Here is a 112,473-nt window from a genome sequence, read left to right as displayed (position 1 = left end):
GGGCACTGCCTGCAGCGCGTCCACCGCCGCCTCGGCGTGGTCGACGCTCTGCAGCCCGTGGGACCAGTCCACCGTGGTGGTCACGCCCGCCTCGAGCGACTCCCACGCCGACGTCACGTTGCCGGCGTAGATGTCCTCGGGCCGGAAGATCTTGCCGTGCTCGAGGTAGTACCAGACGAAGTACTGGGTCAGGGTCCAGTCGGCGCCGTACGCGCGCATCGCGGTCTGCCACATGTGCCGGTGGGTGTCGATCATGCCCGGCATCACGATGCCCCCGCGGGCGTCGATCTCCTGCGTGCCCTCCGGGACATCCAGCGATCGGCCGACGGCGGCGATCCGGTCGTCGACGACCAGGACGTCCGCGTCGGTCAGCACGGTGTGGTTGTCGTCCATGGTCAGGACGGTGCCGCCTCGCAGAACCACCGGCCGGCCGGTGGCCGGCACCTCGGCATCGGACATGGTCTCCTCCAGGCTGTCAGGCTCGGACATGCGTCCGTATGCCGGTCATGATCGCGATACGGCAACTATCGAATCGCCGTCCGAGCGTGTCAATACCCCGTCACGACCAGTACTCCGAAGCCTCCACTCGGTGCCGATCTAGCGCTTGACAGCCGGAGTGGGGCGATCGGAGACTGATTCGGCGGACGATTGTCCGTTTTTGCGCCGACGATGGGAGAAGCCCTCCGTGCCTGCAACGCCCGCTCCGAACGGCTCGGCCGGCGACGCTGGTCGCGGCCCGCTCTCCGGGCTGCTGGTCGCGGACTTCTCCCGGATCCTGGCCGGCCCGTACGCGACCATGCTGCTCGCCGATCTCGGCGCCGAGGTGGTCAAGGTCGAGGCGCCCGGCGGCGACGACACCCGGTCCTGGCAGCCGCCGGTGCGGGACGGGATCTCGACCTACTACCTCGCGGTCAACCGCAACAAGCGGTCGATCGCGCTCGACCTCAAGGACCCGGACGACCTGGCCGCGGCGCAGGAGCTGGCCCGGCGCGCCGACATCGTGGTGGAGAACTTCAAACCCGGCGGCCTGGCCCGGTTCGGGCTGGACTACGAGTCGGTCGCGGCGGCGAATCCACGGTTGATCTACGCGTCGATCAGTGGGTTCGGCAGCGGACCGAAGGGCGCGGCGCTGCCGGGGTACGACCTGATCGTCCAGGCCATCTCCGGGCTGATGAGCCTGACCGGCGACCCGGACGGCGAACCGTTCCGGGCCGGGATCTCGGTCTTCGATGTGATGGCCGGGATGCACGCGACGATCGGCGTCCTGTCCGCGCTGAACGCCCGGCACGAGACCGGCCGGGGTCAGCACGTCGAGGTCAATCTGATGTCGTCGGCGCTCTCGGGCCTGGTCAACCAGTCGAGCGCGTACGTCGCGGGCGGGGTCGTCCCGATGCGGATGGGCAACAGCCATCCGAGCCTGTTCCCGTACGAGCCGTTGCCGTGCTCCGACGGCGAGCTGATCATCACCGCCGGGAACAACGGCCAGTTCCGCAAGCTGGTCGAGGTTCTCGGCGTTCCAGAGCTCGCCGACGATCCGCGCTTCGACCGCAACGAACAGCGAACGGCCAACCGGGACGAACTGCGCCCGCTCCTGGTCGAGCGGCTGCAGACCCGGACCAAGCTGGAGTGGTTCCGCGACATCATCGACGCCGGGGTTCCGTGTGGGCCGATCAACACAGTCGACGGAGGGGTGGCGTTCGCCGAGGACATCGGCCTGGATCCGGTGGTGACGGTCGGGTCCGGCGCGAGCGCGGTGCCGTCGGTGCGCAACCCGATCACCTTCTCCGAGACGGCTCCGGAGTACCGGCTGCCGCCGCCCTCCCTCGACGAACACGGCGCCGAACTCCGCAAGTGGCTTGCGGCACCACCCGAGAATCCCATTGGGGACGAGGAGCGTTCGGCATGACGGATGACGGGCTGTCCTTCCCGACCTCGCTGGGGACCTCGACGGCGGACGAGATCCGGCTGCTCGGGCAGGACCTGACCGCCGACCTGATGGGCAAGGTCGGTTTCGGTGAGCTGGCCTTCTGGCTGGTCGCGCTCCGCCGCCCGACCCCGTCGGAGACGCGGGTCTTCGAGGCCGTACTCGTTGCCCTGGCCGACCACGGCTTCACTCCGACAGCGATCGCCGCCCGACTGACCTATCTGTCCGCGCCCGACTCGCTTCAGGGTGCACTCGCAGCTGGTCTGCTCGGCGGCGGTTCCCGGTTCCTCGGCGTCACTGAGGACTCCGGAATGTTCCTGCACGAGGCACTGCAGCGACTGGACGGTCAGTTGCCGCAAGACGATGCCGGCTGGGACGAGCTCGCGCTGACGGTGGTCAAGGAGACCCGGGAGGCCAAGAAGTTCATCCCCGGCTTGGGTCACCCGGTGCACAAGGTGCAGGATCCGCGGACGCCGGTGCTGATCGGGATCGCCGAGGAGGAAGGCCTGCACGGACCACACCTCCGGTTGTTCGAGGCGATCGGGCGAGTGCACGAGCAGGTCCTCGGGCGCCGGTTGCCGCTCAACGGCGCCGGTGTCTGTGGTGCCGCCCTCGCCGATCTCGGGCTACCCGTCGAGCTGCTGCGCGGTTTCGCCTTGCTGGCCAGGGCTGCCGGCCTGCTCGGCCAGCTCGCCGAGGAGCGCCGCCGCCCGATCGGCATGGACGCCTACCTGACCGTGGACCGCAACGCCGTGTACGTCGACCCCGATGAAGACCCGACAGCCTGACTCATCCGGACGCAGAGGAGCACCACATGGCCACCGTCGTCGCGGTCATCGCCTCGACGCACCACCCGTTCTACTACCGCGCGAGCACCGCCACCGGCGCCGACCGCCCGCCCTTCGCCGACGAGTGGGTCGCCAAGATCGAGGCGTTCCGCGAGACGCTGACCAAGGCGCGTCCCGACATCCTGGTGATGGTGGGCAGCGACCACTTCCACCAGCTGTGGCTGGACAACATGCCGCAGTTCCTGGTCGGCAAGGCGCCGTTCTTCGACGCGAACTGGCACAACGAGGAGCGCGAGTTCGGCCTGCCGCGGATGACGCTGCCGGGGGAGGAGAAGCTGGCCGCGCACATCCTGCGCCACGGCCTGGACGCCGACTTCGACCTTGCCTTCAGCAACGAACTGCGGATCGACCACAGCATCACCTGCCCGATCATCACCCTGCGCCCGGAGGCGGACCTGCCGATCGTGCCGATCTACACGAACATCTTCGCGCCACCGTTGCCGCGGCCGAAGCGGTTCGTCGAGCTCGGCCGGACGATCCGGAAGCTGGTCGAGTCGTGGCCGGAGGACAAGCGGGTGGCGATCATCGGTACCGGTCACCTGTCGCTCGAGCTGGGCGGTCCCCGGCAGTTCGGCGAGCACGGTCCCGATCCGGAGTTCGACCGCAAGGCCGTCGAGTGGATCGCCAGTGGCGACGTCGAGGGCTGCCTGGCCGAGGTGACCCTGGACAGCCTGCACCAGCCGGGCAACGCGACCCACGGGTTCATGGACTTCATGCTGATGATGGGTGTGGCCGGCGACGGCGCGAAGGCGGACCACGTCGACTCGCTCGACCTCTTCCACACGATGGAGGCCTACTTCACCTGGTACCCGAACGGAGTACCGGCATGAGCAAGTACCTGCTGGACAAGTTCCTCTACACCGTCGACCGCGACCCCGACCTGGTCGAGCGGTACCGCGCGGACGCCCCGGGCACCGTCACCTGGTGGGAGGAGGAGTTCGCCAACAAGCTCCTCAACTGCACCACCGCCGAGAAGTCGACCTGGCTCGCCTTCACCGATGAGGAGCGCCGGGCGTTGCGCGACCACGACCACGTGGCGCTCTTCCAACTCGGCGCCCATCCGTTCCTCACCCTCACGCTGTTCATCGCGATGTTCGAGCGAGACCACGGCCCGCTGGAGTACCAGAAGGCCTACGGCAAGGCCATGGAGCACCTACGGCTGCCGTACCCCGACATCGCCACCTGAGAGGAGACCCCGTGCGAGCCGCCGTCCTTGGCATCCATGGCGAACCGCCGTCACACGCCGAACATCCGGACCCTGTCCCCACCGAGGGGCAGAGCATCGTCCGGGTCACCGCCGCGCCCGTCGTACCGCTGGACCTGCTTTGCGCCTCCGGTACGTCGTACTTCGGTGCGCCGCCGGTGCCGTACGTGCCAGGGGTGCAGGGAGTCGGCGTGGTGGAGCACTCCGCCGTCCTGGATCCCGGGACCCGGGTGTTCTTCGCGACGTCGGCCGGGATGGCCGCAGGCGACGGAAGTTTCGCCGAGCGGTGCGCGGTCCCTGACGCCGACCTGATCCCGCTGGACACGGCGGTCGAGGACACCGTGGTCGCCGCCATCGGGCTGTCGGGGGTCGCCGCCTGGATGACGCTGACCTGGCGAGCCCAACTCCAACCGGGCGAACGAGTTCTGGTGCTCGGTGGCGGAGGAGCGGTCGGTCAGGCAACGATCGGTGCGGCCCGAGTTCTCGAGGCCGGCCAGATCACCGCCGTGTGCCGGTCCGAGGACGCGCGGCTGCGCGCACTCGCGGCGGGAGCGCACGAAGTGGTTGCCATGACCCCCGACGTGGATGAGCTCGCGGCCCTCCTCGCCGACGCGACCGGTGGTGCCGTCGATGTCGTGATCGACCCGGTCTTCGGCGTGGCAGCCACCGCGGCCGCACGGATCCTGGCGAGCGGAGGGCGCCTGGTGAACCTCGGCGGCGCCTCCGGTGACGAGGCAACCTTCTCCTCTTCGGTTCTGCGTAGTCGCTCAGCGAGCATCCTCGGCTACACAAACAACTCCCTGACGCCCGACCAACGCCGGGACGCCCTGACCGCAGTACTGCGGCACGCGGCCGACGGCCACATCGCGGTAGCGCACGAGACCGTGGCGCTCCCTGATGTCGCAGCAGCGTGGCAACGCCAGGCGACCGGCCAGACCTCCGGCCGCCTCGTCCTCACCATCTAGGCCCCGCAGCGCCGTAGAGTCGCTTCCGAGCCTCATCGACACTCGGGAGCAGGGAATGACCGTAGTCATCATCGTGATCGTGGCGATCGTCGTGATTCTGGCCATCGCGTTGATGGTCTCGTACAACCGCTTCGTCAAGCAGCGGAACCTGATCCAGGAGTCGTGGCGGCAGATCGACGTCGAGCTGCACCGGCGCTACGACCTGATCCCGAACCTGGTCGAGACCGTCCGGGCTTTCGCGGCGCACGAGCGGCACGTGTTCGAGGAGGTCGCCCGGCTGCGCACCCAGGCGGTGAACGTGCAGGGCGCCTCGCCGGAGCAGCGCGCGGCCGCCGAGGGTGAGCTGTCCGGCGCGCTGCGGCAGATGATGATCTCGGTCGAGGCGTACCCGCAGATCCAGTCGAACCAGAACTTCCTGAACCTGCAGCGCGAGCTGACCGACACCGAGGACCGGATCGCCGCCGGCCGCCGCTTCTACAACGCGAACGTGGGCGACTACAACACCCGGATCGAGGCGTTCCCGTCGAACCTGATCGCCGGCAGCTTCAAGTTCGAGAAGGCCGGCTACTTCGAGGTGAAGGACGAGGCCGTGCGGTCCGTCCCGCAGGTCTCCTTCGGCACGATCGGCTCGGTGCCGGGCGAGCAGACGCCGCCGCAGATGCAGCCGGGCGCGCAGTCCTCGGGTCAGATCCAGCCGCAGCTGCCGGGCAACGACCAGGGTGGCTACCAGCAGCAGGCGGGCGGTTACCCGCAGGGTCAGCAGCTCCCGCCGTCAGGCCAGTCCCCGTACCAGGGACAGCCACCGGTGGGCGGCCCCCCTGCGGGAGCCCCTGGACCGCAAGACGGACAGCCGCCCTTCACCGGTGGCCAGTAAAGGGAGGGTGAATCCTGGGCCACTGAGCTCCCCCCGGCCAGTGCCCCCACGGCCGGAGCTCAGCAACCAGGTCCCAAATTCAGGCCCGGGTGCGACGATGGTCATTCGTCACTCCCGGGCCTGCCCTCCCCCCGGTACCGTGGTCCACCTTGCCGGGCCTAGATACATCCGGCGTACATCGCGACATACATCGCGCTGCCTGAACCTTCCCGGCAGACCCAGCGGGATGCCACCATGGGGCGGGTCGATAGTTGAGAGGGCAGCAATGTGAACAGTCTGAGGTACGAGATTCTCGGACCTCTGCGCCTCGCTCACGTCCACGGACAGCCGTTGCGGGCGAGCAAGCCGCGCCAACTGCTCGCCACGCTGCTGCTGCACCCGAACCGGTTCGTCTCCACCGAACTGATCGCCGACGCCCTCTGGGAGGGCACTCCGCCGCGCTCGGCGACGGCGAACATCCGCACCTACGTCCGGGCCCTGCGCGGTGTCCTGCAGGAGGCCGGACTGCCCGCGCCGATCGACACCTCCGCGGCCGGATACAGCATCGAGGTCGGCGTCGACGAGCTCGACTCGAGCATGTTCGAGGCCCTGATCGCCGAGGGCGGCCACCTGCGCGACGCCGGTGACAAGCGCCAGGCGATGCTGGTGCTGTCCAAGGCGTACGGCCTGTGGCGCGGCCACCCGCTGGACGACCTCACGATCCCCTCGGCCTGGGAAGGCACGATCGCGCGGCTCGACGCGCAGTACCGCGGGCTGGTCGACACCCTGCTGGACCTCCGCCTGGAGCATGGCGACGCCAGCGGCGCCGCAGTACTGCTGAGCGGCCGCCTCACCGAGGACCCGTACGACGAGCAGCTGTGGCGGCGGCTCGTCGACGCCCTGCTGGCAGCGGGCCGAACCGGCGAGGCGCGAGCGGCGTACGCCAAGGCTGTTCAGACGCTCGCGGACGAGCTGGACGTCAAGCCCGGCGAGGAACTGCAGGCCGCCGGCGGCCGCGCCGAGAACGGCCGCTCCGCCAACTGGCCCGACCCCGGCATCCCCGCCGCCGCCCGTACGCCGGAACGCGAGGCGCCGGCGGAACCCACCGGCCCGATGGCAGCGCCGGTGCTCACCGAGCCGCAGCGGCCGCCGAGCCAGCTGCCGTTGGACCTCGCCGACTTCAGCGGACGGCGGCACAACCTCGAGCAGTTGCGGGATCTCGTCTGCGGGCGTGACCCGGTCCGTCCTCCGATCGCCGTCATCTCGGGAGCGCCGGGGACCGGCAAGACCTCGCTGGCGGTCCGGCTCGGCCACCTGGTCCGGGAGTACTTCCCCGACGGCCAGATCTACCTCGACATGCGAGGCGCCACCGAGCCCAGGGATCCGGGCGGCGCGCTGACCGACCTGCTGCTCAGCCTGAACGTGCCCGACTTCGCGATCCCGGCGGATCCGGACCGGCGCTCGGCCGCACTCCGCTCCGATCTGGCCAGCCGCCGCGTCCTGATCGTCCTGGACGACGTCGCCGCGGCCAGCCAGGTGGCACCGCTGATGCCCGGAACCGGAGCCTCGGCGGTCGTCATCACCAGTCGCAACCGGTTGATGGATCTGGCCGGGGCCGACAGCATGCCGCTCGACACCTTCGACGACGCTGAGGCGGCCGAGTTGCTGCGCCGCGTCGCGGGCAGCGGTCGCGTCGACGGCGCCTCGTCCGCCGCGGCCGAGATCCTCTCGGCCTGCGGGAACCTGCCGCTCGCGATCAGGATCGTCGCCAGCCGGCTGGCCCAACGACCGGACCTGAGCGCGGCCGAGCTGGCCCGCCGCCTGCGCGACGAGACGCACCGGCTGGACGAGCTGAGCATCGGCGAGCTCGCGGTCCGGACCAGCGCCGACCTCAGCTACGGCTCCCTGAGCGCCGAGGAAGCCCAGCTCTACCGTTTGATCGGCCACTTCGCCGTCGGCGAGTTCTCCGCGAGGGTGCTGGAGACGGTCGCGTCACCGGCCACGGTACGCCGCAGCCTGGATCGCCTGATCGAGGTCAACCTCGTGCAGATCAGCTCGGTGGACGCCTCCGGCAAGGCCCGGTACCGGGTGCACGACCTGCTCCGGCTGCACGCGATCGGCGCGGGTGACGAGGAGCAGAAGGCGCAGGCCGTCAAGGACCTGCGGACCGTGCTCGACTCGCTGCTGCACAAGATCCGCCGGGCCGGCGCGGCGCTGCCGTTCGTCTACTTCGGCGTGCTCGAGCACTCCGGTCCGCTGGACCTCCCGGATCCGGCGCCGTTCACCGACACCGACGCGATCGCCTGGTTCGACAGCGAGCGGAGCACCTTCGTGCCCGCGATCCGGGCGGCCGCACAGAACGGCCTGCACGAGTACGCCTGGCGCATCGCCGCCGCCTGGGGCCCGTACCTGGACATGCGCGCGTACTTCGACGACTGGAACGAGTCGCACCAGCCGGGCCTGGTCAGCGCGATCGCCTGCGGGGACCGGCACGGCGAGGCGATCATGCACCGCAACCTCGGCCAGCTCGCGCTCTACCAGGACGACTGGGAGCCCGCCTGGCAGCACCTGTCCGCCGCGGCCGAGATCTTCGCCGAGGTCGGGGACCGCTTCGGCACCGGTATCACCGCCATCGGGCTTGGCACCTGGCTGCGCGAACGGGATCGCCCGGACGAGGCGCTCCCGCAGTACGAGCTGGCGGTCGACGCGTTCGTCGAGGTGGGCGACAAGAACGGCGAGGCGGTGGCCCGGAGTGCGAATGCCTCGATCTGGCTGCGGCGCAACGACACCGTGACGGCCGGGCGCTTCCTGGCTGAGGCGTTCCTGCTCGGCGTCCGCCTCGGCGACCCGCACCGGCAGGCAAAGATACGCCGCCGGATCGCCGCGCTGCGGGTGCAGCAGGGCCGTCATGACCAGGCCGTTCGTCAGTTGCGCGCCGCGCTGGCGATCTTCAAGGGGATCGGCGACGACCACTGCGGCGCCTACACCCGCTCCGAGCTGGGCCACGCGCTGATCCCGCTCGGCGAGGAAGCCGCCGCGCGCCGGATGCTGATGGACGCGATGGAGGTCGGCCACCGGCTCGGCGACCGCAGCGTCGAGGGCCAGGCCGCCCACCATCTCGGTCAGCTGTACGCCTCCACCGGGAACGTCGAGTTCGCCCGCCGCTATCTCAACCGCGCGGCCCGCGTCTGGCAGTTGGCCGGCAACGACGCGAAGACCGCCGAGGCGCGCGCCGAACTGGCCGCTCTGAGCACCGACCGCGCGGTCGGCTGACGCCGCAATCCCTGCTGTCACAGGGTTTCCGCGACTGCGGGTGAAATTCTGTGGCGCACAGTAGCGGATGTTCGGAATGTACGGCGGCTGTATGCGGCCGGGTGAGTATTTCCTATGCCACGGCAGGGGCCGGAGGATGGGGGAAGTGCGGCCATGGGGGAGATCGTTGTGGAACGCCGGTCGGTGGAGCGGGTCTCGAACCCGCGAGACGCCGAAGCCGCGCTGACCTGGGAACTGGAGCGGGTCGGCTCGACGGCGTGGCAGGACTGGACGCTGAAGTTCCAGCGGATGGCGTTCGGCTATGCCCACGACAGCGGCTGGCACGACTCGGCCGACGCGTTGAAGTGGCTCGACCATCACGCCCTGCTGCACGAGGGGGCGGTGCCACGGGGGGCTTTGGTCTGGTACCAGGCGGCGGCGGACCGGATCCGGGTGGCGTGTTCGCTCGGGTCCGGTCAGGTGATCGGCCCGCTGCCCACCGGTGAGGTGGGCGTAGTCCTGCTGACCAACCTCAGCACCGACTTCGTCTGGTCAGACCCGCACTTCCCCTTCGCCGACTGAGGAAGCGTTGCGCTCGCGGCGCCGGGCCAGCACGTACTCGACGATCATCGGGATGACCGAGATCAGCACGAGCAGGATCAGCGCAGACTCGAGGTGCTCGTGGATGAACTTCACCCGGCCGAGCGCGTGGCCGAGCAGGGTGACGCCGGTGCCCCACAGGACCGCGCCGACGCCGGTCCACAGGAAGAACTTCTTCGGGTCCATCCGGCCGGCGCCCGCGGTGACGGTGATGAAGGTCCGCACGATCGGCACGAACCGGGCCAGCACCAGCGCCCGCGGCCCGTACTTCACGAAGAACGCGTTGGTCTGCTCGATGTACTTCGGCTTGAGGAACTTCGCGTCCGGATTCCTGAACAACGTGGTCCCCAGCGCCCGGCCGATGTAGTAGCCGGAGACGTTGCCGGCGAAGGCCGCGACGGTCAGCACCACGCAGGCCGCCCAGAGCGGAACGCCGATCGTGCCGAGCGCGATGAAGAGGCCGACCGCGAACAGCAGCGAGTCACCGGGCAGGATCGGGAACAGCAGCCCGCACTCGATGAAGACGACCGCGGCGGTACCCCACAGGGCCCAGTCTCCCAGCCAGTTCAGCAGGAATTCCGGGTCCATCCAGTTCGGCATCAGCATCGCGATAAGAGGAAGCACGCGCACAGGGTAGCGTCCCGACCTGTGGAGGAAGCGAATCGTGACAAGCCCGCGGACCTGATCGGCGCCGACCTGGTCGGCCCGGCGGAGGTCGGTGTCGGCCCCTGGCAGGGCCCGCTGCCGGACGATCCACGCCTGGATCCGGACCTGCTCGCGACCGGCGACCGCCGCAACGTGGTGGACCAGTACCGGTACTGGCGCCTCGACGCGATCGTCGCGGACCTGGATTCGCGGCGGCACCCGTTCCACGTCGCGATCGAGAACTGGAAGCACGACCTGAACATCGGCTCGGTGGTCCGGACGGCAAACGCGTTCCTCGCTCAGGAGGTGCACATCGTCGGCAACCGGAAGTGGAACCGCCGCGGCGCGATGGTGACGGACCGCTACCAGCACGTCCGGCACCACCCGCGCCTGGAGGACCTCGCGACGTACGCCGCCGAGAACGGTCTTCCGGTGATCGGCATCGACAACCTGCCCGGCGCGGTTCCCCTCGAGACGTACGACCTACCCGAGCAGTGCGTGCTGCTATTCGGCCAGGAAGGCCCGGGTCTCACCGACGAGGCGCACGCGATCTGCACCGACGTGCTGTCGATCGCCCAGTTCGGCTCCACCCGCTCCATCAACGCGAGCGCCGCGGCCGCCATCGCCATGCACGCCTGGATCCGCCACCACACCTTCGGCCAAAAGCCCTGAATCGGGCCGTGTTGCTCCGCAAGGTCTGCCAACCGCTCCTCGCGGCACCGCCCGCGAGCTGATCAGGAAATCGCCGCTGTCCGAGGTGGAGTCCAGGACCCACCTCGGACCGCGTTGCGTCATGAACCAGCGCGGACTCCGAGGATCGACTCGAACGCGTCGGTCAGGGCTCCGGTCGGATCCTCGGCGAGCGACGCCGCGCGGTACGCGACGTGCCCGTCAGGCCGTACTACGAGGCAGCCGGTGTCGGTGATCTCGCGGAGCCGGGCCCAGTCGCCGTACAGGTCTTCCAGTTCGCGGCCCGGGCCGACGACGTACGACTCGACGTCGACGCCGGTGTGCTCGGTGATGGCAGCGGCGGCCTTCACCCAGGCGTCGCCGCCGATGCCGGTGAGCAGGGTGAACCGGCCCTTGCCGACGACATCCAGCGTGCTGACCGTCTCGGTGCCCCGGGTGAGCCAGCAGTGCGGGATCCGCGCCCCGGGCCACGTGGTCGGGTGGTAGTAGAGCTCGGGATCCCTGTCGTAGGCGGGCTCCGGTGTCCCGTCGGGCACGACGGCCGCCGACCGGTAGCGGTGGCCGAGCTCGACCCCGTGCGCGTTGAACTCGTAGTCCTTGAGCTCGATCGCCTTGCGCAGCTCCTCGCGTTGCGCCGCGCCCTCGGGGGTGTCGTCCTTGCGCGAGTCGATGGTGCGTCCGGCCGGCGCGTCCGGCGTCATCCCGAGCGCGTGGAAGATCTGCCCGAACTGGGTGCGGCTCTTGTTCGCGCGCTCCACGATCTGCTGGGCGATCGGGGTCCGCTCCTCGTCGTAGGTGTCGAGCAGCTTCGGCGACGCCTGGCCGCGCAGTACCAGCGCCAGCTTCCAGGCGAGGTTGTACGCGTCCTGGATCGAGGTGTTCGAGCCGAGGCCGTTGCTCGGCGGGTGCCGGTGGATCGCGTCGCCCATGCAGAACACCCGGCCGACGGACGCCTTCTCGGCGTACATGTGGTTGACGCTCCAGACCGAGGTGCCCTTGAGCTTGACGTCGATGGTGTCGTCGCCGACCAGGTTGTGCACGATCTCGGTCGCCATCGCCTCGTCGACCACCGGCGCGGGCTGGTTGATGTCGTAGCCCCAGACGATCAGCCACTCGTTCCACGGCCGGACCATCCGGACCAGGCCGGCGCCGATGCCGCCGATCTGCGCGCCCGGCTGGAGCACCCAGTACAGGACGCTCGGCCGGTGCGCGACGTACTTGGACAGGTCGGCCTCGAAGACGATGTTCATCGAGCCCTCGATGTCCATCGAGCCGGCCATCGGCAGCCCGATGTCCTGCGCCACCTTGCTGCGGCCGCCGTCCGCTCCGATCAGGTACTTCGCCCGGATCTGGTAGATCTCGCCGGACAGCCGGTCCCGGACCGTCGCGGTCACCCCGTCCTCGTCCTGCTCGAGCGACACGTACTCCGTGTCGAAGCGCAGCCGCGCGCCCCGGCTGGCCGCGGTACTGACGAGGATCGGTTCGAAGAGGGTCTGCGGCAGGTCGCAGGGGAGGGTCGGGCTGGCCTCGGTGTAGTCGGCCAGGCGCTGCGGATGCGTTCCCCAGGTGCGGATCCGGCCGATCTCCTCGCCGGCCAGGCTGGTGCAGAAGGCGGTCTGGCCCATCAGCCCGTGCGAGGTGCCCTTGTCGATGATCTGGTCCTCGATGCCCATGTCCCGCATCAGTTCGATCGTCCGCTGGTTGGTGATGTGGGCGCGCGGGGTGTTCGCGGTCCAGCCGTAGCGGGTCAGTACGACGTTGTCGATGCCGTAGCTGGACAGGAACAGCGAGGCGGCTCCACCGGCCGGGCCGGTGCCGACGATCAGCACATCCGTGGTCATCATAGATTTTTCGTCTCCTCGGTGGTGGCGAGCACCAAGTCGTACTGGACGGTGGAGTAGGGCTGGTCGAGCTCGCGGCCGTCGGGTGCGGTGCCGGCCGGGTGCTCGATGAAGTCGGCGATCAGCGAGTCCTTCACGCCGAACACGGCGTCGTCCTGCAGATGTTCGTCACCGGCCGCGAAGACGTGGGTGATCAGCCGGGAGAAGCCGGGCGCGGTCACCATGAAGTGGATGTGGGCCGGGCGCATCGGGCCACGGCCGCCGGCCCGCAGGAGTTCGCCGACCGGGCCGTCGTCCGGGATCGGATAGGCCACCGGGCGCACGGCCCAGAACGAGTAGTTGCCCTCGGCATCAGTTGTCAGGTGGCCGCGGTTCTGCGGGCCGTCGAGGTCCTTCTGGACGTCGTAGAAGCCGTCCTCGTCGGCCTGCCAGGTCTCCACCAGTGCGCCGGGGATCGGGTTGCCCTGCAGATCCAGGACGCGCCCTGTCACCAGACAGGGCTGTCCCGGCGCGCTGTTGGACAGGTCCTCCCCGAGCTTGATCTCCGGCGAACCCTCGACGAAGAACGGCCCGAACACCGTCGACGCGGTGGCTCCAGCCGGTTTCCTGTTGCCCAGTCCGACCGTCAGCATGGACAGGCCGAGGACGTCGGAGAGCAGCACGAACTCCTGCCGGGTGCCGGTGGACTTGTGCCCGGTCCGGGTCAGGAAGTCGATCCCGGTGAACCACTCCTGTTCGGTCAGGTCGACCTCGCGGGCGAACGCGTGCAGATGTCGCACCAGCGCGCTCAGCACCGTCTTGGTCCGCGCGTCCGGACTGCCGTCGAAACTGGCCACCACCGCGTCGGTCAGTTCGTCGCCTTCAAGATCCATCCTGTCGCTCCTCATGCCTCGATCACCATCGCCAGTCCCTGGCCGACCCCGATGCAAAGGGTCGCCAGGCCGTAGCCGCCGCCGCGCCGGTGCAGTTCGTGCGCGAGCGTGGTCAGAATCCGTGTGCCGGAGCTGCCCAGCGGATGGCCGAGCGCGATCGCCCCGCCGTTCACGTTCACCTTGGCGCGATCCAGCTCGGGCCATTCCCCCAAGCAGGCAAGGCTTTGCGCCGCGTACGCCTCGTTGAGCTCGACCAGCGCCAGGTCGTCCCAGCCGATCCCCGCCTTGGCCAATGCCTTGCGGGATGCCTCGACCGGACCGATCCCGAAGTACTGCGGGTCGACGCCGTGCACCGCCCGGCTGACGATCCGCGCCAGCGGCGTGATGCCGAGCCGCTGCGCCGTGTCCTCATCAGCCATCAGTACTGCGGACGCGCCGTCGTTGAGGGTCGAGGAGTTGCCCGCGGTGACCGTGCCCTGGTCCCGGAAGGCGGGCCTGAGTCCGGCCATCACCTCGAGCGTGCCGCCGTCGCGGATGGACTCGTCCCGGCTGAGCGGCTGCGGCGCGTTCCGTCCTCGCGGCAGGATCGGGGCCAGGTGTTCCCACGGCACCACCTCGGCGTCGAACCTGCCGGCTGCCCAGGCCTTGCCTGCCTTCTCGTGGCTCTCCAGCGCGAAGAGGTCCTGCGCTTCGCGGTCCACGTGGTAGCGGTCGGCCAGTTGCTCGGTGGCTTCGCCGAGCGAGACCGTCCACTCCTTCGGCATCCGGGGGTTGACCAGGCGCCAGCCGAGCGAGGTGGACTCGGCCGTCACATTGCCGTGCGGGAAGGCCTTGTCGGGCTTCGGGAGCACCCAGGGCGCGCGGCTCATCGACTCGACGCCGCCTGCCACCAGCAGGGACGCGTCACCTGTCTCGATCGCGCGAGCCGCCTGGATCGCGGCTTCGAGGCCTGACCCGCAGAGGCGGTTGACCGTAGTACCGGGGACGCTGGTCGGGTAGCCGGCCAGCAGGGCGGCCATCCGGGCGACATCGCGGTTCTCTTCGCCGGCGCCGTTCGCGTTGCCGAGGAAGACGTCCTCGATCAGCGCGGGGTCGAGGTCGGGGTGCCGGACCAGCAGTTCGCGGAGGGTGACGGCAGCGAGGTCGTCGGGCCGGCCGCCGGACAACGCCCCACCCAGCTTGCCGACCGGCGTCCGGACAGCATCCAGCAGGTAGGCAGATCTCATCGGGTTGCTCCTTCGGGTCGCTTCGGCGTGGGACGCTCGCCGGCCCAGGCGCGAAGCAGGATCTCGGTCACGATGTCCTCGTCCAGCGGTACCGGATTGGCTGGGGCTTTCGCGGCGAACTTCCTGGCCGCTTCGCGGGCTTGCTCTTCGGTGAGCCCGAGTTCCCGCAAGCTCGTCGGCACCCCGGCCTCGGCGAACAGATCGAACAGCCCACTGGCCAGGTCGTCCGTCTCCAGAGCTGCCTCGAGCCTCGCCTTCGCCCGAGGCACGGCGCTGGCATTGAGCTTGGTGACTTGTGGGAGTACTGCGGCATGGGTCTCCGCGTGCGGCAGGTTGTAGGCACCACCGAGCAGGTGGCACAGCTTGTGGTGCAGGCCGGTTCCCGCAGTGGCCAATGCCGAGCCTGCCAGTGATGCGCCGTAGAGAAGGTTGCTCCTGGCCTCCAGATCGCTGCGCTCGGCAAGAACACTCAGCAGTCCTTCGCGAAGGGCGCGGACACCTTCGACCGCGGTGACCTCGGTGATCGGGTCGGCCTTGGGAGTCCAAGTCGCCTCGACGCAGTGGGCCATGGCATTCGCGACGCTCGCTGCGGTGACCTCGAGGGGGAGTCCGCGGCTGAGCAGCGGGTCGTAGACCACCGTCTTCGGGAGCACGATCAGATCGGTACCGGTGGTCTTCTGGCCCTCGGCTGACTCACCCCAGACGGGAGTCATCTCCGAGCCGGCGTAGGTGGTGGGCACGGCGATGATCGGCAGGCCGGAGGTGAGGGCGATGGCCTTGGCCAGCCCGATCGCCGAGCCGCCACCGATCGCGACCAGGCCGGTGGCGCCGACCTCGATCGCCTTTGCCCGCGCCTGGTCGGCCCGTTCCTTCGGCACGTGCTGATGAACCTCGTCGATGCGTCCGGCGAACCTGTCGCCGAGCCCGACCTCGAGCAGATCGGCCGCGTCGCGGACGGATTTGGTTGCTATCAGCAACACCTTGCCGATGCCCAGCTGGTCCGCCTCGTCGGGCACCTGGTCGAGCGTGCCGGGGCCGAGCACCACCCGGCCGGGCAGTGCGGTGTGGATGAAGGCCTCAGGCATCGACGGCCTCCCGGTTCCTGAGCTTCTGCAGCGCCGTCAGCTCCTCGGCGCTCGGCGGCGGCACGTCTTCGATGTCGTCGGCAACCTTGAGCGGCCAGCCGGTCGCCTTGACCGCCTGCTCGACGGTGACGCCCGGGTGCAGGCGGGTCAGGGTCAGCTCATTGGTCTCGGGATCCGGTTCGAGCACGCCGTGGTCGGTGATCACCAGCGTCGGGCCGGCGCCCTGAGCCATCCGCTCCCGGCCTGTCGGCCCATAGCCGACGGAGGAGACGAAGTCGACGCGCTCGACGAACGTGCGTGGTGACTGCTTGACGATCACGATCACCCGGCCCGCGGCCGCGGCGATCTCAGGTGCTCCGCCCGCGCCGGGCAGCCGGACCTTCGGGTTGTCGTGGTCGCCGATCACGGTGGTGTTGATGTTCCCGTAGCGGTCGATCTGCGCGGCGCCGAGGAACCCGACGTCGATCCGGCCGGCGCCGACCCAGAAGTTGAACATCTCCGGCACGGACACCACAGCGGTCGCCGTCGCGGCGAGATCGTCGTCGCCGATCGACAGCGGGAGCTTCTGCGGCCGTGCGTCGATGGCGCCCGACTCGTACACGAGCCGGCAGCCGGGCGCATGGGTCCGTCGCGCGAGGTTCGCGGCGAGGTTGGGCGGGCCGACACCGACCAGGCAGACGTCGCCGTCGTGGAGTTCGCGCGCCGCTGCCACGTTCATCATGTCCGCGCTGGTCCAATCAGACATTGGCGTTCTCCTTGAGGTTGTTCTCGGCGGCCCAGGCGAGGAACGCTTCGCGGTCTCGGGAGATGGCGTCCCACTGCTGGTAGAAGTCGTTGTCTCGAACGGAGTAGCCGGCCGCATACGACGGCCACGCCCCGTTCGGTACCACGCTCACCGCGGCCAGCACCCAGTTCGGCAGGATCACCGCGCCGGTGTGCTCGGGGAACTCGTCGACCACCTCCTCGACGGTCACGATCGCGAGCTTCGCTGCAAGCACGGCCTCCCGCTGCACCCCGGTGATTCCCCAGAGCATCACGTTGCCGTCGCGGTCCGCGAGTTGCGCGTGGATGATCGTCACGTCAGGGTTCACGGCCTTCACCGCCGCCAGTTCCTCGCCGGTGAACGGGCAGGTAACCCGGCTGATGATGTCCCGCTGCTCCTCCAGGTCCGTGCCGCGGTAGCCCCGCAGTACCGCGAAGGGCAGGCGGGCGGCCCCGGCCGAGTAGGCGTTCGCGAGCCCGGCGTGGCTGTGTTCGTGGACGGTGAGCTGGTGCGGCCAGTGGTTCTCCACGGCGTCGCGGAGGCGGTGGAGCGACCCGACGCCCGGGTTCCCGCCGTACGAGAAGACGAGTTCGTCGGCGCAGCCCAGGCCGATCAACTGGTCGTAGACGAGGTCCGGCGTCATCCGGACGAGGGTCAGGTGGCGGCGGCCCTGCCGGGCGATCTCGTGGGCCGCGGCGAACGGGATCAGGTGGGTGAAGCCCTCGAGCGCCACCGTGTCCCCGTCGTGCACGTGCGCGGCGATCGCGTCGGCCAGGGGAACTGGACTTGTCATCGGCTCTCCGCTAGGATTTCGCTCAGCGAAAGATTCTTCTTTCAACGAAAAGGCTAACCGATGCCCGGTGACACGTCTACAGGGACGTTCCTACAAGGACTGGAGCGCGGGCTCGCGGTGATCCGGGCGTTCTCCGCGGACACACCGTCGCTGACGCTGAGCGAGGTGGCCCGCGACGTCGGGATCACCCCGGCGACCGCGCGGCGGATCCTGCTCACGCTCGAGCAACTCGGGTATGTGCGCAGCGACGGGCGCCGGTTCTCCCTGACACCCCGGGTGCTCGCGCTCGGCTGGGCCTACCTGTCGTCCCTGGACCTGGGGGACATCGCCGGGCAGTTCATGGAGGAGTTGAGCGCGAAGACCCGCGAGTCGTGCTCGATCGCGACGCTGGACCTGCCGGACATCGTGTACGTCGCGCGTGTGCCGACCAGCCGGATCATGACCGTTGCCCTGGGCGTCGGAGCCCGGCTCCCGGCGTACGTGACGTCGATGGGGCGAGTGCTGCTGGCCGGACTACCTGAGGACGAATTGTCGGCGTACCTCTCGTCGTTCGAGGCGGAGGCTCTGACGCAGTACACGGTGACTTCGGTGGACGACCTGCGGGATGTGATCGCCAAGGCCGATGCCGACGGATATGCCCTGGTGGACCAGGAGTTGGAGTTGGGGTTGCGCTCGATCGCAGTACCGATCACGGACTCGCGCGGCCGGGCAGTCGCCGCCCTGAACGTTTCTGCGCACGCATCCCGTTCCACCCCGGAATCGTTGCGCGAAGACGTGCTGGAGCCGCTGCGCGAGTGCGCCGACCAGATCGGTACCGCGCTCCGCCGACGCGGACGGATCTGAGGCCAACGGTTGCCCTGGGAAACGTTTGAATCATCAAGTGAGACGGTCAGTTCCGTTTATACGGCCGGATAATGAGGTAAGGCCTAGGAAGTGAGGGCTCGCGACCGGCGGGTCCCGCGGGAAAGAGGACCCCATGCCCGGGACCTGGTGGGCCGCCGTGATCGTGCTCCTCGCGGTGGTGGCGATCATCGTCACCGTCGTGGTCCGGCGCGGTCTGCGCGACGCGAGCACAACCTTCGACACGATCGTCTGGGACGTCCAGGACCCCCGCACGTCCCGCCCGGTCGCGGGATCAGGTCGAAGGTCAGGCGCAGGATCAAGCGCCAGGACAGGCGCGGGATCAGGCGAGCGGTTCGGTGCGGAGCTGCGACCTGCTGTCGGTCTGGCCTATCCGGCGCCGGCCGACTTCGACGCGGCCGATCTGACCACGGCCGACCTGATCTGGCTGTGCGATCTGCTCACCGCCCATCCTGAACTGGCGGCGGTCGCAGCCGCGGTCCACAACGGGCGGATCGATGTGGTGGCCGACGACGGGCCGGACGCCGTGCGGAACTGGAGCACTGCCCTTGCCCCGATCTGCTCCGTCGTGGCGCTGCACAAGCCCGCGCCGCACACCGGCGATGCAGAGGTTCTGAAAGCGGGACGCTGCACCGTGCACCTCCGGCAGCACGAGTTGACCGATCAGGATCAGAGCACCTTCCTGCTGCAGACCCTCACCGACCAGCGCCTCCGCCGCCGCCCCGACTACCACCGCCGCGGCACCGCCACCTCCTGACCCCAAATCGCCGCCCTCCCGCACCCCCGAGCGCCAAACCTTCCTGCTCCGCCGTCTACCCGCCGCCGCGGCACACCAGATCCTGACCCCAAAGCCCCACCCGCCCGCACCCCCGAGCGCCAAACCTTCCTGCTCCGCCGTCTACCCGCCGCCGCGGCACGCCCGGTCCTGACCCAAAGCCCCACCACTCAAGTACTGCGAGCGGTGGGGCTTCTGGTTGTTGGGTTTGTGCTGCGAGGGCTGGTGCTTCCGGCTGTGAGTGGGCGAGGTCAGTCGGTTTGGGTGACCTTGCAGAGGCCGCGAGGGGCGTCGGGGTCGAGGCCGAGCTTGCGGGCGAGGGCTTCGATCGCGCGCTGGGCCGGAATGATCAGCGCCAGCGGGGCCAGAGTTTCGGGCAGGTCCGGACCGGCCAGGTTCACGTCGCAGCGGGAGGCGAAGGTCGCGTCGCCGCCGATGCCGAGGATCTTGCTGCCCTTCTCCCGGACGATCGAGGCCAGCTCCGTCATCCCCGGCAGCGCGGGACCATCCCCGGCCGCCACCAGGATGGTGACCAGGTCCGCGTCGACCACTGCGATCGGCCCATGCTTCAGGTCGGCGTACGAGAGTCCGCGGACCGGCTGCAGGCAGGTCTCCTCCAGCTTGAGGGCGACCTCGAGCGTCGTACCGAAGGTGAGGCCGCGGCCGCTGGACAGTACGTCGTGCGCGCCGGCCAGCAGGTCCGCCGCGGCGTCGACCGAGCCCTCGAGCATCTGGGCGGCCGCCTCGGGGACCCGGGCGATGTCGGCGTCGAGGGTGCCCGGCTTCTGCGCGAGCGCGTCGACCGCGACGGTGATCGCGGCGAGCTGTGTCGTGTAGGTCTTGGTCGCCGGGACGGCCAGTTCCTTGCCGGCCTGGGTGATCAGGGCGACGTCGGCGGTCGAGGCGAGCGGGCTGTTGCCGTCGTTGGTGATGCCGACGACCGCGGCGCCGTTGCGCTTGGCCCACTCGGCGGTGTCGACGATCTCCTGAGTCGCGCCGGACTGGCTGACGGCGACCACCAGTGAGTTGGACAAGTCCAGGTTCGCGCCGTACAGGGTGGCCACCGAGGGCGCGGCGAGCGAGGCCTGGCGGCCGGCGTGGATCTCGGTCAGGTACCGCCCGTAGACGCCGGCGTTGTCGGACGACCCCCGGGCCACGAAGATCACGTGCCGGCGGCCCGCCGCCAGCCGGGTGATCTCGTGCCGCAGCGGCAGCACGTGCTCGAAGGTCGCGGCCAGCGCTGCGGGCTGCTCGGCGATCTCGCGTGCCATCTGGGTGGCGGGGGCGGGGACGGGTGTAGACACCACGACGATCACTGGTCCTATCTGGTCTTAACAGGTATGCTGCGCACGATAGCAGTGAGCGGAGCGCTGGGGCACCCCCCGATGCTCCGCCCAGGTCAGGAGGACCGAGTTTCGATGGTTGCGACGAAGCGGGCCCAGGTCCGGTCGGTGCTGGAACGGCTGATCGACGTCGAGCTGCACCCGGGTGACCCGATCCCGTCCGAACGTGCCCTGGTGGACAAGCTCAACGTGTCCCGGGTGACCGTCCGGCAGGCGATCAGCGACCTGGTCGAGTCCGGCGCGCTGGAACGCGTGCATGGCAAGGGGACCTTCGTGACCGGTCCCCAGGTCGACTCCCAGCTGCACCTCACCTCCTTCTCCCGCGAGATGCGGGCCCGCGGTCTCGAGCCGGGCACCGTGGTGCTCTCGGCGACCGAGATCGAGGCGTCCGACGAGACCGCCAAGGGTCTGCGGGTCGCGAAGGGCACCAAGGTGATCCGGGTCGAGCGGCTGCGCACCGCCGACGCCTCCCCGATGGCCTACGAGGTCGGCTACTACCCGTCCGCGCTCTTCCCCGGCCTGCTCGGCCGCGAGCTCGGCACCCTGTACGACGTCTTCGCGAGCGAGTACGACGTCGTCGTCACCTCCGGCGAGCAGACCGTCCGGGCGGACAACGCCGACGGTCACGTCGCCCGGGTGCTCGGCGTGGCCCGGCGGGCACCCCTGCTGGTCCTCGAGCGCACCACCTTCGCCGGCCGCAAGGTCGTCGAGCTGTCCTGGTCGGCGTACCGGGCCGACCGGTACCGGTTGCACATGGCCCTGACACCCCGGGGGCCGCGATCAGGTTCGGCTTGAAGCAGCCGACCCGACTCAGCCGCCTGAACCCGGCCGCCCAGCAGGCGCCGGAGCCAGGTGGCACGAAATAAACTGGACCGGTCCTGTTCATCAACTGGTCTGTTCAGCTGCCGTTCGCTCCCCGGCCACCTGGCCGGCCCGGCAGCAGGGCCGCCGCGTACGACGAAGTACGTGACGGTGATACTGGAGCTCAACCCACATGAACTTTGCTGTGAGGAGTACCGCGAGACATGCCTATTGCCACCCCTGAGGTCTACGCCGAGATGCTGGACAAGGCGAAGCAGAACCAGTTCGCCTACCCGGCCATCAATGTCAGCTCCTCGCAGACGCTGATCGCCGCGCTGCGCGGCTTCGCCGAGGCCGGCTCGGACGGCATCGTCCAGGTCTCCACCGGCGGCGCGGAGTACCTGTCCGGCTCGACCGTGAAGGACATGGTCACCGGATCGGTCGCGCTGGCGGCGTACGCGCACGAGGTCGCGAAGAACTACAACGTGAACATCGCGCTGCACACCGACCACTGCCCGAAGGACAAGCTGGACGGGTTCGTCCGGCCGCTGCTGGAGATCTCCGCGGAGCGCGTCGCGCGCGGCGAGAACCCCCTGTTCCAGTCGCACATGTGGGACGGTTCCGCGGTGCCGCTGGAGGAGAACCTCGAGATCGCCAAGGACCTGCTCGCCAAGGCCGCGGCCGCCAGGATCGTGCTGGAGATCGAGGTGGGCGTCGTCGGCGGTGAGGAGGACGGCGTCGCGAACGAGATCAACGACAAGCTGTACACCACCGTCGAGGACGGCCTGGCCACGGTCGAGGCACTCGGCACCGGCGAGCAGGGCCACTACCTGACCGCGCTCACCTTCGGCAACGTGCACGGCGTCTACAAGCCCGGCTCGGTCAAGCTGCGCCCGGAGATCCTGAAGGAGATCCAGGACCAGGTCGGCGCCAAGGTCGGCAAGGAGCGCCCGTTCGACCTGGTCTTCCACGGCGGCTCCGGCTCGACGCTCGAGGAGATCCGCGCCGCGGTCGACTACGGCGTGGTCAAGATGAACATCGACACCGACACCCAGTACGCGTTCACCCGCCCGGCCGCCGGTCACATGTTCAGCAACTACGACGGCGTCCTCAAGGTCGACGGCGATGTCGGCAACAAGAAGGCCTACGACCCGCGCGCCTGGGGCAAGGCCGCCGAGCAAGGCATGGCCAAGCGCGTAGTCGAGGCCTGCGAGCACCTCCGCTCCCAGGGCACCTCCCTCCTCGCCTGACCCACCACACCCCCGAAGAACCCGTCGCACTCCGCGGCGGGTTCTTCTCTTTCCACGGCTGTGAGGTTCCAAAGGTCTGAAGTCAGCTGGTCCGAGCGGTGCGGAAGGAGCGGCGGTAGGTGTCGGGTGGGACTCCTGCGATGCGTTTGAACTGGCGGCGCAGCGTGGTGGCGGTGCCCATGCCAGTGGCGACGGCGACCGCCTCGACGCTCTCGTCGGTGGCCTCCAGCAGTTCCTGGGCACGGCGGACGCGCTGGGTGAGGAGCCACCGGAGCGGGGTCTGCCCGGTCACGGCGTGGAACTGCCGTCCGAGATTCCGAGGGCTCGTGTTCGCCCGCCGCGCCAGGTCTGTCACCGTCAACGGCTGATCCAACCGTTCCTGCGCCCAAGCGAGCAGGCCGGCCAGCATATGGTCGCCCGACACCTGCATCGGCGTCGCCACGAACTGCGCTTGACCGCCCGGCCGATGCGGCGGCATCACGAGGCGACGGGCGACCGTGTTGGCGATGCCCGCGCCGTGGTCGAGATGGATCAGGTGGATGCACAGATCGACGGCGGCGGCCTTCCCGGCAGCGGTGAGCACGCTGCCGTTGTCGGTGTACAGCACGTCCGGATCGACCACAGCCTGCGGATGACGGGCACTCAGCTCCGCCGTATGAGCCCAGTGAGTGGTGGCTCGCCGACCGTCCAGCAGCCCTGCAGCACCGAGCGCGAACGCCCCGGTGCAGAGCGAGGCAACCCGCGCCCCCGCCTCGTGGGCAGCACGAACGGCGTCGACCAGTTCCGGTGGCGGCGGCTCGTCGATGTCCGCACAGGCCGGCACGATCACGGTGTCGGCGCTGATCAAGCGCTCCAGCCCATGGTCGGGCTCGACCATGAACGGCCCGATCCGCACCGGTCCTGGCCCGCAGAGCAGTACGTCGTACCAGCCGTCTGTGGCTTCCTGCGGGGGCGTTCGGAAGATCTCGTAGGCCACTGCCAGCTCGAAGTGCAGCAGCTGACCGGCAGTCGCGAGCGCGACGGTATGCATGTCCGAAAGTGTACGCATGATGTCGTTCCGGACTATCACGGTCAGGTCCGCCGGACGGCGAGAGTTGACCCTCCAGAACAACGAGATCAGGGGAGTCATGGGCACAGCGGACGCAGCAGTGGTCGTCTACGGAGCGACCGGGCACACCGGACGTTTCGTCGTCGCGGAACTGCTCGAGCGAGGCTTCACACCGATCCTTTCCGGGCGTGACGCAGCTCAGTTGGAGGTGCTGGCCAAGGAGTGCGGCGAGCTGACGGTGCGGCCGGCCACGGTGGAGGACCCAGCCTCCTTGGATCAGGCCCTCGCTGGTGCGGCGGCCGTCGTCAACTGTGCCGGGCCGTTCGCAGTGACCGCAGGTCCTGTGGTCGAGGCAGCCCTGCGCGCGGGGATCCCGTACGTCGACGTCGCCGCAGAGATCGAGGCGAACGTCGCGATGTTCGCCGACTATGCGGAGCCAGCTCGAAAGGCGGGCATCCCGGTGCTGCCGGCGATGGCCTTCTACGGCGGACTGGGCGACCTCCTGGTGACCGCGACCATGGGGGAGTGGACCACGGCGGACGTGGCGCACGTCGCGTACGGGTTGAGCAGTTGGCATCCCACGCCTGGCACCCGGACGGCGGGTCAGGTGTCCCATCAGCGCCGCGCGGGCCGTCGCGTGCGGTTCAAGGACGGTGCGCTGCAGTACCACGAGGACAAGCCACAAGAGCAGGAATGGGACTTCCCCGAGCCACTGGGTCGGCGAGCGGTGATCGCGGAGTTCACGATGGCCGATGTCGTCACCGTTCCCAGCCACCTGGCCGTGCCCGAAGTCCGCACCTACATGGCCGTCGACGCCGCGAGGGATCTGGCCAGCGAGGACACACCGGCACCTCAGGCCGTCGACGCCCTGGGACGTTCGGACCAGACGTTCGTAGTCGACGTCGTCGTCAGCGCAGGTGGTGTCGAGCGACGGGCCACCGCCCGCGGCCAGGACATCTACGCAGTCACCGCGCCACTGGTGGTGGAGGCGGTCCGCCGAATCCTGGCCGGCCAGACGCGGACAACTGGCGTCGCCTCGGCCGGCGCCATGTTCGACGCACCCGACTTCCTCCGCTCGCTGACTCCGCATCTCTCGATCGACCTTTCAGACTGACCCGCACACGGCAGGCGGCGGGGTTAGGCGGGTGAAGGCTTGGAGGCGTTCGTGGGCAGGCGGGACAAGGGAAAGGACCGCACGCCGGTACGGCGGGTGGCTCGGGTGAACGCAGCACGGACCTGCGAGATCACGGCGGCGGGCTGATCCAGATCCGGCCAGGAGATCCAGCAGTACTCGAGGGGCTCGGGTGCGGCTGGTTCGCCGGGGTCGGGCGCGAAGGCTTGGGCGGCGGCGTATTCCCGCGAGTCGTCGGGGTGCGGGCTCCAGAAGGGGATGCGCGGCTCGAACTCGACCACAGTGCGCTCGTCCGGGAACCAGAGAGACGAGCCCGAGAGGTCGGTGCCGTAGTCATCGGTGGGCTCGGGCATCGGCGGTGGATCAGGCGAAGGGGCCGGGAGATCGGCCTCGTGCAGGACCAACCGAAGCCGGGACTCGGCGACTGAGGCAGAGCCCGTCCGTGCCAGAGAGGCGACCAGTCGAGCCCGCTCGGCGCCTCGCTCGAGCTGGTTCGCCGCACGCTTCAGCGAGGCCGGGGTGGCCAGGCCGGCGTAGATCGCCGCCTCCGCCAGGGCTACCACTGGGGCGAGGGCTGAGGTGGCCGACAGCTCGGCGATGGCGCGAGCGGCCGAGACCAGGCGGAGACCGTTCCAGGTGCGGACGCCCGGACCGACGGGGTCACGGACATGGCGGTGCACTCCGTTGGCGTGTCGGCCGCACCGGCCTGTCCGGGCGGTGACGTGGACGCGGCTCAGGTCGAAGCCCCAGAGCGGCAGCGCGTGGAGTGCGGCGGCCGACTGGTGGCTGGCGATCAGCCCGGATTCGCCGGACCGCAGTACCTGGTAGAGGTGGCGGAGGTGCAGCATCTCGTCGTCGACGAGAGTGAGGGTCTGGTGCGGGGCATAGGTGCCCGGCCGGATCCGGCGCCAGCCGCCGGTGTCCAGCAGGGAGTCGATGTCGGGGTCGGGGTAACCACACGCGCGGGCGTCCGCACGCGTGAACACCCCGCCGCGGATGTGGGTCATCACGCTGAGTTGTGGGTTCACACCCAAGAAGATGCAGCGATCAGACCCTCAACCCGGAGCGGACCTCAAACCTGTGGAAAGAGGGCAAGAAAAAAGCCCGTCATGTCTGTATGACGAGCTCGGCGCGGGTCGGTACCCAGGGTTGCCAGAGGAGGGGCATGTTGGCCTCGGCAGGCGTGCGATTGCCTTTCCGCTCATTGCACGAGGCATGCGCGGCGACCGCGTTGAGCCACTCTGTCCGGCCGCCCCTGGATCTGGGCTGGACGTGGTCCATCGTGTCGGCGTTGTCCAGCCCGCAATAGGCGCAGCGGAACTTGTCCCGCCTCAGCACACCGTGCTTGCTGTACTTCATCCGGCCCGCGGCGTAGCGCCAGTGAGTCACCACGTAGCGGACCAGCCGCAGCACGCGTGGCACCGGAAAAGGGCCGATGGTCCGCTCACCGTGCGCCTCTTCGACCACTGCCACCTCGCGGACCAGCATCCGGATGGCGTGCTGGATCGACACAGTGTGCAGCGGCTCGTATGACGCGTTGAGGACGATCACGCTCATCCGGTGCCTCCTTCCGGCCGTAGCTGGGAACCACGGCGGTCTCGACGCAGGGTCTCAAGCATCCGTGGCCGTCCGGTGAACGGTCAACGGATTTCGCCAGACGGTCACGTACCGGTTCGGCTGCGTGATCGGCGAAGATATGCCTATGGAATTGAACAATCTGCTGTCAGGTCCACCCGAGACACTACTCCCCGTCGATCCCGCGGCCGCGGAACTCGCCGCCGGGGCCTCCGCGGTCGACACAGCGGCCAAGTATCCGACCTCGTCGCTGGCCTGGTCCGAGCTGGCCGAGGCCGCCCTCGCTGACGGCCGCACCATCGAGGCCTACGCCTATGCCCGGACCGGCTACCACCGTGGTCTGGACCTACTCCGCCGCAACGGCTGGAAGGGTCACGGGCCGGTCCCGTGGGAGCACGAGCCGAACCGCGGCTTCCTGCGCTGCCTGGCCGTCCTGGGCAAGGCAGCGGCCATCATCGACGAGAAGGACGAGGCCGAGCGCTGCGCCACCTTCCTGCGCGACTCGTCGCCGACCGCCGCGGATGTCCTCAGCTGAAACGGTTTGGTGAGGGCTGGGCCGACGGGCGATGATCCGTCGGTGACCAGCCCTTACGCGCAGGACGGCTACCGCGTCACCTTCGACTGGAGCCCGATCGGGGCGGCTGAGGTCCGTGGCGATCTGGTCGCCGTGGTGGACGTGCTGTCGTTCACGACGGCGGTCACGGTTGCCGCCGACGTGGGGATCGAGGTGCTGCCCTACCGATGGCGTGACGACTCCGCGAGGGCCTTCGCCGAGCAGCACGAAGCCGCGCTGGCTGTCGGGCGTGGCCAAGCGGGCGACGACGGGATCAGCCTCTCGCCTGTCACGATCAGGCGGGCCGGGGTTCGGCGCTTGGTGCTGCCGTCGCCCAACGGCTCGACGATCTCCCAGCAACTCAGCGACAGCGGATCCACTGTCCTGGCGGTCTCCCTGCGCAATGCGGCGGCGGCCGCGGCACTGGTCGCCACCAAACTGGCAGAGAACCCGTCGCTGACCGTAGTGGCCATCGCTGCAGGGGAGAGGTGGAAGGACGGCTCCCTGCGCCCCGCGGTGGAAGACCTGTGGGGTGCGGGTGCGTTCTTGGCCGCACTGGCCGACAGTGGCGCCGGGCCGCTGTCCCCGGAAGCTCGAGCCGCCGCAGCGGCGTACAGGGATGTCGCGGATGAGTTGCCGACTCTGTTGCACGACTGCGCGGGCGGCCGCGAGTTGACGCAGTACGGATTCCCGGAGGACGTGGCGATCGCCGCGGAGCTGAACAGCAGCCGCCTGGTACCGATTCTGCAGGGCGGCGTGTTCAAGCCGGTAGACTGACTGAGTCACCCGAACTCGAGGTACTGCCCGGTGACATAGCCGGCAGGCGGCGTGCGTCCCCGCTTCCTGCCGCAAATGGACGGTTGTAGGCGGCAAGACGGACCGGCGAAGCAGGGCGCCCGCGGTCAGATCACCGCCCCACCGGGCAGCGGAAGGTATCACCGTGCCGGCTCTCACCGGACGGATTCGCACGCCCAAACCGCAGAGCGGCTACCGCACAGCCCTGCAGACTCCCGGAGCGTGGAAGTTCTATCTGGCCGCTGCGCCCGCTCGCATCGGCATCGCGATGACCGGTCTCGGCATCGTCTGGCTGATCCACGGAGCCACAGGCTCGTACGCCGCTGCCGGCACGGTGACGGGTGGCTTCGCCGTTGCCGAGGCCATCGGTGGTCCCCAGGTCGCCCGGCTGATCGACCGCTTCGGCCAGACCCGCATGCTGCCGCTCACGTTGCTGCTCCACACGGGTGCAGTGGCCCTCCTGATCGGCCTGGCCGTCTCCTCGGCGCCCTTGTGGATGCTGGTTGGGGCTGGAGTGCTTGCAGGTGGTTCGCTGCCGCAGATCGGAGCACAGACCGCAGCTCGTTGGTCGAATGCGCTTCGCCGCAGCCCGGTGCTGTCGTCCGCTTTCGCACTGGAGTCTCTGGGGACAGGACTCGCGTTCCTGGTCGGCCCAGCCCTTATCGGAACCATCAGCGCACTCGTCTCACCAGTAGTCGGTTCCGGGCTCGCAACCACCTTGGTCGTAGCCGGTGGGCTATCCCTCTCGCTACAACGCCGTACTGCGCCTCCGCTCGGCGCACGGGTCTCCCGGAAGCAGCGGGTGCGCCTGATGCGTCCGGGGTTCCTTGCCCTGGTTGGTACGAGCATCGGCATCGGGCTGTTCTTCGGTGCCATGCAGGTGTCGGTGACCGCTTTCGCTGTAGGCCGGGGGACAGGCGAACTGGCCGGGCCTCTCTACAGCGTGACGAGCCTGGTCAGTCTGCTGGTCGGATTCGCCTATGGTGCAAGGCGTTGGCGGCTGCCGGCTCCTACCCAGCTAGTGATTGCTCTGGGCTCGCTGTTCGTACTCTCCCTGCCGCTGTTGACCGTGGACGAACCACTCGCGCTCGGCATCGCCCTTGCGCTACCCGGCGCCGCGCTGGCGCCGTACATGGTGTTGTCGTCTGTGCTGACCGAGTCGCGCGTCGCACCCGCAGTTCTGACGCAGGCCTTCACCTGGCTCAACTCGGGCAGCGCCGCCGGGATCGCCGCGGGTGCGGCGATCACCGGCCGCGTAGTGGATGCCCACAGCCCGCACTGGGGCTTCGGGTTGGCCGTGCTCGCCACACTCGTGGCGACCGCGATGGGTGTCGTCGTCCGGAGCTCAGGACCTGCGCAGCGGCTGCCGCATGAGAACCCAACCGAGCAGGGCGAACAGGGCCATCCACACCGTGATCACCAGGCGGCCGACCACGAACGGGCCGAGGATGCCGGGCGTCAGCGGCACGAATACGTAGATGCCGAGAACTAGCGGCAGATACCGCTGCCAGCCGGACCAGACCTTGGCACGCAGTACGGCGATCCCCGCGATGATGAGGAAGACGCCGATCGCGATCGACGTCACGCCGTACCAGAGGTCGAGGGTGTCGGTGCGAGGGCTCGGGTAGAGCGAGTCCCTGGCGCTGATCGCGGCCAGTTCGACCGCGGCCAGTCCGAGCATCGCGAGCATGCTGCCTCCGACGCCGATCCGGCCGAGCCCCGAACGGCCGGCGGCGCCGGAGGTCAACAACCCCGCCAGCAGGATGGCCAGGCAGATATGTTGGACGAAGAACACCGTCTGGGCGATGGTGAAACCCGTTGCGGTGAAGGGATAGCTGTACCGGCTGTCGTCGACCGCGGCCGGATAGCCGATCAGGAAGAGTCCAGCCGCGGCACCTACCAGCCCGGCCCAGAGTCCGATGCTGCCCAGGCGTCGGGTGGTCACCGATGCTGCCGGGCGAAGTCTTGCTGTGCTGTCAGTACTCACGGTGTGTCCCCCCACATCCGCTGCGAAAAAATACTAAGGTATACCTGATATTCAGGTTTACCTTAAGGAATTCATGACGTCAACGGATCGGCCCCAAGCCGCGAACACGATCGCGATGCTGGGCCAGGCGTACAGCCTGCTCGGCTTCAAGATCGTGGACGGCGTCGTGGGCGCGGGCTACCCGCAGAAGCCGTCGCACTCGGCCGTCTTCGCCCAGATCAAGCGCGAGGGTTCCCGGCTGACGGACCTGGCCAAGGGCGCCAACATGACTCCGCAGTCGATGAGCGAGTTGGTCGCTGAGCTCGTCGAGCTCGGCTATGTCGAACGCAAGCCCGACCCCACCGATGGCCGCGCCAAGCTGATCGTCCTCACCGACCGCGGCAACGCCTGCATCGACGCCGCCCAGACCACCATCCAGAGCCTGGAAGACCAACTAACCGCCATCCTCGGCGACCGCGGCCACCGCCAGCTCCGCACCCTGCTCACCAAGCTCCTCGCCGAGGGGTGAGCTCAGAGAAAGATAGGTGGTGTTGCCCTCAGAACGCGGTGCGGACAATCGTCACATAACGTAGTTTGTCGGTGCCTGGTGCGACACTTCGTCAGGTAGGAAAGACGCGACGAAGTCCACCGGTAGGCTCGCCGATGTGCCGAAGGAGGGGAACAGATGACCGACATCTACGCGACGCCGCTCCTGACCGCACGGGAAGCCGCGCGCTACTTGAAGATGCCCGAGTCGACTCTGGACAGTTGGTTGGCAGATGCCTCCCGTGAGCCACTGGTGCACGCGGTGCATCCGGAGCGACGCGGATGGCCACGAGTTCCCTTCGTCGGAATCATCGAAGCCTACGTACTACGGACTCTCCGCGAGCTCGGCTTCTCGATGCAGGACGTACGACGTGCTGCGGACCTGGCTCGTTCAGAGTTCGATGACCCTTACGCGTTGGCGTCCGAACGGATCGCGACGGATGGGGTCAGCTTGTTCGTTCGGATAGCGGATGAGTCGGTCATCCATGCTCGTGATCGCCAGATCGCCTTCCCTGAGGTCATCTCGGAATACCTGACCTACATCAGCTGGGACGCCTCGGGGAGCCCGGCGCGGCTTCGACTGCCGCAGTATCCGTCGGAGGCCGAGGTCATCATCGACCCACGGTTCGGATGGGGAGCGCCTGTCCTTGCCAAGAGCAAGGTTCCGGTCGAAGCCCTGGTATCGCTCTGGCGAACAGGCGAGCCGATCAGCGCTGTTGCCGAAGAGTACGACCTGCCGGCGGACGTTGTGGAAAATGTCCTCCGTCAGGCAGCCTGAGTACTTCTTCGATCGCAGTCTCGGTAAGGCCTCGGCCACTCGGCTACGTGCGCGAGGTTGGACCATCCATCTCATCGCAGACTTCTACACCAACGATGCCGCAGACATCGCTGATGAGGAGTGGATCGCCGAAGGCTGCTCGCGTGGCTGGCTGCTGCTCACCAAGGACAAGAAGATTCGCTATCGCGCCAAGGAACTCAGCGCACTGGATTGCGGACATCTGTTCTGCTTGGCGGCCGGCAATCTGGGTCTGGACGACATGGCGGAGCGTTTTGTCGTGGCGGAGCAGGCAATGATCAGGGCCAGTCGGAGGTACTCCGTTGGGTTCTGGCACGTCCACGCCGAAGGCCGCATCACCAAAATGTGGCCCTGACCGAGGCAACTGCGTGGAGGGTGGTCAGCGGTAGGTGATTTGGTGTTCGGCCTGGTTTCGGGTGGCGTATTCGGCGGGGGTCAGGCCGATCTGGTCCTTGAACTCGCGGGAGAAGTGGGCCTGGTCGAAGTAGCCGAGGGCGAGGGCCAGGTCGGCCAGTTCGGCGGCTTCGCCGCGGGCGAGGAGGTCGGCGCCGTCGTGCAGGCGGTAGCGGCGCAGTACCCACTTCGGGCCGACGCCGACGTAGCGGCGGAAGAGGCGTTGCAGGGTGCGGACGGGCAGGTCGAACCGCTCGGTGACCTGGTCCACCCGGGTGATCGAACGGTCCTCGGCCATCGCCGTGATGATGACGCGGACCAGGTCGTACTGCGCGTCCGCCGCCACCAGGTGGTCCTTCAGGAACGCCTCGAACACCGCCCGGCGGCGGACGTCGTCCTCCTCGGCGAAGACCAGGTCGGCCAGCCGGTCGGCGTCGTCGAACACGTCGCGCAGCGGCAGCACCTGGTCGCGGAAGGAGCCGACGTCGATGCCGGTCACCGCGCCGAACCCGCCGGCCCAGAACTTCACCCCGAAGGCCCGGCCCCGGCCGGTCAGCTCCCGCTCGAACTTGGCCGTGAAGACGCCGTTCACGAAAGCGCCGCCCGGCTGCTCGAACGTCACGTTCACGCTCGGGTAGGGCAGCACCTCGGCAACGTACGGCTCCTGCAGGTCCCACTCGACGATCCAGTACCACTCCACGAACCGGTCGATCTCGGGTCCTGGGGTCAGCCGGCTCAGCGTGCGGTGCCGGGCCTGCTCGCGCGGGTGCAGGATGCCCCGGTCACTGTCGAACGGCTGGCTGCGCACGATCCAAACCTACGACAGCCCACCGACAGAAGCGGGCCTGTCGCGTTCTTACAAGACCCGGAAGCCGGCTCGGCGAAAACTATCGGTATGACGAACACGGTGAACCCCATCCCGCCCGGCTACCACTCGCTCACGCCGTACCTCGCGGTCTCCGACGGCCCGAAGGCGATCGAGTTCTACCGGCAGGTGTTCGGGGCAGAGGTGATCAGCAGGCAGGACATGCCCGGTGGCCGGCTGGGCCAGGCGGAGCTGAAGGTCGGCGACTCGATGCTGCAGCTCAGCAACGAGATGCCGCAGATCGGGCTGCAGGCGCCGAACGGCGAGTGGGTGCACTCGTCGCTGGTGCACTACGTGCCGGACGTGGACGCGACGTTCGCCCGGGCGATCGAGGCCGGGGCGCGGCAGGTAGAGCCGGTCCAGACGTTCATGACCGGCGACCGGTACGGCACGGTGATCGATCCGTTCGGGCACCGCTGGGCGATCCTGACGAAGGTGGAGGATGTCTCGCCGGAGGAGGCGGACCGCCGGGTGAAGGAATGGCTGGCGTCGAACCCCGAGGGTCTGGACGGGTAGACGCCGCAGGCAACCAGGCAGAGGCGTTGGGTAACCCGGGGGAGGAGGGCAACCGGGGTACTCGGCAACGAGCCGGGCGCGCAGATCATGCGCGCTTGTGAAACGGCGAGAAGCCCTTGCGGGCAAGGACTTCGGGGCGATTGGTCAGCCCGGGGGAACGAGGAAGCGGCCCGCCGGAACCGTCCCCTGCGGCAGTTTCGGCGGGCCGCTGACTAAGAGTGTGTACGCGATCACGGAAAATGGCAACCCGTCGCCGATGATTGCCGCACCAGGTGTCACGTGTTGCGCACGCGGACGGTCTTTGGCGTGGTAATGCGCAGTTCCGCTAGGCTTTGGTCGCAAGAGCCTGGATGCGTGCCGAGGTGAAGTTTCGGTGAACGTGTCCGGGCTTCACCGTTTCCAGCGTCCGGCTGCGCGCAGGCTAGGGAGCCGTCGGAGCCGACGCGTGAAGAGGAGGGCTGAGATGCCCGCAATCGTGCTCGTCGGCGCCCAGTGGGGCGATGAGGGCAAAGGCAAAGCGACCGATCTGCTCGGGAACACCGGGGCCGAGATCGACTACGTGGTGAAGTTCAACGGCGGTAACAACGCCGGCCACACGGTCGTGATCGGCGACGAGAAGTACGCGCTGCACCTGCTGCCGAGCGGAATCCTGACCCCGGGCGTGACCCCGGTGATCGGCAACGGGGTGGTGGTCGACCTCAGCGTGCTGTTCGAGGAACTCGACGCGCTGCAGGCCCGTGGTGTCGACACGTCCCGGCTCGTGGTGAGCGCCAGCGCCCACCTGATCCCGCCGTACAACCGGACTCTGGACAAGGTGGCCGAGCGGTTCCTCGGCAGCCGCAGGATCGGTACCACTGGGCGCGGCATCGGCCCGACGTACGCGGACAAGATGAACCGGATCGGCATCCGGGTCCAGGATCTGTACGACGAGAAGATCCTCGAGCAGAAGGTCACCGGCGCGCTGGAGCAGAAGAACCAGCTGCTGGTGAAGGTCTACAACCGGCGCGCGGTCGAGATCGCCGAGGTGATGGACGAGCTGCTCGGGTACGCCGATCGCCTCAAGCCGATGGTCGCCGACACCCCGCTGCTGCTGGGCCGGGCGCTGGACGCGGGCAAGACCGTGCTGATGGAGGCGGGCCAGGCGACGCTGCTGGACGTCGACCATGGCACCTATCCCTTCGTCACGTCCTCCAACGCGATCTCGGCGGGCGCTTGCACCGGGTCCGGCATCCCGCCGACCCGGATCGATCGGGTGATGGCCGTGATCAAGGCCTACACCACCCGCGTCGGCGAGGGCCCGTTCCCGACCGAACTGCTGGACGCCGACGGTGAGTGGCTGCGGCAGCAGGGCTTCGAGTTCGGTACGACGACCGGCCGCCCACGCCGCTGCGGCTGGTACGACGCGGTGATCGCCCGGTACGCCGCCCGGGTGAACGGTGTCACCGACTTCGTGCTGACCAAGCTGGACACCCTGACCGGGCGCGAGAAGATCCCGGTCTGCGTCGCGTACGAGGTGAACGGGGTGCGGCACGACGAGATGCCGATGACGCAGACCGACTTCCACCACGCGACTCCGGTCTACGAGGAGTACGACGGCTGGGACGAGGACATCACCGGCGCCCGGAGCTTCGAGGACCTGCCGAAGAACGCGCAGACCTACGTGAAGGCGGTCGAGGCGATGAGCGGCGCGCCGATCTCCGCCGTCGGCGTCGGCCCCGAGCGTTCGCAGATCGTCATCCTCGACAACCGCATCTGAGGCCGAGCAGAACCACTCGGGCCACCAAGGCCCGGGTGGTTCTAGCGGCCGAGGAAGGGAAGGTCCCGGATCACCGGGTATTCGCGGATGTCGCCGAAGCCCGGGCGGTTGGGCAGGTCCGGCGCGTGGATCGGAGCACGGGCCCAGTCGGAGCCCCCGCCGGTGGCGGCGCTGGTGAAGGCCGCGGTCGCGGCGGCCACGAGGAGAGCCGCGACGATCAGGCTCAGCCAGGCCGGCCCGATGAGGTTGCGGAGGGTGATCCGCGAGCCGCGGCGGAGCGACGTGCCGCCAGGTCCGACCCAGGCGCAGAGCAGCCCGGCGATGCCTCCCGTCGCGAAGCCCACAGCGGACAACGGCTGCCAGTCCAGCCCGTGCGTGTTCGCCGCGCTGGCCGTGAATATCCCGCCGACCACGAAGCCCACGATGACCGGCAGGATCAGGCAGAACAGCGTGATCAGGGTCGCCGCGATCAAGTGGACCGGGCTCGCGGCAGCGGCCACCAGGCCATCCGACTTGCCGCGTCCGCCACGGACCTGCCGACGCCGCATCAACGCAGTACTGCCGCGGTCGACCGTCCGGGCCAGCACGATCAACAGGGCAGTGACCAGGAACCCGAAGCCTGGGACGAGCGCCATCAGCCCAGCAAGAGCCAGCATCAGCGCGACCAGCAGCACTGAGCGAGCCGCCTGCTGTTCGGGCCGCACGACTCCGTCTGCACCCTGCGGACGCTTCGCCACCGTGCCTTGCTGCGGCGGCTGGTTGTTGTACGGACCTTGAGGCTGCGGCCGGTACTGCGGCTGCGGCTCCGGCCGATAGGGGTGCTGGTAGTTCTGCGGATAAGAAGCCTGGTACGGCGCTACGCCCTGGCCCGGGTAGTTCGTCGGCTGCAGGGGCGGCGCCGCGTACCCGGCGAAGTTGGGCGCCGTACTTGGTCCGGCAACCCCAGGACCAACCGCAGGAGCACCCTGGTAGGGCAGGGGTAGAGCCGCCGGCGCCGCAGCGGTGGGATTCGGGCTGTACGTCGCCGGGTGACTCGGCACGACGGCGCCCTTCGCCTTCTGCTGGGCTGCCACGTCGCGAAGCTTGTCCCGCAGCGGCGTGAACGCAGACAGCGGCGGGATCACCGGCGGCACCAACTGCGCCACCTCCGCCGGGTCGAGCCGGTTCGGCGCGGCTCCGGCCGAGTCTTCCGGCATCACCCGGGTCATCACCGCGGTCGGCGGGTTGATGACCACCGTCTCCGGCGACTTGGCGACCTCCTCGGTCGAGGCGTTCGGGTTCGGGATCAGGGCCTCCCGGCCCTCGGCGTACCGGTTGAGGCCAGCCATGATCTCGACCTGGGTCGGGCGGTCACGCCGATCGGGTGAGAGCGCTGCCGCGAGGAGAGGCTTCAGGCGGGGGTCTAGGCCTTCCAGGTCGGCCTCGCCGCTGCGCACGCGGTGCAGCACGATCTCGAACGGTCCCTTGCCGAAGGGACGCCGTCCGGTGGACGCGTACGCGACAGTGGCTGCCCAGCCCCACCAGTCGGCGGACTCGGACACCATCTCGCCCTCGATGAGCTCCGGCGCGAGGTAGCCCGGTGTACCGACCACCAGGCCGGTCTGGGTCAGCCGGAGGTCGTCGGCGGCCTGGGCGATGCCGAAGTCGATCATCACCGGCTTGCCGTTGAACATCATCACGTTGCCCGGCTTGAGGTCCCGGTGGATCACACCGGCCTGGTGGATCGCCTGCAGCGACTCGGCGAGGCAGCCGGCCAGCGGCAGCCAGCGGTGTGGGGTCAGCGGCCCGCGCTCGTCCACCTGCTCGTCCAGCGGCCGGCCGGGGACGAAGCGCGTCACCAAGTACGGCCGGTCGCCCTCCAGGTCGTGGTCGAGGAGGGCCGCGACCCCGGGGTGGTTCACCTTCTGCAGCGTGGTCGCCTCGCGCTGCAGGCGGGCGCGCGCGGTGGGGTCATGGGCCACGTGCGGCCGCAGTACCTTGAGCGCGACCTCTTTGTGCTCCGGGCTCTCCGCCAGGTAGACGACGCCCATGCCGCCCTGCCCGAGCCGCCTGATCAAGCGGTACGGCCCCACCCGTTCGTCCGCCTCGACTGGCGTCACAGGTTGTCCCCCTGTTGCTGACATGGCATCTACGGTACGTCGGCAGCAGTGCACCGGGCGGTTCGTCACCGAACGCGTCCGCACGACGTCTGAGGTAATCGCCGGGCCGCACGATCACCGGCAGCCTTGTCGCATCGACAGCGACAACGGCATCGACAAGGAGCCACCTCATGACCCACTACGCGATCGCCAATCTCCGCACCGTCCGGGTGGGCGCCGAGATCGTGGAGTACCTGCAGCGGATCGACGCCACCCTGGAGCCGTTCGGCGGGCACTTCATCGTGCACGGCGGCGTCCCGGAGTACGTGGAGGGTGTCTGGGAGGGCTCGCTCATCGTGATCGAGTTCCCGAGCTACGAGCACGCTCGCGGGTGGTACGACTCGCCGGAGTACCGGAAGATCCTGCCGCTGCGCACGGACAACGCCGACGGCGTCACGATGCTGCTGGAGGGTGTGGACCGTTCTCACAAGGCAACCGACGTCCTCACCGAGATCCTGAACTGACACAACTGGGCACGGCCGGTGCCTCGGGGCGGTGGGCGCCGGCCGCGCCCCGGCTCAGGTGACGGGCATGGTGAAGGCCAGCAGCCCGGTGCCGGTGGTGTTGGTGATCCAGGGCCCGGTGCCGTTGTGGCCTTGGTAGGTCAGGCTGGTCGCATCTGTTGCCGGGCCGGAGAGGGTGAGCAGTAGCTTTCCGCCCGCCTGGTAGGTCACCGACGAGACCGTGACGGCCGCATCGTCGACCCGGAAGTCCGCTGCCGCTCCCGCATCGACCGTGAGCGGATCAGCCGAGCGGAGTTGCACGCTGAGCTGCGACCCGCTTGCGGTGACACTGGCCGGGTTCGGCGGAGCCACGCCCGCCGACGGCCCGCCGTACAGGTCTCTGGCCAGTACTGCGAACGTGTGGTCGCCCATGTCGCGATAGCCGCCCAGGTACGCGTAGTGGCAGCCGTCGTGGCCGGACAGGCCGTTGGTGGAGAGCAAGGTGACACCGAGGGAGTCGCCTAGCTGCCGCTGGGCCTCGCGGAGGTTCATGGCCGTCGTGTTGCCGCAGGGGGACGTGCGGACTTGGTAGACGTAGTACCGGCTGCCGCCGGGGACTGCGCTACCGAAGTCGGCTCGCCAGTCCTGCAGGAGCGAGGTGAAGCCGGTGACGTGGACGGAGGCGTTGTCATTGTCCGACTCGCCCTGGTACCAGAGCACGCCGCGGACCTGGCTGATCACCCCAGCGGCCGTCAGCCGTTGCCGGAGCCTGCCGTAGTTGGTGTTGAGGTCGTCCGGGTTCGCGTCGTCGCGCTGGAAGAAGCTGATCGGCTGGCCACCGTGCGCTCCGTTGATGAGCGCAACCGGGACCTTGTAGGTGTCGACGATGCGCCGGCCCATCCGGACCGCCCACTGGCCGATCGAGCCCGACTGGTTGGTGACGTCGCCGGTCGCGTAGTGCCAGACCCGGTCGGCACCGGAGATCGTGCCGTCGGAGGTCGAGGTGCCGTAGCTGCGCAGGTACGGCGACTCCTCGACGTTCGCGGCGCCGTTGTACTTCGCGGCCTCCGCGTTCGACTGGCCCTGAACCACGTAGACATCTCCGGAGACGACACCTTCGCGCCGGGCCACCACCCGGTCGATCCCGGGGCCGGTGGCACGCAGTTCGAAGGTGTACTCCTGCAGGCCGGCCTTGATCCTCGGCGTGAAGCGGAAGGTGCTTGCCGAGGAGGTGAAGGTCTCGGTCCGCCCGTTGCCCGAGACTCGGAGCTGGACCCGCTTGACCTGGGGGTCGGTGATCCGGCCCGCCACCGGCACGGTCGAATCACCCTTCGCGTCCCGCGGGATCAACTGGCGGTCCTGGGGCGACTCCGTCAGCGCGACGAGCGCAGTACGGACGTAGGCGGTGAGTTTGCGTTGTGAGTAGCGGTTCGCGTTGTTGGCGAACGTCCAGTCCGGCTGGCCGCCGGGGTTCGTGCCGATGCCCAGCGACAGCACGCCGGTGTCCGACTCGGTGAACGTGTTGATCGAGAAGACCTGCTTGGCCGCGAGGTTCGACGGCCGGGTCGGGCCGATCTCCGAGACCTGGAACGAGCCGTAGCCCAGCGGCGAGGTCGGGTTGTCGTCGGCGTCGAAGGTGATCGGCGACGCGTTCGCGACCTGGGTGCTGGCGCTCTCCTGGTACTGGTTCGGCCACATCTCCAGGTAGCCGGTCTGGCCCGAGCCGTTCGTCACGCTCGGCACGTTCGACCGCACGTCGAGGTCGCCGACGCGCTGCCGGACCAGTTCACCAGGCCTGGTCGGCAGCCCGATCCGCCGCGCGTCGGTGGAGAACGGCTCCATCGCCGTCCACACCCACTGCGGACCGTCGGGTCCGTCCAGCTCGAGGCAGTAGCCGACCCGGTCGAAGTTCGAGCCGATCTCGGCGGTCCGGTCGAGGCTGTACGGCGGAGTCTTGTTCAGGTAGTTCGCCCGCTCGGGCAGGTCGAGCTGCAGCACCGGGGTGAACCCGGCCGCAGCCGAGTCACACGCGGTCGCAGCTGCACTTCCCGTGTCGGCAGCAGACGCGGTCGCTGCGGTAGCGCCGAGGGCCGCGGTGGTGATCAAGACGACGGTGACGATCGAGGCGGTACTACGCGGCGAGACCCCGGGTGACGAGGGTGCGCGGACGGGCGCGGTTCGAGGCATGGCGGACCTCCGGAGGGCGGGTGTCTCCACCATGGGTAGCGAACCGATCACCCATTGTGCGAGCTTTCTGCGCCCAGCGGTCCGATCCCTGCGCCCAGTGGTTCGCGCCTGCCCGTCAGCGGCGGCGCAGGAGCAGCCCGCGGCTGCCCGGTTTGCGGAGGTAGACACGGCCTCCGACGACCGGCTCGAACCGCGGCAGGACCAGGTCGAGCTCCTCCTCGGCCGACCAGCCCGGCGGCCACGTCCGCTCGGCGAGCTCGGCCGGATCCATCGACACGAACACCCGGTCCGTGGGGAACCGGTCGAGCAGGCCGAGGTCCTGGCCGTAGTACAGCAACTCGATCAGCAGGTACGCCGAACCCGTCAGGCGCCGGGTGGTCGTCAGTTCCTCGAAGCTGTGCGGGTGGACCCGGCTGTCGCCATGTCCTTCGACCGCTTCACGGAGGCGGGAGAGGGAGGTGGGGTTCGGCTCGGTCGCGTCGACGGAGTATCCGTCCTGCAGCAGGCGGCGGGTCAACGCGCCCTCACAAGCGCCGACCTCGATCACCCGGCCCGCCGCTGGATCGAGGTGACTCCGCACCCACGCCGCCGTCGCGTCCAGCCGCTCGTTCTCGTACTGCGAGGTGATGGACTCCCAGGGCTCCTCGGCATCGCTCGCGGTCAGCGCGAACAACCGGGCGCGTTCCTCATGGTCGGAGACGAAGAACCGCTCAACCGAGGGGACCCGCCGGGAGTTGTCGTTCTCGAGCAAGTCCGGACTGCTGGTGTTGACGAAGTCGAGCTTGGCGTCGATCAACGGCTGGTCGAGTCGCTTGTCGACATCGGTGATCCATTCGAACGAGCGGGTGTCGCCCACGGCGTGCTTGACCGGCGCCCGGACCAGCCCGGCCAGGTCGAGTCCCCAGCGGCAGCGGCGTTCCCGCAGATCAGCGGGCGAGTATGTCCAGACGGTCGCCGCGACGTCACCGGTCTCGAACGCGATCGCTTCAGCGGCCGCTTCCGACGACCACGGCTTGTCGCCCGCGCCGGTCGTCGCCAGGAGTTCGGCCAGTGGAGCCAGGCGGCCGGCGAGCGGGACGGCGGCGGGCAGCTTCAGGTAGGCGCCGCGGTCGGCGATGACCAGATGCACCTCACGGCCCTGGCGGGGATCGAGGACTGACAGGAAATCGGTTACGACATCTTCCGGACGGAGCACTGCGACGACATCGATCACCCGCTCAATCTTATGCAAACTCTCTACGAAAAGCTGTCCGACGCGTGTCGGGAACCCGCACGGCAGGGGTCCGGCCGGTGACGCGCTCAGCCTCTCGGGAGGGGTTGCATCCAGGTCTCGCATAGGTTCAAGAGGTGATGAGGCGGGGATGGCTTGGCGTGCTCGCGGTCCTGGCGGCCGCAAGTGGCTGCGGGACCGAGGCGGCGGGCAGCCCTCAACCGCGGCCGACGGTGCCCGGACCCTCGTGGGCCACCCCGATCCCCGTCCGTACTCCGAAGCCGATGCCGACACCGGCGCCGAAGAAGTGCCCGCCGTCGGGCGCGATGATCACCGTCGGCGAGGTCGAGGCCGCGCTCGGTCATCGCGCGGTGGTGCTGAAGCTGACGAACTGCCGGGCCCGCACCCTGACGCTCGACGGTTACCCCGAGGTCGCCGTACTGGATGCCAAGCGCAACAAAATGAAGATCTCCGTCGCGCACGATTCTTCGTATCTGGCAACGGATCCAGGACCCGCCAGGATCCGGCTCGGCAAAGGCGAGTCGGCCCTGGCGGCGGTGTCCTGGAGCAACACCGTGGAGGTGTACGGCGGGGCGGTCGCCGGCACCTACCTGTCCGTTGCCCGAGGCAAGGGAGCTACCCCGGTCGGGCGGCCGGTGGTCACCGACATCGGGACCACCGGCAAGGTCGAACTGACCGCCTGGTTGCTGAAGTTCGCGAACTGAGGCTCAGCGCTTGAGTTGCGGGTAGAAGTTGTTCAGGTCGTCGTGCATGCCGGCCTTGACCTGCCGGGCGGTCTCGTCGGCGAGCACCTCGAACGCGCCGGTCTCGATGCCGTCCAGGGCCGCCTTCGCGATATCGGCGGGGTTCTCCTTCGGCGCGGTGACGGCCGTGGTCATGTCGGTCTCGACGTAGCCCATGTGGAGTCCGGTGACAGTGATACCGCGATCGAGCAGTTCCAGCCGGATCCCGTTGGTCTGGGACCAGAACGCGGCCTTGGTGGCGGAGTACGCGCCGTGGGCGGAGAGCCAGGACAGCGCCGAGTGGGCGTTCAGGATGTGGCCGCCGCCGTTGGCCTCGATCACCGGGACGAAGCGCCGGGTCAGGTTCAGCGGGCCGAAGAAGTTCACCTCGAAGACGGTCCGGATGTCCGCCAGGTCGGCGTCGAGGTAGGTGTCCGGCGAACTGCCGCCGGCGTTGTTGATCAGCACGGTCACGTCGGGCGCCGCGGCGACCAGGGCCTCGATCGAGGCCTCGTCGGTGACCTCCAGGGGAAGGTTCACCACCCGGTCGTCCGTGCTCGGCCGCGGAGCGCGGGCGGTCGCGTAGACCTTCTTCACGCCGCGGGTGAGCAGGTCGTCGACGATCGCCTTGCCGATGCCGCGGTTGCCGCCGGTGACGAGCACGGTCGCGCCTTCGAGTGTGGTCATGAATGAACTCCAGAGTGCTAGGAAGTGCGGAAGGAAACCGATTGGTTTCCAGAGCGTAAACCGATCTGTTTCCTTTCGCAAGGCGAGCCGGTACGCTCGATCTCATGACGACCCAGGCGACACCCCGCGAGCGGCTGCTGGACGCGGCGGGCGAACTCTTCTACCGCGACGGCGTGCACATCGGCGTGGACGCGCTCTGCAAGGCAGCAGGGGTCTCGAAGAAGTCGATGTACCAGCTGTTCCGGTCCAAGGACGAGCTGATCGCGGAAAGCCTGGCCAGCCACGGCCCGTCGTACCAGCAGGTGCTGGAGCCCGGTCCGGAGGACGGGAACACGCCGCGGGAGCGGATCCTGGCCGTCTTCGAGCGGCAGGACGCGGCGCTGACCGACGGCGGCTTCCGCGGCTGCCCGTTCGTGAGCACCGCCGTCGAGCTGAAGAACCCCGAGCACCCGGGCAGCGTGGTCGCCCGGCACTTCAAGCAGCGGCTGACGGACTTCTTCGAGTCCGAACTGGTGGCTGCCGGCGCCGAGGACCCGCAACTGCTGGCCGTACAACTGACGATGGTGTTCGACGGCGCGAGCGCCCGAGCCGTCGTACGGGCCCAGGCGCTCGGGGGCGTCGGTGTCACGCTGGCCGCATCCGTACTGGATGCCGCCGGCATCAAAGCGCCGGAGTTAGCCGGCCAGACCCGCTAGTACGACGCCAAGAAAAACCGGCCTGGCGATCCATCGCCTGGCCTCTGCCGGGTTCCGCGACACCCGCCGGGACCTCGCGGGGACCTCGGACACCCCGCCGGGACCTCGGATACCCGTCGGGACCTCGGACACCCCGCCGGGACCTCGGACATGAAATGGCCTGTCCGCGGTACCGCCAAGCTGTCCTAGGTCTCCACAACCATCCCAACCCTGCCGCAGACCCCGCCGCAGCCGCCGGTGATCGGCAAGCTGTCAGTAGCCGAGCGCGACTGCCAGATACCAACCGCATGGTCCCCGACGGCTCCACGGTCTACAGCGACCACCTCCCTGCCGGAGATGCGACTTTGTGCACCACGTGAGTGTTCTTCCGGCCGGGATCTGCTCAAGTGGTGCACAAGGTGCCGGTTTTGGGGAGTGCCGGTGGGGACCGGTAGGGGGAGTGTCGGCTGGCGGTGGCGGTTACTTTGGGTAATGTCGGGGCGGCCATGACGACGGTTCCCAGGGTCAGGAAGTGGCGTCGCTTCATGGGACAAGACCTCACTTTGTTCCGTTGTGGATGGGACAAATCGGCAATCTGTTCCAGATCGCCCTGGTTCTTTCACAACGTGAATCTTCTGTGGCTTTGGATATTGACGTGTTCACCCTCCGTCGTCAAACTTTCGAAAAGACACTGCGGTAGTGAGGGGATCGCAGTGTCAACCGCCCCCGCGAAACCAAGGAATCCGCCCATGCGAAAGAAGGCACTCTTCCCGGCGCTCGCTGCCGTGTGCGCTGCTCTGGTCGCCGGAACCCTGAGCAGTCCAGCCGTCGCCGCACCGAAGGCCGAGGCCGGCATCGGCGTACAGGCGCCGTCGGCAGTCCAGGCCCCGGCCACGTTCACTCACCCCGGCGTCGGCGTCAGCCGGCCGCAGTTGGACTTCGTCCGCGCCAAGGTGCAGGCCGGCGCGCAGCCCTGGACCAACGCCTTCAACCAGGCCAAGAACAGCACCTATGGTTCACTCAGCCGGACCCCGAAGGCGCGTGCCGTGGTCGAGTGCGGCTCGTACTCCAACCCCGACATCGGCTGCCGCGACGAGCGCGGCGACGCCATCGCGGCGTACACGGACGCACTGATCTGGTACATCACGCGCGACGATCGCTATGCGCAGAAGGCGATCCAGTTGATGGACGCCTGGTCCGCGATGATCCAGGACCACACCAACAGCAACGCGCCGCTGCAGACCGCGTGGTCCGCGTCGTCCTGGCCGAAGGCCGCCGAGATCATCAAGCACGTCTACGGCAACTGGCCGAACCAGGCCCGCTTCGGCACCATGCTGCGCAACGTGTACCTGCCGGAGATCATCAACGGCTCGAACTCCAACGGCAACTGGGAGTTGAGCATGACCGAGGCCATCCAGGGCATCGGCGTGTACCTCGAGGACCGGACGGTCTACGACAAGGCAATCGCGCTGTACCGCGTCCGCGTGCCCGCCTTCGTCTATCTGGAGTCGGACGGCGCGTTGCCGAAGACCAAGCCGAGCCAGAACCTCAACACCCGCGACAAGATCGTCGCGTACTGGCAGGGCCAGGGCACGTTCGTCACCGGGCTGACCCAGGAGACCTGCCGCGACTTCGTGCACACCGGCTACGGGATCTCCGCGATCTCCCACGTGCTGGAGACGTCCCGGATCCAGGGCATCGACCTCTACCCCGAGTTCGGTGAGCGCCTCCGCCAGGCCCTGGGCTTCCAGTCCCGCTGGGAGCGCAACCTGGAGCCCGTCCCGTCCTGGCTCTGCAATGGCGCCGTCAACCGCGGCCTGGGTCCGATCACCGAGGTCGGCTACAACGCCCTCCACACCCGCCTCGGCATCGCCATGTCGAACACCCAGGCCCTGACCGAGTCCCGCCGCCCGGCGGGCACCAACGACCTCTTCGTCGCCTGGGAAACCCTCACGCACGCGGAGAACCCGAGCTGACCCTCGGTCGAGACCTGCGGCCGAAGAGCCGGAATACGGTTGACCCTCGGACGGGTCGTGCGGTTCGGCGAGCCGCGGTCCGCAGTACTAGATCTGGGGTTCGCCGCGTTTCCAGTAGCCCTGGAAGGAGATGGCGGGCTTGGGGAGGCCGACGGTGTTGACCAGGTGGCGTCGGACCTGCTTGATCATGCCGGACTCGCCAGCCACCCAGGCGTAGTCGACGTCGAAGGGCAGGGCCGCTGCTTTGCGGGCCTCTAGCAACGAACCAGGGCCGTCGACGGGACCGCCGGTCTGGGGGATCCAGGTGATGTCCGCGCGGCCGGGCGTCGGCAGCGGGCGGATGTCGGCGATGTCCGGCACCTCGACGAATACCGTCGCCCGTATTGCGGGCGGCAGTTGCTCCAGGATCCCCGCGAGCGCGGGCAACGCGGTCTCGTCGGCGACCAGGACGCGGCTGACACTGGTTGCCGGGGGCACATAGTCCACTCCGGACTGCAGCAGGCCCCTGGTGCTGGTGGTGTCCACCGCGAACGGCAGGATCAGCCCGATCTCGTCACCGGATGCGGCCTCGCTCACCCATGCCGAGGCCGGACCGTTCACCCCGTGCAGGACGAACTCGATGTCTAGTTCGGCCACCTCGGGCCGGAGCGCGCGCACCGTGTACGTCCGCATGATGAAGCGTTCCTCGACCGGCATCGCGCACCACTCGGCGTACCACTCGGGGCCTGACGGCAGCCGCAGTTCGCCGTCGTCGGGCGGGGAGAGCAGGACCTTGATCCGCTGGTCCGGGCCCGCGGTCACCGCCTCCGCGATCCGGGGCGCCACGAAGGTCACCCGGCGCAAGTGCGGGCTGAGGTCGTCGATCGCCGCCACGGTGGCGAGCACCGAGTCGAACGCGATCGGCCGCTCGAGCACTGTCGTCATGCCGTCTCCGTCAGGGGTTTCTGCAAAAGTCGTGACATAGTCGGGGTTCAGGTGCGACCCGGTGAGCGAGCGGGTTATGGTGAAGCACCTAGAGGTTAGCCTTACCTAAGAGGATCCCAAAGTCCAATGCCACCGCTGCCCGCCCAGCGGACCGCCGCCGCGCCGCGACCGGAATCCGCTGTCGCCGATGCACCCCGACGCCGTCCGCGTACCCGTCGCGTGCCCCTGATCCTCGGGTTGCTCGGTTGCGTCGCCCTGTTGCTCCTGGTGTCGCTGCTCAGCATCGCCGTCGGCTCGAAGCAGATCCCGCTGTCGACCGTGATCGATGCCCTCCGCCACTACAACCCGGCGGACACGGACCACGTCATCATCCACTCGCTGCGCATCCCCCGGACGGTGCTCGGCCTGCTCGTCGGCGCCGCCCTCGGCCTGGCCGGCGCGCTGATGCAGGGCGTCACCCGCAACCCGCTGGCCGATCCCGGCATCCTCGGAGTCAACGCCGGCGCCGCGCTCTTCGTCGTCGTGGGCATCTACTGGTTCAGCCTCACCAGCCTGACGTCGTACGTCTGGCTCGCCTTCGCCGGAGCCGCGGCCGCCTCGGTGGTGGTCTACATGCTTGGATCGCTGGGCCGCGAAGGCGCGACACCGGTCAAGCTGGCGCTGGCCGGCGCGGCGTTGACGGCGATGCTCGGCTCCCTCACCACAGCCCTGCTGATCGGCGACGTCAACACGTTCGACCAGTTCCGGTTCTGGGCGGTCGGGTCGCTGGCCGGCCGCGGCTCGGACGTCGTCACCCAGGTGGCGCCGTTCATCCTGATCGGCATCGTTCTCGCGCTGGTCTCGGGGCGGGTGCTGAACGCCATGTCCCTCGGCGACGACGTCGCGCGCTCCCTGGGCCAGCGGGTCGGCCTGGCCCGCCTCTTCACCGCGGTCACCGTCGTACTGCTCTGTGGTGCGGCGACCGCGGCCGCAGGACCGATCGGTTTCGTCGGTCTCACCATTCCGCACGTGGCCCGGCTGATCACCGGCCCCGACTACCGCTGGATCCTGCCGTACTCGATGGTGATGGCACCCATCCTGCTGCTCGGCGCCGACGTGATCGGCCGGGTCGTCGCCCAGCCCGGTGAGCTGCAGGTCGGCATCGTCACCGCCGTGATCGGCGCCCCGTTCTTCATCGCCCTGGTACGCCGACGCAAGCTGGCGGACCTCTGATGGCGACCGCGACGGCGGAGCGCGGCCAGGTCATCGCGCGAGCCCGGGCCGCCCGGCAGGCAAGGTCGCTCGCGGTCATCGCCGTGCTCGCGGTGATCCTGTTCGTTACCTTCTGCGTCTCGCTCTCGCTCGGCGACTTCAAGATCCCCGTGATCGACGTGGTGAAGACCTTGTTCGGCGCGGGCGACAAGGCGACCGAGTTCATCGTCAACCGGCTCCGGCTGCCGCGCGCCCTGACCGGGATCCTGGTCGGTGCCGCGCTCGGCATGTCCGGCGCGATCTTCCAGAGCGTCGCCCGCAACCCGCTGGCGAGCCCGGACATCATCGGCGTCACGTACGGCGCGAGCGCGTTCGCGGTGTTCGCCATCATCACCCTCGGCCTCACCGGTACGGCGGTGTCGGCACTGGCGATCGCCGGGGCGCTGCTGACCGCGTTCATCATGTACCTGCTCGCGTGGCGCCGGGGCGTCTCCAGCTACCGGTTGATCCTGGTCGGCATCGGGATCGGGGCGATCGCCACCAGCCTCACGTCGTACTTGCTGACCAAGGCGCGGGTGGAGGTCGCCCAGCAGGCGCTGATCTGGTTGACCGGCAGCCTGAACGGGCGGGACTGGTCGAACGTGCGCTCCCTGGCGATCACGCTCGTCGTGCTCACCCCGGCGATGATCCTGCTGGTGAACCGGCTGAGGATCCTCCAGCTCGGCGACGAGACGGCGTACGGGCTCGGCCTGAGGGTCGAGTGGGCGCGGCTGGGGCTGATCGTGGTCGCAGTACTGCTGGCGGCCATCGCGACGGCGGCGGCCGGCCCGATCGCGTTCGTCGCGTTCGTCGCGGCGCCGATCGCGCGCCGGCTGACCCGCTCGCCGGGGCCGGCGCTGATCACCTCCGCGCTGATCGGAGCACTCGTGGTCGCGCTGTCGGACCTGATCGCGCAGCACGCGCTGGGCGACACCCAGCTGCCGGTCGGCGTCGTCACCGGGGTTGTCGGCGCGCCGTACCTGATGTTCTTGCTGGCCCGGACGAACCGGGTGGGAAGTGGTGGCTGAATTGGAGACCAAGGTGGACCACAGTCTGTCGGCCGAGAACCTTGCCGTCGGCTACGACCAGCGCGAGATCATCCACGACCTGTCGGTGCAGATCCCGACCGGGAAGATCACCGTCATCGTCGGCGCCAACGCGTGCGGCAAATCCACGCTCCTGAAGACGCTGGCCCGGTTGCTGAAGCCGAGCAAGGGTACGGTGCTGCTGGACGGCAAGAGCATCCAGTCGATCCCGACGCGTGCGGTCGCTCTGAAGCTCGGTCTGTTGCCTCAGTCACCGACTGCCCCGGAGGGGATCACGGTCGCGGACTTGGTCGGGCGCGGCCGGTATCCCCGGCAGGGCTGGATCCGGCAGTGGACCAAGGGCGACGACGAGGCGATCGCCGACGCGATGACGTCCACCGACGTGCTGGAGATCGCGGACCGGCCGATCGACGAACTGTCCGGCGGTCAGCGGCAACGGGTCTGGATCGCGATGGCGCTCGCGCAGGAGACCGACATCCTGCTGCTCGACGAACCGACCACCTTCCTCGATCTGACCCACCAGTTCGAAGTACTCGATCTGCTGGTCGACCTGAACAAGCGCGACGAGCGGACCATCGTGCTCGTCCTGCACGACCTCAACCAGGCCTGCCGCTTCGGCGACCACCTGATCGCGATGAAGGACGGCGCCATCGTCTGCGAGGGCAACCCCAGCGAGGTCGTCACCGAACAGGTCGTCCAGGACGTCTTCGGCCTAGCGGTCAAGGTCATCCCCGACCCCGTCGCCGGCACCCCCATGGTCGTCCCCATCGGCCGCCACACCACCCGCACCGACCAGGTCACCCCCGAGAACCCCGCCCCGGACAACCCAGCCTCGGAGAACCCCGCCGCCAAGGCGCTCGCCGCGAGTGCCGCCGCCAACGGGATCTGCCGCCCCGCCGACCGCTGACGCTCCCGCCGCCGGACCGGGTGAAGCTTCCGTCGAGGTTGGGGTGGACATCCAGGCCATCAATGCCCGGGTCGCCCTGAGGTCGCCACGCTCGGCGTGGGCTCGGTTTCGGGGGATTGATGGCGTGGGCGTCCGCCCCTACCCCAGCCCGGCGGCCGGCGTACCGCTTTGAGGCTTTCACCCCACTCCGAGTGGCCGGACTGGTGAAAGTCTCAACCGCAGGGTTCAACGATACGATTGAGGCTCATGAGCTTGGATCTGAGCGACGACGATCGCCGCCTCCTCGGCCTCTGGGCTGGGAATTGTGCCGAGCGGGTGTTGCCGTTGTTCGAGGCGAGGGCTCCGGGTGACACCCGGCCGCGCGAAGCGATCGAGGTACTGCGGGGCTTCGCGCTCGGGGGGAAGCGGACAGCTCGGCTGCGCACTGTTGCCTGGGCGGCATTCGCAGCCGCACGCGAGGTCGGCGACCCGGTGGCCAACGCTGCCGCACGCGCCGCGGGGTATGCGGCGGGGATCGCCTACATCCACGCCTTGGCGACACCGCACCAGGTGAACCATGTCCTCGGCCCGGCGATCTCTCAGGCGCAGGCCCGCGAACTCGCGGCGGGCGACGACCCTGCCGCCGGTGACGAGGAGATCCGCTGGGCTATCGAGCACGCTTCGCCGGCAGTGCGCGAGATCGTACGACGGCTGCCGGTCGGCAACCACCCTTGTCGTACTAGGCGGAGCGCGCTCCTTCGCCAGCTCGAGGCCGGCCTTCGCGGCTAGTCCGCAGTACGCCTTGCCTGGAAGACGATCAGGCCGGACAGGAGTGCGCCGAGGGTGCCGAGAGTGAGGTCGCCGAGGGTGTCGGTGTAGGCGGTTTGGAGTTCGGCGGAGTGGCGGACGAAGGCGACGTATTCGCCGAGCTCCCAGATCACCGCGGCGGTGGCGCCGAAGCCGAGGGCAACGAAGGCGGTCAGGCCGCGGGACAGGCCGCGCGGTACGAAGGCGAGCAGGACACCGGCGGTGAGCAGGGCCCACAGGATGAAGTGCATCGCGTCGTCCCACCAATCGATCGTGTCGAACAGGTTGAGGCGGTTGCCGAGCAGATCGATCAGCCAAGGCAACGTCATCAGCAGGTCCGCGTGCCACGGGAAGCTCTTGTGCAGCTTGCTCTTGGTGCGGCCGTAGGCGAACCACCAGAGCGGCAGCACCATCGCACCGAGCGGGTAGACGATCAGCCGGGCGGTCGAGGCCTTGCCCTTGACACCGCTGAGGTCGGGCCAGATGAGGGCCGTGAGCAACAACAGGAGGAGCGCGACCTTGGCGGCAACAGCGGCGTACTTCGTCCAGCCGGTCTCGCGAGCCGCCGGGACACTGGTGGCAACCATCGTCGTCATGCCTCCCGAGTCAACCCGCCGGGGCGGCAGCGCGCGTGAGTACAACTACGTGAAATGCCCCCTGATCCGTCAGTGTGACGGATCAGGGGGCCCGTGTCCCGCAAGGAACACCGAGTGGTTGGAGGGTCAGCTGACGCTGATCAGGTCGACCACGAAGATCAGGGTCTCGCCGGGCTTGATCGAGCCGCCCGCGCCACGGTCGCCGTACGCCAGGTGCGGCGGGATGACGAGCCTGCGCCGGCCGCCCACCTTCATGCCCTGGACGCCGGTGTCCCAGCCCTGGATGACCTGACCGACGCCGAGCTGGAAGGCCAGCGGCGCGCCGCGGTTGTAGGAGGCGTCGAACTCCTCGCCGGTGGAGTGGGCCACGCCTACGTAGTGCACGTTCACCCGGGAGCCGGCCTTGGCCTCGGCGCCGTCGCCCTCGGTGATGTCGGTGATCTCCAGATCCGCCGGCGGCGGGCCGTCCGGAGGATCGATCTCAGGCTTCTCAGTCATGCCACCAGCTAAGCAGATGGACCGGTCTGGACCGGCTGCCGGGGCGTCACCGGCCGGCCAGGACCTCGCGCAGCCGGGCGGCGAACTCGGCCGGCTTGCCGGGCTGGCCGTACTCGTCGCCGAGGAACCCGCCGTGGTTGCTCGGGAACATCGCCGGCGTCAGCCCGAGGCGCTCGGCGACCGCCTTCCCGCCGCGGCCGGCGAGTTGGTTGGCGGACTCCTCGCCGAACCCGAGGACGAGCTTGTCGCTCACCTTGGCGAGCGCGTCGAAGTCGGGCTGGTACGACGTACAGCCGCGCAGGTTCTGGCCGATCAGGGCGTCGTTGCGGGACCCGTCGTCCTCGGTCGGCAGCCCGAACATCGCCGGGTCGGGCGCCGGCTGGTCGGTGTAGTCCGCCGGGATCTCGCCCTCGTAGCCGACGATGGCGATGAACTTCGCCATCCCCGCGCCCATCCCGTCGCGCTGGTAGGTCTGGTAGATGTCCTCGCAGGCGGCCAGGGCTGCCTCGTGGTCCGGGATGATTCCGGCCAGCGGCGGTTCGTGCGCCACCAGCGTCTTCACCAAATCGGGACGCTGCGCCATCAGGGCCAGCGCGTTCACGGCACCGCCGCTGCTGGCGAACAACTCGACCGGTCCGGCGTCGAGGGCCTCGATCAGGGCTGCCAGGTCCCCGGCGTGGTCGTTCGGCGACAGCTCACCAGCGCCGTCGGCCCTCGTACTGCGCTCGACGCCGCGCGGGTCGTACGTCACGACCGTACGGTCGGCGAAGTGCGACGCCAGCGTCGGGAAGCCGCTCGCGCCCATCGGCGAACCGATCATCAGCAACACCGGCTGGTCGGCGAGATCACCGCGGACGTCGTAGGTCAGGACGGCCCCAGGGACGTCGAGCGTGTGAGTGACGGGATCGGGCATGGCAGCTCCTCTAGTCGCGCGCGTCACCCGCGAGCCTAGACGCGCAAGGAGTCCACCGACAGCCGAACGACCTGGCCGGTCCGCACCCTCCCGCCGCTAGCATCGGCTGCCGTGCGGAAGAAGTTGACCATCGACCGCCATTAGCTCCGCTCGCCATCACCACCGTCGGTCGGGCGGCCGTCCTCCTTGGCGATTTCTTCGTGTAGGAGCTCGGCAACGTCGACCACGTCGGTCTCGTTCATGGACGGTGTCGCAAGCGGTTCGTGCGCGAGGCCATAGTGGTCACGTAGGAACCGTTCGCGATAGATGTGGTTTGCGTCATGAGTGACGCTGGACAAGAGGTGGGCGTTCATCCCCGCGCCGATCACGGTGCCAAAGACGGGCACCGCCTGGCCGAGCTTCCGCTGGGTGATCCGGTACCCCAGTCTGGTGAAGACCTTCTCGACAACCCTGGTCACGGCGTTCTGGCGGAGCTGATCCCACGTGGCCCGACGTGCGAGTGCTTGCACGAGCTTGTTCAGTTCGATGTACGCAGTTGCCTTGCTGGCCTCGGCCGCGGTACCCACACTGAGCACTCCCAGGGCGAACAGCCTCTCGTCCGGATGGTCCACGTCGTAGCCGTAGTAGGCGGCAATGTGCGCCACGGCGCGGTTAGCGGCGACAAGCACGACCGCTGCGTCAGCCGCCATCACCCCAACGACCGTTCCGATACCAGGCGCACCACCTACACCGGCCCCGAATACTGAACCTCCGGCCGCAACGATCTCGCCCCCCGACACGGCGAACCCTGCCGCGGCACCTTCCACAGTTGCAACAGCGGTGTAGGCAAGTCCAAGGTTGGGTCTGACCTTGTCCATCTCACACAGCTCTAGCTTCCCGATGTCGTCGATGTCCGCGACCTCGTGGCCGCGCTTTCGATATGCCTCGACGATCGCTTCGTGGCCAACGGTGGCCATCGCGGCCCGAGAACCGACGTCGAGGAGTCCACCGAGGGCCTTCACGAAGATGCCCTCGAACTCCATGGCTCCAGGAATCGACTCGAAGCGTGCTCTTGCAGTCTGACCAGCTTCCGACATACGCCGCCGAAGCCCTTCAGGAAGCAGGCGCCTTGCCTGACTCTCTTGCTGACGCCTGCGCCACTTCTCAATCTCAGTCCAAGCGCGGCGGTCATACGGTGTCATTTCTGTTGCCATCGGCTCCCCCTCTACGTCCAAAAGATGTCTGCCCGTATCCGAAGCCAGAGGCTCCCACAACGTCTGAGGAAGTGCGGGGCATCCCCCCTTTGGTGGCCCCGCACTTCTTCGGGCGCTGCGGTTCCTCGGTGTCAGGTGGAGACGCCCGGTGGCTGATCGGTTGTCGTAGGAGGGACCAGTTGCCTTACGAGAGCGAGCAGATGCTGTAGTTCTGAGGCCGTCGGCGCCAGTTCGTAGGCGTGGTGATGACAGGCGCGGCTGAGTGCGTTCCAGGTGTACTCGGCCGTTTCGGCGGCCCCAGTCTGATCGAACAGATGGAGAACCGTGAGACGAGATCGCATCGTCACGGGGTGGTCCAGGCGGGTGATGAGGCGCTCACAATGGCCGGCTACTGCTTCCTCGAGTGCCTGTCTGATCAAGAACGCCGCGATCTGGGTCGGGCGCCGCTGCGGCGTGCTCTTCTTCTCGTCGAGGATCTCCTCGGCACGCTGGAGAAGCAGGTGGGCCCTCATGGTCGCCCGCTCAGCAGATCCTCGACGGTCTGACGAAGGTCGCGCACAGCCCCTGCAGCGTTGAACTGCATGCTGTTGTGTACCGCGGGCCCACACATCTTCATGGTGTTCTGCCGATACTGCTGGCTACGCCAACGACGAAGGTCTGCACGTGCCGCGCCATGCAGCGCAAGGGCGACCCGGTGCGATGTCGGCTTGGTGTCGTGCCACGTCTCCTCGACGACACGGCGCTCGGCCCCCGCAGTCAACTGTTGACGGAAGTACACCTCATGGGCTGCGGCCTCGACGGCAAGGCGGCAAAGCGCCGGGATTGCCCTGTCGAGCACGACGGCCGGGAGTTCGGTGTCAAGCAGCAGGTCGTTCGCGTCCCGTACGTAGCGCCGGGCGGGCGACTGGCACTCGACAGTCTCGACTTTGGAGCCGGTGCCGCGGGTGACCTCGATGATCCGGGCCTCGGCCGCAGTCCGGCGGACAACCTCGGCCAACCGGTCGTCGTGGGTGAACACGACGACCTGCCGGTCCTTCGCCTGCTCGAGGAGCACCTGGGCAAGGCCGTCCACCTTCGCAGGGTCCATCGCCTGGACCGGGTCATCCAGTACGACGAAGCGCAGCGGGCTGGCCGCCATCGTCGCCCGAGGCAGGAACAGAGCCAGGGCCAGCGCATGCAACTCTCCCTGGCTCATGACGGGCAATGCATCCGTCTCCACCCCGTCGACCTCGGCCCTGAGGTTTACCTGGCCGCGGTTTCGCTGTCCCGTCAGCGTGATCGCGCCCAAGTCGACGTTGCTCTCTTCACGAAGCTTCGCCCAGATCTGTCGTGCGCCATCGGCAAGGGGCTCGAGCCGCTGGTTCCGTAGATTCGCGGCATTCGCCTTGAGCCAGGATGCCGCGGCGGTGACATCGGCCAGGTCGTCGGCCACGGCGTCAGCGGCCTGTTGAAGCCCGAGCCAGGCAGCGAGCTGTTGCGCGATCCCGCGCCACTGGTCGTCACGAGCGCTCAGTGCAGCGGCAGCTTCCTCACGCAGCCGCGTTACCGCTGCGACGGTCGGCTGATAACGCGACGAAAGATGCTCGGCCAGTTCGACGTCTGATGCGGGAGCCTCGCGCCACACCTTCAGCGCCGTCTCAGCATCTCCCAGACCCGACAGATCGAGGTCGGCAGTCGGAGTCGAGAGACTCGGTACGGCGAGCAGGCCGAGCGCGGCCCGACGACGATCGTCGAGTTGCTGACGAGCTGCCCGCAGCTTTGCCATCTCGGCGTGCTCGGCGGCCAGTAACGCGGTGGTGCGTTCCCGCCAAGCATTGTCGAGTCTGCCCTCGCTGCACACCGGGCAGCTCAGGTCGCCGTGCTCGGTGTGAAGCGCAAGGGCTTGCTCCAGCAATCTGCTACGAGCCTCTGCCAACGTCGGTGCAGTCACGCCGATCGTCGCGAACTCTTCCACCGCGGCGAGGAGATCGTGCGCCGCGCCATCGACGTCGGTCTGTCCGGCGATGGTGAGCTCGCTGAGCGCCCGCAGTTGACCGGTGAGCTCGTCAGGCGCAGTCGCCCCGGTTGCGATCTTGCCGAGGACCTCGAGACTCGACTTGCGCTTGCGGATCTCGTCGAGCGCTGTCACGGCTCGATGGTCCTGCGTCGACTCCAGTAGTTGCCTGAGTGCCGACTTCCCTGCCTTGGACTCTATCGACGGCGCCCGCAGCCGCTTCACCTCGTGCGAGGTCCTCGTGATGGCATCGCTAATCAGGTCCAGGCCGAGGATGCCTTCCAAGGCCCGGTACAGGTCGGTCTGAGTGCCCTCCAGGCGCTGCCCAAGTTCGTCGTACGAAAGGATCGGCCGGTAGAGCTCGAGGGGCGTGCGCCATCCGAGCGCGTCGACACCGGCCGTACGTCGGGCACCGGCGCGCTGCGTCCAGACTTTGCGGTCGTCGAGGCCAGCATCGGCGAGCCACTCGACTCCGATCTCGGTCCGGCCGCTGCCTTCCTCAGCGAGCTCGATCAGGATGGAGGCGGGGTGACTCTGGTGCAGGTTCCGCCACGAACTCGCCCAGAGCGTGGCCTTCTTGCCGGACCAGCGGTAGCTGTCGCCGGTGAGAGCCAGTTCGAGAGCCTCGGCAAAGCTGGATTTCCCCGAGCCGTTCCGGCCGGCGACAACAGTGAGGCCTGGCCCTGGTTGCAGGTCGAGTCGTGAGGTCTCGCCGATGCCCCGGAAGCCCGACACGCTGATCGACTTCAAGAACGCGCCAACCGGTGGCTCCTCGACGGTGGCGGTGGCAGTGCCGGAGGTCGATCTCGTCGTGGGCGTTCCGCTCAATTCAGCGGCCAGGGCCTCGTCGCCTTCCATTGAGGCGAGGACCAGGAGTGTCTGTCGTTCAGAGAGTTCGGGGTCGTCCGCCGCCAGATTGAAGACGGTTTCGACAACCGAAAGGTCTTGCACAGCTGTCGGCGGGGTCTGGGTATTCGTCGGCTCGGTCTCGTTCATGACTACGGAACCTCCGGGAACCAGGACGTGACGACGTTGACGAGATGGACGAGGTTCTGGGTACGCATGACGGGTGCGGAGGCCTCCGGCTCGAAGTCCGACCGAGTCTCCGACTGCCGCCAGATGCCGGCGTCGGATACCGGCGCGGCCATGTGCGGACTCAAGGTGGCGAAGAAGGCGGTGATGTCGTCGTCGGCGACTTCTTTCGCGCGCAGCGCATGGAAGGTGCCGGCAAGCACGCGGAGCATGCCGACCGAGCCGAGCAGCGAGCGGCTCCGCAAGTCGACCGCACTGAGCCTTCCCTCGGCGACGTCGGCGAGATCCCCGAAAGCCTCGGTGATGCAATCGAGGAAGGCGTGTACACCTTCGACGACAGCCTCGTCGGTGAGCTCGCTCTCGCGGCGAGACGTCATTTTCCCGCCGACCCCGACGGCGACTGCTTTGGTGAGGTCGGCAACGTGCTTGGCGCCGATCAGGTTGATGTTGTTGCGAGTCATCCGGTCCTGTTCCAGGTCGACCCGGCCCTTGAGGAGCGCGTGGTCGAGGACACGGTCGAGGGTGCGATTGGCGATCTTCGAGCCGTCGAAGCGAGCGCGCAGGGCGGTCGAAATTCCCTTCGCGTTGTCTGCGACGTCGACGAACATCTGCCGGGCGAGGACGGAGTCGGGCTCGACGTAGATGTCCAGGCCGATGGCCTCGTGCTCGAGCCGGCTCAGCGCCTCGCGCAGTTCGGCGAGCTTCGCCTCCAGCTTCGTGGCGCGGTCACCAGAGCGAGCCCGGGAGAGATCCCGGTCGCACTTGGTGATCTCTTCGGTGAGTTGACGGAGACGCAGTCTGGTGCCGAGGATCCTGTGCTGCCCATCGATGGTGGTGAGGGCTCCCACCGTCCCCGTGGACCACGGGATGTCCAGGTACCCGACCTTGCCGTCGCTGCTCTCCAGCGGGTGGAAGTTGCAGCCGCCGTTATCCCGCGCTAGCAGGGTGGGCGCGACCCAAGCCGAGTGCGTACTGACGTAGTCGCCGAACGACTTCGCGTGCCGCGGGTCCACCTTCCGGTTGTCCGGATCGGGCTGGCTCGGATCCGGGACCGGCAGGATCTTGTCCAGGTCCAGCAGCGGAACGCGGGTGCTGTAAACGGTGCGCCCGCCCTGAAGGCTGCGCATGGCCAGGTAGGTATCGGTACGGCGGCCCGCCGTGATGCGGCTCGTGTCGACGCTCAGCGTCATCGAGGTCTCTCCAGGAAGTTGGTGCGGCGTGAACGGCATAAGAGAATCATGATCTGTGAACATAGTCAACAAGAATTTATGAAGACCGTGCGTACACGCCCGTGAACTGTGTATGGTTGCGCTGCGGCCGCAGAAGCGCCGTTCCACGGAAGGAGACCCATGGACCAGCCAGGCATGGTCTCGTCGATTGGCATCGCGAAGCTGGCGGGCGTCGGCCGGGCGGCCGTGAGCAATTGGCGTCGGCGGTACGCGGACTTTCCGCAACCGGTCGCCGGTACGGCGACCAGTCCGGCGTTCGAGCTCGCTGCTGTGGAGAGGTGGTTGTCGTCGCAGGGCAAGCTGCCGGCAGCCAGCGCTCCGCAGCGGATCTGGCGGGAGATCGAGGCGGCCTCGGGCGGTCCTGATTTGGCAAGCGCCTTGTGGCTTGCCGGTATGTCGCTCTTCGCGCGCTGGGTGGATGCGGAGGTCGAAGGTAGGGCCGGGTTTCTGTCACCTGACCGGCTGGCGGATGTCGTACGTCGAGTCGACCCGCTGGCCGCTGACTTACTTGCCGAGGGGATGCCTGACGCCTGGTCGCCTCGAGAGCAGGCGGTACTGGCGGCTGTCGAGCGACTCGAGGCCGATGAGGAACCGGCTGCTGTGTTCGAGCAGCTATACCAGCAGTACTTGTCGGCTCGTGGCTCCGCGTCCGACTACATGACGCCGGCCGGAGTGGCGCGGTTGATGCTGCAGCTGGCCGGGCGTGTCAGCAGCGTGATGGATGCTGCGTGTGGCACTGGCTCGCTGGTGGCACAGGCCGTGGTCGCGGGCGGGGGAGCTCCGGTTCAGTGCTTTGCCCAGGATCTCGACGCAACCGCTGCCCGGATCGCCCAGGTTCGGTTGCTGTTCGCGCACCGGCTCGCAGGCGTAGGTGGTCCTCCGTCGATCGTGCGCGTTGGCGACTCGTTGCGGGTTGATGCTTTTCCTGGCCACCTCGTTGATGCGGTGGTGAGTAATCCACCATTCGGCCTGCATGACTGGGGACACGATCAGCTCGCTTATGACCAGCGTTGGGCCTTCGGCGGCCTTCCGCCACGTACCGAACCGGAACTGGCCTGGGTACAGGATGCGCTCGCTCATCTTGAACCAGGCGGCCTGGCAGTGCTACTGATGCCGCCGGCTGCTGCGTCACGGTCGGCGGGGCGTCGGATACGTGGTGAGCTACTGCGCCGCGGCGCGCTGCGGGCGGTGATCGGGTTGCCGCAAGGGTTGCTGCCGGCCACATCCGTCGGGCTGCATCTTTGGATTCTCCGCCGACCGGCTGGTGGTGAGCAGCCGAGTCACATGCTCGTCGTCGACACCGCAAGTGCTGTTGGCGGCCGCAAGCTTGACCTTACAGCCGTCACTGATACGGCGGTTGACGCATGGCGGGCGTTTGACAGGGATCCCGCGGCCTTTGGTGTGCAAGCTGGCGTGTGCCGGGCAGTTCCGGTGATCGAACTACTCGACGAAGACATCGACGTCTCGCCTGCACGTCACCTTCCAGTCGACCTGGGGCCAGAACTCGATGCAGCAGATCTTCTAGCCGCCCGTGGTGATCTAGTTCGTCGGTTGGCTTCGCTCGAGCGCTCGATACCCCAGTTCGTCGATGGAGGTGAGTCGTCGCTGGCATCCGCACGGCGCGCGTCGCTGGAGGAGCTCACACGAAGCGGCAGCCTGGTGATCCACCGTCGGCTGCTGAGGTCTGGTTCAGAGGATGCCGCTGCGAACTCGTCGGCCGTCACCGGCGCCGATGTCGTCCGTGGCGCGCCTCCGACCGGCAGCGCGCCGGCCGATGCTGTCTCCATTGAGGCTGGTGACGTGCTCGTGCCGAGCCTTGGGCGTGCGCTCGTCGCGCGGGTCGCGACTGACGAGCAGGTTGGTGCGCGGCTGGGGAACAACTTGCATGCCATCCGAGCCGACCCGCAGGTTCTGGATCCGTGGTTTCTGGCGGGGGTATTGTCCGCCGGCGAGAACGCGCGCGAGGCTGCGCGTTCGTCGTCGACGCTCCGCGAGATGATGCGAGTGAACGTCAAGCGGCTGCAGGTGCCAGTGCTGCCCCTGGAGGACCAGAAGCGCTACGGTGAGGCGTTTCGTCGCCTCGCCGAGTTCGAAGCCGTGCTGGCATGTGCCTCCGATGAGGGGCGAGAGCTTGCCCGCGGCCTGTCCGATGCGTTGAGCAGCGGCGTTCTTACCCCTGAATCGGGCGAATGACATGACCTTGGTATCGATTCAGCCTCCCTCGGTAACGCCCGGGAGCGTTGGAACGATCCACTACACGTACTGGGGAGAGGAATCCGTTGAGCGAGACGACGCCGAAGAATCTGGCGAGCTTCATCTGGCAGGTAGCTGACCTGCTGCGGGGAGACTACAAGCGAGCCGACTACGGCAAGGTGATCCTGCCATTCACCGTACTGCGCCGGCTGGAGTGCGTGCTGGAGCCGACGCGCGACGCGGTACGGAAGGAGCACGAGAAGTGGGGAGATCGCAACATGGACCCCACCCCGTTCCTGACTCGGCAGTCAGGGCAACGCTTCTACAACATCACGGCGCACACGCTGACTTCCGTGGCGAATGCGCCGGACGAAGCGGCGAAGAACCTGCTCTCGTATGTGCGCGGCTTCTCTCCGAACGCGCAGGAGGCGTTCGAGAAGTTCCGCTTCACCGAGCAGGTGATGAACCTGGCCGAGGCAAAGCTGCTGCACCTGGTTGTGTCTCGGTTCGCCGACTTCGATCTGCATCCCAACCGGGTGTCGAACCACGAGATGGGCTACGTCTTCGAGGAGCTGATCCGGAAGTTCGCGGAAGACTCCAACGAGACGGCCGGTGAGCACTTCACGCCGCGCGAGGTCATCAAGCTGATGGCCGGCTTGCTCATCGCGCCCGACTTGGCCGACATCCAGGTGCCTGGGATGAGCCGAACCGTGTACGACCCGGCCTGCGGGACGGGCGGCATGCTGACCGCGGCCGAGGAGTTCGTCCTGTCTCACAACTCGGCGGGTCAGGTCTATTCGTTCGGCCAGGAGTTGAACCCGGAATCCTGGGCGATCTGCCGCTCGGACCTGATGATCAAGAACCAAGATCCGGACAACATCAAGCTCGGCAACTCGTTCACCAGCGACCAGTTGCTGCACAAGCAGTTCGACTACATGCTATCCAATCCGCCGTTCGGCGTGGAGTGGAAGAAGGCCCAAGCCGAGATCGTCGAGGAGGCGAACGACCTGGGCATGCGCGGGCGCTTCGGCGCCGGCCTACCTCGCATCAACGACGGTTCGCTGCTGTTCCTGCAGCACATGCTCTCGAAGATGCGACCTGTGAGCGAGGGTGGCAGTCGCCTCGCGATCGTCTTCAACGGCTCGCCGCTGTTCACCGGCGCTGCGGAGTCTGGCGAGTCAAAGATCCGTCAGTGGGTCCTGGAGAACGACTGGCTGGAAGCGATCGTCGCTCTACCCGATCAGCTCTTCTACAACACAGGCATCTCCACGTACTTCTGGATCCTTACGAACCGCAAGGCTCCATCACATCAGGGCAAGGTCGTACTCCTCGATGCCCGCGAGTACTGGGCGAAGATGCGCAAGTCCCTCGGCGACAAGCGCAAGCTGATCCCTGACGATAAGATCGAGGAGATCCAGCGCCTGTACGCCGACGCGCTGGCGCTTGCCGACGACGCCGACCACCTGCTGCACGGCAAGGTGAAGGTCTTCCGCAACGAGGACTTCGGGTATCACCGGATCACAGTGGAACGCCCGCTGAAGCTACGGTTTGAGGTCACCGACGAAGCGCTGGTCGAACTGGATGCCACCCTCACCTCCGGCAAGGCCACCTCGAAGTATGACGGGCGCGGCGGCCTCCTCGCTGCCTTGCGCCGACTGGTTGGCCAGGAACCGTCCTTCAAGAAGGCGGACTTCGCGTCAACCTTGCGCGATGTGCTGGCTGGCGTCGGCCAACTACCGCCCGCGGTCGACAAGGCCGTATGGAGTGCGGTCTCCGTGCGCGACCTAGAGGGCGAGGTCCAACTCAAGAAGGGCGCCCCGGAGCCCGACCCAGAACTACGCGACAACGAGAACGTGCCGCTCAACGAGGACATCGACGCCTACGTCGAACGAGAGGTTCTCCCGCACGTCCCCGACGCCTGGGTCGACCACGACAAAACCAAGATCGGCTACGAAATCCCCTTCACCCGCCACTTCTACGTCTACACGCCACCCCGCCCACTCGAGGAGATTAACGCAGAGCTAAGGGAACTGGAATCCGAGATCCAGACGCTTCTGGCCGAGATGACATCTTGAATACAGCTTGGAGCGTACTTGAACCATCGGTCGACCTTCCGCGCGCCTGGGGTGTCGCGCGCATTGGTGACATCGCCGACCTGGTGAACGGGTATCCATTCGCGTCAGAGTCATTCGCACCAGCCGGTGATATCCCCCTGATTAGAATCCGCGACCTCCTGACCGACCAATTTGAGACGTATGTCTCCGGGCGCGTCCCGCCGCATTCCCTCCTGCGCGATGGCGACCTGGTTATCGGGATGGATGGCGATTTCAACCTAGCCCTCTGGAATCGCGGCCCTGCGGCACTCAACCAACGTCTGTGCTTATTGCGCCCGCGCCTGGGTACAGACATCAGATTCGTCGCGTATGCCCTGCCGATGTTGCTCTCGATAGTTAACGATCTAACCTTCTCGACGACAGTAAAGCACCTATCATCCGGGCAAGTGCTAGCAGAACGAATCCCGTGGCCACCGCTGGAGGAGCAGCGGCGCATCGCTGACTTCCTAGACGCCGAGACCGCTCGAATCGATAAGCTGCTGAATCATAGAAGTCGGGTACGAGCACTGCTAGTTTTGAAACGCGGGAGGGTGATTGAAGAGCAGCTCGGACTAAATTCCGTTGACACGAGACTCGTTCCGCTCAAGTACTTGGTTGACGACGTATCCGTTGGCATCGTCATCACACCAGCAGCCTGGTATGTCGACGAGGGCGGGATTCCTGCGTTGCGGGGCATCAATGTTAAACCGGGACGCATTGTCCAAGATGACATCGTCCGCATCAGCGAGGAGGGTCATGCTTTCCATCACAAGTCCCGCCTTCGTGCGGGGGATCTGGTTGTCGTTAGGACCGGGCAAGCAGGCGTCGCCGCGGTGGTCCCGCCGGAGTTCGCCGGCGCCAACTGTATTGATCTTGTGATAGTCAGGCCGGCGGTCGATTTGTTGCCGCGCTACGCCGAATATGTTCTCAACTCGTCTTATGCGCAACGCCGAATTGGCGAGTATTCGGTCGGAACGATTCAATCGCATTTCAATGTGTCCGCAATGAAGCAAATGCCTATTCCCGTGATTTCATATCATGAACAAAAGCGGCGAGTTGATGCTGTGGACTTGCAGGTGGAGTCGATGGATTCGCTATCGGAAAGTTATCTACGCCAGGAACGCCTACTGTCCGAACGTCGTCAAGCGTTGATTACGGCGGCGGTGACTGGGCAGATTGATGTGACGACGGCCAGGGGAGTGGATGTGTCGTGACGAGGGCGCATACGGAGGAGGCGTTCGAGGAGGCGGTGGAGGGGGCGCTGCTTGCGGCTGGTTGGCACCAGGGGAGGGCGGATGCCTTCGATCGCGAACTGGCGCTTGATGCCAGTCAGTTGATGCCGTTTGTGCAGGTGGTCCAGGGGGATGAATGGAACACGATCGTTCAGTACGCGGGCGGCGATCTTGCCCTGGCTGAGCGGGAGTTCTTGCGCTTCCTGGCGAAGGAGATCGATAGTCGTGGCGCACTCGATGTACTGCGCAATGGGGTCAAGGACCGTGGTGTGCGGATCCAGCTGGCTTACTTCCGGCCGGCGCATACCGTGGCCGAGGATGCGTTGGACGAGTATCGGCAGAACCGGCTCTCCGTCACCAGGCAGCTTCGTTACGGCGATACGACCACCAACTCGCTCGACCTGACCCTGTTCGTGAACGGTATCCCTGTTGCCACTGCGGAGTTGAAGAACTCGCTGACTGGGCAGACTGTGGAGGACGCCAAGCGCCAGTACCGTGAAGACCGCGAGCCCAAGGAACTGCTGTTCGCGAAGCGGGCGCTGGTTCACTTCGCCGTTGATCCGGATCTGGTGTTCATCACTACCAAGCTGCGTGGGAAGGACACGGCGTTCCTGCCGTTCAACCAAGGCACCGGCGGCGCGGGCAACAGTGGCGGAGCAGGCAACCCGCCCGTTAGCGCTGGTGGCTCCGGGTATCGCACCGCCTACCTCTGGGAACAGGTCTGGAACCCGGACAACTGGCTCGACCTCATCAAGCGCTTCCTGCACGTCGAGGACCCGAAGATCGCGAAGGGTAAGGGCCGCTCCAATGGCCGCACCAGCGTGCATGACCGTACGCTGATCTTCCCGCGCTACCACCAGTGGGACGCCGTGCGGAAACTCACCGCGCACTCAGCGCGGAACGGCTCGGGCAACAACTACCTCGTCATGCACTCCGCAGGATCGGGCAAGTCGAACACGATCGCTTGGCTGGCCCACCGGCTCTCGACTTTGCACGGCTCGGCCGAACCAGGCGCGCTCGACGAGAACGCTGTACAGCAAGGGCTTATCGCGGCCAACGAGCCGGTATTCCACAAGGTCGTCGTGATCACCGACCGGTCCGTGCTGGACAAGCAGCTCCAGGACACGATCTACCAGTTTGATCACACGCCTGGCGTCGTCGAGCGCATCACCGGGACGGGCGGTTCCAAGTCCGCAGAGGTCACCAAGGCCCTCGCCAACACGGCCACCAAGATCGTCATCGTGACCGTCCAAACATTCCCCTATGTGCTCGAGGGCGTCTCAGCGCTTGCGGACAAGCGGATAGCGATCATCGTGGACGAGGCGCACTCCGGACAGTCCGGTGACTCGGTCACCAAGCTCAAGAAGGTACTGCGTGGGCTCGGCGCGGAGGAGACCGGCGATGACGAGGACCCGCTCACGTCGTCCGCCATGGCTCGCGGACGGCACCCCAACTTGTCTTACTTCGCGTTTACTGCGACGCCCAAGAGCAAGACCCTGCAGCTTTTCGGCGTAGACGACCCGGTGACTGGAGACAAGCGAGCCTTCCACATCTATTCGATGCGCCAGGCAATCGAAGAGGGGTTCATCCTCGACGTGTTGCGCAACTACACGACGTACAAGACGTACTGGCGCGTGGCGAAGGAAGGCGCCGAGGAGATCGAGGTCAACCCTGACAAGGCGGGCGCCGAACTGGCGCGCCTGGTCTACCTCGACCCGGCGACCATGCTCGGGCACGCCGAGGTGATCCTTCGCCACTTTCACGCTCACACACGCAAGCAACTCGGTGGTCGGGCCAAGGCCATGGTGGTCACCCGGTCGCGGGAGAGCGCAGTACGGATGTATCAGGCGCTGCACCAGAAGCTGGACGACCTGAGTATGGCCGACCCGGGCATCTTGGTGGCCTTCTCCGGTGAACTGTCGGTCGACGGGATCAAGTACACGGAGCCCGTCATGAACGACCACATCTCGGAGAGCGAACTGCCGGGCGCGTTCGCGTACACCCGCGCCGACGACCCGAACGCCAAGGCGCGTACTGGTGACAAAGATGGTGCTCCATTTCGCCGCGAGTTCCGCATCCTCGTTGTCGCCGACAAGTATCAGACCGGGTTCGATCAACCGCTCCTCACCACCATGTACGTCGAGAAGCCGCTCTCGGGCGTTGCCGCGGTGCAGACGCTGTCTCGGTTGAACCGCACGCATCCGTTGAAGAATCAGGAAGACCTGTTCGTCCTTGACTTCGCCAACGAGGCGGAGAACATTCAGAACGAGTTCAAGCCTTACTTCGAGGAGGCCGTGACGACGCCGGCCGACCCGAATCTGCTGTACCAGAAGCAGCGCGCTGTGATGGATCACCAGATCCTGGTCGAGTCCGAGATGCAGGAATTCATCGACGGCTACCTCGGCGCCCAGCCGGCAGTGGAGGTAGAGGGCGGCGGTCGGAGCTGGGAGAAGAAGCACGCCGGCCTGTATCGGCACATCGAGCCCGCGGTCCAGCGTTTCGACAGGCTCGCAGCTGAGGATCGGGATGCCGCCGACCTGTTCCGGTCGGACCTCACCGACTTCGTCCGCAAGTACGGTTTCCTTGCCCAGGTCATGCAGTTCACTGATGCCGAACTGGAACGCCTCTACCTCTACGGCAGGCATCTGCTCAACCGGCTGCCCTCTCGGCAGAATCCGGCGATGGACATCGGTGAGATCGACCTCACTCACCTCCGGGTCAGCAAGACCGGTGATCATGACGTCAGTCTCGAGCCCGAAGGCGAGCAGGTGCTGCCCGGGTTCGACGAGGGCGGCGGCGGGATCGTCAAGGACCCTCGGACCGCGCTGCTGGCGGATCTGATCAACGACTTCAATGAGCGCTATGGCCTTGGGCTCAGCGAGGCTGACAAGCTCATGTACGAGGAGCGGGTGGTCGCCGCGGCCGAGGATCCCGATCTCGAGCAGGCGGCTATTGCCAGCCGCAACGAGGGCGACTTCGAGATGCCGTTCAACAAGCGGTTCCCGGACATCATGGTCGAACGTGCCGAGGTCGGGACCAAGTTCACCGAGAAGTTCTTCTCCGACAGCGAGTTCCAGGGCAGACTCACCCGCGAGGCCCGCAAGGCGGCGTACCGGATGATCCGGCGTCGCCACAACCTGCCTGAGACCACGGGGTGAGGCGAGACCGAGGGCTTGATCGCGGAGCGTGACGGGCTGCAAACTGTCCAGACACCTTGGGGAGGAGGGGCGTGGCTGCTTCGTCACAGGTCATCGCCGGACGCTATGAGTTGACCACGCCCATTAGCCGGGGAGGCATGGGCGAGGTTTGGCGTGGGTACGACACGGTGCTCGACCGCGACATCGCAGTGAAGCTGATTCGTCCTGGCATCGTCGACACGGACGAGGATCGCGAGGAGCTGATCGGCCGCTTCAAGCGCGAGGCGAGGGTCACCGCGAAGGTCGAGCATCCTGGCGTGCCGGCGGTCTACGACGCAGCCTTCGACTCCAGTGTCGATCGGCTGTTCATCGTGATGCAGCTCGTTCACGGGGTTTCGCTCGCTGATGTACTCGCCGAACGCGGCGCCCTGCCGACGGCATGGGCTGCCTCCATCGCGGCGCAAATCTGTGCGGTTCTGTCCTACGCGCACGCGGTTCCCATCGTGCATCGCGACCTCAAGCCGGGCAACATCATGATCGCCGAAGGCGGCGGCGTGAAGGTGCTGGACTTTGGCATCGCCGCCGTACTGCGCAGTGGCGTCACCAAGCTGACATCGACTGGGCGGGTCATCGGCACCAAGCCCTATATGTCGCCTGAGCAGATCCAGAATGCGCCGATCAGCCCACAGAGCGACTTGTACGCGCTGGGCTGTCTGCTCCATGAGGTCCTCAGCAGGCAACGGGTGTTCGACGCCGAGGACGAGATCGCGTTGATGTACCAGCATCTGGAGGCTGAGCCGACCCCGTTGCGGCGGATCGTTCCGGAGGTGCCGGCTGAGCTTGAGGGCCTAGTGCTCGAGTTGCTGGCCAAGCGGCCGACCGAGCGGCCTCAGAGTGCCTGGGCTGTGTACGACCGGCTCGTGCCATTCCTGCCTACGGCGGAACCCTCTGCCGACGATCAGGAACTCCCCGCTGGAGCGGTGCCCGATCCGACGAGGCCGTACCGACGTCCCGGCGCGCCGCGGCCGCGTCCTGTCGCTGGTGCGTCGGTTGAGCCGCTGGTTGATCCTGTTGTTGATCAACGGGAGATCGATAGCGCCCTCTCGGAGGTCGAGGAGTTGGTCGACGGCGAGAGGTTCACTCAGGCCACGGACTTGTTGGCCGAGTTGCTTCCGCGCGCCTCGGCGGCCTTCGGTGCCGAAGGTACGTCTGTGCTCGACCTGCGGATCAGCTATGCGGCCGCGCTGCTCCTCGGGGGTGATTACCGCAGAGCGGCGCCGCAGTTCGAAGCGCTCGCGGCTACTTTCGAGCGGATCCAGGGGCCGCTCGATGAGGAGACGCTGGACTACCGGCGGCAGGCGGTCGTCTGCCGGATAGCGCTCGGCGAAACCGACGCAACGATTCCGGAACTCGAGTCGATCATTCGCGCTTACAAGCAGGTGGATGGTGACAGCCACGACGTCCTGGCATTGCGCTTGAGCCTCGCGCGGCTTCGTATCAGCGCTGGTCAGCGGCAGGCGGCCGTAGAAGAGCTGCGGCAGCTGCATGAGGACGCAGTCGGCATCCCTGGATCAGGCGACGAACTGACTGCGGAGATTGACCAGATGCGTCGTCGTCTTGGTGGGTCTGAGGACGGGTGAACATCAACGGTGCCGATCTCCAGCGGGTCACCTCGGCGGTCGCGCCGCAACCGCCAACTGTCGGCAAGTCGTTGGCTGTCACCGGACTCCGCCCTCCCCGGCGTGGTGCGGGGACCGCCGTGAACACCAGCTCGACACCTTGGACAGGGTATTTCCTTTCCAAGGTACCCAGTTGGTGTTCACGGCGCCTGGCTCAGGCAGAACGACGCAGATGAGTGGTCACTCACTCGTGGATCCACGAGTCCAGCAATCGGTTGCCGGCAACCCGAATCCACGACTCGGCGACTTTGTAGGCCCACTTGCGCCTTGAGGTCAGCGGGCGGAAAGTTGCGAGCATTGGTGGCAGCACCCGCCGACCCCGAGCCGCGCGCGCCCGCAAGTCCGTAGCACAAGCACAACGTCCGAAGAAGTGCGGAGGTGTCTCCGCACTTCTTCGGACGTAAGAGCTAGGAAGGAGAAGCCTACTTCTGGACGGTTTTGTTGTACTGGTCGATTTGGGGCTTGATGGAGTCGGCTGCCGCCTTCATGGCTTGGGCGGGGTCGGTGCCTAGGACTGCCTTTTCGAGGCCGTCTTCGGAGGCCTTGCGGGCTTGGGGCATGACGCCGAGGATGCAGCCGGAGGAGGCGTTCGAGGGCTTGGTGTTGTGGAGTTGGGTGATGGCGGTGGTGAACTGCGGGTACTGCGCCACCCAGGCCTTGTCCTCGGGGAGGTCGAGGGCCTTGGAGTTGATCGGGAAGTAGCCGGTGCCGGTGTGCCAGGCGGCCTGCTGGGCGGGCGATGACGCGAACTTCACGAACTCCCAGGAGGCGCGCTTCTCGGCGTCGGAGTGACCCGGGCCGTCGACCCATAGGGAGGCGCCGCCGATGATCGGACCGCCGGTGTCGGAGGCGGTCAGCTTCGGGAACGGCGCGGTGAGCACGGTGAACTTGCCCTTCGCCGCGTCCAGGTAGCCGCGCAGCGAGCCAGTGGACTCCAGGTGCATCGCGGAGGTGCCGGACTTGAACACCGCCTGCGCGTCATCCGTCTTCTTGCCGGTGTTGGGCATGTAGCCGAGCTTGACCATCTGCTGGTACCAGGTGGCCACCTTGACGCCCTGCTCGTCGGCGAAGTTCACCTGGGTGGCGAGGTCCTTGCGGCCGTTGTCGTTGTCGCAGTATGTCGAGCCGGACTGGGCGATCAACTGCTCCATGAACCAGCCGTAGATCGCGGCGTTGAAGCCGTACTGGACCGTCTTGCCACCCTGCTTGACGGTCAGCTTCTTGGCGGCCTCCATGATCTCGTCGAGATTGGTCGGCGGCTTCGCAGGGTCCAGCCCGGCCTTCACGAACGCTTCCTTGTTGATGTACAGCAAGGGCATCGACGTGTTGAACGGCATCGAGTTGAGCTTGCCGTCGATCGAGTAGTAATTCGCGATGTTCGGCTCGATCGAGTCCAGCGTGTAGCCGTCCTTGTCGGCGAAGCTCTGCACCGGCACGGTCTGCTTGGAGTCGATCATGAACCGCGAGCCGATGTCGTAGATCTGCACGACCGAGGGCGTGTTGCCCTGTTGCACGGAGGTCTTGTACTTCGTGATCGTCTCGTCGTAGTCGCCCTGATAGACGGCGGTGACCTCGATCTTGCCGGTGTGCTCGGCGTTGAACGCCTTCACCAGCTTGTCGACGGCCTCGCCGTTCGCGCCTTTCATGCCATGCCAGAAGGTCACCTTTGTGACGCCGGTGGCCTGGTCCAGCGCGTTCGCGCCGGGAGCGTCCTGGCCGCCGCTCGCGGTGTCGCCGCTGGAGTCGCCGCCACCGCAGCCGGCGGCGACCAGCGCCACCACTGCCAGCAGGGCCGCCGCGGTCGCCGTACGCCGTTGTCGGACAGATCGCATCGCTGTGCCTCTTTCGTCGAACTCGATTACCGGATCGCGCCCGCGGTCAGGCCGCGGACGATGAAGCGCTGGCCGAAGATCACGATGGCCAGGGTGGGAAGGATGGAGAGGGTGACGCCGGCCAGGATCAGGCCCGGGTCGGCCGCCTCGACGTCGTTCAGCTGGCTGATGCCGATCTGCAGCGTCCGCCGGTTGGCGTTGTCGCCGATCAGCAGCGGCCAGAAGAACTGGTTCCAGGCGGCCAGGAAGACGTACAGACCGACAGCCATCAGCGCAGGCTTGTTCAGCGGCAGCAGGATCCGCCGGATGAAGCGCCAGTGGCCGCACCCGTCGATCACGGCCGCGTCCCGCAGTTCGGTCGGGAACTGCAGGAACGACTGCCGCAGCAGGAAGACCCCGAACGCGTTCGCCAGGAACGGCAGCACCAGGGCGATCATCGTGCCCGCGTACGACGCGGTCAGCCGCTGGCCGCCGAGCTCCCACCCGGTGATGGTCAGGTAGTTGGGCAGCACGATCGACTCCCACGGCACCATCAACGTGGCCAGGAACAACCCGAACAGGACGGTCCGGCCCCACATCTTCATGAAGACGAACGCGTACGCCGCGAGCACGCTGGTGACCAGCTGGCTGAGGGTGATCACCGAGGTCTGCAGGATCGAGTTCAGGTACTGCCGGCCGATCGCGGTGGTGGAGGTGGCTCCCTCGTAGTTGCCGGTGAACACGCCGTGCGGGAACAGGTCCGGGGGATATGCGGAGATCTGCCCGGGGGACATGATCGAGCCGGCGATCACGTAGTACACCGGGAAGATCACCGCGAGCGCGGCGACCACCAGTACGGCGTACGTGATGAGTCGTCCGGCGGTCAGCTTCCTCACTTGTAGTGCACCCGCCTCTCGAGTACGCCGAACTGGATCGCCGTACAGGCGAGCAGGATGACGAGCAGCACGATCGCCTGCGCCGAGGCGGCGCCGAAGTCGCTGGCGTTGTTGGCGAAGGCGGTGTGGTAGATCGAGTACACGAGCGTCTTGGTGGACTGCTCGGGTCCGCCTTCGGGGGTGAGGATCTTGATCTGGCCGAAGCCCTGCAGCGACTGGATGGTCGAGATCACGATCAGGAAGAACAACTGCGGGCCGAGCATCGGCACGGTGATGAACCGGGCCGCCCGCCAGCCGCCGGCGCCGTCCAGGGTGGCCGCCTCGTTGATCTCGGTCGGGATCGCCCCGATCCCGGCCGACAGCACCAGCACGTTGTAGCCGATGCTCATCCACACGGTGGTGATGGCGACGCTGATCAGCGCCCAGCCGGGATCGGTCAGCCAGCCGATCCGATCCACCCCGAACCGGCCGAGCAGCCCGTTGGCCAGGCCGATCGCCGGGTTGTAGATGGTCGCGAAGATGACCGAGGCGCTGGCCACCGAGAACGCGAACGGCAGCGCGAACGCGGTCCGGAAGATCCGGATCCCCCTGATGTGCTGCTCCAGCAGCAGCACGATCGCCAGCCCGCCGAGCACGCCCGGGATCACGGTCAGCAGTACGAAGGCGAAGGTGACCCAGAGGATGTGCCGGAACTCCGCGCTGCCCAGCATGTCGCGGTAGTGCTGCAGGCCGACGAACGCGTCCGGGCGGCCGAACAGGTCGGAGCCGTGCAGGGACAGCGAGACGGACTTGCCGAGCGGCCAGACGATGAAGAGGGCGAAGATCACCACGCAGGGCAACAGCATCAGCCAGGAAGCCACTGAGCCGGCGGTCGGCCGCCTGCGAGGGCGCACCGGTGCGGGAGTGGCGGTCGGTCGGCTGCCGGGGCGGGCCGGCGCGGTAGTTGTAGTCAATCGAATACCTCCAGTCACGGCGCAGTCTTACACCGTCCGGGGCTCACGCAGCCGCGCAGGTGCGTCCGGTTACTGCTCGCGCGCCTGCGCACCCGCGGACGAGATGCCCTAGGCTCATGCGTCGTGAAGGTTCTAGTCATCGGCTCTGGCGGCCGCGAACATGCACTGGTCTGGGCACTGAGCCAGGACCCTGATGTCGAGCAGGTCGTCGCGGCCCCGGGCAACCCTGGCATCGCGGCGTTGCAACCGGCGTACGACGGGCAAACGGTCGTTTGCCGACCAGTGGACATCTCGGACCAGGACGCGGTGGTGGCCCTGGCGACCGGGCTCGGCTCCGATCTGGTGGTCGTCGGGCCGGAGGCGCCGCTGGTCGCCGGGCTCGCCGATCCGCTCCGCGCGGCCGGGATCGCGGTCTTCGGCCCGTCCGGGGAGGCGGCCCAGATCGAGGGGTCGAAGGCCTTCGCCAAGGACGTGATGGCCGCCGCGAGCGTGCCGACCGGTCGCGCCTACGTCTGTACCACGCCCGAGCAGGCCGCCGAGGCGATCGACGCCTTCGGCCCGCCGTACGTGGTGAAGGACGACGGGCTCGCCGCGGGGAAGGGCGTGGTGGTCACCTCGGATCGCGAGGAGGCGCTCGAGCACGCGGCCGGCTGCGAGCAGGTGCTGATCGAGGAGTTCCTGGACGGCCCGGAGGTGTCGCTGTTCGCGATCACCGACGGCGTCACGGTGCTGCCGATGCAACCCGCGCAGGACTTCAAGCGGCTCGCGGACAACGACGAGGGCCCGAATACCGGCGGGATGGGCGCCTACACACCGTTGCCCTGGGCACCGGATGAGCTGGTCGACGAGATCACCGAGAAGGTGCTCCAGCCGACCGTCGACGAACTGCGCCGGCGCGGTACGCCGTTCAGCGGGCTGCTCTACGCCGGCCTGGCGCTGACGTCGCGCGGCGTCCGGGTGATCGAGTTCAACTGCCGCTTCGGTGACCCCGAGACCCAGGCCCTGCTGCCGCTGCTGAAGACACCGCTCGGCGGACTCCTGTACGCCGCGGCGACGGGCAAGCTGGAGGCCCAGGGACCGCTGGCCTGGCGTACGGGTGCCTCCGTCGCCGTGGTGGTCGCCGCCAAGAGGTACCCGGCCAACCCTCGCAGCGGTGACGTGATCACCGGCATCGAGCAGGCCGAGGCGGGAGGCGTCCGCGTCTTCCATGCAGGTACTGCGATCGAGGGCGGCGAGGTGGTCACCGCCGGCGGCCGGGTCCTCGCGGTCACCGCGACCGGCAAGGACCTGGACGAGGCCCGCCAGCGCGCGTACGCCGGCGTCGGCCAGATCCTCATCAAGGGCTCCCAGCACCGCACCGACATCGCCTTGAAGGCATCCCGCGGCGAGATCGAACTCAACCGGTAAGACCGCTGAGAGCGCCGCGACCCCTGGTCGCGGCGTTCGTCGTTCCGATGCAGCCTTACCGGGGTGGGGTGTACGGAGCGACAGGTAGTGCTGGGGTAGTCGCCGAGGGTTGAGGCGTGCGCCGCGCCAGGCAGTGGTCTGTACGGCGACTACTTCCTGTCCTTCGGTACACCGGCCGGCCGGCGTACCGAGGGTCTACCCGCCGTACCAGGCGAGTCGCAGTACCAGGGACAATGGAGGACGTGTCGACTTCCCGCAAGCCCCGGATCCCGAACGTTCTCGCTGCTCGTTATGCCAGTCCTTCGATGGCTGAGCTGTGGTCGCCGGAGCACAAGATCGTGCTCGAGCGGCAGTTGTGGCTGGCGGTGCTGAGCGCTCAGAAGGACTTCGGGGTCGCCGTGCCGGACGGGGTGATCGAGGACTACAGCCGGGTGGTGGACCAGGTCGATCTGGAGTCGATCGCCGCCCGCGAGCGGGTCACGCGGCACGACGTAAAAGCGCGGATCGAGGAGTTCAACGCGCTCGCCGGGCACGAGCACGTGCACAAGGGCATGACGAGCCGGGACCTGACCGAGAACGTCGAGCAGTTGCAGATCCGCGCGAGCCTGGAGCTCGTCCGCGACCGTGCGGTGGCTACCGCGGTACAGCTGGGCCAGAAGGCGGCGGACCACGCGGCGCTGGTGATGACCGGGCGCTCGCACAACGTGGCCGCGCAGGCGACCACGCTGGGCAAGCGGTTCGCGTCGGCTGCCGACGAGCTGCTGGTGGCGATCGCGCGGCTCGAGGAGCTGATCGACCGGTACCCGCTGCGCGGCATCAAGGGCCCGGTCGGTACTTCGCAGGACATGCTCGACCTGTTCGGCGGGGACGAGAAGCTGCTCGCCGGGCTGGAGTCGGAGGTGGCTCAGCACCTCGGGTTCCGCCGGACGCTCACCAGCGTCGGCCAGGTCTACCCGCGGTCCCTCGACTACGAGGTGGTCACCGCGTTGGTGCAGCTGGCGGCCGGGCCGTCCAGCCTGGCGACGACGATCCGGCTGATGGCCGGGCACGAGCTGGTCACCGAGGGGTTCAAGGAGGGCCAGGTCGGCTCGTCCGCGATGCCGCACAAGATGAACACCCGGTCCTGCGAGCGGGTGAACGGCCTGGCCGTGATCCTGCGCGGGTACGCCTCGATGACCGGCGAGCTGGCCGGCAACCAGTGGAACGAGGGCGACGTCTTCTGTTCCGTCGTACGGCGGGTCGCGCTGCCGGACGCGTTCTTCGCGCTGGACGGGTTGTTCGAGACGTTCCTGACGGTGCTCGACGAGTTCGGGGTCTACCCGGCCGTGGTGGCGCGTGAACTGGAGCGGTACCTGCCGTTCCTGACCACCACCAAGGTCCTGATGGCCGCGGTGAAGAACGGCGTCGGACGGGAGACCGCGCACGAGGTGATCAAGGAGCACGCGGTCAGTACGGCACTGGATCTGCGCAAGGGGCTGCCGGGCAACGACCTGTTCCGCCGGCTCGGCGAGGACGGCCGGCTCGGCCTGACGGAGGAGCAGATCGTCGGGATCGTCGGCGAACCGCTCTCGTTCACCGGCGCGGCGCTCGCCCAGGTGAACAGCGTGGTCGCCTCGATCGACCTGCTCGCGAAGCGCTACCCCGAAGCCGCGACCTACTCGCCGGGTGACATCCTCTAGCTCGTGTTCGATCCGCTCACCTGGGCCCTGGTCGCCCTATCGCTCGCCGCGATGGTCTTCGCTGTGGTGCTGGCTGCCCTCGATCGCCGGATCAACTGGTGGCTGCTCGGCCTGCTCGGCGTCGTCGAGGTGGCGCTGCTGGCCCAGTTGGTGGTCGGGATCGTCCAGCTCGTCGGCACTGACCGGGACGTGTCGGGGCCGTTCTTCGTCGGGTATCTGATCGGCGCGCTGCTCGTCCTGCCCGTCGGTGCCCTCTGGGCTCTCGCGGAGAGCAGTCGCTGGGGAGCGGGCGCGCTGGCGGTCGCCTGTCTGGTGATCCCGGTGCTGGAACTGCGGCTGCACGACATCTGGGTCGCCTGAGATGGCGGACGCGGAGGCGACCAGGCACGGGCCGGGCCGGATCCTGATCGCGGTGTACGGGATCTTCGCGTTGGCGGCGACCTCGCGAGCCGCGGTACAGATCGCGACGCAGTTCTCCGAGGCACCGATCGCGTACGTCCTGTCGGCCGTTGCCGCGGTCATCTACTGCGCGGCCACCTTCGCGTTGGCGAAGGCAACGGACGTCTCCCGCAAGGTCGCCTTCGCCGCGATCTCGGTGGAACTCGTCGGCGTCCTCGCGATCGGCGCCTTCAGCTACCTGGCTCCGGACGACTTCCCGGACCAGACCGTCTGGTCCCACTTCGGCCAGGGCTATCTCTTCATCCCCGTCGTACTTCCGGTCCTCGGCCTGCTCTGGCTCCGGCGCACCCGCCAATGAGACTAGTGAGAAGCGTTGAGCTGTCCCGCCAACCGGTCGTGGCGCTCGGCGCTGGCCGGGTTGAGGCCGATGATCTCGACGGTCTTGCCGTAGCGCCGGTACTTCGTCGTGATGGCGTCGAGGGTGGCGACGGTCGAGGCGTCCCAGATGTGCGAGTCGGTGAGGTCGATCAGTACCGTCGCCGGGTCGTTCAGGTAGTCGAACTGGTAGACCAGATCATTGCTTGAGGCAAAGAAAAGCTCGCCGGTCACCTTGTAGACCTTGGTGTTCTCGTCCGGCCGCGCGGTCTCGGTCACCTGGGTGAAGTGGGCCACCCGGCGGGCGAACAGCACCATCGCGACCAGCACGCCGACGACGACGCCGATGGCGAGGTTGTGGGTCGCGACGACCACGATCACGGTCGCCACCATCACCGTGGTCTCGCTGCGCGGCATCCGGCGCAGGGTCCGCGGGCGGATGCTGTGCCAGTCGAAGGTGCCGACCGAGACCATGACCATCACCGCCACCAAGGCGGCCATCGGGATGTCGCCGACGATGTCGCCGAGGCCGACCACGAGGACGAGCAGGAACGCCCCGGCCAGGAAGGTGGACAGCCGGCTGCGGCCGCCGGACGCCTTCACGTTGATCATCGTCTGGCCGATCATCGCGCAACCACCCATCCCGCCGAACAACCCGGTGATGACGTTGGCGGCGCCCTGTCCCCAGGCCTCCCGGGTCTTCGACGACGGGGTGTCGGTGACGTCGTCGACGAGCTTGGCCGTCATCAGCGACTCCAGCAGGCCGACGAGCGCCATGCCCAGGGCGTACGGGGCGATGATGCGGAGGGTCTCGAGGTTCAGCGGGACGTTCGGCCAGAACAGCGACGGCAGGCTGTCCGGCAGCTTGCCCTCGTCGCTGACGGTCGGAACCCCGACGGACGCGACCGTCACGAGCACCGACAGCACCACGATCGCGACCAGCGGTGCGGGCACCACCTTGGTCAGTGTGGGCAGTCCCACCAGGATGACGATCCCCGCGGCCACCAGCGGATAGACCGCCCACGGTACGTCGATCAGGTGCGGCAGCTGGGCCAGGAAGATCAGGATCGCCAGCGAGTTGACGAAGCCGACCATCACCGAGCGCGGGATGAACCGCATCAGCCTGGCCACCCCGAGCACGCCCAGGACGATCTGGATCACCCCGGCCAGCAGCACCGTGGCGATCAGGTAGTCGAACCCGTGGTCGCGCATCACCGGCGCGATCACCAGCGCCACCGCGCCGGTCGCCGCCGAGATCATCGCCGGCCGGCCGCCGAGGAACGCGATCGACACCGCCATCGTGCAGGAGGCGAACAGGCCGACCCGCGGATCGACGCCCGCGATGATCGAGAAGCTGATCGCCTCGGGGATCAGGGCCAACGCGACCACCAGACCCGCCAGTATCTCGACGCGCAGCCGCCGCGGCGACCGCAGTACGGCGCGCAGCGAGGTGATTTCGGACGCGGGCGTGGCTGACCCGGGCGTCAGCGAGGGCATGGGGTACTCCAGGCAGGTCTGGGCGACGGCCTTCCGGCCGGGCGGTGTACGGCGCCTCGTCGCGCCAAGGGTCGGCGTCTGAGCGGCGCCGGGGCAGAGTGGGTGCCTCCTGGCACGGGTGGGATCGGCTCGAATTCTATCCGAGCGGGCGGTTGCGGCCGCGGGCGGACCGCTGTGGTGGACTCCCAGGGAACTGCCAGCCGGGCACAGGGGCTGCCTAAGGTTCGCCGGACAGCATCGGTGACATGCAGACACCAGGTCACCCTCGGGTCGAGATCGTCGTACCCGTTCTGAATGAGGAGAACGACCTCGGCCCGAACGTCAGGCTGCTCCGGGAATTCCTGGACACCGCGTTTCCGTTCGCGGCCGAGGTCTGCATCGTCGACAGCGGCAGTACCGACGCCACCTGGGAGGTCGGCTCCCAGTTGGCGGCCGAGCTGCCCGGCGTCCGGATCATCCGGCTCGAGCAGCCGGGCCGCGGCCGTGCGCTGAAGCGGGCCTGGTCCGAGAGCACGGCCGACGTGCTCGCCTACATGGACGTTGACTTGTCGACAAATCTGTCCGCACTGCTGCCGCTGGTCGCGCCGTTGCTGGCAGGCCACAGCGACGTTGCCATCGGGACTCGTCTGGCCCCTGGCTCCCGGGTGGTCCGGCGGCCGAAGCGGGAGTTCCTCTCGCGCGGCTACAACCTCCTGCTGCGGGCCACGCTGGGCCAGCGGTTCTCTGACGCGCAGTGCGGGTTCAAGGCCATCCGGGCCGAGGTGGCGGCGGAGTTGTTGCCGCTCGTGCAGGACACCGAGTGGTTCTTCGACACAGAACTACTGGTACTGGCCGAGCGCGCGGGGCTGCGGATCCACGAGGTCCCGGTGGACTGGGTGGACGACCTGGACACCCGGGTCGCGATCGCCAAGACGGTGGTCGAGGACCTGCGCGGAATCGCCAGGCTGAGCAGGGATCTCGGCCGCGGCCGCATCCCGCTCGAGCCGGTACGGCAGGCCTTCGGGCGTCCCGCGATTGCCGATCCGCGGACCGCGTTGGCGGCTCGCGTACTGCGCTTCGCCGGCATCGGTGTGCTGAGCACCGTCGCCTATGCCCTGCTGTACCTCGGGCTGCGCCAGGCGATGCCTTCCCAGCTCGCCAACGTTCTCGCGCTGCTGATCACCGCCGTCGGGAACACCGCGCTGAACCGCCGGATCACCTTCGGCGTCCGCGGCGTGGAGAACCGCGGCCGGCACCAGCTACGTGGGCTGGTCACCTTCGCCATCGGGTGGAGTCTGACCGCCTCGTCGTTGTGGTTGCTGCACACGGCGGTCGCAGTACCGGCTCAGGGCGTCGAGATCGCGGTACTCACGATCGCCAACCTGGCCGCCACGGTGGTCCGGTTCGCCCTCTTCCAGAGCTGGGTCTTCGACGACAAGGCACCCACCCTTCCCACTTTCGAACCCCCGGCGGTTCTCGACACCACCCGGAGCAACTGATGAGCACGATCACCGAACCCCGCAGCGTCCCCCCGGCGTCCCCGCACGCCGACGGCCGGGCGGGACCTCGCGGCTTCGTCACGGCGTACTCGATCAGCCGCGAGAGGCTGCTGTACGGCGGACTGTTGTTGCTGACGGCAATCGCCTATCTGTGGGGATTGTCCAAGAACGGCTACGCCAACGAGTACTACGCGGCCGCCGTGCAGGCTGGTTCCACGAGCTGGAAGGCCTGGTTCTTCGGGGCGTTCGACTCGTCGAGCTTCATCACCGTGGACAAGACACCCGCTTCGCTGTGGGTGATGGGGCTGTCCGGTCGGATCTTCGGGTTCGGCGTCTGGAGCATGCTGATCCCGCAGGCGCTGATGGGAGTCGCGAGTGTCGCCTTCCTGTACGTGTCCGTGCGGCGGTGGTTCTCGGCGAACGCGGCTCTCCTCGCGGGCGCGATCCTGGCGCTGACGCCGGTCGCCGTCCTGATGTTCCGCTTCAACAACCCGGACGCGCTGTTGATCCTGCTCCTGGTGGCGGGTGCTTGGGCTGTCACTCGGGCGATCGACTCGGAACGGCATGCTGCGCGGTGGATGGCGCTGGCCGGGGTGCTGGTTGGCTTCGGGTTCCTGACGAAGATGCTCCAGGCGTTCCTGGTGCTGCCCGCGTTCGGCTTGGCGTATCTGATCGCCGGCAAGCCCGCGCTCGGGAAGCGCCTGCTGCACAGTCTCGGGGCGTTGGCCGCTCTGGTGGTCGGTGCCGGCTGGTGGGTCGCGATCGTGGAGTTGATGCCGGCCTCGGCTCGGCCCTACATCGGCGGATCGACGACGAACAGCATTCTCGAGCTGACCCTTGGCTACAACGGCCTCGGGCGGCTGACGGGCAACGAGGCCGGTTCTGTCGGCGGTGGCGTCGGGAACCCCGGTTGGGGTGGCGCGACCGGTCTGCAGCGGCTGTTCGGCGGGGAGTTCGCCAGCCAGATCGCTTGGCTGCTGCCGGCGGCGTTGCTGGCGACGATCGTGTTGGTGGTGGCTGCTGGGCGTGCCGGGCGTACTGACAAGACTCGGGCGTTCGCGATTCTGTGGGGTGGGTGGCTGGTCGTCACCGGGCTGGTCTTCAGCTACATGCAGGGGATCATCCACAGCTACTACATGATCGCCCTCGCTCCGGCGATCGGCGCGCTCATCGGTGCCGCTGCGATGGTGCTGTGGCGCCGGCGGGCGGAGTGGTTGCCGCGCGCAACTCTTGCCGGCGGCGCGTTATTGACGGCCGGGTGGAGCTTCTCCTTGCTGCAGGCGACACCCACCTGGCTGCCGTGGCTGCGCTGGACGATCCTCATCGCCGGGGTTGCGGCTGCCGGGTTGGTGATGATCCTGCCGGAGCTCGAGCTGCGTCGTACGACGGTACGTCGAGCCGGGTTGTTCGCCGCTACCTTGCTGGCGTTGACGGCGCTCGCGGGACCTGCGGCGTACTCGATCCAGACGATCAGCACGGCCCACGCCGGCGCACTCCCGTCGGCCGGCCCGGCGAGCGCCGCCGGCCGGATGGGCGGCGGAGGCGGCGGCCCGATGGGCGCACCTCCCGGCCAGGGCGGCACCGGTACTACGAACGGCCAGCGTGGAACCGGTACTACGAACGGGCAAGGCGCGCCGGGCACCACGAACGGCCAGGGTGGAACGGCCGGTCAGGGCGGGACCGGTACGACCGGTCGCGGGCAGGGTGGCGTCGGCGGCGGCTTCCTCGGCGGCGGTGGGATCAGCGGGGTGTCTAACGAGCTGGTGACGCTGCTGCAGCAGGGCGCCAAGGGGTACACCTGGGCCGCCGCGGCGGTCACCGCGAACGGAGCGGCGCCGGTGCAGATCGCGGCCGAGGTTCCCGTGATGGCGATCGGCGGTTTCAACGGAACCGACGCGGCGCCGACCCTGGCCCAGTTCCAGGAACTGGTTGCCCAAGGCAAGGTCCACTACTTCATCGGATCCGGTGGTGGCGGCTTCGGTGGCGGCCGCGGCGGCGGCACCTCGAGCGAGATCAGCACCTGGGTGGCCGAGAACTTCCAGGCCCAGACCGTCGGCTCCACCACCATCTACGACCTCACCACCACCAACTGACAACCCGGAGACAGAGATGACACAGAACCCCGCCGGTACCCCGCCCCGCCCGAACGTCCCGCACTGGGTCACCAACCCCCAGGGCCCAACAGGCAACCCGACGCCTGCTGCCGGCGCTGGGCAGCCAGGACACGCGCAGCCGGAACAGCAGTGGCAGGCAGCCCGCCATGGAACCCCAGCACCAGGCAATCCGGGTGTCGGATCCGCGTCGAGCACCCCAGTAACCGGAGTACCGGCCGCGGCGGGCACCCCAGTAACCGGAGTACCCGCCGCGGCGGGTGCCACAGGCACCGGAGTACCGGCTGGTGCGTCGGCCGCAGCGAAGAGTCGGTGGCGGTCTGGGGATGGGAAGCCGACTGGAGTTGTCCTTGCCGGAGCCGGGTCGCTGCTGGCTGTGCTGGCGTTCCTGGGCGGGACTGCGGTCGGGCATGCGTGGGGGAGTTCGGGGACCGGGACTGGGCAGACGCAGTTCAACGGGCCCGGCGGCGGTCGGTTCCGGCAGCTTCCGCAGGGCACCCAGCCTGGCCAGGGCACCCAGCAGGCGCCCGGCACCCAGCAGGGCCAGGGAACGGCCCCGGGCACGCAGGGGCAGGGAACTGTGCCTGGGCAGGGGACAGTTCCCGGCGACGGGACGCAGGGGACCGTGCCTGGGCAGGGGACGGACGGGACGCAGGACTCGGGCACGGTACCTCCGGGACAGCAGGTGCCTGGGCAGGGCACGCAGTCTGACGGTCAGGCCAGGACCACCTGACGAGGTGAAATGGCAGGGACTGCCATCTGGTGCGTAGGACCACTTAGACGCCGCGGGAGCGTGTTGCTCACGGAGGGCGAGAGGAGCGACACGCTTCATGCGTTCGTTTGAGTGAATGGTGGGGTAAGGATCGGGACGTGGAATGGTCGAACGTCACCTGGTTCCTGACCGCGCTCGGCGCGGTCGTCGTGCTGTTGACGCGCGTCCGGCTCGGAGGTGAGAGCGCGAGTGAGACGCGATCGAGCGGCGTGGCGAGTTTTTCGGGTGCCCTGGTGCGGGTGCATACGACGGTCGGTGTGCTCACCCTGCTGGCCTGGATCGCCGCCCTCGTGATCGCTCGCCGCGAGATCGCTCTCGTGGCGCTGGTCGGTTGGTGGCTGCTGGCAATCGTCGGACTGTTGCTGCTGGCCCGTTGGCTCCCGAGCGCGAGCAAACACGCCAAGGACAAGGCGACCGATGCCTGGGGCTCCGGCGCCGGCCTGTCCCTGCTCGGCCACGTCGGCATGGTCGTCGGCGTCGCCTACTTCACCTTCATCACCGTCACGGACCGCCTTTGAGCCAACCGCCCGAAGTAAGACGGCCGTGAGTCAGGAGGTGCGGAACAGGCCCTGCCGTAGCGCGCGGAAGATGGTGCTCGGATGGCTGAGCGAACTGGGATGGGCGAGCCGGGCAGCGTTGACGACTACGCGCACCTGTTTGAAGTACGAGTGCGCGGGCTGGTCGAGGGCTGGCCGGAGCCCAGGTGCTCCGACGGGCAGGAGGCGTGGAGCGTCGCGGGAATCCACCGGATCGCCGCCCGGCCGATGGTCGGCGTACCCGGAGATCAGTACTAGCCAGCGATCGCCCTCGACCAACAGCACGCTACCGATCCGCGCGACCTGGCTGTGGCGAGGCGTTTCGCCCCGCAGGTTAGATCAGTCAGACGACTGGATCCGCGGTGCGGGTCGGTCAGGCGGGCGGATCGGCGGTGCGGGTTGGTCAGGCGGGAAGCTCCGCAATGCCGGCCGTCGGAGCGGGCGCACGGCAGCCTCGCCCGGCGTGGCGTGATCCTCAGCTGCCCTGTCCGGACGAGGTGCGCTGCGTCGTGGGACCTCAGCCCGGTCGCGCGCATGGCGGTCCTGTCCTGGGCTCCGTGGACCGCATGACGGCAGGGCGCCAGTCCCGATCCCGGTCATCAGCGGTGGTGGCCGGTCGCGAGTTGTTGGCGTGGTGCAGGGCCCGGTGACCCGGGGTCGGGTCGTCGGGTGGATGGGTGTGTCTGCCGGTGCCTGGTTCGGGTGGGTCGGGATCCGCACAGGGGTCGAACTGCGCGGCCGGGTTGTCCACGGTGGCAGCGGCGCCATTCACGGTGGTGGTGTGTGCCGGGTGGTTGGCGCGGTTCCGGGCATGGCTGGGTAGTGCTCCGTGGCCGCGGTAGCTGGTGGTGGGTGTGCGGTAGCGGGTTCGGGTGGGGTTGGGGTCGGCCCAGGCAGGTCTGGCGACGGTGACGGTGCCGCCGTGGAGGGTGATGTGCCAGTGGCCGTGGTGGGTGTCGATGTGGTGGCGGCGGCACAGCAGGACCAGGTTGGTCAGGGCGGTGGGGCCGTGGTCGATCCAGGAGATCAGGTGGTGGGCGTCGCAGAAGATCGGCGGGGCCTTGCACACGACGCAGCCTTTGTCGCGGGCGTTGAGGGCGCGGCGCATGGCGCGGTTGACGAAACGCTGCGCCATGGCGACGTCGAGGGGTTCGGAGTTGGCGCCGAGCACGATCGGGATGATCTGCGCCTCGCAGGCCAGCCGCCGGATCGCGCCGGCGGACAGTCCTTCGCCGTGGACCAGGGTGCCGACCGCGTGGGCGCCTGCGTCGGTGAGGTCCTTGAGGTCGATGGTGATCGTGATGTGCGCCTTCGGGCCGTGCCCGGCCACCGCCGCGGCACCGCTCGCGGAAGCACCAGTCCGGGCACCATTGCCCGTGCTGCTTGCACCGTCGTCGTTGCCGGTTGCGGTGAGGGTTGCCTGGTCGGTGTCGGCTGGCGTGCGCGGGCTGGCTGCTGTGATGGCGTTGGAGGCGACGTTGAGGACGTCGGTGAGGGCGTCGGCGCGGCGCTTGTCCGGGCCGCGCGGGTCCAACTCGCCGGTGACGGTCTTGCGGGGCTTGGAACCCTCCAGGATCAGGGCTTGGAACAGTTCGGCGTTGTCGTTGGCCAGGTAACCGCTGAACTTCACCCCCCGCTCGGCCGTCCTCAGCCGCAACTCTTCGCGCGCGTAGGCCTTGTCCTCTTCCGGCGCCGGGCCGTCGGCGTCGAGCAGGTCCCGGACCCGGCGGGCGGCCTTGCGCAGTTCCGAGGGGTTGAAGTGGCGGCCCAGGGCGACGAGTTGTTCCTCGGCGACGGCCAGGTCTTCGACCGCGACGGTCTTGGGGACGTTCTCCAGTTCGGCCACGATCGCCGCGGCCTGCGCCGGTGACAACACCACCCCTGCATCGGCTTCGGACTCCACGCCCGGGTTGCTGTCCGGCTCGTCCGGATTGGCGTCGGTGTCGCTACCGTCGGCGTCCGTACCGTCGGTGTCGTGCACTGGGTCGGGGTTGACCGGTGGGAGGGCGTCGGCCACGGCGGGATACTTCCGGAGCGCCTTGGCCAGGGCCAGGTCACGCTTGATCACACCGGGGTCGAGGCGGTGCCGAAACGCCAGCAGCCGGGCGGTGTCGCCGGCGCCGAGGGTGGCGGCGTGGCCGGTCGCGTCGTAGGCGGCCAGGACCTGCAGGCGGTAGGTCTGCAACCGGGAGATCTCGGCGTGGAGCGCGTCGAGAGTCGCCAGCATCTCGCTGTCACTCATCGACCATGCTGGCCGCTCACCCAAGATCTCCATACCCGAGACCCTAGACACCGCCGCCGACAGTTTCTGGTCCGGAAGGCCCTTATTTGTAAGGGATCCCGAAGATTGACCGAAACTCGACGCAGGCATCGGATCCGGCCAAGTTGTCCACAAGCCGACGGAGCGCCGTACTCGCTAGGAGACGCGACCGAAGGCGAGGAAGTGGAGGCCGGCGGACATCATCAGGGGGTCGGTCTCCAGCAACCGGGCCAGGAGAATGGCAGACGGGAGTAGGCGGGGAACCTCGTCGAGGGTGGCGTTCTCGAGACTCGGTGCTGCCGGGCCTTCGACACCCAGTACTGCGATGTCGGCGAGCCCCGCGCTCTCGAACTCCGAGCGCAGCTCCTCCGCATGGTGAAAGTGCGCGTTCGTGAACCCCTCGGGATCGTCATAGTTCCGACCGGTCGCGAGGGCGTCCGTGAACAGGTGAAGGCTGTCCTCGGCGAGCCGGCCGTTGTTGCCGCACTCGAGCGACCCGGCGTACCGGCTGATGCCTGCGGCAACCACCATCCCACCCGGTCGCGTCACCCGGGCAGCCGCGGCCAGCACCCGCGCGCGATCCGCCGCCTCGACCAAGTGATACAGCGGTCCAAGCAGCAACGTCACGTCGACACTGTCGTCTGCCTAGTCCAACTGCCGCGCATCCCCCACGACAGCCGCGAACCTCCGCAACGGCCGCGTGCTGACCGTTGCGGGATTGACCGTCTGGGTCGGCGAGGTGACCTTGAGGGCACCGTCCAAGTAGAGCTCGACACTGCCCGGCTGCGGCACGATCGCGCCCGCCGCGACGGCGTCGGCGTAGAAGCCGGGGAACCATCGGTCGAGTGTCGCCTGCACGGCCGGCAGCAGGGCATGGACCTGAGAGCCTTGCGGTACTCCGGGTCGCGGCTCGTCCGTCGCCTGGGATTCGTCCCACTCGATCACAATCATCTCTTCGGCGTGATCGCTGAGCATCCGCGCCGCGACCAGCCCGGCCATGCTCGCCCCGAGCACCACGGCTCTGCGCAGGATCATCTTGGTGTCGGCCGGCGGTTCCGCGGTACTGATCCGGGCGGAGCGTTGGGCAGCAGACAGCGGCATGTTCGCACCCCCAGGGCTGAAACCGGCCGCGCTTCGACTGTAAGGAGCCCTCACTTCGCAGAGCCGCGCGTGGCGGCCGTGGTCAGTGCTGGTTGAGGCCGATGAGCAGGGCTTTGAGGCTCCGCCGTACTGCGGCCTCGAAAGCCTCGGGGGATAACGTCGTCCCAGCGCCGGCCACCCGGTCATACATGAGGCCGTCCATCATCGCCGCGGCCGGCCAGGCGGCTGCTTCCGCGTCGGCGATCCCGAGCGCGGCGAGCAGGCCGGCGAGCCCCTCGCGCAATTGCCGCCCGCCTTGGATGATCGCCTCTCGCAATTCCGGCTGACGGCTTGCTTCGAGCGACAACTCGTACCGCGCGACCAGGTCGTCCGGCCGATCCCGCACCAGGTCCACGACCATCCCGACCAACAAATCCACGGGGTCTGCATCGGTCGCTGCTCGGTCCGGGGCCGGGCCGGCTGCGCCAGGAGGGGGCTGGGCGGTCAGGTCTCGGGTCAGCATGCGGTTCACGCAGGCGGTCAGGAGGGCCGAGCGAGTGCGGAGGTAGTACGAGGTCGAGCCCGGCGGGAGGCCGGCTTCCGCGTCGACGGCTCGGTGGGTGAGGCCGCGGAGACCGCGGGTGGCCACGAGGTGGATGGCTGCATCGGCGATGGCTGCCTGGCGGTCCTCGCCGAGCGGCACCTTTTTCGTCACGCGGCACACTCTACCCAACTCGCCTCTACAGATGTAGAGTCAGCGGGCATGAGGACAGCAATCGTGGTGGGAGCGGGGATCGGCGGGGTGACGGCGGCCGTCGCGCTGGAGCAGTGCGGCTGGCAGGTCACGGTGCTGGAGCGGGCGCCGGAGTTGGGCGAGGTCGGCGCGGGCATCTCGGTGTGGCCGTCGGCCGTCGCCGTGCTGGAAGACCTGGGCGTGCAGGGTGTCGAGAAGGCCGCAGCGACCGGTTCGGCGGCCGGGATGCGGCAGCCGAGCGGCCGCTGGCTCGTCGAGGCCGCCGACATCGGGGTGGAGATCCCGGTGATGATCCACCGGGCGCAGTTGCATGACCTGATCACTGCCCGCTTCGGCCCCGGCATCACCGTCCGCACCGGCATCACCGTCACCGGCCTCACCCAGGACGACTCGGTCGTCACGATCACCGGCACTAGTCCTGACGCAGGCGACGAGGAGTTCCCGGCCGACCTGGTGATCGCGGCCGACGGGATCCGCAGCATCACCCGCCGCACGCTCCACCCGTCACACGAAGGACCGCGGTACTCCGGCTACACGGCGTACCGGGGGATCGCAGAGGCGGACATCAGCGACGGCGGCGGGGAGACGTGGGGACGCGGGCAGCGGTTCGGGTTCGCCCGGCTCATCGACGGGCGGATCTACTGGTACGCCACGGCCAACCGCGAAGCCGGCCGACCGGTCGGTCCGGGCGGGATCCACGACGACGTCACCAGGCTCTTCGGCGGCTGGCACGAACCGATCCCCGCCCTGCTAGCCGGGACACCGCCGGAATCCGTTCTGCAGAACGACATCTACGACCTGCCACTGCCGCTGGCCCCGTTCGTCGAGGGCCGCGTGGTCCTGCTCGGCGACGCCGCGCACGCGATGACGCCGAACCTCGGCCGCGGCGCGTGCTCCGCGATCGAGGACGCCGGCGCGCTCGCCCGACACCTCAGCGCGACCGAGGATCTTCCGACAGCACTGAGCCGGTACGACGCCGAGCGGCGTCCCGCGACGGCCAAGCTCGTCAAGCGGTCCAGGAGCATCGGCACGATCGGTCAGCTCGACAACCGGGTGCTCTGCACGCTCCGCGACGGGCTCTTCGGCGTCGGGGGCAAGGTGGCCGGGTTGCTGGCCAGGCGTCGGCGGGTGGAACAATCCCGGGTGTGATCATCCCTCCGCAGGCTGTCGAGATCCCCGGCGCGAAGCACATCCACTCCGGCAAGGTCCGGGATCTGTACGAGCTGGAGTCGGGCGACCTGCTGATGGTCGCGAGCGACCGGATGAGCGCCTTCGACTGGATCCTGGACACGCCGATCCCGGACAAGGGCAAGGTGCTGACCGCGATGAGCCTGTGGTGGTTCGAGCAGCTGGACGTGCCGAACCACATCCTGTCGACCGACGTACCGGCCGAGGTCGCCGGGCGCGCGGTGGTCTGCGAGCGGCTCGACATGTTCCCGGTCGAGTGCGTCGCCCGCGGGTATCTGAGCGGCTCGGGATTGCTGGACTACAACGCGACTGGCGAGGTCTGCGGGATCCCGCTGCGGCCCGGCCTGGTCGAGGGCTCGCGCCTGGACGAGCCGATCTTCACCCCCGCGACGAAGGCCGACATAGGCGAGCATGACGAGAACGTTTCGTACGACGCTGTGGTCGCCACCGTCGGCGTGGAGACGGCCGAGTCGCTGCGGGGGCTCACCCTCGACATCTACCGCGAGGCGCATGCCCGGGCCGAGCAGCGCGGGATCATCCTGGCCGACACGAAGTTCGAGTTCGGCGCTCGCCGCGACGGCACGATCGTGCTCGCGGACGAGGTGCTGACGCCGGACTCCAGCCGCTTCTGGCCGGCCGACCAGTGGCAGCCGGGAAAGCAGCAGCCGTCGTACGACAAGCAGATCGTGCGCGACTGGCTCCAGTTCGACTCCGGCTGGGACCGCAAATCGGGCGAGGCCCCGCCGCCTCTCTCGGACGAGGTCATCGCCCGCACCCGCTCGGCATACATCAACGCCTACGAACAACTGACCGGCCGCACCTTCACACCCTGACCCGACCTGTTGCGTCCGAAGACCTGAGGAGACGCCTCCGCGGTTCTTCGGACGCAAGCCCTCGCAGACGTAAGCCGTCTTCAGAAGAGGCCGACGCCGAGGGCGAGGGTTACGAAGCGGGCCAGGCGGCCGGCCAGGACGGACAGGGTGAAGGTGACGACGCCCATCCGGCTGGCTCCGGCGATGAGGGCTACGCCGTACAGCGGGGGGATGCCGACCGACGAGCTGAGCAGGGTGACGGGGATGCCCCAGCGGCGGTCGCTCAGGGCGTCGAGGAGGCGCTTGCTGAGATCGCGGTTCCACTGCACGAACCGGCCCCACCGGGTTTCCAGGTTGAGCGGCTTGGGTTCCTTCCCCTTCTTCGCCGCGTAGCCCGGGCGGTAGCGCACGGCCAGGAACATCGCGACCTTCCCGATGGTCTGGCCGACCGACACCCCGACCGCGGCGACCACCGGATCGAGCGCGCCGGAGACGCCCACACCGAGGACGTACGCCTCCGCGTTCAACACGGGGATGACGGCAGACCCGATCCCGAAGCCCACCGCCAGCGCGAACTGCCACAACCACATGCCCTGAGGCTATGTGCAGGCCGTTGCCGGCTCAGTGATGCCAGCCCCACTTCAGGAGAAACCCGGGGCCCCTCAACCCCGGGTTCCAGCTCCCTTGACAGCCCTCGGCTCCTCCGACGGCACCACCTCGCCGGCGCGGACCGCGAGGGAGATTCCTCTCAGTGCCACGTCGCGGCGGTAGGCATACTCCACCCGGCGCATCTCGAGGGCGAGGTCGGTCATCGACTGATCTCCTTCTGTTGGGCGATCCGGTCCAGTGCGCTGTCCAGCCAGCGCAGGTCGGCGTCCAGATGCATGGCGATGTAGTCCCGCACCAGCCAGGACGGCGAGTCGTCGTCCGGTGCCACGGCCTTCAGTTCGCGGATCCGGCGAAGGTGGCTCGACCGCTGCCGGGTCAGGAACGTGGTCGCGTCCTCGCCGGTGCGGATCGTCGCGACCACCTTGCGGACCAGTTCGTCGACTCCGCCGAGGGCCGGCTGGATCGGCTCGGCGAGCCAGTTGGCGAGGTGCTCGCGGCCCTTCGCGGTGAGTGCGTAGACGGTCCGCTCGGGACCGCCGTCCGAGCCCCGGTCGACCACCTCGACGAGTTCGTCGCGCTCGAGCCGGGCCAGCGTCGTGTAGACCTGCCCGAACGCGAGCGGCCGGCTGTCGGGGAACCAGGCGTCGTTGCCGCGCTTCACGTCGTACCCGTGAGCCGGCCCGTTGTGGAGCAGTCCCAGAACGAGTTCAGCTGTTGCCATGGAGTGACTATACACGCGGTGTATGTACTCAGTGAATAGTCGAGGATGCGGAATCTTGGCGCTCGATCGGTAGGATTCAGGCGTCATCCCCGGTCCGAACCAGGAGTTGTAGTGGCTCGCGTTGTCGTCGACGTCATGCTCAAGCCCGAGATCCTCGACCCGCAGGGCAAGGCGGTGCACGGCGCGTTCGGCCGGCTCGGCTTCGACGGCGTGGCGGATGTGCGGCAGGGAAAGCGCTTCGAGATCACCCTGGACGGTGAGGCGACCGAGGAACAGGTCGCCGAGATCCGCAAGGCGGCGGACACGCTGCTGGCCAACCCGGTGATCGAGGATTACACCCTGCACGTCGAGGGCGACCAGTGAAGATCGGGGTCGTCACCTTCCCGGGCTCGCTCGACGATGTGGACGCCCGCCGGGCGGCCACGGTCGCGGGAGCCGAGGCGGTCGCGCTGTGGCACGGCGACGCCGACCTGCACGGGGTCGACGCGGTGGTCCTGCCGGGCGGCTTCTCGTACGGCGACTACCTGCGCGCCGGGGCGATCTCCCGGTTCGCGCCGGTGATGGGCACGATCATCGAGAAGGCGGCCCAGGGCCTGCCGGTGCTCGGCATCTGCAACGGCTTCCAGGTGCTCTGCGAGTCGCACCTGCTGCCGGGCGCGCTGATCAAGAACCACCACCGCAAGTTCATCTGCAAGGACCAGCCGCTGCGGATCGAGAACAACCGCACCGCCTGGACCAGCGACTACGACGCGAACCACGAGATCACCATCGTGCTGAAGAACCAGGACGGCTCGTACGTCGCGGACGAGGCGACGCTGGACCGGCTCGAGGGTGAGGGCCTGGTGGTCGCGCGGTACCTGGACCAGAACCCGAACGGCTCCTACCGCGACATCGCGGGGATCAGCAACGAGCGGGGCAACGTGGTCGGCCTGATGCCGCACCCGGAGCACTGCGTCGAGACCCTGACGGGCCCGAGCACGGACGGCCTCGGCTTCTTCACCTCGGTGCTGAAGGCCGTCGTCGCCTCCTGATGAAGTCTCGGCGGGTGCGGCGGGTTCTGCTCCGCACCCTGTTCCTGGTCGCTGCCGTCGTCGTCGGTACCACGAGTGCGGCCTCGGCTGCTCCCGGTACCCAGCCGCAGGGTTCGCAGGACTTGCTGGCCAAGGTGGTGGTGATTGGTGTGCCGGGGTTGCGGTGGAGTGATGTTGAGGCCTCGCCGGAGTTGACGGCGCTGGTGAACCAGTCGAATGTCGGGTCGATCACTGTGAAGACGGCCGGGCCGCATACCTGCCCGATCGACGGCTGGCTGACGATCAACGCAGGCACCCGCGCCTGGGGCAGTGTGCCCGACCAGGGGTGCGGTGAACTCCCCGGTGTCGTCGACGGCAAGATCCAGGGCTGGCAGACGTACGTCGACCGCCAGGCCGAGCACCACACCGGCGCCCCGCTCGGGCGGCTCGCGGAGAGCCGTGACCGGATCTGCGGCTTCGGCCCAGGTGCTGCGGTCGCACTGGCCCGCACGGACGGCACGGTCGCCAACTGGACCGAGTCCCTCGACCCCGCGCTGCTCGCGAGCAACGCCTGCGGTGACGCGATCATCGACGCCGGCCCGATGCCGCTGCGCGAAGGCCGCGAGGAGGCCCGCAAGAAGGTCGCCGACCTGGTCGCGCAAGCCCGCGCGGCCGACGGCTGGGTGCTCCTCGTCGGAGTCGCCGAGGAGACCGCCGTCGCGCACCAGGAACCACTCGTCGCGATGCAGTTGCCGCCGGACAACGGACCGCGCTGGCTGACCAGCGACTCCACCCGTCGGCCCGGCCTCATCCAGCTCACCGATGTGACCGCGACGATCCTGCGCGGCGAGGCGAAGGAGCTCGACCCGGCCGGCTCCGAGCAGCCCGGGCCGCTGGACGGGAACGAGATCCATTCCACCGGCGACGTGCACACCGATGCCGCCGCCGTCATCGAGGACCGCCTCGACACCAACGAACGGTTCGAGCACCCCCGCCCGGTGCTCGGCTGGCTCGCGATCACCTTGCTGGTGGCGCAACTCGCCGCGCTCGGCTGGTTCCTGATCACCCGCAGCCGGCGTGCCCGCAGTACGAGCGTGTTCACGCTGCTGACCCAGGGTGGGTTCTTCATCACGGTGTTCCTGACCACGGTGACCCAGTGGTGGCGCTGGCCGTCGCCCGGCCTTTCCCTGTACTTCGTGGCGCTCGCGATGAGCGCGGCCGTCGCCGGGCTGGCCTGGGCGTTCCTCAAGGAGTACGCGTACCTCGGGATCCTCGGAGCGGCGTACGTGATCCTGCTGGTCGACGGAGTGCTGGGGACGCCCCTGCAGTTCGGCAGCATGTTCACGGACGGGCCGGTGATCGGCGGGCGGTTCTACGGCTTCGGGAACTCCACCTTCGCCGTATTGGCAGTCGCCGCGCTCGTCATGGCCGGGTGGGCCGCGCAGAGGGTGCTGGACCGCAGCAGAGTGCAGGCGGCGCTCGTAGTACTCGCTATCGGCGGCCTGGCGATCATCGTCGACGGCAAGCCCGGTTGGGGGACGGACTTCGGCGGCATCATCGCGCTCACCCCGGCCGTGCTGCTGATGGCCTGGCTGACCTGGCGCGGCGGGATCACCTGGAAGGCGTTGCTGGGTATCGGCGTCGCGGGAGTGCTCGCTGTGTCGGCCGTCGCCTTCCTGGACTACCTGCGCCCGGCGGACCAGCGGAGCCACTTCGGCACCTTCGTGGCCCGGCTTCTCGACGGTGACGTGAACGACGTGCTGATCCGCAAGCTGCAGATGTCCCTCGGCTTCTTCGATTCCGTCGCCGGCTGGGCCATGCTCATCGGGGTACTGCTGGCGATGGCCGCGACCGTCTGGCCGGACAAGGTGCCCTCCGAGGCGTACCGCCGCTTCTACGTGAGCAAGCCGATGGTCCGGCCGACCCTGTTGGCCCTCTCCACCTGCGGCCTGATCGGCATGCTCCTCAACGACGCAGGCGTCGTCCTCCCCGCGATCATGGCCGGCTTCGCCCTTCCTTTGCTTGTAGCGCATCTCCTGTCGGTGAACGCCGACCAGCAGCCCGCTACCGTTTCACCCGAGCCCCACCTAGTACAGGAGTCATAAAGTGTCGACCGACACCGTCAGCAACGCGACCAGCAGCCCGGACGTCGAGCAGCCGTGGGCGGAGCTCGGGCTGAAGCCGGACGAGTACCAGCGGATCCGCGACATCCTGGACCGGCGGCCGACCAGCTGCGAGCTGGCGATGTACTCGGTGATGTGGAGCGAGCACTGCTCGTACAAGTCGTCCAAGGTGCACCTCAAGCGCTTCGGCGAGATCCCGCAGGAGACCCCGGCCGGCAAGATGCTGGCCGGCATCGGCGAGAACGCCGGTGTGATCGACATCGGTGAGGGCTACGCCGTCACCTTCAAGGTCGAGTCGCACAACCACCCGTCGTACGTCGAGCCGTACCAGGGCGCGGCCACCGGGGTCGGCGGCATCGTCCGCGACATCCTGGCGATGGGCGCCCGCCCGGTCGCGGTGATGGACCCGCTGCGGTTCGGCCCGCTGGACGCCCCGGACACCAAGCGTGTGCTGCCGGGGATCGTGTCCGGCGTCGGCGGCTACGGCAACAGCCTGGGCCTGCCGAACATCGGCGGCGAGGTCGTCTTCGACCCGACGTACCTGGGCAACCCGCTGGTGAACGCGCTCTGCGTCGGCGTGATGCGGCACGAGGACCTGCACCTCGCGAACGCCACCGGCATCGGCAACCAGATCATCCTGTACGGCGCGAAGACCGGTGGCGACGGCATCGGCGGCGTCTCGGTGCTCGCCAGCGAGACCTTCGCCGAGGGTGGCCCGACCAAGCGGCCCGCGGTCCAGGTCGGCGACCCGTTCATGGAGAAGCTACTGATCGAGTGCACCCTGGAGCTGTTCGCCGCCCGGATCGTCGAGGGCATCCAGGACCTCGGTGGCGCCGGGCTGTCCTGCGCGACCTCCGAGCTGGCCAGCGCGGGTGACGGCGGCATGTTCGTCTCGCTCGACAAGGTGCCGCTGCGGGACGCCTCGCTCGCTCCGGAAGAGATTCTGATGAGCGAGTCGCAGGAGCGGATGATGGCCGTCGTCACGCCCGACAATGTCGAGCAGTTCCTGAAGATCTGTGAGAAGTGGGACGTCCAGGCCGATGTGATCGGCGAGGTCACCGACACCGGCCGGCTGCAGATCGACTGGCACGGTGAGCGGGTGGTCGACGTACCGCCGCGCACCGTCGCGCACGAGGGCCCGGTCTACGAGCGCCCGTACGCGCGGCCGGACTGGCAGGACGAGCTGCAGGCCGACGGCGCCGAGAAGTTGCCCCGGGCAAACACTCCGGAGCAGCTGCGGGACACCCTGCTGCGGCTGATCGCGTCGCCGAACCTGTGCGACAAGTCCTGGGTGACGGACCAGTACGACCGGTACGTGCTGGGCAACTCGGTGCTCGCGCAGCCCGAGGACAGCGGAATGATCCGGGTCGACGAGACCAGCGGACTCGGCGTAGCGGTCTCCACCGACTGCAACGGCCGCTTCGCGAAGCTCGACCCGTACATCGGCGCCAAGCTCGCGCTGGCCGAGTCCTACCGCAACGTTGCCACCACCGGTGCTCGCCCGGCCGCGGTGACCGACTGCCTGAACTTCGGCTCGCCGGAGGACCCGGGAGTGATGTGGCAGTTCTCCGAGGCCATCCGTGGTCTGGTGGACGGCTGTATCGAGCTGGGGATCCCGGTCACCGGTGGCAACGTGTCGTTCTACAACCAGACCGGCGAGACCCCGATCCTGCCGACGCCCGTGGTCGGCGTACTCGGTGTCATCGACGACGTGACCCGGCGGACCCCGATCGGTTTCACCGCCGAGATGGAGGGTCACCAGCTCTACCTGCTCGGTGAGACCGAGGAGGAGCTGTCCGGCTCGGAGTGGGCGCACGTGATCCACGGCCACCTCGGCGGACGCCCGCCCGCGGTGGATCTGGCGGCCGAGGCGCAGCTCGCGGACATCCTGATCAACGCGTCCCGCGACGGCCTGATCGACGCGGCGCACGACGTCAGCGACGGCGGCGTCGCCCAGGTGCTCGTCGAGTCCGCCCTGCGCGGTGGCACCGGCGCCCGGGTGTGGGCCCCGGACGGTCTCGACCCGTTCCTGTTCCTGTTCGCGGAGTCGGCCGGCCGCGCGGTCGTCGCCGTACCGCGGACCGAGGAGGTCCGGTTCACCGACATGTGCACCGCGCGCCGGTTCCCGCACACCAAGATCGGCGTCGTCACCGGCGAGTCCCTCGACGTCCAGGACCAGTTCGAGATCCCGCTGCCGGAGCTCCGCAGCAACTGGACGGCGACCCTCCCCAACGCCCTCGGCTGACGTGAGCCGCGAGCTGGACTGGGACGGCGCGGTCAACGCGCGGGACCTCGGCGGACTGCCGGCTGGATCGGGAACGATCCAGCCGGGCCGGATCTATCGCTCGGCCCGGCCGGATCTGCTGACCGAAACCGGCTGGCAGCAGTTGGCGGACGCCGGGGTCGGCACGGTCATCGACCTGCGGAACGACGACGAACGGCTCGAGGTGCGGGTGCTCGACGTCGTGCACCACCACCCCGTCGAGGATCAGCAGGACGAAGAGTTCATGGCTGTCTGGGGCGAGCGGCTCGACACCCCCGAGTACTACGGGGAGGCGCTGCGTCGCTGGCCGGGACTGATCACCTCGGTGTTCGCGCGGATCGCGGATGCCCCGGCGGGCGGCGTACTCGTGCATTGCAAGGCCGGCAGGGACCGGACCGGGATGATCATCGCGATGCTGCTCACCCTGGTAGGGACGCCGGTCGCGGGCATCCTGGACGACTACGAGCTCGGCCTGCGCACGATGAACGCGTACTACGAAGTGACTCCTGGGGCGGGCGAGCAACCGCTCAGCCCCGAGGCGCTCGACGAGCACTGTGCGCACGCCTGCCTCGCGATGGTCGCCTTCCTCGGCTCCGTCGACATCGCCGCCTACCTCACGTCGAGCGGGCTGACCTTCGAGCAGCTCGACCGGTTGCGGGACCGTCTCGTCGCACCCTGACTCCTGTACCGGTTGGGTCTTGCCCTTGCGGCTGGCACACTCGGGAAGGACGGAGTGGGGTGTGAGCGATGACCGATCGGTACAAGGGTCGGCCGAGAGCTGATCTGGCGAACCTGGCCGGGATGGCCGCGGCCGCGAGTCAGGAGGCTCGGGTCGTCGCAGCGCGTCGCAGGATGCTGACGGTCCGGCTCACCGACGAGGAACGCCGGATCAGCATCGACGAGCTGTCCGAGCAGTTCGCGATCGGGCGCCTCGACGAGCCTGAGCTGCACCGCCGCGTCGACGTGGTCAACGAGGCCGTCACGCATGCCGACCTCCAGCCCGCGTTCGAAGGTCTCCCGCTGCCGTCGCTCTACACCCCGAAGCCACGTCAGCCCGGCCGCTGGCGCTGGGCCGCCTTCGCCGGGGCCGTCTGGCTGGCCCTCCCGTTCTTCCTGACCGGGCTGGTCTTCCTGGTCTTCGGCCGCGAGATCGCCGCCGCCATCTTCGCCCTGCCGTCCCTCGCCTGGGTCTTCTTCGCCTACCGCTGGGCCTCCCGACCCCGCCGCCAGAACCCCCAGCACCCACCCCGCCGCTGACCCTACCGAACTCCCGCCGACCCGGTGAGCGGGGTCCACTCCGGGTTGCGGTCGGCCGCAGGTCCCCCATCGACTCCGTGTCATAGCCTCCGGGTATGACGGTGTTGCGGTCGATCGCGTTGTTCGGAGTGGCTGCGGTGGCGGAGATCGGTGGGGCGTGGCTGGTGTGGCAGGGGGTGCGCGAGCACCGCGGGGTGTTGTGGATGCTCGGCGGGATCGTTGCTCTCGGCGCCTACGGGTTCGTCGCCACGCTGCAGCCGGACCCGAACTTCGGGCGCATCCTGGCGGCGTACGGCGGGGTCTTCGTGGCGGGTTCACTCGCCTGGGGAGTGGTGGCTGACGGGTTCCGGCCGGACCGTTGGGAGCTCGCCGGGGCGCTGGTCTGTCTCGTCGGCGTGGGCCTGATCATGTACGCGCCCCGCGGCTGAAATAGCCTGGCACCGTGCCGACCCCACTGCACGACCCCGGTCACGGGGATACCTCGCCGTGCCCGTCGACGCGTCGGCGATCGCCGAGCTGATGCGGGCGTCCGTGCTCGACCTCTTCCCGGCGTACTACGACGCGGCGCAGACGGCGAGTGCCTCCGTGCACATCGCGGCGCTCGACCTGGCCCTGATCGAGGACGGCACGTACTACGTGCACGAGGCCGGCGGGGAGCTCGTGGCCTGCGGCGGGTGGAGCCGGCGGAACAAGCTCTTCAACGGCACGGATGCCGGCGCCGACGAGAGGTTGCTCGACCCGGCGACGGAGCCGGCCCGGATCCGCGCGATGTTCGCCCGCGCCGACTGGACCCGGCGTGGGCTCGGCCGGGCGATCCTGACTTCCTGCGTGGACGCCACCCGGGACGAGGGATTCACCCGGCTCGCGCTGATGGCGACACTGCCCGGAGTACCGCTGTACAAGGCGTTCGGCTTCACCGAGGTCGAGCACGCCGAACTGACCCTGCCCGACGGCGTGGTACTCGGCGCCGTCGCGATGGAACGCGACGTCGACACCTTCTGAACTGGAGATACGAATGACCGCAGGCACCACCGTCCCGGCCCCCGACGGCACCGAGGTCGTGCTCGGCGAGATCGGCACCCGGGTACTGCTGGAGAACTCTCGCGTCCGGGTCTGGGAGGTCGCCCTCGAAGGCGGCGAGGCGCAGGGCTGGCACCTGCACCACAACCCGTACGTCGTGCTGTGCCTGGCGACGTCTCCCTGCCACATGGACTGGCTCGACGCAAGCCCCGCCCGTCAGCTGAGCGAGACCATCGGCGGCTCGGTCTACCGCCCGGTCTCCCCGGTCCACATGCTCACCAACGACGGCGACTCGCCGTACCTCAACCGCTTGATCGAGCTCCTCGACCTCGGCGAAGAAGCCTCGGGCGAACCCTATGAAGTTGCCGAAGGCATCGAACAGGACGGCGCCTTCGAAGGCGTCGGCGAGGTCCCCACGAAGGTCGTCGTCGACGACCCGGACGTCCGCGTCCAGCACGTCACCCCCGACGCCGGCGAGTCCTACACCTGGCGCACCGGCGCCTACCCAGCCTTGGTCGTAGACCTCGACCGCGCCACTCCCACGGTCACCTACCTCCAGCCAGGCGAGACCCACACGCTGCCCGCGAAGCCTGAACGCACCAACGGCTTCAACCTCGTAGAACTCCGCTACTACGCCGCTGGCTGAGCGTCAGAGCTCGGACTGTAGGAGAGCGCGGACGTCGGCGGCGCTGGGGAGGGTCAGGGCCTTGGCGGCGACGGCAGCGGCGGTGGTCAGGTTGGTCTGGCGGAGGCGAGCCTTGACGAGTGGGACCTGGGGGCCGACCGCGCTCAGTTCGTGAACGCCCAGGGCGGCAAGGAGTGCGGCGGCATCGGGGTCGCTCGCGAGGTCCCCGCAAACGGCGACCTCGACGCCGGCGGGCACTCCGCGGACCACGCGGTCGATCAACTGCAGGACCGCCGGGTCGAGGGCATCGGCCAGTGCCGCGACGTTGGTGTTGCCGCGATCCGAAGCCGTCGTGTACTGCGTGAGGTCGTTCGTCCCGATGCTGACGAAATCCAGGCCGTCGGCGAGGCTGGCGATCCGCAACGCGGCCGCCGGGACCTCGACCATGATGCCGACCTTGATACCACACGGGTGGGTGCCGATCGCGCCGAGCTGCTCGAGCGCCCAGGCGACCTCCTCGGCCGTCGTGACCATCGGGAACATCACCTGCACCGGCGTCTCCGTCGCCACCTGGCAGATCGCCTTCAGCTGGTCCCGCAGCAACTCGGGCCGGCGCCGGAACACCCGGATCCCGCGCTCGCCGAGGAACGGGTTCGCCTCGCGCTCCTGCGGCAGGAACGGCAGCGGCTTGTCCCCACCGATGTCCCAGGTCCTGATGGTGATCGGCTTCCCGCCGAGCGCCGCCGCGACCGCGCGGAACACCTCGGCCTGCTCCTCGACGGTCGGCGGCTGCCGCCAGTTGCCGAAGAGCACCTCGGTCCGCACCAACCCGGACCCGTCTGCCCCGCGCGCATCCACCGCATCCTGGACCGACCCGACGTTCGCCAGTACTGCGATCGTCTGGCCGTCCGCCGTCACTGCGGGTCGATCCGCGTCGGCCAGAGCCGCTGCCCGTTCCGCGGTCCGCGCCTCGATCGCAGTACGGAAGGCTGCCTCGTCCGGCTGGACCACGAACGAGCCGTCGCGCGCGTCGAAGCCGACCAGTACGCCGTCCGCCACCGCCACGTCGCCGATTCCCGTGACCAGCGGAATCCCGCGCGACCGCGCCACGATCACGCCATGCCCGGTCGTCCCCGCGGCCCGCACGGCGATGCCCGCGACCCGCCCGGCATCTACCCCGGCCGCGGTCGCCGCATCAAGCTCCGGTACTACGAGAATCCCGCCTTCGGGATACCCCGCCACGTCCAGCGGGTCCACGGACGGTGCTGCGGTGCCGCGGGTGAGGGCCCGTAGTACTCGGTCTCGGACGCTACGGACGTCTTGCGCGCGCTCCCGTTGGTAGGCGTCGTCGAGTCCCTCGAAGGTGGTCGCGAGCTCGTCGAACGCGTTGTGCCAGGCGTCGGGTGCGCTCGATCCGTCGGTGATCGCCTGGGAGATCAGCTTCAGCTGAGCGGGGTCGTCGAGCAGCGAGAGTTGCGCCTCGAAGATCGCAGCCTCGGCCGCTCCGACTCGCTCAGCAGTGTCGTCGCGCAGCCGAACCAACCCGTTGGTCGCCACCGCCCGCGCCTCGTCCGATCGCTTCTGCTCATCTGTGGAGGGCAGGTAGTCACTCAGGTCGACCGAGGCATCCACCACCACCGCCGGCCCGATCGCCACATCCAGCCCGGATCCACCCGCGCTCGGGGGCGCTGTCGAGGTCTCAGCAACAGGAGCCGGTGCATCGTCGAACGCCCGGTCAGCCAGTGCGCTGATCGCTTGGAGGGCCGCATCCGCGTCCGGACCTGAGGCGCCGACCCGGAGTCGATGACCCTGCTGGGCGTTGAGCGTGGCAACCATGCTCAGACTTCCCGCGTCGACCGGTCCGCGGCCGGTGTCGAGATCGGTCAACGTCACGGCCGCGTCGAACCCATTGACCAGGGCAACCAGCTTCGCGGCCGGTCGCGCGTGCAACCCATGCTCGTTGCCGACCGCGATCTCCACGAAGGCGCTCTCGGCAGCAACCGGCGTCGAATCGACCACAGCCGGGCTGTCTCCGAGGTGATCCTGCTTGCCGGCGAGGCCGCGCGAAGCCTCGGTGATCACCGCGTCCAGTGAGGCGCCGGTCGACGCGGTCACCACAGCGGCGACCAGGCCCTCCACCAAGGGCGCACTGGAGAGCTTCACCCGCTCGGCAACCTCGGGATCGACGAACTCCAGGGCCAGTTCGGCGCTCAGGATCGCGCTGCCGAGATCGAGCAGTACGAGGATTCCGTCCGGGCTGTCGGCTGTCCCGATCGCCTCCGCGACGGCTGCCGCGTCGGTACCGAAGGTCGTCTCGTCCAGCCCGGCGGCGACCGCGATCACCGGGCGGTCGCCCTCGGCAACCATCTCCGAGGCCAGCCCGACCGCCGCCTCAGCCAGCGCCCGGCTGTGCGACACCACCACGATCCCGATCAACGGGTTATGCCAACGTTCGAGCGGCGGATTCGAGCAGGAGGGTGGTACTCGTCGCGCCCGGATCCTGGTGCCCGGCACTCCGCTCACCGAGGTAGCTGGCCCGCCCCTTGCGAGCCACCAGCGGCGTCGTCGCGTCCCGCCCCTTGGCAGCCGCCTCGGCCGCCGCCGAGAGCGCCCCGCCCAGGTCGGAACCACCCGCCACGGCCCCGTCGTACGCCTCGAGCGCGGGCGCCCAGGCGTCGTACATGGTCTTGTCGCCGACCTCGGCCTTGCCGCGGGCGAGGATGCCACCGACACCTGCCGTCAGTCCCTCACCGACCGAGGCGGGCGTGATCTCCTTGCCCGCCAGCGCGGTCCCGAAGCGCAGGAAGAAGGTGCCGTACAGCGGCCCGCTCGCGCCGCCGACCTTGCTGACCAGCGTCATGCCGGCCTTCTTCAGCAGTTCGTCGACGCTCTCGAACGTGGTCTCGTCGAGCACCGCGACGACCGCCTTGAAGCCGCGGTCCATGTTGCTGCCGTGGTCCGCGTCGCCGATCGCCGAGTCGAGCTCGGTCAGGTACGCCGCGTTCTCGTGCAGCGTGGCCGCCAGGTCCCGCAGCCAGTTCGCGAAGTCCTCGACGGTCTTCTGCTCACCCATGCTCACGCTCGCCAGCGTAGGCCGGGGGTGTTCACCGGAGCGTCCCAGAGACGTACCAGTTCGTCGTCCACCTTGAGCAGCGTGACCGAGCAGCCGGCCATCTCCAGCGAGGTGATGTAGTTGCCGACCAGCGAGCGGGCCACCGTGATGCCGGCCCGGTCGAGCAGTTGCCGGACCTCGTTGTACATCAGGTACAGCTCGATCAGCGGCGTGCCGCCCATCCCGTTCATGAAGGCGATCACCGTGTCGCCCTGCTGGTACGGGAGGTCGCCGAGCACCGGGTCGACCAGCAGCGCGGCGATGTCCTTGGCCGGTGCCAGCGGCAACCGTTGCCGGCCGGGCTCGCCGTGGATGCCGATGCCGACCTCCATCTCGTTCTCGGCCAGCTCGAACGTCGGCTTGCCCGCGGCCGGCACGGTGCAGGAGGTGAGCGCCATGCCCATGCTGCGGCCGTTGTCGTTGATCCGCTTGGCGAGGTCGGCGACCTCCTGCAGCGGGCGGCCCTCCTCGGCGGCGGCGCCGACGAGCTTCTCCAGCAGCACGGTCACGCCGACACCCCGGCGGCCCGCGGTGTAGAGGCTGTCCTGGACGGCCACGTCGTCGTCGGTGACGACCGACAGCACTTCCGTACCGGCCTCGGCGGCGGCCAGTTCGGCGGCCATCTCGAAGTTCATCACGTCGCCGGTGTAGTTCTTCACGATGTGCAGCACGCCGGCGCCGGCGTCGACCTCCTTGGTCGCGGCCATCATCTGGTCCGGCACCGGCGACGTGAACACCTCACCCGCGCAGGCGGCGTCCAGCATGCCGAGCCCGACGAAGCCGCCGTGCATCGGCTCGTGGCCGGACCCGCCACCGGAGATCAGACCGACCTTGCCGGCCTTGGGTGCGTCCTTGCGGTAGACGATCCGGTTCTCGTGATCGACCCGGATGTGGTCGGGGTGCGCCGCCTCCATCCCACGCAGCGCTTCACTCACAACATCGGCAGGGTCGTTGATGAGCTTCTTCATGAAGCCCATCTGAGCACACCGAACGCCGCTGCGGGAGCCCCCCAGGCGTTCCGGTCAGTCGGCCGCCTGCTCGGCGACCTCGGCCTGCTGCTACCGGGGAGGGGTCAGTCCTTGGGGCGGAGGAGGGGGCGGACGACCTCGCGGGCGTCGTGGATGCGGGACTTGATGGTGCCGAGCGGGGCTCCCACCAGGGCGGCGATCTCCTCGTAGGACAGGCCGTACACGTCCCGCAGTACCAGCGGGGTGACCATCTGGGGGCGGTCGCGTTCGAGCGTCTCGAGGGCTTCCAGCAGGTCCAGGCGGGTGCCGGCGATGACGCTGGTGGTCCGCGGGTCCGGCCGGTCCATCTGGTCGGGGTTGTGCGCGGCCTGGGCGGTCCGCTTGAGCTTGCGGTACGTCGAGCGGGCCGAGTTCGCCGCGACCGAGTGCACCCAGGTCGAGAAGCTGCTCCGGCCGGAGTACGTGTGGATCTTCGTGGCGATGTTGAGCAGCGCTTCCTGGGCCGCGTCCTCGGCGTCCGCGGAGTACGGCAGCACGCTGCGGCAGATCCGGAGCACGCGGGGGTGGACCAGCCTGAGCAGGTCGTCCATCGCGTTCTTGTCACCGCCGGCGGCGCGCTCGGCGAGGACTCCGAGCTCGTCGGTCGGGCTGCTGCTCTCGCTCATCTGCGCCTTCGTTGTCATCGGTCCCCCGGGCGTGGGACTCCGAGTGATCCATAATGCCTTGTATGGGGGTCCCAACCAGACTAGGCCGGTACGTCGTGCGCCGACGCCTGGGCTCTGGTGGTTTCGCGACGGTGTGGCTGGCTCATGACGAGCAGTTGGACGCCGAGGTGGCCATCAAGGTCCTGGCCGACAACTGGGCGCACGACGACTCGGTGCGCCGCCGTTTCCTCGAGGAGGGCCGATTCCTGCGCCGGGTCGAGTCCGAGCATGTCGTCCAGGTGCACGACGTGGGCGAGCTCGAGGACGGGCGGCCGTTCCTGGTGCTCACGTACGCCGACCGCGGCACCCTGGCGGACCGGCTGAAGAAAGAACCGCTGGTCCTGGAGTCGGCCGTCGGGGTGATCGTCCAGGTGGGCCGAGGGCTCCAGGCGCTGCACAGGCGGGGACTCCTGCACCGGGACGTGAAGCCGGCCAACGTGCTCTTCCGGAGTACCGACGAGGGCGAGCGGGCGGTCCTGTCCGACCTGGGCCTGGGCAAATCCCTCGACGAGGTGTCGAGGATCACCCTGCCCGGCGGCACCCCGTCGTACGTGGCGCCCGAGCAGGCGATGGGGGAGCGGCTGGACCAGCGAGCCGACCAGTACTCCCTGGGTGCGGTCGCGTATGCCGCGCTGACAGGTCGTTCCCCGCACCAGGTGGACGGCCTGGGTGCGGCCGGCCGGGTCAAGGCGGCCCCGCCCCCGAGCTCCCTCGGGTTCGACGTCCCGGACCGGGTCGACGCCGCGATCGTCCGCGCGCTGGACCCGAACCGCGAGAACCGCTGGCCCGACATCGAGGCCTTCACCCGCGAACTCGTCGGCGCCCTCGACGAAACCACCCAGAACTTCCTCCCGGCCGGCGCAGTCGCCAGTACTGCGGCCCCGGTGGCCGCGGTCGGCACCGTCACGGCCGATCCGGCCAAGCTCAAGCCGGAGATCGTCCTTCCCGAGGTGGAGCCGGAGGTCGGCGAGAAGACGGCGCTGAGCGACTCCAACGCCCCGACTGTGGTCAAGATGCCGGCGGACAGCTCCACCGAGGCCGCCGCCAGTCCGGCCGTGCCCGAATCAGTCCCTGCTTCAGCCGGAACCCCGGACTCCACCTCAGCTCCGAGCAAGCCCAGGCGCAGGCGGCGGGGTCGCTGGGTTGTTGCCGCGGTGCTTGCACTCGTCATCGGCGGTGGAGCGGGATACGGCGTCGAGCGGTACTTGCTGCCGGCCCATGACGTCACGGCCACTGGGAACGGGTTCTCGGTGGTGGTCCCGAGCGACTGGGCCGGTGTCGTCGCCAAGTCGAACTGGCGCCCACCGGGCAATGCTGACGACCGCCCCGCGCTGCGCGTCAGCGAGAACGACAACTGGGCCTTGCCGGACCTGGGCGTCTTCGCCGGCCTGATCGATCGCAACGGCGACCCGCGCAAGCGGTTCCCGGATCCCAAGGAGTACAACTGCGGCCTGCCGGGGGAGATCCTGGACTCCATCATCGGTGGGAAGCCCGGCCTGGAGCAGATTTCGGCGCAGTGTGGACCGGGCGCTACCATCCTGCTACAGAGAGTCGTCGATACGGGGAGCGACTTGATGTTCGTGCAGGTCCAGGGCCCCGATCGGGACAAGGTCATCGAGGTGGCCGACTCGATCGTGTACAGAGGTGAAGGAACTCCGTGATGATGGTCGTCGAGCGGCTCAGGCCGTCGCCCGCGCTGCTCCAGGCGAACCGCCGCCGCTTCTACCGCATCCGCTCAACGATCTTCCGCATCATCTGGCCCCGCTGACCTCCTCCGGAGGCCACCGGGTGCCGCGGACGGCGTCGGAGCACGGGTAGCTCAGATGTCTTCGTCGGTGCGGGTGGCTGTTTCGGTGGCTCGGTCCAGGACGGCCAGGAGGGCGTCTTCGTCCTGTGGCAGGCCGGTCGAGCCCATCTCGAAGATGCAGTTGCCGCTCTCGTCGGCTATCCAGCGGACGATCACGTAGCGGACGCTCGAGTCCGGCACATAGGTGTAGACCAGGGTCGCGTTGTGCGTGTCCGGGTCGACCTGCTCGTCTAGCACCTCCACCATCTGGTTGGCCGGGATCGCCTTCAGCTCACTGATCCGGATCGCCATCGACTCGGCCGGCGGCCGCTGGACGGTGAAGCCCGCCTCGATCCGGATCCAGCGCTTCTTGGTCGGGTCGGTGTACCTGCCCAGCTTCGGCGGATCCGGCTGGGTGAAGTCCCAGAGGGCCGGCACCTGGACCCGCACTCTCGACTTCACCGCCATGCGCGCGGTGAACGTGCGGGTCTTGTAGGTGAGCTCGTCCGCCTCCAGTGCCGGGGAGTCGTCCGGCACGATCTTCTTGGCGGGCGGCGTCGGGGACTGAGTGGGCGGAGCGGTGGGCAGACTCAGTGCGGAGAGCGGGCTGGCCTCCCCGTTGGTCGCAGCGGTCCCCGGGGTCGTCCACAAGCCCACCCCGTAACCACCCGCTGCCCCCAGCAGCGTGATCGCGAGCAAGCCGGACCCGAGCAGCGCAGTACCGACCCTCCGTCCGGCCACGGCCACCCCTCCTCCCGGTCCGCCCCCAGCACGTCCCTTAGACACCGTAAGTCACCGGAAGGTTCGGGCGTCTTCCGGTCAGCCGGTCTCGTGGACCGAGCGGGTCGCTTCCTGCAGAACCGAGTTGAGGCCGGCGGCGTCCTGGGGGAGTCCGGTGATGCTCATCTCGACGGTCGCCAGATCGTCGCCGTGAGCGGCGGCTACCCAGGAGACGATCACGTACCGCCGGGTCTGGTTCGGGATGTAGGTGTAGATCAGCGTGGAGACCGAGCGGAGCTCGCCGTCGGCCTCGATCTGGTCGTCGGTCTGGGACACGATCCGCAGGTCGTTCTCCGGCGCCTGGCTCTTCTCCAGGTCCACGATCAGCTTCTGCCGTGATTCCTTCGGGCTCAGACCGGGTGGGGAGATCGCCTCGACGCGAACCCCTCGCTCCTTCAGCGGATCGAGGAACTTGACCTCGGCAGGGCTCTTCGGGTTGGTGGTCAGCTGCCAGCCGCGGGGTACCTGGATCGCTAGTTCCACCGTCCGATCGGAGGCCTGGACCTGAAAGGTGTGCTGGCGGAAGGTCAGCTCCGCCGTGGTGAGGGCCGGAACATCACTGGGGACGGGAGTTTTGACCGGCAGCGCCGCGGCGGGGGAGATGCCGCCCAGTGGTGCGGCGGCGCCGGCGGTGAGGGTGGTGCCTGGCTCGGTCAGGACGCCCGTCTCGTAGCCGGCCGCGGCACCGACGACTGCCAGCAGTACGACACCGCTCACCAGGACTGCGGTCTTCACCCGTGCACCAGATCCCAGAAGGCCAGTTCGAACCGCGCAACCCGGTCGAAGGCTCGGGTCATCATAGGTGTCAGCTCCTCGCGGTCCACCAGCTCGCCGAGCTGGTCGACGTACGCGGAGAACTCGGGCGAGGACCAGTTCGCGATGAAGCCGGCGTACTGCGTGTCCGGGCTGGTGCTGTCGCGGACGGAGGCCCAGGCGTCGTAGTACGCCTTCTCGACGGCGTAGAGGACGGTGATGCCGACCGGCCAGCCCTCCTGGACCGAGGCGAGCAGGTATGAGGAGTAGCCCAGGTTCAGCAGCGAGGGCTCGGCGGTGAGGTCGAGTCCGCGCTCGGCGGCCTCGGTCTCGAACAGCTCGAGCTCCGGCACCAGGCCGGCCAGTCCGCCGGCCAGCACCTTGCGGGCGTCATCGTCGGGAGCCACCTCGGACAGCGCCTCGAGGAAGCTCCGGAAGGACAGCACGAAGTAGTGGTCCTCGGTCAGCCAGCGGTCGAAGGTGGCCTTGGGCAACGAACCGGCGGAGGTGCGGGCGACAAACGGGTGGGCCAGGATGCGCTTCCAGGCGCGGGCCTGCCCGGTGAGCAGGGCAGAGGTTGTCTCGGGCACATCGCCATCTTCTCAGGCCGGTCGGAGGGCCGCCTGCCCGATTCCGGCGAGCATCGGACTGAATCCTTTCAAAAGGTGACCTCCGAACCCTTGACACGCCAAGTGAGGTCTTCGTAGCGTGCCGCAGTGAGGAAGATAACACCCCTTCACGTTTTGTTCCCATTCAACGGTGATATTTCCGGGGTTCTGTGCTGCCCCGAGCTCAGGAGGAACCGTGGCATCCGAGATCATCCGTCCGCAGGTCAGCCGGAGGCGACTGCTGCAGTTGATGGGCGGCGTCGCGGTCGCCGGCACCCTCGCGGGGTGTGGTGGCGGCAACTCCGCCGGCGGCAGCGGCGGCGGTCCCCTGAAGGTGATCGGCGCGGGCAGCCAGGAGGCCGGCCTGCGCAAGGCGCTCGACGAGTACAAGAAGCAGAACAGCTCGTTCGACTTCAACCTGTCCTTCTCCCCGGCGGACCAGTTGCAGACGGCGCTCCGGGCTCAGCTCGCGGCGGGCAACGCGCCGGACATGCACGCGGTCTACCCCGGCAACGGCAGCGCGATGTCGATGGTCCAGCTCAGCAAGGCGAACCTACTGACCGACCTGAGCGACCAGGCCTGGACCCAGAAGATCCCGACCGGCTTCAAGGGCGCCTACCAGCAGGACGGCAAGACCTTCATCTTCTCGCCCGGGACCAGCGTGCTCGGCGCGATCTACAACAAGAAGGCGTTCGCCAAGGCCGGGGTCGAGGTGCCGACCACGTGGAGCGAACTGCTGACGGTCTGCGAGACGCTGAAGAAGAAGGGCATCGTGCCGCTCGCCCTCGGTGCGCAAACGCCCTGGGTCACTCAGCTGATCAACTACGCGCTGGTGCCGGGCACCGTCTACGCCAAGCAGCCCGACTTCGACGACAAGATGGCCGCCGGCTCCGCGACGTTCGCGGGCTCCGGCTGGGCCGACGCGATGAACAAGTACCTCGAACTGCAGAAGCGCGGCTTCTTCAACGACAACCCGAACGGTACGACGTACGAGCAGGCCACCTCGATGGTCGGCACCGGCAAGGCCGCGATGGCGATCCAGGTCTCCGCGGTCCTGCAGGCCTACCGGGACGCGGCGCCGTCGCCCGACGACCTCGGCATGTTCCCGCTGCCGGCCACCGACACCGCGGCCGACAACTGGATCCCCGGCGGCATCGTGGTCGGCCTGGCGGTCAGCGCGAAGAGCAAGAAGGCCGACGAGGCGCGCAAGTTCATCGAGTTCTGCGGACAGCCGGACATGATCAACACCTGGGCCGAGGCGGTCGCCTGCGTTCCCCTGTACTCCGAGGGCGAGGCGAAGGTGGACCCCGTACTGAAGCCGTTCCTGCCCTACCTGTCGGGCAACAAGGCGGTTCCGTTCATGGACCAGCGCTGGCCCAACGCCGAGGTGCAGCCGACGCACTTCGCCGTCGTCCAGGAGTTGCTCGGCGGCAAGACCACCGTCGACGGCGCGCTGAAGAAGATGGACGAGGCCTACCGGAAGGCCGCATGACGGCGGTGATGGCGCCGCCGGTCAAGCCCGCGCCGCCACCGGTGAAGCGGGTACGTCGCGGGGGTGGCATCGCGCCGCCCTGGTTGTTCGCGGCGCCGGCGTTGCTGGTCTACGCGCTGGTGATGCTCTACCCGAGCATCGTCGGCGCGGGGTCGGCCTTCACCGACTGGTCAGGGGTCGGCGAGCAGCGGTCGTTCGTCGGGTTCGACAACTTCCAGGAACTGGTGAACGACGACCAGGCGCTCGGCGCGCTCCGCAACACACTGCTGCTGACATTGGCGATCGTGGTGGTTCAGAACGGGCTCGGCCTGCTGCTCGCGCTCGGCGTCCACACCACGATCAAGAGCCGGATGGTGCTGCGGGTGATCTTCTTCGCCCCGGTCGTGGTCAGCCCGGTGATGGTGTCCTTCCTCTGGAAGTACGTCTACAACCCGGCACCGGACGCGGGCCTGAACGCGGCGCTGAACGCCGTCGGGCTCGGGGCGCTGCGGCAGGACTGGCTGGGCAACCCGTCGCTGGCGATCTGGTCGGTCGCGTTCACGGTGATCTGGCAGTGCGCCGGCTACTCGATGGTGATCTTCCTGGCCGGCCTGGAAGGCGTGCCGAAGGAGTTGCACGAATCGGCGATGGTTGACGGGGCCGGCACGGTCGCGCGGTTCCGGCACATCACCTGGCCGCTGCTGGCGCCCGCGGTGACGATCAACGTGATGCTGTCGACGGTCGGCGGCCTGACGCTGTTCACCCAGATCATCGCGATGACCAACGGCGGTCCGGGGTACGCGACCGACACGTTGTCGACCGTGCTCTACAAGCAGGCGTTCGTGTTCGGGAAGTTCGGCTACAGCACCGCCGTCGCGCTGGTGCTGGCGATCTTCGTCGCCGCCGTCTCCTTCCTCCAGATCGCGTACCTCCGCTCCCGGGAGACGACCGCATGAGGACCGCCTACCGGCCCCGCACCTTCGTCCTCGAGCTCGTCATGGTGGCGACCGCGGTCGCCTTCCTGTTCCCGGTCTACGCCTTGGTGACGCTGGCCTTCAAGGATCCCGAGCAGATCGCGAACGCTCCGCTGTCGCCGCCCGATCCACCGTCGGTGGACAGCTTCGGTACCGCGTGGCAGTCGGCCTCGCTCGGGTCCGCTCTGCTGAACAGCACGCTGATCACCGTCTCGAGCGTGGTGGTGCTGATCGTGCTCGGCTCGCTCGCGGCGTACTTCCTGGCCCGGCAGGTCGGCCGGTTGAGCTACAGCCTCTACATCCTGTTCCTGGTCGGCATCATCCTGCCGTTCCAGCTGGGCATGATCCCGCTCTACCAACTGGTGAACGATCTCGGCCTGCTCGGCACCTATCAGGGGATGATCCTCTTCTACACCGGGATCCAGCTGCCGTTCACGGTGTTCCTCTACACCGGCTTCATCCGGTCGCTGCCCGCCGACTACACGAACGCGGCACTGATCGACGGGGCCTCGCACCTGCAGGCGTTCGTGCACGTGATCTTCCCACTGCTGCGGCCGATCACCGGGACGGTGCTGATCCTGAACGCCGTGCACATCTGGAACGACTTCTTCACCCCGCTGCTCTACCTGGGCGGGTCGGGCCGGGAGACGGTCCCGGTCCGGGTGTTCGCGTTCGTCAACGAGTACACGTCCGACTACGGGCTCGTCGCGGCCGGCCTGGTGCTCGCCGCGCTGCCGATCCTGGTCGTCTTCCTGCTGCTCCAGCGCTATGTCATCCGCGGCTTCTCCAGCGGACTGAAGGGATAACCGCGTGCCGTCGCTCGCCGAGATCATCGCCGATCCTCCGAGGTCCTTCTCACCAGTACCGATCTGGTGGTGGAGCGGCGAACCGCTCGACCCGGCGCGGTTGCGCTGGCAGCTCGAGCGGTTCGTCGAGGGCGGCGTCTACCAACTCGTCGTCCTCAACCTCGCGCCGGCCGGATCGGACCACGGCTGCGACGCCGACGATCCACCGTTCCTGTCCGAAGCCTGGTGGGAAATCTTCCTCGGCGTCTGCTCGGATGCGGAGGAGCTGGGCGTCTCACTGTGGTTCTACGACCAGCTCGGCTTCTCCGGAGCGGACCTGCAGGCCGGGTTGGTCGCCCGCCAGCCGTCGTACGCCGGACGTCGGCTGCAGCGCGCAACCACCGCCGGCACGGGTCGCCTGGTTCTCAGCTGCCCTGCGGGTGGTCGGCCGATCGCGGCGGTGCTGGAACGCTCGGACGGAAGTCCAGGCCAGCCGGTCACTGTCACGGGCGACGGCGCGGAGTGCGAAGCGCCGATGGAATCCACGCTGTCCTTGTTCTACGAGACCGACCACGGCTTCGACTACCTCGGCAGAGAAGCCTGTACTGCGTTGCTCGACCAGGTGCACGGGGAGTTCGCCCGCCGGCTGGGCGATCGGCTCGGCAAGGTGGTGGTCGGGTCGTTCCAGGACGAGCTGCCCTCGGTGCCGACGTGGTCCGCCACCTTCGCCGACGAGTTCGTCAGCCGGTACGGCTACGACCTGCGGGATCGCCTGGCTGCCTTGTGGGGTTCGCCGCTACCGGATGCGGATCAGGTGAGACGCGACTACCACGCACTCCGGGCGACCCTGGCCGAGGAGGCGTTCTTCAAGCCGCTGCACGAGTGGCACGAGCAGTACGGCCTCATGGTCGGTTGCGACCAGCAGGACCCCGCCCGCGCGGGGCGCCCGGTCGAAGGTGTCCAGCTGTACGCCGACTACGCGCGGACGCATCGCTGGTTCAGCGCGCCGGGCTCCGACCACCACGGGGACGCCCGGATCCACTCGTCGCTCGCGCACCTCTACGACCGCCCACGCACGTGGATCGAGGCATTCCACTCGACCGGGTGGGGCGGCACGCTCGAGGAGACCTTCGACTGGTTGCTGCCCTGGCTGCGAACGGGCGCCACGCTCTACAACCCGCACGCGGTCTACTACACGACCAGAGCCGGGTGGTGGGAGTGGGCGCCGCCCTCGACGGACTGGCGCCAGCCGTACTGGCGGCACCACAAGCACTTCGCCGACACCGTCGCCGGGTTGTGCGCCGCGCTCTCGATGGGCCGGCACCTGTGCGACGTCGCCGTACTGTTCCCCACTGCGACAGCGCAGGCCGATCTGACGATGGATGGTCCCGGGCCTGACGCCGTACGGGCTCAAGAGGTGTATCGGGAGCTGATCGGAGATGCGACCTGGTTCGCGCCGTTGCGGGGTGTGCTGGATGGTGCGCGGCTCGATGCCGATGTGATCGACGATGACTCGCTCGCGGGTGCGGAGGTACGGGTCGGGTCGGAGGTGCGGTTGTGCGTCGCCGATGAGGAGTACGCCGCCGTCGTGTTGCCTGCAGCAACTGTTCTGGAAGGTGCGGTGGCCGAGCGGCTGGATGAGTTTGTTGCCGCGGGTGGGTTGGTAGTTGCCGTCGGCGCGCTTCCGGCCCGCGGTGTTGCCGGTGGTGACAAGGCGGTCGCGTTGTTGCGTGAGCGGTTCGCCCGACGTGAGGCGCAGCTGGTGGCGACCGCGGAAGAGGTTCCCGCTGTGCTGGCGCGGTTGCCGCGCCCGGTCGAGGCCGAGGTGCCGACGCTCGCGCGTGAGGTGGATGGTGAGCTGGTCGTCTTCGTCACCGCGACCGAGTGGAGCGCGACGCGGGTCGGCGATGGTCGGGCCGTTGAGCGCGGCATCAGTCACGACTGGGCGACCGTCGGCTATGACTTCGACTCCGACCGGTATCTGCGCGAGGTCGTCGTCCGGGTGCGCGATATCCCGGGTCCGCCGATGCTGGTGTCTCCCTTCGGTGGTGAGCCGAAACCCCTTGCCTACAAAGTGGATGACGATGTCGCGGAGGTCGTTGTGCCGTTCGACCAGGGACCCGCCGCGCTGTTGGTGTTCGCCGCCGGCAACCCGTCGGCGCCGTCCGTCGTTGCTGAGGACTGGCAGCACGAGGTGGTCGACGGCGAGTGGGAAGCGACGCTCCTGCCGACCTTGGACAACAGTTGGGGCGACTTCACCTGGCCTGCTGCGGCACCCTCGGGCGAGGTGGTCGTGGAGCGGTGGGAGCTGCTGCATCGCGTCGCGGGTGACGAGCAGTGGCATCCGGCCCATGCGACCTTCGGGCCGCACGGGCTGATCGACGGTACGCCGATCGAGTACTCCGAGAGCCGCGGCATCTACAAGGATCCGATCCACAAGCACGCGCTCGGACCGAAGGGACACGTGCCTGAGGAGTTCCTGGACTTCGGCGTGGTCGCGGCCGGGCGGACGGTCTGCTTCCAGGCCGCCTTCACCTTGGATGAGGCGCTCGACACCACGGCGGTGGTCGGGGCTCCCGCGGCCAAGGAACTGCTGCTCGACGGCGTAACCATGCCGATCGACGACGCGGGTGGTCACTTCGCCGCCGCGGCCGTCCGTCTCTCCACCGGACGGCACACGGTGGAGCTGCGCCTGACTCCGGAGGTGGAGACGCCGCTGCGGGCGAACCTGGCGTTCGTCCGGGACACCTCCGCCTACCGGCGACCCCAGTGGATCGCCCTGGCCGAGCCACCACCTGCCGGTACTGCGATCCGGTTCACCACGTCCGTAGTACCGGCTGGTGAGTCGGAGGTGACGTTGACCGCGAGTGGGTCGGCGCGGGTGTTCGTCAACGGGGTCGAGGTGGGCCGCCAGGGCGGGTTCCTGCCGTACGAACGTCCGACGCCTCGGGTACGGCGGTACAACCTCGCCGAGGCGCTCCGGCCGGGAGAGAACCAGGTGACGATCGAGGTCACGCAGCCGTCGCCGATCCTGGTCGACGGGCTCGTTGTCTCGGACCACGGCTGGGTGGGCGAGGTCGCCGGGGTGCCGGCGAAGGTGGTGCGCAGGCGGCAACAGCATCGCGCGCTCGCCGATCTCCACCTGAACCGCCGGCCTCACCCGTTGCCCAAGGCATCTTGGCTGAACGGCTCCAGTTCAGGCTCGGACGACTCGGGTTCGGGTGTGGTCGAGCCGATCACGTTCGCCGTACCGCGGATCGATCCGCAGCGCGTCGAGTACCTACGGTTCGACCTGCCGCCGGGCACCGTTCGCCTCGAGTTCGCTCTGGCCGGGCATGCTGTCGTCGCCGTGGACGAGACCGAGATCGCCACGGGCTCCGGGCACCTGGTCGCGGAGGTTCCGGCCGGCGCTCGCGTCGGTCAGCTGACCTTGCTGACCACGCCGGGCTTCGAGGCGGGTGCGGCGCTCACCGGACCGATCCGGGTGATCGTCGGCCCCGGGCGGATCGGCCTGGGCGACTGGGAGGACCTGGGCCTGTCGGAGTACAGCGGGGGAGTCCGCTACCGGCGACAGCTCACGATCCCAGCCGGCGAACGGATCCAGCTCGACCTGGGTCGAGTACGC

The 112,473-nt window shown here is 68.3% G+C and carries 102 protein-coding genes and 1 pseudogene (2 of these 103 running past the window's edge); 59 read left to right on the top strand and 44 right to left on the bottom strand.

The genetic code is table 11. The features are described 5' to 3' along the window. A protein-coding gene (locus tag ACFPJ1_RS10690; protein ID WP_380103352.1) for an amidohydrolase family protein crosses the window boundary here: on the bottom strand, nucleotides 1–489 show its start. It extends 1,029 nt beyond the left edge of the window; the window shows 489 of its 1,518 coding nt (coding positions 1–489); its start codon is at nucleotides 487–489; its stop codon lies off the left edge, out of view. Nucleotides 490–685: 196 nt separating this feature from the next. On the opposite strand from ACFPJ1_RS10690, the gene ACFPJ1_RS10685 reads away from it, so the two are divergent. The 8 genes from ACFPJ1_RS10685 to ACFPJ1_RS10650 all read left to right on the top strand — a co-directional run bounded on the left by ACFPJ1_RS10685 (nucleotide 686) and on the right by ACFPJ1_RS10650 (nucleotide 9,628). Continuing rightward, nucleotides 686–1,906 carry a CaiB/BaiF CoA transferase family protein gene (locus ACFPJ1_RS10685; RefSeq protein WP_380103351.1) on the top strand — a complete coding sequence of 407 codons (1,221 nt, stop codon included), beginning with the start codon at nucleotides 686–688 and terminating at the stop codon, nucleotides 1,904–1,906. Beyond that, nucleotides 1,903–2,712, top strand: a complete 810-nt coding sequence (locus ACFPJ1_RS10680; protein WP_380103349.1) for a citryl-CoA lyase — start codon at nucleotides 1,903–1,905, stop codon at nucleotides 2,710–2,712. Before ACFPJ1_RS10685 ends, ACFPJ1_RS10680 begins: the two co-directional genes overlap by 4 nt. Before the next feature lie 26 nt (nucleotides 2,713–2,738). Then, nucleotides 2,739–3,602: a DODA-type extradiol aromatic ring-opening family dioxygenase gene (locus ACFPJ1_RS10675; RefSeq protein ID WP_380103348.1), complete on the top strand. Its 864-nt coding sequence runs from the start codon at nucleotides 2,739–2,741 to the stop codon at nucleotides 3,600–3,602. Further along, the gene (locus tag ACFPJ1_RS10670) at nucleotides 3,599–3,958 is read left to right on the top strand and encodes a hypothetical protein (RefSeq protein WP_380103347.1); all 360 of its coding nucleotides are present in this window, start codon (nucleotides 3,599–3,601) and stop codon (nucleotides 3,956–3,958) included. The genes ACFPJ1_RS10675 and ACFPJ1_RS10670 overlap by 4 nt, the downstream gene beginning before the upstream one ends. A gap of 11 nt (nucleotides 3,959–3,969) precedes the next feature. After that, nucleotides 3,970–4,941, top strand: coding sequence for a zinc-binding dehydrogenase (locus tag ACFPJ1_RS10665; RefSeq protein WP_380103346.1), 972 nt, complete (start codon nucleotides 3,970–3,972; stop codon nucleotides 4,939–4,941). Between the two features lie 55 nt (nucleotides 4,942–4,996). Continuing rightward, entirely contained in the window at nucleotides 4,997–5,815 is an 819-nt protein-coding gene (locus ACFPJ1_RS10660; protein WP_380103345.1) for a LemA family protein, read from the top strand. Nucleotides 5,816–6,082: 267 nt separating this feature from the next. Further along, on the top strand, nucleotides 6,083–9,067 hold the full coding sequence (locus tag ACFPJ1_RS10655; RefSeq protein ID WP_380103344.1) for an AfsR/SARP family transcriptional regulator: 2,985 nt from the start codon (nucleotides 6,083–6,085) through the stop codon (nucleotides 9,065–9,067). A 153-nt stretch (nucleotides 9,068–9,220) separates the two neighbouring features. Beyond that, nucleotides 9,221–9,628, top strand: coding sequence for a hypothetical protein (locus ACFPJ1_RS10650; RefSeq protein ID WP_380103343.1), 408 nt, complete (start codon nucleotides 9,221–9,223; stop codon nucleotides 9,626–9,628). Here ACFPJ1_RS10650 and ACFPJ1_RS10645 read toward each other — a convergent pair. Then, nucleotides 9,599–10,270 carry a DedA family protein gene (locus ACFPJ1_RS10645; RefSeq protein WP_380103342.1) on the bottom strand — a complete coding sequence of 224 codons (672 nt, stop codon included), beginning with the start codon at nucleotides 10,268–10,270 and terminating at the stop codon, nucleotides 9,599–9,601. The genes ACFPJ1_RS10650 and ACFPJ1_RS10645 overlap by 30 nt on opposite strands. A 24-nt stretch (nucleotides 10,271–10,294) precedes the next feature. Here ACFPJ1_RS10645 and ACFPJ1_RS10640 point away from each other — a divergent pair, with 24 nt between their 5' ends. Further along, nucleotides 10,295–10,963 carry a TrmH family RNA methyltransferase gene (locus ACFPJ1_RS10640; protein ID WP_380103341.1) on the top strand — a complete coding sequence of 223 codons (669 nt, stop codon included), beginning with the start codon at nucleotides 10,295–10,297 and terminating at the stop codon, nucleotides 10,961–10,963. A 119-nt stretch (nucleotides 10,964–11,082) separates the two neighbouring features. Here the strand turns inward: ACFPJ1_RS10640 and ACFPJ1_RS10635 are convergent, their stop codons facing one another. Genes ACFPJ1_RS10635 through ACFPJ1_RS10610 form a run of 6 tightly spaced genes read right to left on the bottom strand, consistent with a single transcriptional unit; the run spans nucleotide 11,083 to nucleotide 17,561 of the window. Further along, the gene (locus ACFPJ1_RS10635; RefSeq protein ID WP_380103340.1) at nucleotides 11,083–12,825 is read right to left on the bottom strand and encodes an FAD-dependent oxidoreductase; all 1,743 of its coding nucleotides are present in this window, start codon (nucleotides 12,823–12,825) and stop codon (nucleotides 11,083–11,085) included. Beyond that, on the bottom strand, nucleotides 12,822–13,694 hold the full coding sequence (locus ACFPJ1_RS10630) for an intradiol ring-cleavage dioxygenase (RefSeq protein ID WP_380103339.1): 873 nt from the start codon (nucleotides 13,692–13,694) through the stop codon (nucleotides 12,822–12,824). Before ACFPJ1_RS10630 ends, ACFPJ1_RS10635 begins: the two co-directional genes overlap by 4 nt. A gap of 11 nt (nucleotides 13,695–13,705) precedes the next feature. Further along, a complete protein-coding gene (locus ACFPJ1_RS10625) occupies nucleotides 13,706–14,920 on the bottom strand; it encodes a thiolase family protein (RefSeq protein ID WP_380103338.1) in 1,215 nt (404 codons plus the stop codon). Next, complete coding sequence (locus ACFPJ1_RS10620) at nucleotides 14,917–16,005, bottom strand: maleylacetate reductase (RefSeq protein ID WP_380103337.1); 1,089 nt, start codon at nucleotides 16,003–16,005, stop codon at nucleotides 14,917–14,919. The genes ACFPJ1_RS10625 and ACFPJ1_RS10620 overlap by 4 nt, the downstream gene beginning before the upstream one ends. Continuing rightward, complete coding sequence (locus ACFPJ1_RS10615; protein ID WP_380103336.1) at nucleotides 15,998–16,750, bottom strand: CoA-transferase subunit beta; 753 nt, start codon at nucleotides 16,748–16,750, stop codon at nucleotides 15,998–16,000. Before ACFPJ1_RS10615 ends, ACFPJ1_RS10620 begins: the two co-directional genes overlap by 8 nt. After that, nucleotides 16,743–17,561 (bottom strand): CoA transferase subunit A, encoded by an 819-nt coding sequence (locus ACFPJ1_RS10610; protein WP_380103335.1) that lies wholly within the window; start codon nucleotides 17,559–17,561, stop codon nucleotides 16,743–16,745. Before ACFPJ1_RS10610 ends, ACFPJ1_RS10615 begins: the two co-directional genes overlap by 8 nt. 60 nt (nucleotides 17,562–17,621) lie before the next feature. On the opposite strand from ACFPJ1_RS10610, the gene ACFPJ1_RS10605 reads away from it, so the two are divergent. Next, the gene (locus ACFPJ1_RS10605) at nucleotides 17,622–18,404 is read left to right on the top strand and encodes an IclR family transcriptional regulator domain-containing protein (RefSeq protein WP_380103334.1); all 783 of its coding nucleotides are present in this window, start codon (nucleotides 17,622–17,624) and stop codon (nucleotides 18,402–18,404) included. Between the two features lie 133 nt (nucleotides 18,405–18,537). Then, on the top strand, nucleotides 18,538–19,179 hold the full coding sequence (locus tag ACFPJ1_RS10600) for a hypothetical protein (RefSeq protein ID WP_380103333.1): 642 nt from the start codon (nucleotides 18,538–18,540) through the stop codon (nucleotides 19,177–19,179). Between the two features lie 269 nt (nucleotides 19,180–19,448). Here the strand turns inward: ACFPJ1_RS10600 and ACFPJ1_RS10595 are convergent, their stop codons facing one another. Continuing rightward, entirely contained in the window at nucleotides 19,449–20,501 is a 1,053-nt protein-coding gene (locus tag ACFPJ1_RS10595) for an SIS domain-containing protein (RefSeq protein WP_380103332.1), read from the bottom strand. 114 nt (nucleotides 20,502–20,615) lie between these two features. Here ACFPJ1_RS10595 and ACFPJ1_RS10590 point away from each other — a divergent pair, with 114 nt between their 5' ends. Together ACFPJ1_RS10590 and fbaA are read left to right on the top strand one after the other, a co-directional pair. Next, on the top strand, nucleotides 20,616–21,335 hold the full coding sequence (locus tag ACFPJ1_RS10590; RefSeq protein ID WP_132156117.1) for a GntR family transcriptional regulator: 720 nt from the start codon (nucleotides 20,616–20,618) through the stop codon (nucleotides 21,333–21,335). A gap of 230 nt (nucleotides 21,336–21,565) precedes the next feature. Further along, nucleotides 21,566–22,591 carry a class II fructose-bisphosphate aldolase gene (gene fbaA, locus ACFPJ1_RS10585; protein ID WP_380103331.1) on the top strand — a complete coding sequence of 342 codons (1,026 nt, stop codon included), beginning with the start codon at nucleotides 21,566–21,568 and terminating at the stop codon, nucleotides 22,589–22,591. Nucleotides 22,592–22,673: 82 nt separating this feature from the next. Here fbaA and ACFPJ1_RS10580 read toward each other — a convergent pair whose 3' ends face one another. Beyond that, nucleotides 22,674–23,621: a helix-turn-helix domain-containing protein gene (locus ACFPJ1_RS10580; RefSeq protein ID WP_380103330.1), complete on the bottom strand. Its 948-nt coding sequence runs from the start codon at nucleotides 23,619–23,621 to the stop codon at nucleotides 22,674–22,676. Nucleotides 23,622–23,718: 97 nt separating this feature from the next. Between ACFPJ1_RS10580 and ACFPJ1_RS10575 the strand changes: the two genes are divergently transcribed. Then, nucleotides 23,719–24,753 (top strand): saccharopine dehydrogenase family protein, encoded by a 1,035-nt coding sequence (locus ACFPJ1_RS10575; protein ID WP_380103329.1) that lies wholly within the window; start codon nucleotides 23,719–23,721, stop codon nucleotides 24,751–24,753. A gap of 23 nt (nucleotides 24,754–24,776) precedes the next feature. Here the strand turns inward: ACFPJ1_RS10575 and ACFPJ1_RS10570 are convergent, their stop codons facing one another. Next, nucleotides 24,777–25,799, bottom strand: a complete 1,023-nt coding sequence (locus tag ACFPJ1_RS10570) for a type IV toxin-antitoxin system AbiEi family antitoxin domain-containing protein (protein ID WP_380103328.1) — start codon at nucleotides 25,797–25,799, stop codon at nucleotides 24,777–24,779. 79 nt (nucleotides 25,800–25,878) lie between these two features. Then, complete coding sequence (locus tag ACFPJ1_RS10565) at nucleotides 25,879–26,328, bottom strand: HNH endonuclease (RefSeq protein ID WP_132191947.1); 450 nt, start codon at nucleotides 26,326–26,328, stop codon at nucleotides 25,879–25,881. A gap of 145 nt (nucleotides 26,329–26,473) precedes the next feature. Here ACFPJ1_RS10565 and ACFPJ1_RS10560 point away from each other — a divergent pair, with 145 nt between their 5' ends. The 6 genes from ACFPJ1_RS10560 to ACFPJ1_RS10535 all read left to right on the top strand — a co-directional run bounded on the left by ACFPJ1_RS10560 (nucleotide 26,474) and on the right by ACFPJ1_RS10535 (nucleotide 31,357). Beyond that, nucleotides 26,474–26,881: a DUF3151 domain-containing protein gene (locus ACFPJ1_RS10560; protein WP_380103326.1), complete on the top strand. Its 408-nt coding sequence runs from the start codon at nucleotides 26,474–26,476 to the stop codon at nucleotides 26,879–26,881. 42 nt (nucleotides 26,882–26,923) lie between these two features. After that, on the top strand, nucleotides 26,924–27,676 hold the full coding sequence (locus tag ACFPJ1_RS10555) for a 2-phosphosulfolactate phosphatase (protein ID WP_380103324.1): 753 nt from the start codon (nucleotides 26,924–26,926) through the stop codon (nucleotides 27,674–27,676). Nucleotides 27,677–27,839: 163 nt separating this feature from the next. Further along, nucleotides 27,840–29,186, top strand: a complete 1,347-nt coding sequence (locus tag ACFPJ1_RS10550; protein WP_380103323.1) for an MFS transporter — start codon at nucleotides 27,840–27,842, stop codon at nucleotides 29,184–29,186. 568 nt (nucleotides 29,187–29,754) lie between these two features. Then, nucleotides 29,755–30,189 carry a MarR family winged helix-turn-helix transcriptional regulator gene (locus ACFPJ1_RS10545; RefSeq protein ID WP_380103322.1) on the top strand — a complete coding sequence of 145 codons (435 nt, stop codon included), beginning with the start codon at nucleotides 29,755–29,757 and terminating at the stop codon, nucleotides 30,187–30,189. A gap of 156 nt (nucleotides 30,190–30,345) precedes the next feature. Beyond that, nucleotides 30,346–30,984, top strand: a complete 639-nt coding sequence (locus tag ACFPJ1_RS10540; RefSeq protein ID WP_380103321.1) for a DUF433 domain-containing protein — start codon at nucleotides 30,346–30,348, stop codon at nucleotides 30,982–30,984. Next, a complete protein-coding gene (locus ACFPJ1_RS10535) occupies nucleotides 30,962–31,357 on the top strand; it encodes a PIN-like domain-containing protein (protein WP_380103320.1) in 396 nt (131 codons plus the stop codon). The genes ACFPJ1_RS10540 and ACFPJ1_RS10535 overlap by 23 nt, the downstream gene beginning before the upstream one ends. A gap of 24 nt (nucleotides 31,358–31,381) precedes the next feature. Here the strand turns inward: ACFPJ1_RS10535 and ACFPJ1_RS10530 are convergent, their stop codons facing one another. After that, nucleotides 31,382–32,203 (bottom strand): AraC family transcriptional regulator, encoded by an 822-nt coding sequence (locus ACFPJ1_RS10530; RefSeq protein WP_380103319.1) that lies wholly within the window; start codon nucleotides 32,201–32,203, stop codon nucleotides 31,382–31,384. A gap of 87 nt (nucleotides 32,204–32,290) precedes the next feature. Here ACFPJ1_RS10530 and ACFPJ1_RS10525 point away from each other — a divergent pair, with 87 nt between their 5' ends. Beyond that, nucleotides 32,291–32,776 (top strand): VOC family protein, encoded by a 486-nt coding sequence (locus tag ACFPJ1_RS10525; RefSeq protein WP_380103317.1) that lies wholly within the window; start codon nucleotides 32,291–32,293, stop codon nucleotides 32,774–32,776. 463 nt (nucleotides 32,777–33,239) lie between these two features. Continuing rightward, on the top strand, nucleotides 33,240–34,532 hold the full coding sequence (locus ACFPJ1_RS10520; RefSeq protein WP_380103315.1) for an adenylosuccinate synthase: 1,293 nt from the start codon (nucleotides 33,240–33,242) through the stop codon (nucleotides 34,530–34,532). 41 nt (nucleotides 34,533–34,573) lie between these two features. Here ACFPJ1_RS10520 and ACFPJ1_RS10515 read toward each other — a convergent pair whose 3' ends face one another. Continuing rightward, on the bottom strand, nucleotides 34,574–36,655 hold the full coding sequence (locus ACFPJ1_RS10515) for a serine/threonine protein kinase (protein ID WP_380103314.1): 2,082 nt from the start codon (nucleotides 36,653–36,655) through the stop codon (nucleotides 34,574–34,576). 146 nt (nucleotides 36,656–36,801) lie between these two features. Here ACFPJ1_RS10515 and ACFPJ1_RS10510 point away from each other — a divergent pair, with 146 nt between their 5' ends. Further along, a complete protein-coding gene (locus ACFPJ1_RS10510) occupies nucleotides 36,802–37,134 on the top strand; it encodes a DUF1330 domain-containing protein (RefSeq protein ID WP_380103313.1) in 333 nt (110 codons plus the stop codon). 54 nt (nucleotides 37,135–37,188) lie between these two features. On the opposite strand, the gene ACFPJ1_RS10505 is transcribed toward ACFPJ1_RS10510, so the two are convergent. Then, complete coding sequence (locus tag ACFPJ1_RS10505; RefSeq protein WP_380103311.1) at nucleotides 37,189–39,300, bottom strand: sialate O-acetylesterase; 2,112 nt, start codon at nucleotides 39,298–39,300, stop codon at nucleotides 37,189–37,191. 115 nt (nucleotides 39,301–39,415) lie between these two features. Beyond that, nucleotides 39,416–40,513 (bottom strand): SAM-dependent methyltransferase, encoded by a 1,098-nt coding sequence (locus ACFPJ1_RS10500; protein ID WP_380103310.1) that lies wholly within the window; start codon nucleotides 40,511–40,513, stop codon nucleotides 39,416–39,418. 137 nt (nucleotides 40,514–40,650) lie between these two features. On the opposite strand from ACFPJ1_RS10500, the gene ACFPJ1_RS10495 reads away from it, so the two are divergent. Continuing rightward, the gene (locus ACFPJ1_RS10495) at nucleotides 40,651–41,235 is read left to right on the top strand and encodes a DUF4232 domain-containing protein (RefSeq protein ID WP_380103309.1); all 585 of its coding nucleotides are present in this window, start codon (nucleotides 40,651–40,653) and stop codon (nucleotides 41,233–41,235) included. A 3-nt stretch (nucleotides 41,236–41,238) separates the two neighbouring features. Here ACFPJ1_RS10495 and ACFPJ1_RS10490 read toward each other — a convergent pair whose 3' ends face one another. Further along, nucleotides 41,239–41,940: an SDR family oxidoreductase gene (locus ACFPJ1_RS10490; protein ID WP_380103308.1), complete on the bottom strand. Its 702-nt coding sequence runs from the start codon at nucleotides 41,938–41,940 to the stop codon at nucleotides 41,239–41,241. 104 nt (nucleotides 41,941–42,044) lie between these two features. Here ACFPJ1_RS10490 and ACFPJ1_RS10485 point away from each other — a divergent pair, with 104 nt between their 5' ends. Beyond that, the gene (locus ACFPJ1_RS10485; protein WP_380103307.1) at nucleotides 42,045–42,635 is read left to right on the top strand and encodes a TetR/AcrR family transcriptional regulator; all 591 of its coding nucleotides are present in this window, start codon (nucleotides 42,045–42,047) and stop codon (nucleotides 42,633–42,635) included. A 728-nt stretch (nucleotides 42,636–43,363) separates the two neighbouring features. Further along, nucleotides 43,364–44,590 (top strand): alginate lyase family protein, encoded by a 1,227-nt coding sequence (locus ACFPJ1_RS10480; protein WP_380103305.1) that lies wholly within the window; start codon nucleotides 43,364–43,366, stop codon nucleotides 44,588–44,590. A gap of 87 nt (nucleotides 44,591–44,677) precedes the next feature. On the opposite strand, the gene ACFPJ1_RS10475 is transcribed toward ACFPJ1_RS10480, so the two are convergent. Then, nucleotides 44,678–45,514 (bottom strand): siderophore-interacting protein, encoded by an 837-nt coding sequence (locus ACFPJ1_RS10475; protein WP_380103304.1) that lies wholly within the window; start codon nucleotides 45,512–45,514, stop codon nucleotides 44,678–44,680. A gap of 126 nt (nucleotides 45,515–45,640) precedes the next feature. Between ACFPJ1_RS10475 and ACFPJ1_RS10470 the strand changes: the two genes are divergently transcribed. The 4 genes from ACFPJ1_RS10470 to ACFPJ1_RS10455 all read left to right on the top strand — a co-directional run bounded on the left by ACFPJ1_RS10470 (nucleotide 45,641) and on the right by ACFPJ1_RS10455 (nucleotide 49,465). Then, the gene (locus ACFPJ1_RS10470) at nucleotides 45,641–46,726 is read left to right on the top strand and encodes a FecCD family ABC transporter permease (RefSeq protein ID WP_380103303.1); all 1,086 of its coding nucleotides are present in this window, start codon (nucleotides 45,641–45,643) and stop codon (nucleotides 46,724–46,726) included. Further along, complete coding sequence (locus ACFPJ1_RS10465) at nucleotides 46,726–47,772, top strand: FecCD family ABC transporter permease (protein ID WP_380103302.1); 1,047 nt, start codon at nucleotides 46,726–46,728, stop codon at nucleotides 47,770–47,772. Before ACFPJ1_RS10470 ends, ACFPJ1_RS10465 begins: the two co-directional genes overlap by 1 nt. Then, complete coding sequence (locus ACFPJ1_RS10460; RefSeq protein WP_380103301.1) at nucleotides 47,762–48,697, top strand: ABC transporter ATP-binding protein; 936 nt, start codon at nucleotides 47,762–47,764, stop codon at nucleotides 48,695–48,697. The genes ACFPJ1_RS10465 and ACFPJ1_RS10460 overlap by 11 nt, the downstream gene beginning before the upstream one ends. Nucleotides 48,698–48,943: 246 nt before the next feature. After that, nucleotides 48,944–49,465, top strand: a complete 522-nt coding sequence (locus ACFPJ1_RS10455) for a putative immunity protein (RefSeq protein ID WP_380103300.1) — start codon at nucleotides 48,944–48,946, stop codon at nucleotides 49,463–49,465. Here ACFPJ1_RS10455 and ACFPJ1_RS10450 read toward each other — a convergent pair. The 7 genes from ACFPJ1_RS10450 to ACFPJ1_RS10420 all read right to left on the bottom strand — a co-directional run bounded on the left by ACFPJ1_RS10450 (nucleotide 49,462) and on the right by ACFPJ1_RS10420 (nucleotide 56,937). Then, nucleotides 49,462–50,079, bottom strand: a complete 618-nt coding sequence (locus tag ACFPJ1_RS10450) for a DUF2238 domain-containing protein (protein WP_380103298.1) — start codon at nucleotides 50,077–50,079, stop codon at nucleotides 49,462–49,464. The genes ACFPJ1_RS10455 and ACFPJ1_RS10450 overlap by 4 nt on opposite strands. Before the next feature lie 126 nt (nucleotides 50,080–50,205). Continuing rightward, on the bottom strand, nucleotides 50,206–50,577 hold the full coding sequence (locus ACFPJ1_RS10445; protein ID WP_380103296.1) for an FKBP-type peptidyl-prolyl cis-trans isomerase: 372 nt from the start codon (nucleotides 50,575–50,577) through the stop codon (nucleotides 50,206–50,208). Nucleotides 50,578–50,623: 46 nt separating this feature from the next. Next, nucleotides 50,624–51,490, bottom strand: coding sequence for an alpha/beta fold hydrolase (locus ACFPJ1_RS10440; RefSeq protein WP_380103295.1), 867 nt, complete (start codon nucleotides 51,488–51,490; stop codon nucleotides 50,624–50,626). Between the two features lie 140 nt (nucleotides 51,491–51,630). Beyond that, on the bottom strand, nucleotides 51,631–52,512 hold the full coding sequence (locus tag ACFPJ1_RS10435) for an EcsC family protein (RefSeq protein ID WP_380103294.1): 882 nt from the start codon (nucleotides 52,510–52,512) through the stop codon (nucleotides 51,631–51,633). 302 nt (nucleotides 52,513–52,814) lie between these two features. Further along, on the bottom strand, nucleotides 52,815–53,195 hold the full coding sequence (locus tag ACFPJ1_RS10430) for a hypothetical protein (RefSeq protein WP_380103293.1): 381 nt from the start codon (nucleotides 53,193–53,195) through the stop codon (nucleotides 52,815–52,817). After that, nucleotides 53,192–55,672 (bottom strand): ATP-binding protein, encoded by a 2,481-nt coding sequence (locus ACFPJ1_RS10425; RefSeq protein ID WP_380103291.1) that lies wholly within the window; start codon nucleotides 55,670–55,672, stop codon nucleotides 53,192–53,194. The genes ACFPJ1_RS10430 and ACFPJ1_RS10425 overlap by 4 nt, the downstream gene beginning before the upstream one ends. A 2-nt stretch (nucleotides 55,673–55,674) precedes the next feature. Continuing rightward, nucleotides 55,675–56,937, bottom strand: coding sequence for a DNA sulfur modification protein DndB (locus ACFPJ1_RS10420; RefSeq protein ID WP_380103289.1), 1,263 nt, complete (start codon nucleotides 56,935–56,937; stop codon nucleotides 55,675–55,677). Between the two features lie 120 nt (nucleotides 56,938–57,057). On the opposite strand from ACFPJ1_RS10420, the gene ACFPJ1_RS10415 reads away from it, so the two are divergent. From ACFPJ1_RS10415 to ACFPJ1_RS10395, 5 genes are all read left to right on the top strand, one after another. Continuing rightward, entirely contained in the window at nucleotides 57,058–59,130 is a 2,073-nt protein-coding gene (locus ACFPJ1_RS10415) for an N-6 DNA methylase (RefSeq protein ID WP_380103288.1), read from the top strand. Between the two features lie 86 nt (nucleotides 59,131–59,216). After that, nucleotides 59,217–61,205 carry a type I restriction-modification system subunit M gene (locus tag ACFPJ1_RS10410; protein ID WP_380103287.1) on the top strand — a complete coding sequence of 663 codons (1,989 nt, stop codon included), beginning with the start codon at nucleotides 59,217–59,219 and terminating at the stop codon, nucleotides 61,203–61,205. Continuing rightward, nucleotides 61,202–62,437, top strand: a complete 1,236-nt coding sequence (locus ACFPJ1_RS10405) for a restriction endonuclease subunit S (protein WP_380103286.1) — start codon at nucleotides 61,202–61,204, stop codon at nucleotides 62,435–62,437. The genes ACFPJ1_RS10410 and ACFPJ1_RS10405 overlap by 4 nt, the downstream gene beginning before the upstream one ends. Beyond that, a complete protein-coding gene (locus ACFPJ1_RS10400; protein WP_380103285.1) occupies nucleotides 62,434–65,613 on the top strand; it encodes a type I restriction endonuclease subunit R in 3,180 nt (1,059 codons plus the stop codon). The genes ACFPJ1_RS10405 and ACFPJ1_RS10400 overlap by 4 nt, the downstream gene beginning before the upstream one ends. Before the next feature lie 71 nt (nucleotides 65,614–65,684). Next, nucleotides 65,685–67,232 carry a serine/threonine-protein kinase gene (locus ACFPJ1_RS10395; protein WP_380103284.1) on the top strand — a complete coding sequence of 516 codons (1,548 nt, stop codon included), beginning with the start codon at nucleotides 65,685–65,687 and terminating at the stop codon, nucleotides 67,230–67,232. 461 nt (nucleotides 67,233–67,693) lie between these two features. On the opposite strand, the gene ACFPJ1_RS10390 is transcribed toward ACFPJ1_RS10395, so the two are convergent. The 3 genes from ACFPJ1_RS10390 to ACFPJ1_RS10380 are packed head-to-tail and all read right to left on the bottom strand — an operon-like array spanning nucleotide 67,694 to nucleotide 70,823. After that, nucleotides 67,694–69,103, bottom strand: a complete 1,410-nt coding sequence (locus ACFPJ1_RS10390; RefSeq protein WP_380103283.1) for an ABC transporter substrate-binding protein — start codon at nucleotides 69,101–69,103, stop codon at nucleotides 67,694–67,696. A gap of 26 nt (nucleotides 69,104–69,129) precedes the next feature. Further along, complete coding sequence (locus ACFPJ1_RS10385) at nucleotides 69,130–69,978, bottom strand: carbohydrate ABC transporter permease (protein ID WP_380103282.1); 849 nt, start codon at nucleotides 69,976–69,978, stop codon at nucleotides 69,130–69,132. Further along, nucleotides 69,975–70,823: a carbohydrate ABC transporter permease gene (locus ACFPJ1_RS10380; protein WP_380103281.1), complete on the bottom strand. Its 849-nt coding sequence runs from the start codon at nucleotides 70,821–70,823 to the stop codon at nucleotides 69,975–69,977. The genes ACFPJ1_RS10385 and ACFPJ1_RS10380 overlap by 4 nt, the downstream gene beginning before the upstream one ends. Before the next feature lie 231 nt (nucleotides 70,824–71,054). Between ACFPJ1_RS10380 and purD the strand changes: the two genes are divergently transcribed. The 4 genes from purD (at nucleotide 71,055) to ACFPJ1_RS10360 (ending at nucleotide 74,774) form a co-directional block, all read left to right on the top strand. Then, a complete protein-coding gene (purD, locus tag ACFPJ1_RS10375; protein WP_380103280.1) occupies nucleotides 71,055–72,338 on the top strand; it encodes a phosphoribosylamine--glycine ligase in 1,284 nt (427 codons plus the stop codon). Between the two features lie 242 nt (nucleotides 72,339–72,580). Further along, the gene (purB, locus tag ACFPJ1_RS10370) at nucleotides 72,581–74,017 is read left to right on the top strand and encodes an adenylosuccinate lyase (RefSeq protein ID WP_465261069.1); all 1,437 of its coding nucleotides are present in this window, start codon (nucleotides 72,581–72,583) and stop codon (nucleotides 74,015–74,017) included. Between the two features lie 3 nt (nucleotides 74,018–74,020). Further along, the gene (locus ACFPJ1_RS10365; protein ID WP_380103279.1) at nucleotides 74,021–74,377 is read left to right on the top strand and encodes a hypothetical protein; all 357 of its coding nucleotides are present in this window, start codon (nucleotides 74,021–74,023) and stop codon (nucleotides 74,375–74,377) included. 1 nt (nucleotide 74,378) lies between these two features. After that, on the top strand, nucleotides 74,379–74,774 hold the full coding sequence (locus tag ACFPJ1_RS10360) for a hypothetical protein (protein WP_380103277.1): 396 nt from the start codon (nucleotides 74,379–74,381) through the stop codon (nucleotides 74,772–74,774). A gap of 2 nt (nucleotides 74,775–74,776) precedes the next feature. On the opposite strand, the gene ACFPJ1_RS10355 is transcribed toward ACFPJ1_RS10360, so the two are convergent. Further along, a complete protein-coding gene (locus tag ACFPJ1_RS10355; RefSeq protein WP_380103275.1) occupies nucleotides 74,777–76,288 on the bottom strand; it encodes a SulP family inorganic anion transporter in 1,512 nt (503 codons plus the stop codon). A gap of 245 nt (nucleotides 76,289–76,533) precedes the next feature. Here ACFPJ1_RS10355 and ACFPJ1_RS10350 point away from each other — a divergent pair, with 245 nt between their 5' ends. The 4 genes from ACFPJ1_RS10350 (at nucleotide 76,534) to ACFPJ1_RS10335 (ending at nucleotide 81,443) form a co-directional block, all read left to right on the top strand. Further along, nucleotides 76,534–77,766, top strand: a complete 1,233-nt coding sequence (locus ACFPJ1_RS10350) for a bifunctional glycosyltransferase family 2/GtrA family protein (RefSeq protein ID WP_380103274.1) — start codon at nucleotides 76,534–76,536, stop codon at nucleotides 77,764–77,766. Beyond that, on the top strand, nucleotides 77,766–79,859 hold the full coding sequence (locus tag ACFPJ1_RS10345) for an ArnT family glycosyltransferase (RefSeq protein WP_380103272.1): 2,094 nt from the start codon (nucleotides 77,766–77,768) through the stop codon (nucleotides 79,857–79,859). Before ACFPJ1_RS10350 ends, ACFPJ1_RS10345 begins: the two co-directional genes overlap by 1 nt. An 888-nt stretch (nucleotides 79,860–80,747) precedes the next feature. Further along, the gene (locus ACFPJ1_RS10340; protein WP_132284002.1) at nucleotides 80,748–81,167 is read left to right on the top strand and encodes a hypothetical protein; all 420 of its coding nucleotides are present in this window, start codon (nucleotides 80,748–80,750) and stop codon (nucleotides 81,165–81,167) included. An 81-nt stretch (nucleotides 81,168–81,248) separates the two neighbouring features. Next, nucleotides 81,249–81,443 carry a hypothetical protein gene (locus ACFPJ1_RS10335; protein ID WP_380103271.1) on the top strand — a complete coding sequence of 65 codons (195 nt, stop codon included), beginning with the start codon at nucleotides 81,249–81,251 and terminating at the stop codon, nucleotides 81,441–81,443. 259 nt (nucleotides 81,444–81,702) lie between these two features. Here ACFPJ1_RS10335 and ACFPJ1_RS10330 read toward each other — a convergent pair whose 3' ends face one another. From ACFPJ1_RS10330 to ACFPJ1_RS10315, 4 genes are all read right to left on the bottom strand, one after another. Continuing rightward, entirely contained in the window at nucleotides 81,703–83,460 is a 1,758-nt protein-coding gene (locus ACFPJ1_RS10330) for an HNH endonuclease signature motif containing protein (protein WP_380103270.1), read from the bottom strand. A 141-nt stretch (nucleotides 83,461–83,601) separates the two neighbouring features. Beyond that, entirely contained in the window at nucleotides 83,602–84,072 is a 471-nt protein-coding gene (locus tag ACFPJ1_RS10325; protein ID WP_380103269.1) for a hypothetical protein, read from the bottom strand. An 18-nt stretch (nucleotides 84,073–84,090) separates the two neighbouring features. Continuing rightward, a complete protein-coding gene (locus tag ACFPJ1_RS10320) occupies nucleotides 84,091–84,546 on the bottom strand; it encodes an FAD-dependent monooxygenase family protein (protein ID WP_380103268.1) in 456 nt (151 codons plus the stop codon). An 82-nt stretch (nucleotides 84,547–84,628) separates the two neighbouring features. Beyond that, the gene (locus ACFPJ1_RS10315; protein WP_380103267.1) at nucleotides 84,629–85,240 is read right to left on the bottom strand and encodes a TetR/AcrR family transcriptional regulator; all 612 of its coding nucleotides are present in this window, start codon (nucleotides 85,238–85,240) and stop codon (nucleotides 84,629–84,631) included. 48 nt (nucleotides 85,241–85,288) lie between these two features. Between ACFPJ1_RS10315 and ACFPJ1_RS10310 the strand changes: the two genes are divergently transcribed. Further along, entirely contained in the window at nucleotides 85,289–86,428 is a 1,140-nt protein-coding gene (locus ACFPJ1_RS10310; protein ID WP_380103264.1) for an FAD-dependent monooxygenase, read from the top strand. After that, on the top strand, nucleotides 86,425–87,300 hold the full coding sequence (locus tag ACFPJ1_RS10305) for a phosphoribosylaminoimidazolesuccinocarboxamide synthase (protein WP_380103262.1): 876 nt from the start codon (nucleotides 86,425–86,427) through the stop codon (nucleotides 87,298–87,300). Before ACFPJ1_RS10310 ends, ACFPJ1_RS10305 begins: the two co-directional genes overlap by 4 nt. Before the next feature lie 80 nt (nucleotides 87,301–87,380). Here ACFPJ1_RS10305 and ACFPJ1_RS10300 read toward each other — a convergent pair whose 3' ends face one another. The 3 genes from ACFPJ1_RS10300 to ACFPJ1_RS10290 all read right to left on the bottom strand — a co-directional run bounded on the left by ACFPJ1_RS10300 (nucleotide 87,381) and on the right by ACFPJ1_RS10290 (nucleotide 88,609). Next, nucleotides 87,381–87,869: a hypothetical protein gene (locus tag ACFPJ1_RS10300; RefSeq protein ID WP_380103260.1), complete on the bottom strand. Its 489-nt coding sequence runs from the start codon at nucleotides 87,867–87,869 to the stop codon at nucleotides 87,381–87,383. Between the two features lie 72 nt (nucleotides 87,870–87,941). Further along, nucleotides 87,942–88,091, bottom strand: coding sequence for a hypothetical protein (locus ACFPJ1_RS10295; protein WP_380103258.1), 150 nt, complete (start codon nucleotides 88,089–88,091; stop codon nucleotides 87,942–87,944). Then, a complete protein-coding gene (locus ACFPJ1_RS10290) occupies nucleotides 88,088–88,609 on the bottom strand; it encodes a PadR family transcriptional regulator (protein ID WP_380103256.1) in 522 nt (173 codons plus the stop codon). The genes ACFPJ1_RS10295 and ACFPJ1_RS10290 overlap by 4 nt, the downstream gene beginning before the upstream one ends. A gap of 111 nt (nucleotides 88,610–88,720) precedes the next feature. Here ACFPJ1_RS10290 and purS point away from each other — a divergent pair, with 111 nt between their 5' ends. From purS to ACFPJ1_RS10245, 9 genes are all read left to right on the top strand, one after another. After that, nucleotides 88,721–88,972, top strand: a complete 252-nt coding sequence (gene purS, locus ACFPJ1_RS10285; protein WP_132191907.1) for a phosphoribosylformylglycinamidine synthase subunit PurS — start codon at nucleotides 88,721–88,723, stop codon at nucleotides 88,970–88,972. Then, on the top strand, nucleotides 88,969–89,640 hold the full coding sequence (gene purQ, locus ACFPJ1_RS10280) for a phosphoribosylformylglycinamidine synthase subunit PurQ (RefSeq protein WP_380103253.1): 672 nt from the start codon (nucleotides 88,969–88,971) through the stop codon (nucleotides 89,638–89,640). Before purS ends, purQ begins: the two co-directional genes overlap by 4 nt. 14 nt (nucleotides 89,641–89,654) lie before the next feature. Next, complete coding sequence (locus ACFPJ1_RS10275; protein ID WP_380103251.1) at nucleotides 89,655–91,724, top strand: hypothetical protein; 2,070 nt, start codon at nucleotides 89,655–89,657, stop codon at nucleotides 91,722–91,724. A 1-nt stretch (nucleotide 91,725) separates the two neighbouring features. Then, on the top strand, nucleotides 91,726–93,987 hold the full coding sequence (gene purL / locus ACFPJ1_RS10270; protein WP_380103249.1) for a phosphoribosylformylglycinamidine synthase subunit PurL: 2,262 nt from the start codon (nucleotides 91,726–91,728) through the stop codon (nucleotides 93,985–93,987). Between the two features lies 1 nt (nucleotide 93,988). After that, entirely contained in the window at nucleotides 93,989–94,684 is a 696-nt protein-coding gene (locus ACFPJ1_RS10265; protein ID WP_380103246.1) for a tyrosine-protein phosphatase, read from the top strand. A 68-nt stretch (nucleotides 94,685–94,752) separates the two neighbouring features. Next, complete coding sequence (locus ACFPJ1_RS10260) at nucleotides 94,753–95,262, top strand: DUF1707 SHOCT-like domain-containing protein (protein ID WP_380103244.1); 510 nt, start codon at nucleotides 94,753–94,755, stop codon at nucleotides 95,260–95,262. A 95-nt stretch (nucleotides 95,263–95,357) separates the two neighbouring features. Next, nucleotides 95,358–95,690: a YnfA family protein gene (locus ACFPJ1_RS10255; protein WP_380103242.1), complete on the top strand. Its 333-nt coding sequence runs from the start codon at nucleotides 95,358–95,360 to the stop codon at nucleotides 95,688–95,690. Nucleotides 95,691–95,748: 58 nt separating this feature from the next. Beyond that, nucleotides 95,749–96,264: a GNAT family N-acetyltransferase gene (locus ACFPJ1_RS10250; RefSeq protein ID WP_380103240.1), complete on the top strand. Its 516-nt coding sequence runs from the start codon at nucleotides 95,749–95,751 to the stop codon at nucleotides 96,262–96,264. 13 nt (nucleotides 96,265–96,277) lie between these two features. Next, complete coding sequence (locus ACFPJ1_RS10245; protein ID WP_380103238.1) at nucleotides 96,278–96,928, top strand: cupin domain-containing protein; 651 nt, start codon at nucleotides 96,278–96,280, stop codon at nucleotides 96,926–96,928. A 3-nt stretch (nucleotides 96,929–96,931) separates the two neighbouring features. Here the strand turns inward: ACFPJ1_RS10245 and ptsP are convergent, their stop codons facing one another. The 5 genes and pseudogenes from ptsP to ACFPJ1_RS10220 all read right to left on the bottom strand — a co-directional run bounded on the left by ptsP (nucleotide 96,932) and on the right by ACFPJ1_RS10220 (nucleotide 101,652). After that, on the bottom strand, nucleotides 96,932–98,887 hold the full coding sequence (ptsP, locus tag ACFPJ1_RS10240; protein WP_380103432.1) for a phosphoenolpyruvate--protein phosphotransferase: 1,956 nt from the start codon (nucleotides 98,885–98,887) through the stop codon (nucleotides 96,932–96,934). 45 nt (nucleotides 98,888–98,932) lie between these two features. Continuing rightward, nucleotides 98,933–99,343: pseudogene (dhaM, locus tag ACFPJ1_RS10235) on the bottom strand (dihydroxyacetone kinase phosphoryl donor subunit DhaM); the annotation flags it as partial. A 4-nt stretch (nucleotides 99,344–99,347) separates the two neighbouring features. Continuing rightward, nucleotides 99,348–99,980, bottom strand: a complete 633-nt coding sequence (dhaL, locus tag ACFPJ1_RS10230) for a dihydroxyacetone kinase subunit DhaL (protein ID WP_380103430.1) — start codon at nucleotides 99,978–99,980, stop codon at nucleotides 99,348–99,350. A 2-nt stretch (nucleotides 99,981–99,982) separates the two neighbouring features. Next, entirely contained in the window at nucleotides 99,983–100,987 is a 1,005-nt protein-coding gene (gene dhaK, locus ACFPJ1_RS10225; protein ID WP_380103236.1) for a dihydroxyacetone kinase subunit DhaK, read from the bottom strand. A 104-nt stretch (nucleotides 100,988–101,091) separates the two neighbouring features. Beyond that, the gene (locus ACFPJ1_RS10220; protein WP_380103234.1) at nucleotides 101,092–101,652 is read right to left on the bottom strand and encodes an RNA polymerase sigma factor; all 561 of its coding nucleotides are present in this window, start codon (nucleotides 101,650–101,652) and stop codon (nucleotides 101,092–101,094) included. A gap of 62 nt (nucleotides 101,653–101,714) precedes the next feature. Here ACFPJ1_RS10220 and ACFPJ1_RS10215 point away from each other — a divergent pair, with 62 nt between their 5' ends. After that, nucleotides 101,715–103,352 carry a serine/threonine-protein kinase gene (locus ACFPJ1_RS10215; protein WP_380103232.1) on the top strand — a complete coding sequence of 546 codons (1,638 nt, stop codon included), beginning with the start codon at nucleotides 101,715–101,717 and terminating at the stop codon, nucleotides 103,350–103,352. A gap of 158 nt (nucleotides 103,353–103,510) precedes the next feature. Here the strand turns inward: ACFPJ1_RS10215 and ACFPJ1_RS10210 are convergent, their stop codons facing one another. From ACFPJ1_RS10210 to ACFPJ1_RS10200, 3 genes are all read right to left on the bottom strand, one after another. Next, nucleotides 103,511–104,218 carry a hypothetical protein gene (locus tag ACFPJ1_RS10210; RefSeq protein ID WP_380103231.1) on the bottom strand — a complete coding sequence of 236 codons (708 nt, stop codon included), beginning with the start codon at nucleotides 104,216–104,218 and terminating at the stop codon, nucleotides 103,511–103,513. A gap of 78 nt (nucleotides 104,219–104,296) precedes the next feature. Next, nucleotides 104,297–104,992 carry a hypothetical protein gene (locus tag ACFPJ1_RS10205; protein WP_380103230.1) on the bottom strand — a complete coding sequence of 232 codons (696 nt, stop codon included), beginning with the start codon at nucleotides 104,990–104,992 and terminating at the stop codon, nucleotides 104,297–104,299. Continuing rightward, entirely contained in the window at nucleotides 104,989–105,600 is a 612-nt protein-coding gene (locus ACFPJ1_RS10200) for a thiaminase II/PqqC family protein (protein ID WP_380103228.1), read from the bottom strand. Before ACFPJ1_RS10200 ends, ACFPJ1_RS10205 begins: the two co-directional genes overlap by 4 nt. A gap of 214 nt (nucleotides 105,601–105,814) precedes the next feature. Here ACFPJ1_RS10200 and ACFPJ1_RS10195 point away from each other — a divergent pair, with 214 nt between their 5' ends. The 4 genes in view from ACFPJ1_RS10195 to ACFPJ1_RS10180 are tightly spaced (at most 4 nt apart) and all read left to right on the top strand, a layout consistent with a single transcriptional unit that may run on beyond the window. Then, nucleotides 105,815–107,110 carry an ABC transporter substrate-binding protein gene (locus ACFPJ1_RS10195; protein ID WP_380103226.1) on the top strand — a complete coding sequence of 432 codons (1,296 nt, stop codon included), beginning with the start codon at nucleotides 105,815–105,817 and terminating at the stop codon, nucleotides 107,108–107,110. Continuing rightward, nucleotides 107,107–108,045 (top strand): carbohydrate ABC transporter permease, encoded by a 939-nt coding sequence (locus tag ACFPJ1_RS10190; protein ID WP_380103224.1) that lies wholly within the window; start codon nucleotides 107,107–107,109, stop codon nucleotides 108,043–108,045. The genes ACFPJ1_RS10195 and ACFPJ1_RS10190 overlap by 4 nt, the downstream gene beginning before the upstream one ends. Further along, nucleotides 108,042–108,869: a carbohydrate ABC transporter permease gene (locus tag ACFPJ1_RS10185; protein ID WP_380103222.1), complete on the top strand. Its 828-nt coding sequence runs from the start codon at nucleotides 108,042–108,044 to the stop codon at nucleotides 108,867–108,869. The genes ACFPJ1_RS10190 and ACFPJ1_RS10185 overlap by 4 nt, the downstream gene beginning before the upstream one ends. A gap of 4 nt (nucleotides 108,870–108,873) precedes the next feature. After that, nucleotides 108,874–112,473: the 5' portion of a hypothetical protein gene (locus ACFPJ1_RS10180; RefSeq protein WP_380103220.1), read on the top strand. 240 nt of this gene lie beyond the right edge of the window; only the first 3,600 of its 3,840 coding nucleotides appear in the window; its start codon is at nucleotides 108,874–108,876; the stop codon falls past the right edge of the window.

It is taken from the genome of Kribbella qitaiheensis, from assembly GCF_042657745.1.
Lineage (GTDB): Bacteria > Actinomycetota > Actinomycetes > Propionibacteriales > Kribbellaceae > Kribbella > Kribbella qitaiheensis.
Note: the sequence above shows the minus strand (reverse complement) of the source record. Positions and strands in the feature narration are given on the sequence as shown.

What these genes read in the sequence shown, in the direction of transcription:
- ACFPJ1_RS10300 (WP_380103260.1), bottom strand. Translation starts at nt 87,869, where the DNA reads ATGTGGTTGTGGCAGTTCGCGCTGGCGGTGGGCTTCGGGATCGGGTCT.
- ACFPJ1_RS10610 (WP_380103335.1), bottom strand. Translation starts at nt 17,561, where the DNA reads ATGACAAGTCCAGTTCCCCTGGCCGACGCGATCGCCGCGCACGTGCAC.
- ACFPJ1_RS10445 (WP_380103296.1), bottom strand. Translation starts at nt 50,577, where the DNA reads ATGACTGAGAAGCCTGAGATCGATCCTCCGGACGGCCCGCCGCCGGCG.
- ACFPJ1_RS10660 (WP_380103345.1), top strand. Translation starts at nt 4,997, where the DNA reads ATGACCGTAGTCATCATCGTGATCGTGGCGATCGTCGTGATTCTGGCC.
- ACFPJ1_RS10650 (WP_380103343.1), top strand. Translation starts at nt 9,221, where the DNA reads ATGGGGGAGATCGTTGTGGAACGCCGGTCGGTGGAGCGGGTCTCGAAC.
- ACFPJ1_RS10185 (WP_380103222.1), top strand. Translation starts at nt 108,042, where the DNA reads ATGAGGACCGCCTACCGGCCCCGCACCTTCGTCCTCGAGCTCGTCATG.
- ACFPJ1_RS10435 (WP_380103294.1), bottom strand. Translation starts at nt 52,512, where the DNA reads ATGGAGTTCGAGGGCATCTTCGTGAAGGCCCTCGGTGGACTCCTCGAC.
- ACFPJ1_RS10615 (WP_380103336.1), bottom strand. Translation starts at nt 16,750, where the DNA reads ATGTCTGATTGGACCAGCGCGGACATGATGAACGTGGCAGCGGCGCGC.
- ACFPJ1_RS10605 (WP_380103334.1), top strand. Translation starts at nt 17,622, where the DNA reads ATGCCCGGTGACACGTCTACAGGGACGTTCCTACAAGGACTGGAGCGC.
- ACFPJ1_RS10580 (WP_380103330.1), bottom strand. Translation starts at nt 23,621, where the DNA reads ATGCATACCGTCGCGCTCGCGACTGCCGGTCAGCTGCTGCACTTCGAG.
- ACFPJ1_RS10540 (WP_380103321.1), top strand. Translation starts at nt 30,346, where the DNA reads ATGACCGACATCTACGCGACGCCGCTCCTGACCGCACGGGAAGCCGCG.
- ACFPJ1_RS10520 (WP_380103315.1), top strand. Translation starts at nt 33,240, where the DNA reads ATGCCCGCAATCGTGCTCGTCGGCGCCCAGTGGGGCGATGAGGGCAAA.
- ACFPJ1_RS10255 (WP_380103242.1), top strand. Translation starts at nt 95,358, where the DNA reads ATGACGGTGTTGCGGTCGATCGCGTTGTTCGGAGTGGCTGCGGTGGCG.
- ACFPJ1_RS10260 (WP_380103244.1), top strand. Translation starts at nt 94,753, where the DNA reads ATGACCGATCGGTACAAGGGTCGGCCGAGAGCTGATCTGGCGAACCTG.
- ACFPJ1_RS10425 (WP_380103291.1), bottom strand. Translation starts at nt 55,672, where the DNA reads ATGAACGAGACCGAGCCGACGAATACCCAGACCCCGCCGACAGCTGTG.
- ACFPJ1_RS10560 (WP_380103326.1), top strand. Translation starts at nt 26,474, where the DNA reads ATGGAATTGAACAATCTGCTGTCAGGTCCACCCGAGACACTACTCCCC.
- ACFPJ1_RS10495 (WP_380103309.1), top strand. Translation starts at nt 40,651, where the DNA reads ATGAGGCGGGGATGGCTTGGCGTGCTCGCGGTCCTGGCGGCCGCAAGT.
- ACFPJ1_RS10485 (WP_380103307.1), top strand. Translation starts at nt 42,045, where the DNA reads ATGACGACCCAGGCGACACCCCGCGAGCGGCTGCTGGACGCGGCGGGC.
- ACFPJ1_RS10350 (WP_380103274.1), top strand. Translation starts at nt 76,534, where the DNA reads ATGCAGACACCAGGTCACCCTCGGGTCGAGATCGTCGTACCCGTTCTG.
- ACFPJ1_RS10565 (WP_132191947.1), bottom strand. Translation starts at nt 26,328, where the DNA reads ATGAGCGTGATCGTCCTCAACGCGTCATACGAGCCGCTGCACACTGTG.
- ACFPJ1_RS10380 (WP_380103281.1), bottom strand. Translation starts at nt 70,823, where the DNA reads ATGCTGTTGCCCTGCGTGGTGATCTTCGCCCTCTTCATCGTCTGGCCG.
- ACFPJ1_RS10455 (WP_380103300.1), top strand. Translation starts at nt 48,944, where the DNA reads ATGAGCTTGGATCTGAGCGACGACGATCGCCGCCTCCTCGGCCTCTGG.
- ACFPJ1_RS10190 (WP_380103224.1), top strand. Translation starts at nt 107,107, where the DNA reads ATGACGGCGGTGATGGCGCCGCCGGTCAAGCCCGCGCCGCCACCGGTG.
- ACFPJ1_RS10330 (WP_380103270.1), bottom strand. Translation starts at nt 83,460, where the DNA reads ATGGAGATCTTGGGTGAGCGGCCAGCATGGTCGATGAGTGACAGCGAG.
- ACFPJ1_RS10320 (WP_380103268.1), bottom strand. Translation starts at nt 84,546, where the DNA reads ATGCCGCTGTCTGCTGCCCAACGCTCCGCCCGGATCAGTACCGCGGAA.
- ACFPJ1_RS10335 (WP_380103271.1), top strand. Translation starts at nt 81,249, where the DNA reads ATGGCTGAGCGAACTGGGATGGGCGAGCCGGGCAGCGTTGACGACTAC.
- ACFPJ1_RS10490 (WP_380103308.1), bottom strand. Translation starts at nt 41,940, where the DNA reads ATGACCACACTCGAAGGCGCGACCGTGCTCGTCACCGGCGGCAACCGC.
- ACFPJ1_RS10360 (WP_380103277.1), top strand. Translation starts at nt 74,379, where the DNA reads ATGGCGGACGCGGAGGCGACCAGGCACGGGCCGGGCCGGATCCTGATC.
- ACFPJ1_RS10620 (WP_380103337.1), bottom strand. Translation starts at nt 16,005, where the DNA reads ATGCCTGAGGCCTTCATCCACACCGCACTGCCCGGCCGGGTGGTGCTC.
- ACFPJ1_RS10310 (WP_380103264.1), top strand. Translation starts at nt 85,289, where the DNA reads ATGAGGACAGCAATCGTGGTGGGAGCGGGGATCGGCGGGGTGACGGCG.
- ACFPJ1_RS10545 (WP_380103322.1), top strand. Translation starts at nt 29,755, where the DNA reads ATGACGTCAACGGATCGGCCCCAAGCCGCGAACACGATCGCGATGCTG.
- ACFPJ1_RS10480 (WP_380103305.1), top strand. Translation starts at nt 43,364, where the DNA reads ATGCGAAAGAAGGCACTCTTCCCGGCGCTCGCTGCCGTGTGCGCTGCT.
- ACFPJ1_RS10345 (WP_380103272.1), top strand. Translation starts at nt 77,766, where the DNA reads ATGAGCACGATCACCGAACCCCGCAGCGTCCCCCCGGCGTCCCCGCAC.
- ACFPJ1_RS10470 (WP_380103303.1), top strand. Translation starts at nt 45,641, where the DNA reads ATGCCACCGCTGCCCGCCCAGCGGACCGCCGCCGCGCCGCGACCGGAA.
- ACFPJ1_RS10420 (WP_380103289.1), bottom strand. Translation starts at nt 56,937, where the DNA reads ATGCCGTTCACGCCGCACCAACTTCCTGGAGAGACCTCGATGACGCTG.
- ACFPJ1_RS10290 (WP_380103256.1), bottom strand. Translation starts at nt 88,609, where the DNA reads ATGGCAACAGCTGAACTCGTTCTGGGACTGCTCCACAACGGGCCGGCT.
- ACFPJ1_RS10575 (WP_380103329.1), top strand. Translation starts at nt 23,719, where the DNA reads ATGGGCACAGCGGACGCAGCAGTGGTCGTCTACGGAGCGACCGGGCAC.
- ACFPJ1_RS10440 (WP_380103295.1), bottom strand. Translation starts at nt 51,490, where the DNA reads ATGCCCGATCCCGTCACTCACACGCTCGACGTCCCTGGGGCCGTCCTG.
- fbaA (WP_380103331.1), top strand. Translation starts at nt 21,566, where the DNA reads ATGCCTATTGCCACCCCTGAGGTCTACGCCGAGATGCTGGACAAGGCG.
- ACFPJ1_RS10220 (WP_380103234.1), bottom strand. Translation starts at nt 101,652, where the DNA reads ATGAGCGAGAGCAGCAGCCCGACCGACGAGCTCGGAGTCCTCGCCGAG.
- ACFPJ1_RS10515 (WP_380103314.1), bottom strand. Translation starts at nt 36,655, where the DNA reads ATGTCAGCAACAGGGGGACAACCTGTGACGCCAGTCGAGGCGGACGAA.
- ACFPJ1_RS10630 (WP_380103339.1), bottom strand. Translation starts at nt 13,694, where the DNA reads ATGGATCTTGAAGGCGACGAACTGACCGACGCGGTGGTGGCCAGTTTC.
- ACFPJ1_RS10295 (WP_380103258.1), bottom strand. Translation starts at nt 88,091, where the DNA reads ATGACCGACCTCGCCCTCGAGATGCGCCGGGTGGAGTATGCCTACCGC.
- ACFPJ1_RS10465 (WP_380103302.1), top strand. Translation starts at nt 46,726, where the DNA reads ATGGCGACCGCGACGGCGGAGCGCGGCCAGGTCATCGCGCGAGCCCGG.
- ACFPJ1_RS10535 (WP_380103320.1), top strand. Translation starts at nt 30,962, where the DNA reads ATGTCCTCCGTCAGGCAGCCTGAGTACTTCTTCGATCGCAGTCTCGGT.
- ACFPJ1_RS10625 (WP_380103338.1), bottom strand. Translation starts at nt 14,920, where the DNA reads ATGAGATCTGCCTACCTGCTGGATGCTGTCCGGACGCCGGTCGGCAAG.
- ACFPJ1_RS10245 (WP_380103238.1), top strand. Translation starts at nt 96,278, where the DNA reads ATGACCGCAGGCACCACCGTCCCGGCCCCCGACGGCACCGAGGTCGTG.
- ACFPJ1_RS10670 (WP_380103347.1), top strand. Translation starts at nt 3,599, where the DNA reads ATGAGCAAGTACCTGCTGGACAAGTTCCTCTACACCGTCGACCGCGAC.
- ACFPJ1_RS10505 (WP_380103311.1), bottom strand. Translation starts at nt 39,300, where the DNA reads ATGCCTCGAACCGCGCCCGTCCGCGCACCCTCGTCACCCGGGGTCTCG.
- dhaK (WP_380103236.1), bottom strand. Translation starts at nt 100,987, where the DNA reads ATGAAGAAGCTCATCAACGACCCTGCCGATGTTGTGAGTGAAGCGCTG.
- ACFPJ1_RS10430 (WP_380103293.1), bottom strand. Translation starts at nt 53,195, where the DNA reads ATGAGGGCCCACCTGCTTCTCCAGCGTGCCGAGGAGATCCTCGACGAG.
- ACFPJ1_RS10510 (WP_380103313.1), top strand. Translation starts at nt 36,802, where the DNA reads ATGACCCACTACGCGATCGCCAATCTCCGCACCGTCCGGGTGGGCGCC.
- ACFPJ1_RS10475 (WP_380103304.1), bottom strand. Translation starts at nt 45,514, where the DNA reads ATGACGACAGTGCTCGAGCGGCCGATCGCGTTCGACTCGGTGCTCGCC.
- ACFPJ1_RS10415 (WP_380103288.1), top strand. Translation starts at nt 57,058, where the DNA reads ATGGACCAGCCAGGCATGGTCTCGTCGATTGGCATCGCGAAGCTGGCG.
- ACFPJ1_RS10600 (WP_380103333.1), top strand. Translation starts at nt 18,538, where the DNA reads ATGCCCGGGACCTGGTGGGCCGCCGTGATCGTGCTCCTCGCGGTGGTG.
- ACFPJ1_RS10635 (WP_380103340.1), bottom strand. Translation starts at nt 12,825, where the DNA reads ATGATGACCACGGATGTGCTGATCGTCGGCACCGGCCCGGCCGGTGGA.
- ACFPJ1_RS10390 (WP_380103283.1), bottom strand. Translation starts at nt 69,103, where the DNA reads ATGCGATCTGTCCGACAACGGCGTACGGCGACCGCGGCGGCCCTGCTG.
- ACFPJ1_RS10355 (WP_380103275.1), bottom strand. Translation starts at nt 76,288, where the DNA reads ATGCCCTCGCTGACGCCCGGGTCAGCCACGCCCGCGTCCGAAATCACC.
- ACFPJ1_RS10680 (WP_380103349.1), top strand. Translation starts at nt 1,903, where the DNA reads ATGACGGATGACGGGCTGTCCTTCCCGACCTCGCTGGGGACCTCGACG.
- ACFPJ1_RS10525 (WP_380103317.1), top strand. Translation starts at nt 32,291, where the DNA reads ATGACGAACACGGTGAACCCCATCCCGCCCGGCTACCACTCGCTCACG.
- ACFPJ1_RS10215 (WP_380103232.1), top strand. Translation starts at nt 101,715, where the DNA reads ATGGGGGTCCCAACCAGACTAGGCCGGTACGTCGTGCGCCGACGCCTG.
- dhaL (WP_380103430.1), bottom strand. Translation starts at nt 99,980, where the DNA reads ATGGGTGAGCAGAAGACCGTCGAGGACTTCGCGAACTGGCTGCGGGAC.
- ACFPJ1_RS10675 (WP_380103348.1), top strand. Translation starts at nt 2,739, where the DNA reads ATGGCCACCGTCGTCGCGGTCATCGCCTCGACGCACCACCCGTTCTAC.
- ACFPJ1_RS10450 (WP_380103298.1), bottom strand. Translation starts at nt 50,079, where the DNA reads ATGACGACGATGGTTGCCACCAGTGTCCCGGCGGCTCGCGAGACCGGC.
- ACFPJ1_RS10590 (WP_132156117.1), top strand. Translation starts at nt 20,616, where the DNA reads ATGGTTGCGACGAAGCGGGCCCAGGTCCGGTCGGTGCTGGAACGGCTG.